Below are 114783 nucleotides of genomic sequence, written 5' to 3' on the forward strand. Positions count from 1 at the left end.
TATTAGGCACGCCGCCAGCGTTCGTCCTGAGCCAGGATCAAACTCTCCATAGAAAAGTTATCCTTAGCTTCTGTACGCTTTTCGCTTCGTTCAGTTTTCAAGGAACATCTTGTCGTTTTTTGCGACTTTTTTAATCTAACATATCGTTTTTTTTGTGTCAAGAATGAATTTTTATATTTTTGTATTATCGCATCATAACAGCGACGTTTTAAAATATAGCACGTTCTTCTTTAAAATGCAACTACTTTTTTAAATTCTTTTTACATGTTTCCCGAACATATACGCTCCTATTCCAACAATGATAAAAAACGATCCGATTGCTTGTGATAAATAAACGTTTTCGTCTAACCATATATAAGCCAATATAATTGCTCCAATAGGTTCGAATAAAATAGCCATCGACACCATCGCAGCATTTACCCATTTCATCGCCCAATTAAAAAGAGAATGACCAAACAACGTTGGGATTACAGCTAATAAAATGAAATTAATCCAGTCATTCACATCATATGAAAAAAAAGAATACCGAAATAGCGCCACATATCCACTAAGTACAATAGAAGCAATGCCATAGACGATATACGTATATGTAATTAAAGAAAATTGCTTTCGTAAATGTTGACCAACTAACCAATAACCTGTAACCATAGCACATGCAATTAATGCAAGTATATCACCGTAAAGCGCTTCGCCACTTACCCGAAAATCCCCCCAACTAATAATGACACTACCTAAAATAGCGAGCAACGCACTGATCCATTCGCTTTTTGTTATCTTTTCTTTAAAAAAGAAAAAACCTCCCACAAAAGCAAATATTGGTTGCAACGTAACTAAAACGACGGAACTTGCAACAGATGTGTAACGAAGCGATTCAAACCAAAGAATAAAATGAAACGCAAGCAATGTTCCAGACAATACTGCAAAAGCCCAATCTTTTTTATTCATCTGTTTCGTTTCTCGTATATGTTTTACAATAAACAACGGAGTCATGAAAACAACTGCGAAAAAGAGGCGATAAAATGCGATAACAGCTGACGGAGCATCTGTAAATTTAACAAAAATTGCTGAAGTGGAAATAGAAAGCGCTCCAATAATTAGTGCTATATATGCCTTCATGTTCGTCATCCTTTCGAATATACTTAATTACGAAGAAAAGGAGGAATGTCTCATGGACGCCCATGTACTTATGAAACTTGGAATCTCTGCTGTTCTCGGGCTCGTTATCGGTCTAGAACGAGAATTAAAACGAAAACCAGTTGGTCTTAAAACTTGCCTCGTTATTTCGATTGTAAGTTGTTTGTTAACCATCGTTTCAATTGAATCAGCATACACATTTCCAAAAAGCGACCATATAAATATGGATCCACTTCGCCTCGCTGCTCAAATTGTATCAGGTATCGGCTTTCTCGGCGCAGGTGTTATTCTTCGCCGCGGAAACGATAGCATTTCCGGTCTAACAACTGCCGCGCTCATTTGGGGAGCTGCAGGTGTCGGAATCGCTGTGGGGGCGAACTTTTATATCGAGGCGATATTATGTGTTATTTTCCTTATCGCTAGCGTCGAACTTATTCCGCTTATAACAACCGTTTTCGGTCCGAAACAACTAAGAGAAAAAGAACTTTCCGTTAAACTCACCGTGCTAGATGCAACAAAAATGTCTGAAGTCATCGATACGATTAAACAAAAAAATATTCGCATTAAAACGGTGCGCATAAAAGACTTAGATAACGGAAATCACTTTGTTGAATTAAAAGTATCTGTCGATCAAAAACGCGCAACAACAGATGTATACGAGTTTATTCATCAAATTCCTTCTGTTCGTGGCGTCGATATCGAAAATATTTAACTTGAAAACGATTCTCATTTATATTAGTATATATGATGAAAATTTCCTTCAAAACAAAAAGGTGGAGAACGACATGTCCTCTATTATAAAAAATATGGAACTTTGTTTCCTTATGCGCCAGCTCTCAAAAAAGGACGAGCTAACTTTCCTCCATTCATATCGAGTGACGAAAATCGCTTTATCTTTTGCTTCATTTTTGAAACTTACTGATGAAGAAAAGCGAGAGCTTCAATTTGGAGCACTCATTCATGATATCGGCAAATTACACATTCCTGTTCATATTTTAACAAAAAGAGGGAAACTCTCAGAAGAAGAATTTGCTCAAATGAAAAAACATCCACTATTCGGTATACAAATATTACAACATTACCATGTTTCATCTGAAATTTCTCATATCGTTTTATACCACCATGAACGATGGGATGGAAATGGATATCCATATAACCAAAAAGGAGAGGACATCCCTTTTCTCGCTCGTCTCGTGGCGTTAGCTGATTCACTCGAAGCAATGACAGGTATTCGCCCATATCGCGCATCACTTACATGGGAAGAAGCTTATGAAGAAATCAAAAGAGGAGCAGGGACACAATTCGATCCACAATTAACATCTTCCTTTTTAGAGTGGATGGAAAACAATGAGGTTCCAATTGAAGAAAATAGCGAAACAATTATGCAAACCATCCCGATGATCTCTTAGTACCGATTGACGAAAAAACAAAATGTTTTTACAATATAAACATGAGGGGCATTAGCTCAGCTGGGAGAGCGTCGTGCTGGCAGCGCGAAGGTCACCGGTTCGAGCCCGGTATGCTCCATAAAAAAACCCTTGCGATGCAAGGGTTTTTTTACTCTTCCATTAATTCTTCTACTGAAACGACGTGACGTTCATGTGTTCGTCCTCCACGCATATGTACCGTTGCTGTTCGATTTGCTTCATCGTACTCATCAATCCAAACGGATTGACCGTGATAATACACACGAATATCATCTGGAGAAGAAATGATTTGTTTCACGCGATTCATATCCAATATGACTCCCTCCTTTCGTTTATATCGTTTGTTTTTGTGAAGAAGAATATGTAAGAAATCGCATCATCTCGTCTACAATGATAAAAACAGGAGGGAAAACAAATGAAATGGCATGAATTTCTCGCTTCATATTGGCGGCTTTCTCCACTTGTACGCATCATATTTACAATCACAACTATCATTTTTTTATTCGGGATTGTCATTCATATCGTTGAACCAAGAACATTTTTAACTGTTTTTGATGGTATATGGTGGGCATTAATTACAACGACAACAATCGGATATGGCGATTTCGTACCGAAAACAATAATCGGAAAATTTGTCGCCATCGCCCTTATCTTGCTTGGTACCGCATTTGTTTCAGCCTACTTTGTGACACTATCAACGAAGGCGATTGCAAAAGAAAACGCCTTATCCGTTGGACAATTGCCGTATACAAAAGAAGGACACGTCATTTTAGTTGGTTGGAACGAGCGCATTCGTCAGCTACTTGCACTCATGCCTACTAACATGCCATGTCTCGTCATCGATGAAACACTAAAACGTTGGGATGTGCCAAAACATGTTCATTTTATTAAAGGAAATCCAACTCATGATGACATATGGGAAAAAGCGAACGTGTCTAAAGCTCACGCCGTTATTATTACCGCTAATCAACATAAAAATGAAATCGAGGCTGACTTGGCATCTATCGTCACCCTTTTGACAGTTAAAGCGCTCCATCCATCCGTATATACTGTTGTAGAAATATTAACGACACCACAAGTTGATAACGCCAAACGTGCTGGGGCAAATGAAATTATTGAAACAAATAAATGGATCAGCTTTTTAATGGCAAATTGTCTTTCGTCTCCAAATGTGTTAAATGATATTGAGGAATTTAAAAAACATCCGTTGAAACGTTTAGCTGTGCGCGATGAATGGATCGGTATGTCTTTCGCTTCCATGCTTACTGAATTAAACAAAGAAAATGTATTACTAATTGGTATTGCGAACGCTCAGAACATTGCCATTAACCCGCCATCGCATACGATCATTCAGTCGACAGATGAACTTATCGTATTAGCGCAATAACCGTTCTTCTAAATCTTTGACGAGCGTTTTTGCCATAGCTACATATTGATCAGGTACCGTTGCATCGGGGTCTTCTGGCTCAGAAAATTGATTAAATGATGCGTTTATATTCCCAATATGCACATTGTCATCTAAGCCACGCTGATATTTGTGGCATAAGACGTATGGGCGTTTCAATTCAACCGTTGCTCCATACGAATCTAGTTGCCCGTCTATCGCGACAAATGGAATCCGTAAAAATTGGTATCCAACATCATCCGCCATTTTATAGTCGAATGAACCGTGATCGTAATCCCAATTTCCACCGATCACATAACCGAGCGGTTTTAATTCCTGTTCTAACACATTTAATAAAAATGTTTTTCCTTCTAATGCAGATGGAATTTCAATCATATCGATCACTCCTCCTCTGTTTGTTATCATACCCAAAAAAAGAGCTTTCCCTGCATCTAGGAAAAGCTCTTTTTTCATTATTTCAATCGTTTTTCAAGTTCAGCCTTTTTCTCTTCGTATCCAGGCTTACCAAGAAGAGCAAACATGTTCACTTTGTACGCTTCTACACCTGGTTGATCAAACGGATTGACTCCAAGTAAATATCCGCTCATGGCACACGCTTTTTCAAAGAAGTAAACGAGATAACCGAATGTATATTCATCTAATCGTGGTAGCGTTACAACTAAGTTTGGTACACCACCGTCTGTATGTGCTAACAACGTTCCTTCAAACGCTTTTGTGTTAACAAAATCAACTGTTTTTCCTGCTAAATAGTTTAATCCATCTAAGTCGTTATCTTCTGCCTCAATCGTCAACTCATGACGTGGTGTTTCTACCTTTAACACAGTTTCAAACAAGTCGCGACGTCCCTCTTGTACATATTGACCTAAAGAGTGAAGATCTGTTGAAAAGTTTGCTGAAGCTGGGAAAATACCTTTTTGATCTTTTCCTTCACTCTCACCAAACAATTGCTTCCACCATTCTGCAAAATATTGTAACGCTGGCTCGTAGTTAATAAGCATCTCAATTGTTTTTCCCTTGTTGTATAGCACATTACGTACCGCAGCATATTGATAAGCAATGTTTTCTTCTAGTTCTGATTTACCGAAATCTTCGCGTGCTTGGGCAGCCCCTTTCATCATGGCTTCAATATCCGCTCCACTTACAGCAATTGGCAATAAACCGACCGCTGTTAAAACAGAGTAACGACCACCCACATCATCTGGAATAACAAATGTTTCGTATCCTTCCTCTGTCGCTAACGTTTTTAACGCCCCACGCGCACGGTCTGTTGTTGCATAAATGCGTTTGCGCGCTTCTTCTTTTCCGTACTTTTCTTCAAGAAGTTTACGGAAAATACGGAATGCAATGGCTGGTTCTGTCGTCGTTCCTGATTTCGAAATGACGTTAATGGAAAAATCTTTTCCCTCAAGTAAATCCATCACATCGCGCATATATGTAGAACTAATGTTGTTACCAACAAAAATAATTTGCGGTGTTTTTCGTTTTTCGCTCGGGAGTGCGTTGTAAAAAGAATGTTGCAACATTTCAATTGCCGCCCGAGCACCAAGATAAGAGCCACCGATGCCGATGACTAACAATACATCAGAGTCTTCTTGAATTTTTTTTGCTGCTTGTTGAATGCGAGCAAATTCTCCTTTGTCATATGCAACAGGAAGATCAATCCATCCCAAAAAGTCATTTCCTTGTCCTGTTTTTTCATGAAGCGCATGATGTGCTACTTTTACTGCATCACGCAAATACGTTAGTTCATGTTCACCAAAAAAAGACAACGCTTTCGAGTAGTCAAACTGAATATGCGTCATGTACGTTTCCTCCTCAATGATTGTATCCTCTTTCACTTTAGCGAAATAAACATCGAGAATCAAGTTCACGAAAACAATGTAAACGGATTCATTATGACATTTTTCGCACTTTATAACGAAGCTTGTAAAATCGCCATGACATCATCATGATTTAACTTTTTGAAATTACCAAATGGGCCGAAAGCCATCGCTTTTTCTACTATTATCGGCAATGATTCTTCACCGATATGATAATCTGCTAATCGACTTGGAGCACCTAAGCTATTCCAGAACGCCCGAAGTTTTCCAATTCCTTCTAGCGCAATTTCACGATCTCCTTTTCCTTCTGGATAAACATGAAACACTCGAACAGCTAGTTGCTTAAACCGTTCAACATGTTCATCAAGTACATGTTTCATCCAATTCGGGAATAAAATAGCTAGACCACCTGCATGTGGAATGTCATGCACCGCTGATACAGCATGCTCAATATTGTGTGTTGCCCAATCACCACGTAGTCCCATACGCAAAATTCCATTTAAAGCCATCGTTCCACAATATAAAATCGTTTCACGATGATCTACATTTTGCAAGTCTTCGATGAGCTTTGGTGCTGTTTCAATGACGGTTCGTAAAATCGCTTCACACATTCGATCCTGTAACGGCGTATTTGGCGCATGATGAAAATATTGTTCTAATACATGTGACATAATGTCGACAATTCCATACACTGTATGATCTTTCGGAACAGTTGTTGTATAAACAGGATCCAAAATCGAAAATTTCGGAAAAACAACGGAGCTACTCCAACCGTATTTCTCCTTCGTTTCCCAATTTGTAATAACCGAATTTGCATTCATTTCTGATCCTGTCGCTGCTAGCGTTAATACTGTTCCTATTGGCAATGCCCGTTGAACTGTCGCCTTTCGCGAAATAAAATCCCATGGGTCCCCATCGTATAACGCCCCCGCTGCAATGGCTTTGGCACAATCAATGACACTTCCGCCTCCAACCGCTAAAATAAAATCAATGTTTTCTTGAAGGCATATGTCAATCCCTTTTTGCACAGTAGATAAACGAGGATTTGGTTCAACACCAGCAAGCTCAGACCAAGACTTATTTAATGAACGCAAAATAGATATGACGTCATCATATACCCCATTTTTCTTAATGCTCCCTCCGCCATATACGATCAAAATGCGTTCATACGAATGAAGTTCCTTTTTCAAATGTTCAATTTGTCCTCTACCGAAAATTAATTTCGTTGGATTATGAAAAACGAAATTTTCCATGTTTATCCCTCCTTCCTTTCATTATTTCCAAAAGAAACAAATAAGTAAAGAAAATTGCATTTTTTATGCATACTTCTCTTACAATGATCCATTCTATAAATGAATACGATGTTTTAAAGGAGGATGAACATGAGTACGTTACAAAGAATCGCACTATTGCTTACTGTTATTGGAGCGCTAAACTGGGGGCTCATTGGCTTTTTCCGCTTCGATCTTGTGGCAGCTATTTTCGGTGGTCAAGCATCGGCTTTCGCTCGCATCGTTTACGCTCTCGTTGGTATTGCAGGGCTCATTAATCTCGTACTTCTATTTAAACCAACAGAAGAGCTTGGACGTACAGAACCAAAAATGTCAAGAACATAAACGAACAACTCACCGATCGCTCGGTGAGTTGTATTTGTTCTTGGCTTCCGCAAGCCATCTTTCGAGTTGGATTTTTAACGGTTGAAATCCTAAAGGAGTCTCGATATTCGTTGTGTCATGATCCACATCACGCAACGATAAGCTAATTCGCTTTGTTTTTTCATCAATAGCGATAATTTTTACTCGAACAGTCTCTCCTACATTGACATAATCATAAATATTTTTTACATACCCATCCGTAATTTCTGAAATATGAATAAGCCCTTGTGTTCGTTCATCAAGCGATACAAATATACCGTATGGCTGTATTCCTGTTACAATGCCAGTAACGACCGCACCCTCTTTCCAATCCAAATGAAACACTCCTCGTTTTTTGAAAAATTGTAACATAATTTGCTTAAAAGGTGTTAATTTTGTGGGCGAGTATAAGTCAGAACATGGTATGATAAACATGTAAATGAATTTCGGAGAGGTGGGAGAATAAATGAGCACAATTGGTGAAAATATTCGCATGTACCGAGAACAGCGAAATATGTCACAACAAGAATTAGCGATGAAAGTTCGTGTAGGGGTAGCAACGATTCAAAAATATGAGTCAGGTGAGCAAATTCCTGATACGCCAACGATTTTAAAACTTTGTACTGCCCTCGATGTTCCTGCATCAGAATTGTTAGAACGGGCAGATTTATCCAATTCATCTAGTCTCGACCCAGAAATTGAATACTTAATTAAAGAAATTGGCATTAAGCGTGCAAAGCTTATTTTACGAAAAGCAAAAGAATTTAGCGAAGAAGATTTTTTGCGCGTCATGCAAATGTTATATGAATTGAAATACACCAAAGAAAGCTGACGATCGTCAGCTTTCTTTACAGTCTTTCAAGAAATCGTCTCATGCGCCGAATCGCCTCCTGTAATTGCTCGAGCGATGATGCATATGAACAGCGAATATATCCTTCTCCACTTGCTCCAAACACATAACCAGGAACAACAGCAACTTTTTCCTCTAATAATAAACGCTCCGCAAACTGCTCTGATGTCATTCCTGTTGACTGAATGGAAGGAAAAGCATAAAATGCTCCCCCTGGCATATGACAAGAAAGACCAATTTCATTTAATGATTGAACAAAAAAGTTGCGCCGTTGTCGGTAACTTTTTTTCATTTGCTCGACATCGCCTGCTCCGTTTCGCAACGCTTCAATGGCTGCATATTGAGCCATCGTTGGAGCACACATCATTGTATATTGATGAATTTTTAACATCGCCATCGCTAAATCTTTCGGTGCCGCAATAAAACCTAGTCGCCATCCTGTCATCGCAAATCCTTTTGAAAATCCATTAATTAAAATTGTCCGTTCTCGCATGTGAGCAATGGCAGGAAAGCTTGTGTATTGTTCGTCGTAACATAACTCCGCATAAATCTCATCTGAAATAACAAGCAAATCATGTTTTGCTACGATGCGCGCGATTTGCACCAGTTCTTCCCTATTCAATACCGTTCCTGTCGGGTTATTTGGCGAACAAATAATTAATGCTTTTGTTTTCGGCGTCACGACTTGTTCAATTTGCTCGGGTTGCAATTTGAATTGGTGCTTTCCACTCGTTTGAATCGGAATTGGGACACCTCCGGCTAACGAAACGAGCGGTGCGTACGAAACAAAGCTCGGCTCAACAACAATGACTTCATCGCCCGGATTCAAAATAGCTCTAAGAGAAACATCTAGCGCTTGACTTGCCCCGACCGTCACAATAATTTCATTTGCCGGGTCGTACAGCACTTCGAAACGACGTGCCAAATAATCGCTAATTTCTTTTCGTAATTCCCATAAACCTGCGTTTGCTGTGTATGATGTATATCCTTGTTCTAATGATAAAATACAAGCTTCTCGCACACTCCAAGGGGTAATAAAATCCGGCTCACCAACCCCTAGCGAAATGACCCCTTCCATACTTGCTGCTAAATCAAAAAAGCGCCGAATACCGGATGGTTGTAACCGCGACACGGTATCAGATACATATGTTTTCGTCTTTTGCATCATGGAGCCACCACGATTCTTCGATCTTGATCACCTTGTTCAAATACGGTTCCATCATGTTTATATTTCTTTAAAATAAAGTGAGTTGTCGTTGAAATAACGGAGTCGAGCGTTGATAATTTTTCAGAGACAAAATGGGCGATCTCAGACATGGAACGTCCTTCAATGACAACAGATAAATCATATGCACCCGACATTAAATAGACGGATTTGACCTCTGGAAAGCGATAAATACGTTCTGCTACTTCATCGAATCCGACACCGCGCTTTGGTGTCACTTTTACATCGATCATGGCTGTCACACCCTCATGCCCATCGACTTTTCTCCAGTCAACAATCGTTGCATATTGTACAATGACTTTTGCTTCTTCTAGCTTTTTTATGATATGCTCCACTTCTGAAACAGAAAGGGAAACCATTTTCGCCATCGTATCAATCGGCAATCGCGCGTTTTTTTCTAACAGTTCAACAATTTCGATTTCTTTTTCAGTTAGCTTCATACGAATCCCTCCTGTCATAAATTTTCACACAATTTAGAAAAAAATGCACGCATTTTTTCAAAAAAAGAAGCAAGTCGACATCGCTTGCTGCTACCGTTTTTTTATGACACCGCATGCGATTCGCTTGCCTGCATTTCCCGCTGGCTGAGACATCCCATCGTCTTTTCCTTCATGGATCACAATAGATGTCCCATTTTTTGTAAACAGACCATTTTTCTCTTCTGATAAATTGACATTCGGAGCCATCAATTGTACTTTGACTGTTCCATCTTCTTTCACGATTAAATTCGGTAAATCACCTGCATGCGCCCCCTCTGGATGAAGAAGACCGTGCTCTTTTCCTTCTGGATTAAAATGTTCCCCCGCTGATTGAAATTCAGGCGTTTCGCATATTCCTTTGTCATGAATATGCATCCCATGCTCCCCTGGTGGAAGTCCCTTTAAATCAATGTCTAGTTTTACTCCTTGAGGCTGTTGAGACATTTTAATCGTTCCAAGCGAGTCGCCGTCTTCGTTAATCATATTGACATCGACGTTTTTTACTTTTTCCTCCATACAACCGCTTATAAGTAATAAAAGGACACATACAATCACTTGGCGCACAATAAGCCCTCCAACTACATATTTACCACTTATTATGCCCCATCTATGTTCATTTAATCGTCTACTTGTTGTTTTTTCAACTGTTCTTCTAATTGTTTCGCTTTTTCCTCTTGACGCTTTGAAATTTTTATAATTACTCGCATTGTCAGCACTGCCGCAATAAAAAATGCCGTAAATGAAATGGCGGCAGGAATGTACTCTGTTTTATCTTCTGGGAAGTATAAAAACAATCCAAATATGATGTCAGTCATATAATCAACCTCTCCATATAGCTTCACACTCATTATATCATAAAGACAATTGTATCACTTTGCAAAAAGGAATATAATTGGATTCGTAAACAAAAAAGGGGAGGCGTATTCGTTTGAAAAACGTCGTAATCCACAAAGTCATTACATTTGTATTCACGGAGGCACAATTGAGGGGGTATTGGAACGAACAGAAACAAAAAATTCCGTTTGAATCTTTAACAAATGAGCAGTTGATGGCATTAGCCGAAGACATGTTAGCAAACTCTTCTCATAGCCAGCTCGAACAACATATTTTGGATCATGGTTGGCGTGTAAAAGAAGAAACAGAAGGACAAGTGCTTGCAGAAGATGACTCACGTGAACATGTGCATGTGGAAGTGATCGATACAACGAAACAAGGGTCGCCATCAACGAAATTGTTTATCGATCGTTTATCGCAAATCGAATGTTCACAATGCGGATTTTCTTTTTATGTTCGCAATGTAAACGCTGACACAGAACATTTAAAATGTCCAAGCTGCCTCCAGCTACTAAAAAACTGAAAGAAGAAAGGAATGACACAACGTGCATGAGGCAATCACTCATGAAGTAAGCAATTTTCAATACTATGCGGCCATTGCAATCTTTTTGATTACATACGCCATTATCATCTCAGAAAAAGTGAATCGTGCTGTCATCGCTTTATTAGGTGCCGCTTTTATGATTATTTTCGGCATCGTCGATTTACATCAAGCATACACGCATCATATCGAATGGGGAACAATCACGCTTTTAATCGGTATGATGATCCTTGTTAGCATTACGAGCAAATCTGGCTTTTTCCAATATGTTGCGGTTAAAGCTGCAAAAATGGCGAAAGGAAGCCCAATTAACATTTTAGTCATTTTATCATTGCTGACAGCTGTTCTTTCTGCCTTTCTCGACAATGTGACAACCGTTTTGTTAATTGTTCCGGTTACATTTTCTATTACACGTATGTTAGAAGTAGACCCTGTTCCGTTTTTAATTTCTGAAGTGCTTTTCTCAAATATCGGTGGTACAGCAACATTAATTGGAGATCCGCCAAACATTATGATTGGCTCTGCTAATAAACATTTAACGTTTAACGACTTTTTATTTAATTTAGGTCCTGTTGTTCTCATCATCATGGCTGTTGTTATTGCTATTTTGTACGTGTTTTATCGCAAACGTCTTCAAGCAAATGCGGCGCTCATCGAACGTCTCATGAAACTCGATGAAAAACAATACATTAAAGATGCTGTACTATTGAAAAAATCCGTTTCTGTTCTTGGATTAACAATTTTAGGGTTTATGCTCCATTCAGTGATTCACGTCGATGCAGCAGTCATCGCCATGACAGGCGCTATCATTTTAATGATGATCGGCGTAAAAGAACACGATTTAGAGGAAGTGTTCGCTTCTGTTGAATGGACAACCATTTTCTTCTTCGCTGGATTGTTTACGCTCGTCGGCGGACTCGTCGATATCGGGCTTATTAAAAGTTTGGCCGAGAAAGCATTAGAAATCACAGGGGGAGATATTCATTATGCGTCTTATTTAATTCTTTGGGTGTCTGGAATCGCATCTGCAACAATTGACAATATTCCGTTTGTTGCAACGATGATTCCACTCATTCAAGATATGGCTGTCGGCATGGGATTATCTCCAGACTCAGCACAAATTGACGTCTTATGGTGGTCTTTAGCGCTTGGCGCTTGTTTAGGTGGAAACGGTACGTTAATTGGGGCATCTGCTAACGTGATCGTTGCAGGTATCGCTTCGCGTGAAGGGCATGGGTTTAGCTATTTTGATTTTCTAAAAATCGGGGCACCGCTCACACTTATTTCCTTGCTTATTTCACACGGCTATATTTTCATTCGTTATTTATAAAAGCGCTCAAGGCTCGCCTTTGAGCGTTTTTCTCTTTTCGTCATATACTGCTTGCAAGGAGGGAGAACGATGTATCCAAACGTTGATATTACACAATTTACACAATCAGCAAAAGCAGTCCAAAAACTATTTAAAGATGCAACAGCTATTTCAGCAAAAATTGCAAACGATCCTGTTTTTGCAAAACAACTAATGGAGAAAGCACAACAATCAAAACAGGAAGACGTACAAATACAACTTCAATCGATTGGTATTGAATCTGAAATAAAAAAAATTTCTTTTAATCCAAATACGATCCATATTACGCTTTCCCCGAAAAAAGGCGAGTCGCCTTGCTGCCAACTCACCTTTTTTCTTTACTGGCGATAATTCGGTGACGCCATTTGTTTTTCACCAATATAGGCTGCATCGCGCAAATCATAACCATCATCTGTTTCGCTGACATGAATGATATCTTCTTTTGCTCCTAATCGATTTGCGCGAAGCAATTGTTCTTCTTCTCTCATTGCTATCCCTCCGTATTGTTATGTTGCACAAGAAAACTCTACTTATGTGTTGACATTTTTTGTTTCATCATATACGATTTTGTTAACAAATATAAAAAGGAGGTTAACAAATGCGTGCGAAAGATTTAACATTTATCGCCATGTTTGCAGCGTTAATGGCGATTGGAGCAAACATTACATCATGGGCTCCTTTTCTTGTCATCGGAGGCGTTCCGATTACGCTACAAACATTTTTTTGTGTATTAGCCGGTGCTATTCTCGGATCAAAACGTGGAGCGATGGCCATGACGGTTTACATGCTGATCGGGCTATTCGGTGCACCTGTTTTTGCACGTTTTAACGGAGGTTTTTCAACGGTGATTGCTCCAACATTTGGATTTATTCTTTCTTTTATTCTTGCTGCATATGTAACTGGCTTACTTATTGAAAAAAGTGGAAATCGTTCTGTAGCTCGCTTTATTATAGCAACAATCATCGGCATGATTATCAACTATGTTGTTGGTACAAATTGGATGTATATGGCATTTAAATTATGGGCTGAAGCACCAGAAGGCTTCTCATACACAATGGCATGGAGCTGGATGCTCGTTCCGCTGCCAAAAGACATCATTTTATCCATCGTCGCTGGTGTAATTGCACCACGCATTTATCGAGCGTTAAACGAACAACAAACATATAACGAATATGTTGCATAAGAAAAAGGAAGTTCGGTTACAGCCCGACTTCCTTTTTCTTTATATATTGTTGTCGAAACACTTGCATCGCTTCATTTTCGTTTAGTGTCATCATCTCTTGCTCCGATAATTTTCCATCGCCACGTTTAACGACATATACGTTCACTGTTTTCTTTCCCCAATGTTTATACACATCATCTACCGTTTCATAATACAAATCAATTTTATGACCTTTAATGGCCGAACCCGTATCTGCAACGACACCATATCCGTATCCCGGAATAAATAAAATCGTTCCAATGGGGAAAATGTTTAAATCTGCAGCGATCGTTGAATACAAATCACGTTTCACACGCACACCCGAATATGTAATGCCATAACTCGGATGATCAGGCGTTTTTCCGGTTGATTCCACCCCAGCCGTATATCCTGTTGCTACAACCGTAACGGACGGATATTGCGACCAATCAAATGCTTCTTCTAACGTCAACGATTCGTTTGTTGTTTGTTGAGATGATAGTTGTGTCGTTTGCTTCTCATGTTTTCGAAAGCGATCGGTGACGTACTCATACGTATCTGATGAAAATAATGATTTAAACGAGAAAAAAGAAAAACGTGAAGGTGAAAACCAATCAGATAGCATCTTTGCTTCAACGCCTGATATTGATTGAAATGTCGTCATGAACGCACACATAAACAATACAACCATGGTCGTTCGTCTTAACCATTTTATACCCATTTATTCACTCCTCCCACGGTTGTATTTCTTTCCAACATTCAAACAAAATATACATCAACCGCAAGAGAAATAAAAAAACCTCCACGATTGTGAAGGTTTAAAACATCCGATATCCTTTTTTTCGCAACATCTGAATGACAACACCTGAAACAATGGCCCCAACAATACCGCTACTTAAAATGATTAAATCCGCACTCGCTAATGATCCAATACGCTCTTTCACATGCGCCAAGGCAGCAGATGGATTTGTCACGTAGTCCATTACAGATATTTGATCGATCCACAATAATAAAACAAATGGGCTTAATATTGCCATCGTCCACGTCGTCCGCAAAATCATATTTAATAAAAAGCCGATACCGAAAAATAAAACGAAAAACAATAAAATAGAAATGAATAAAACCGGAATGCTCATCTCCATACGTTTTCACCTCCAATACACCATTTTAAGTGTACTGAAAGCGAAAACATGAGTCAATTATTGCTTTATCACTACTTCATCTTTTTCTACACCCGTCCCCTCGCAATAGTGACACGTTTCTGAACCACCAACTGCAACGTGAACATAACCGTTCCCCGCACAATATTGACAAGTTGTTTTATTCAAAACTCTCTCCCCCTTTTCTTAATTTTCTGATAATTATACATAAAGAGAAATGATTTGTAAAGAAAAAACGAGCGAAACGTCACTTCGCTCGTTTTATAGTAATTTGAATTTCCCTTTTTTCGCAACAAGTGTTGGGCCACCAATTAAGTAAAGGGCACGGTTGTCAATCACTTTTTTCATCACACTTGCCTTTGCACCCCAAATTTTCTTACCAAATACTACTCCGATGGCGTCGTCATGACCAAGCGAACACACTGTTCCTTTTAGATCTGGTTTAAACGATTGTAATTCCCCTTGACCACGAATTAACACAGCTAAGTTTTTCGCGCAAACTTCCCCTTGTTGCATTGCAATTTGCGCTGTTGGCGGATATGGACGGTTTGTTTCTTCGTTAATAATTAACGCACAGTCTCCAACAACAAACACATCTTCATGTCCAGGGGCACGTAAGAATGGATCGACTTTCACACGACCGCGCATCGCTTCAAAGCCCGATTCGTCAATGACGCGACTTCCGCGTACTCCAGCTGCCCATACAACCGTTCCAGCCTTAATTTCTTCAACTTGGTCATCTTTGCTAACGATAATGCCTTCTGGTGTACATTCTTTAATTGCTGTGCCGATTTTAAACTCGACACCTTTTTTCTCAAGCACATTTACCGCATATTCAACAAGTTCTGGGTCAAAACCAGGCAGAACTGTCGGTGCTGCTTCTACGCAGATGATGCGCACTTTATTTGGATCAACGTCATATTCACGGCAAAGTTCTGGGACACGGTTTACAAGCTCACCTAAAAATTCGATACCTGTAAATCCTGCACCACCAACGACAATCGTCAAACGCTCATCACGTTTTTCTTCTTCTGTGCTATATGTCGCAAACTGATACTCAATATGCTCGCGAATTTGACGTGCAGCGTTGACGTTCGCAATCGAGAAGGCATATTCTTTTAAGCCTTTAATGCCAAACGTTTCAGATTCAAATCCAAGAGCAACAACTAAATAATCATACGTTAACGGCTCATGGTTTTGAAGCAATACTTGTTTTTGTTCGAGGTTGATTTTTTCAACCGTATCTTGAATAAATTTTACTTTACTTTGATCGATGACATCTGCAATTGCATAGCGAACGCGCTCGTGATGCAACGTTCCTGCAGCTGCCTCATGCAACCATGTTGATTCATAATGGTAATCATGTTTGTTGACAAGCGTAATGCTTGCCTCATTGACGCCAATCATCTTTTGTAAACGCGTCACTGTCATTAATCCACCATAACCTGCACCTAATACAACAACATTTGGCTTCTTCAAGCGAATCACTTCCACCTTTTCTTATTTTTTTTAGCTTGCGCTTTTTGAACGATTTTTATCGTTTAGAAAGTTTGTGAATTTATTCACGAAATAGACCAAAAAAATACAACGTTTTGTAACAAAGTTGTCATTTCTACGTTAACATCTTATTCTTTTTTTCTCTCTTTTTCAAGACTTATTTGTTCAATTTTTGGTCATAATTTTTGTCGAGTTCATGTCGAAATTTTCAAAACAACAAAAGCGTTCAACCATTTTTTATGGTATGATAATACGTGAGAATTTACGTTTTAGGAGGAATGAACGTGAAAGAAGATCAAAAATTATACGATATTACCATTATCGGCGGTGGACCTGTCGGCTTATTTACAGCGTTTTATGGTGGCATGCGTCAAGCGAGCGTCAAAATTATCGAAAGCCTTCCACAACTTGGTGGGCAACTTTCCGCGCTTTACCCTGAAAAATACATATATGACGTAGCAGGTTTCCCAAAAATTCGTGCACAACAACTGATTGACAACTTGAAAGAACAAATGAGCAAATTTAACCCAACCGTTTGCCTAGAACAATCCGTGGAAAAGTTAGAAAAACTAGAAGATGGGACGTTTAAGCTGACAACAAATAAAGAAATTCACTACTCCAAAGCAGTCATCATTACTGCCGGAAACGGTGCATTTCAGCCTCGGCGGTTAGAGCTCGAAAGCGCAGTACAATACGAAGGTAAAAACTTACATTATTTCGTTGATGATTTAAATAAATTTGCGGGTCAAAATGTGCTCGTATGCGGTGGGGGCGACTCTGCAGTTGACTGGGCGCTTATGCTTGAGCCAATCGCTAAAAAAGTAACGATCGTACATCGTCGCGATAAATTCCGCGCACATGAACATAGCGTCGAAAATTTAATGAACTCATCTGTTGATGTAAAAACGCCGTTCGTTCCTGTCGAATTGATCGGGGATAAAAACGGTATCAAACAAGTCGTTTTAGAAGAAGTGAAAACGAAAGCCCGCGAAACAATTGATGTCGATGCTGTAATTGTCAACTATGGCTTCATTTCTTCGCTCGGCCCAATTAAAGAGTGGGGATTAGAAATCGAGAAAAACTGCATTAAAGTAAACTCTAAAATGGAAACAAACATTCCAGGTGTGTATGCAGCAGGCGACATTTGCACATACGAAGGAAAAGTCAAGTTAATCGCTTGCGGATTTGGTGAAGCACCGACAGCAGTCAACAACGCAAAATCATACATTGATCCAAACGCAAAAGTACAACCACTTCACTCTACATCGATGTTTGAGTAAAAGAAAGGCCTCCATACAGGGGGCCTTTTAACATTCTTCTGGTGTACCAGCATGTGTCGCTGTGCGGAACGATGAACCGCAACCACATGAAGCAATAGCATTCGGATTATGAATCGTAAATCCGCCACCCATCGCTCCTTGTTCATAATCGATCGTCGTCCCTTTTAGTACAAGCGCGCTTTCTTTATCGACTAATATACGCAAACCGTCTTTTTCAAACTCATGATCATCTTCACGTTTATGATGATCGAATCCCATCGCATAAGATAATCCGCTACATCCTCCTCCATAGACGCCGACACGAAAATAAGCGTTTTCTTCCCCGCTTTCTTTCATCATCTGCTTCACTTGCTCTACTGCTTTTTCTGTTAACAAAACGATTTGCTCCATTCGACCTCACTCCTTTTTAATAGTAGTATACACCTGTACAAATAGTTTCGGCCGCTCCGCGCATCAACACATCTCCGTTTTCTTTCCATGTAATGTACAAATCTCCACCCGCTAAATGGACAACTGTTTCTTCATTTCGCTTCGTTTTTCCGTTTAATACGGATGCCACAACCGCTGCGCACGCCCCTGTTCCGCACGCTTGCGTTACACCAGACCCTCGCTCCCACACACGAAAATGAAGCTCACGTTCGCTCACCACTTCCACAAACTCTACATTAACTCCTTCTGGAAAACGCTCATCTTTTTCCACGACTGGTCCAAGCGTTGTAACAGGTGCCTGTTCGATATGATCAACATAAAACACAGCATGAGGATTTCCCATCGATACACCTGTCATGTAATACGTATGCCCTTCAAAGTCGACTGGTTCGCTAATGACAACATCATTCGCTTTTCCTATCATCGGTATTTCAGCGCGGGATAAACGGGGTTTCCCCATATTTACTTCTACACTATTGACCTTCCCATCTTCAACGAAAACACGAGCTTCAACAAGACCTGATAACGTTTCAATTAGAAACTGTTCCTCTTGAACAATCCCGTGTTCATATGCATATTTCGCTACACACCTCAACCCGTTGCCACAGTTTTTTCCTTCCGATCCATCGCTATTAAAAATACGCATTTTCACTGGAGCCATATCGGACGGACAAATTAAAATAAGCCCATCTGAACCAATTCCCGTATGCACATTTGATACACGTTGTGCAATATACGATAATTCCTCTTCCGCTAAACACTCTTTAAACATATTTACGTAAATGTAACTATTTCCTAGACCGTGCATTTTCGTAAATGAAAAACTTCTCATACTTCCCCTCCGCATACATCTTTAATAACACTATACATCGTCATCATAACCGTGACAACTTTTTTACAAATACATAAAAAGTCGCAGGCAATCCGAGAAACATATAGTATAATATGACTATCAATCATACAAGGCAGGGAACATAATGGATATTTTATATGATCGTACCGTCACATGTCTTGTTTGTAAACAAACATATACAACAAAAAAAGTTCGTTCACGTTTCATCCGCCCGGTCCAACATGACACTGACTTTTGTTCATATTATGCAAGCGAAGAAGCGAATCCGCTTTTGTATTACGTCCATGTTTGTCCACACTGCGGATTTTCGGCAACAGAGGAATTTTCGACATATTTCCCACCACAGACTTTGGAAACAATCCAACAAAATATTTGCGCCAATTGGCATGGGAAAAACTACGGCGGGGCTCGAACATTTGCTGAGGCGATTGATACATATAAACTCGGTATTTATTCCGCCACATTGAAAAAGGAAAAGCATATTGCGCTCGCTGGACTTTATATGCGTCTCGCATGGTTGTATCGTTCAAAACAACGAAATGAAGATGAACAGCGATTTATGCGATTAGCGCTCGACCAATACATCGCTTCTTATGAATCAGACGATTTTATTCATACACATATGTCCGAAGTACGCTTATTGTACTTAATCGGAGAATTATATCGTAGGCTAGGAAAAGAAAAACAAGCGATTATTTACTTTTCGCGCGTGATTGCTAGAAAAAAAGAGACGATTGAAAAAGGAATTGTCAATATGGCTTACGACCGTTGGCAAGAAATCCGTGAAGAAAAGAAGGGGGCACAATAGCCCCCTAAAACATTGGATTTTCCTCAATATACGCATAAACTCGTTCGACAAGTTGCTCCGCATCCTCTGCTGTGACAATATCCCCATTTACCATCGCAAACAATGTATTGGCGCACTTCCCGCAGTACCCTAAACACCCATATTCAACAATATCTAAATTTGGATCTTTCTCCAATTGCTCTAGTGCACGTTGGGACCCATTTGCTAAGTTACTTATACAAAATTCAACGATCGGTTTTAACAATATATTCACCTCAATCTTAATATTATAACACTTTTACAAAAAATGATGTAATATTAACATGTAAAAAACCACTTAATTATTCATGTTTCTCGAAAAAATGTTGTTATTTTGTCACAATTTCGTTATACTTTTAATGGTCGAATTTTATCAAAAGGGGAAAGCTTCCATGAGAAACCTCGTGCTACTTGGTGGCGGATACGGAAATATGCGCATCTTACTCCGCATCCTTCCAAATTTACCAGAACATATTCGTATTACATTAATTGATCGCGTTCCATACCATTGCTTAAAAACAGAATATTACGCTTTAGCTGCTGGGACAATTAGCGACCAACATATTCGCGTCCCATTCCCAGAACACCCTCGCCTATCTTACGTGTTCGGTGAGGTCAAAAAAATTGATTTACATCATGAAGTTGTGCATCTTCAAGATGGGACATGCATTCCGTACGATGACTTAATCATCGGTTTAGGCTGTGAGGATAAGTATCACGGTGTGCCCGGTGCAGACATCTTTACTTATAGCATTCAAACAATCGATAAAGCAAGAGAAACGTATCAAAAAATAAGCAATCTCCCTCCACATAGTATCGTTGGCGTTGTCGGAGCTGGATTAAGTGGTGTGGAATTGGCAAGTGAATTAGTTGAAAGCCGTCCAGACTTACACGTAAAACTATTTGATCGAGGCACGCGTATTTTATCTATGTTTCCTGAACGGCTAAGTCATTATGTAGAAGAATGGTTTCATTCACATGGCGTTGAACTCATTCGCCAATCCAATATTACAAAAGTCGAAGAACATACGTTGTATAACCATGATGAAGCAATCCACTGTGATGCGATTGTGTGGACTGCTGGCATCCAACCGAATCGTGTCGTTCGCGAACTGAATGTTGAAAAAGACAATCAAGGGCGCGTCGTGTTAACACCTAGACATCACATACCGAATATAGAAAATGTATACGTTGTTGGGGATTGCGCGAGCTTACCGCATGCCCCGAGCGCTCAACTCGCTGAAGGTCAAGCAGAACAAATCGCTCAAGTGTTACAAAAACGTTGGAAAGGTGAAGAACCGCCAAGCGAATTTCCACCAATTAAATTAAAAGGCGTTTTAGGATCATTGGGCAAAAAGCATGGATTCGGTCTCGTTGCCGATCGTCCACTAACCGGTCGCGTCCCACGCCTTCTAAAATCAGGCGTTTTATGGATGTATAAGTACCATAACGGATATTAATTTCCTACATTTTTCGTATAAATGCAGAAAAGACAAGATATGTTAGATGTACTTTCTAAACGTTCCATTGAACATGAAGCACAAATTACGGATTTGCGTTATGTAAAATGAATGAGGGCGAGTTACTTCGCCCTTTTTTCAATCGCTTCATAAATGTTTTTTAATTTCGGATTTCCTTCGTCAACAATCTCGCCATTAATGACAACGACAGGATAAAATAAGTCTTCGTCAATGACCTTTTGTGCCCATTGACGTTTTTCTTCGTCTTCTGGTGGTGAAAAAATATCAACATACACAAACTGAAATGAATGGTTCGGATATTTTCGCGAAATGGCAGCTTGAAGCCATTCGTACGTATCTTTTGATGACGGAGCACCGACACAAGAAGCACAAATCGTATCCGCTCCATACACACATATTTCAATCATATTTATTCTCTCCCCTGGAAAAAAGTTAAGTAACGTGAATAGATTTTTTTCATCATGATGATTATAATAAAATTAGTGAAAGGAGTCGATGAAAATGGCAGATCAAGATATTAAACAACAAGTGCAAGAAGTGTTAGATAAACTTCGTCCATTTTTACTTCGCGATGGCGGAGATTGTGAGTTAGTCGATGTGGAAGATGGCGTTGTTAAACTTCGTCTTCTCGGTGCATGCGGTAGTTGCCCAAGCTCAACGATTACGTTAAAAGCGGGAATTGAACGCGCATTGCTTGAAGAAGTTCCCGGCGTGGTTGAGGTTGAACAAGTGTTTTAAAAAAAGGGGTGTACGAAAAGTGCACCCCTTTTGACTATAAAAAATCATTTATTTTTCTAATGCCATTTTATATACACAACTTCCCGCCGTCTCTACTGACAGCATGCGAACATCACAATGTGGAAATGTTGCCACAAGCGCATCATATACTTCTTTCCCTCTCCCTTGTTCAGCAAAACAAAGAACAGTTGGACCAGCACCACTTAGCGCAACACCAAACGCACCATTCCGCTTCGCTACTGCGCGCACATGTTGCAATTCAGGAACGAGACTTTCCCGATATGGTTGATGAAATACATCTGCATCCATCATTTCACCAACAAGCGACCAGTTGTGCGTTAACAATGCAGCGACGAGCACATTACTAATAGCGCTTGCCTCGACTGCTTGCTCGCGCGTAAATGCACTTGGAAGAACAGTGCGAGACTTTTTCGTTTCCAATTCGTACGCCGGAATGACAGCAACTAAATCAACCGGAATGGAAGGGATGTGCACAACATGTGTACGGTCTTTTAAATGACTTCCAATGACTACTCCCCCATATAAAGAAGCACCAACATTGTCAGGATGACCTTCATATACGCTAGCTATGCGCATTTTTTCCTGGTGTGACAAATCAAGATGTCCAAGCTCATTTGCTAGCTCAATGGCCGCTATAATGGCAGCTGCGCTACTACCTAACCCTCTCGTAAATGGGATGTTACTTGATACAAACACGCGACACGGAGGTAGCACTACACCATACTGACGAGCTAGTTGATTTGCTACTTGATAAATTAAATTACTTTCATCTGTTGGAATGCTTTTTACTTCACTTGTTTTCGGAATAAATTCCCACATTTCAGCAAGAACAACTTCTAATGTTAAATGTAACGATACAGCTAATCCGATCGAATCAAAGCCAGGGCCAAGGTTAGCTGTACTTCCTGGCACGACAATTTTTAACATCTCCCCATCATTCATTGAAGAACAGCTCCTTGAATGTGCGCAAACACCGCTTCTTCATCATTTGGCAAAACGATCGGTTGAATATTCGTCGCGTCCATCGCTACATTTGGATCTTTTAATCCATTTCCAGTCAACACCGCAACAATTCGGCTTCCTTTTGCAATTTCTCCGCTCTCCACTTGCTTCATGACACCAGCAATTGACGCGCATGAAGCCGGTTCTGCAAAAATTCCTTCTTCTCGTGCAAGTAGACGGTACGCATCTAAAATTTGGGCATCTGTCACCTCATCAATTTTTCCTCCCGATTCGTTGGCGGCTTGAACAGCATATTCCCAACTCGCTGGGTTGCCAATTCGAATCGCTGTCGCAATCGTCTCAGGATTTTCGATCACTTCATTGCGCACAATCGCTGCTGCTCCTTCCGCTTCAAACCCGCGCATTTCCGGTAATTTTGTGCCATGCTTTTCATGAAATTGTTTAAATCCTTTCCAATATGCTGTAATATTCCCTGCGTTTCCTACTGGGATCGCAAGAATATCAGGCGCTTGCCCAAGTTGTTCGCAAATTTCAAACGCTGCTGTTTTTTGCCCTTCGATGCGATACGGATTGACCGAATTAACAAGCGTGACAGGTGCAATCTCACTTAAACGGCGCACCATTTTTAACGCGTGATCAAAGTTGCCTTGAATTGCAACAATTTCTGCTCCATACATGACCGCTTGCGCCAACTTCCCAAGCGCAATTTTTCCATCAGGAATGACGATAATACAACGCATATTTGCACGAGCGGCATATGCTGCTGCTGCAGCAGACGTGTTACCTGTTGAAGCACAAATAATCGTATCGCTCCCTTCTTCCTTTGCCTTAGCAACAGCCATCACCATTCCGCGATCTTTAAATGATCCTGTTGGGTTCGCTCCCTCTGTTTTAACGTATAACTCGACACCGAGTTTTTCAGACAAATGAATAAGCGGAATGAGTGGCGTGTTTCCTTCATTTAACGATAACATCGGCGTTTGATCCGTCACTGGCAAATAGTCACGATAATGATGTAACAATCCTCTCCACATTACAATGCACCTTCCCCTTCTACGCGATACGAACTTTTCACTTCTTCGACAACTTCTAAATCACGCAACTGTTGCAATACATCACGATAATCTTTTAAAGACGCTTGATGTGTAACGAGTACAATTTCAGCTAAGTCTTTTTGTTTTAAAGGAAGTTGTAAAATTTTCTCGAAACTTACTCCTCGTTCTGAAAAGAGCGATGTAATTTTCGCAAACGCCCCAACTTGATCTTTCACATGAATGCGTAAGAAATATTTAGAGTATATTTCGCTATCGTCTTTTAAACACTTGTCATATTGCGGAGTGACTGCACTTCTTCCGTTCACACCGAGGCGCATGTTTTTCATAACGGCAACTAAATCGGATACAACAGACGTTGCTGTTGGCAAACTTCCTGCCCCCGGGCCGTAAAACATCGTCTCCCCGACCGCTTCCCCATAAACATAAACTGCATTATACTCGTCATTTACTGACGCAAGTGGATGCGTTTCAGGTAGCAATGTTGGTTGCACGCTCACTTCTACTTTTTCACCATCGCGATGGGCAATACCAATTAATTTCATCGTATAGCCAAGTCGTTTGCTGTAGTTTAAGTCTTCCTCCGTAATTCCTGTAATCCCTTTTACATACACATCTTGTAAATCGATATGCATCGAAAAGCCGAGCCGAGCTAAAATTGCCATTTTCCGTGCCGCATCTAATCCTTCCACATCTGATGTCGGATCTGCCTCAGCATAACCGAGCGCTTGCGCTTCCGCTAATACTTCTTCATATGGTCGATTGAATTTGCTCATTTTCGTTAAAATGTAATTCGTCGTTCCGTTTACGATGCCCATCATTTTTGTAATGCGATCAGATGCCAATCCATCTACAAGGCTGCGTAAAATTGGAATACCTCCCGCTACACTTGCTTCATAAAATAAGTCACAACCGTACTCAGATGCAACAGAGAGCAACTCTGTACCGTATAATGCCATTAAATCTTTATTAGCTGTAACGACATGCTTTCCATTTTTTAACGCTTGTAATATATATTGTCGCGTTTCTTCAACGCCTCCCATCACTTCAATGACAACATCAATGTCCGGGTCGTTAATTACCTCCTCTACATGTGTTGTTAATACTGCCTCTGGCAAAACGACATCTCGTTTTTTGCTACGATCACGAACTGCGATCTTTTTTATTTCAACAGGGCAACCAATTTGATGTATTAATTTATCTTGATGATTTTTAATAATTTTAACTACCCCACTGCCAACCGTTCCTAATCCTAACAATCCAACTGATACGCTTTTTACCATCTTCCCCACCTCTTGTTTTTCTGTAATGAACATTTGTTCTTTTATAGTAGACATTATAGAGGATCTCCATTTCTTTTACAATCCTTATTTTCATTATCGTACCATATGAAAACGTTTTATGTTTAAAAATTTTCTAAAAAAATAAAAAAAGAGCCTATTGGCTCTGTACAGGTGTATAAGGCTCCTTTCCTTCTAACACAGCGATCACGTTGCGACAACATAGTTGCATCATCGCGTACCTCGTTTCTTTTGTCGCACTCCCGATATGCGGCAAAGCAACAACGTTCGGTAATTGTAATAGCGGATGATCCGAACGAATCGGCTCTTCGGCAAATACATCCAATCCTGCCGCAGCAATCTGTCGATCGATTAACGCGTCATATAGCGCTTTTTCATCCACAACCGCCCCACGCCCTGCGTTAATAAAAATAGCTGATCGCTTCATTTTCATAAATGCTTCACGGTTAAACAATTGATACGTTTCGTTCGTTAAAGGAGTTAAACAGACGACAAAGTCTGCTTGTTCAAGCAACTCATCAAATGAACAATACGTTGCACCAAGCGTTCGTTCCGCTTCAATATTTCGCGAACGATTATAATATAACACGCGCATATGAAATCCTTTTGCTCGATGTGCAACAGCTTGCCCAATTTTGCCCATACCGACAATCCCAATCGTTTTATGGTGAACATCTGTCCCTGCAAGTAACAGCGGACTCCAACTATTCCATTCTCCCTTTTTTATAAACTCGGTTGCTTCAACTATTCTCCTTGCTGTTGCTAACAACAAAGCAAATGTTAAATCCGCCGTTGTTTCTGTCAATACATCAGGCGTGTTACAAACAATGACCCCTCGTTTTGTCGCTGCCTCTACATCAATATTGTCGTAACCGACAGCTACATTCGCAATAACACGAAGTTTCACACTTTGTTGCAATAACTCCTCATCAATACAATCAGATATCATCGTAATTAATGCTTCCGCTCGGCTTGCTTCTTGAAGCAATATGTCGCGCGGAACGACAAGATGTTCATGTGGCCACATGTTTACATCATATTTATCGTATAACGGAGCAACAATATCGTCTGGTAGTTTTCTTGTAATAAACACATATGGTCTCCCCATACTCTTGACCCCTTTCGCACATTGTCCTCCGTTTCATTGTAACATATTTATAACCAGTCAAGACGAGGGATGGACATAGTAGTTATATCATGAAAATGGCGAAGCTTTCGTTCATATATATCGCTCTCTTTAAACACTTGTCGTAATTGCTGTTCATAGCCTTGTCTTATGTCCCCTTCTGCTCCATAGTAGTTTTCAATCGCTTGAAAATAATGAAGTGGAAATAACAAGCGAGCATAAATCATTCGCCAAGAAAACCGGCTAAACGGTTGTATCTGTTCGTACGTTCGTAAAAAGTGGACAATCGTTTCGTCTGGTTGTTTCATCAGCCATTGGTTTCGTATCCATTCCGAAACATCGCGACTCGCATGATCAAACACCCAATCCATCGGTATTTTCCCCATCTCCCACATTTCTGGTGTAAATTGTTCATGACAAATGGTTCGCATATCGCTACGCATTGGAACTTCGTCTAACTGCGTATCCACAACGTATTGAATCGCATTTTCAACCAATCCTACATAATACGGAAACGTTTCAATAAACTGTTCGTCTATTTCACTTTTTTCAGACGATCTCACTTGCCATTGCCAAAACTGTTCTAATTGATCAATACGTTGTCCCCATAGTTCCCCCCATCGCCCGAACCGATTTCTCGTTGAAACATCATACGGATATGTGCGCCCGCGCTGATGAAATAATGCGAGTTGTTGCGCGGTATCTCCTGTTTTCATTCGGTTTTCCATTTTCCATACACTCACTTGCTTTCCTTGTAACATGCCAATAAAACGTCCTGTTTTCGTTGGAAGCAACGTTGCAATCGTTTCGTCACCTTGTGTTCGCATATACATCGCCATATAATATAACTGCTGTATGTCGCTTTCTTTCTCATTCGTCGGCACCGCAATATATATGTCATTTCCACTTCGAACAAGAAAACGATCATTTTTTGTTTCCATATGATCGATACGAAAATAATAATCCATGCACATCCCTCCTTCTTTCATGTATATGTTTAAAAAATACGTATAAACTTCATATGAGAGAGGAAATGAACGCACGTTTCATAAAAAACACACATACATTGTAAAAAATAAAAAATGAAATAGGTGAAGTTGGATGGAGGAAAAAAAAATAGGAAAAATGGAGCAAATTGCACGACAATGGCTTGCAGATCGCGGGGTAACCATCGAACATATTGCGGAACTCGTTTATTATTTACAATCTAAATATCATCCTGACTTACAGATGGACGAATGTATTCATAACGTCAATCGAGTAATCGCAAAAAGGGAAGTGCAAAATGCATTATTTACGGGTATTCAACTCGATATGTTGGCAGAGAAAGGGTTACTACAAGATCCGCTTCAAACATTTATCGCAAAAGACGAAGGATTGTATGGAGTCGATGAAATTTTAGCTCTGTCCATCGTTAACGTATATGGTTCCATTGGTTTTACGAATTACGGTTACATCGATAAACAAAAACCGGGTATTTTAAAACAATTAAATGATAAATCTTCTGGTTACTGTCATACATTTTTAGATGATATCGTTGGGGCGATTGCTGCTGCCGCTTCAAGCCGTTTAGCTCATCGCGCCGCCCATGTGGAATAAATAGAAAAGGTGCCTCAATCGGCACCTTTTTATATACGTTCGATCCACTCTTTTAACGAATCAACGACGTACGTCGGTTGTCGATCATACGTTTGTAACATTTCTTTCGTCGTCACGCCTGTATGAACGAGAAGCGTATCTATTCCTGCATTCATTCCCGCCATAATATCCGTATCATAGTTGTCCCCGATCATTAACGTTTCTTCTTTCGGCACACCGAGCACTTCAAGCGCTTGTTCCATAATAATTTTTTCTGGTTTTCCAATAAAAATTGGCTTCGTCTGTGTCGATACAGCGACAACAGATGTAAGTGAACCGTTTCCAGGTAAAAGTCCACGCTCCGTCGGAATCGCAATGTCTCCATTTGTAGAAATAAACATGGCTCCGTTGCGAACAGCTAAGCATGCAATCGCTAATTTTTCATAGTTAATGCTGCGGTCAATGCCCATTACAACAACTTCTGCATCTTCATTCGCAAATGTAAACCCTTTTTCTTCAAGCGCTCGACGGATGCCATCTTCTCCAATCACATAAACAGAAGCATTCGGCTTCTTTTCATAAATGTAATTGGCCGTTGCTTGACTTGTTGTAAATACTTGTTCTTCCGTTGCAGGGATGCCAAATTTCCGAAGCTTTTCAGCCACTTGTTCTGGCGTGCGTGAAGAATTATTCGTGACAAACAAATACGGAATACCTTTTTCATGAAGGCGATGCACAAAAGCACACGCCTCTTCAATTCGTTCTGTCCCACGATACATTGTACCGTCTAAATCAATCAAATATCCTTTATATGTTTTCACTTTTGCCACTCCTTTTGACAACTTGCACGTTCAAACTTTAACGCAAAACAGCTATACTTGTCAAAAAGAGAGTAGCGACTGTCAATGATTGTTCATTTTTTTCGCTTAATATGGTAACGACACGCATCATCCCCATCAGCTAAACACGTCTTTGGAACAATTTCCGCCTCGTGAATGAGCGTTTCGAACAAATTGCGCTCACACTCACAAGCAATCGGATACGCTTGTGCGACCTCTGCAATCGGACAGTTATGTTCCACTAATTCAAATGAACCGTCATCGTATTGTAACAACTCGGACATATATCCATGCTCATTTTGTACTGCCACAAGTTCTTTTATTTTCTCATCAAACGATTTATCTCCAAATTGTTGTTCGTATAGCTTTCTCATCCGCTCTTTCCGATTTTGGAACAACTCTGCTACAATTTGTTTTCCGCCCATTTGTTCTAAATCAGCTAAAAAATCAATCATTGTTTGCTGATAATGGCGCGGAAAACGCTGATGTCCTTTGACACTTAATTGATACACGTTGGTCGGTCTCCCCATCGGTTGACGAACAAGCGTCGATTCAACCAATTCTTCGCGTTCTAACGCACTTAAATGACGTCGGACAGCCATTTCTGTAATTTGTAACTGTTCCGCCATCTCACCAACAGTTAACCGCTTTTGTACTTTTAACATTTTCAAAATTTGCTCTTTCGTGGAAGAGGTTTTTTTTCGCATCGCTTTTCACCCTCTTCCATTTTATACGATTTTCCCTATACACACAATTTTTAAACATTTTCATTTAAAAAGGCGGACACAGGTCCAAGTTCATTGTGTAAATACGTGCGAATAGCCGTCGGAAAAGATTGAAGAACATGGCGGTAGTTTTGCAACGCTTTTAATAATTCGTCATGTGGTACATCAATGTATTGCTGCACAAGCTTTTTGCGGAAATGAATGATTTGTTTTAATGCCTCGCCATCTTCATCCGAAAGAACACGTTCATCGACTAAAATGTCAATAATGTCCTCATAACTTCCCGGATCACGCATAATAAACCCATCAATCATCGCATTTCCAACATCAATGATTGATTCAATAATGACATGTCCTATCCGTTCAAGCGCTAGCTTCTCTATTGGCGTATGAAACGGTTGTTGGATATAGGAGACGACTTCCTCCATATATTTCAATGTTTTTTCGATTTTTTGACGATCAACAAAATACATCGCCTATCTCCCTTTCTGTTTTTTTATTTTTATTGTAGCATAGCGCTTTCTTTTACACATCTAACAGAAATTTGTTAAGATGAAGAAGCAAACAAAAACATACGGAGGTTTGAATATGGAGCGTTTCTTTTTATATGATGACACAGTCGATACGAAAACACGATTTGTTAGCTTCGTTGGAAAAAATGAACGGTTTGATTTAGCAATCGTCCAAACAGACCGTTTTTACGGGAAAGCGCTTGTCCTTGATTTACAAAGTAATCGATATGCGATTATCGGTTCAGATGACTTGCAACAGCCTGGGTATATTGAACACATATATAACTTAAATGAAGAAGAGGCAAACGAGTTGCGAAGCTTTTTACATGAAATCGTCGGTTAAGTGGTACGCTATGTAAAAAACGAAAGGAAGAATTCACATGACCGATGAAACATACCACGATTTTTCAACTGTGGAAGCGATGAAAAATTTTCTTGTGCCAGAGACATTGCCCGAAGGTCCATACGGTTCCCCACGGGGCGAACATGAACCTGTTCAAAATAAAAGTACCCCATGGCGAAAAGGGCAAAGATATTACAGCGCGTTTAATTATGAGTATAAGTCGCTTCATCAAAACATTCCGCGCCAAGACCCAGGCGCACATCCCGTTCACGATGATCCAGATGAGAACGAGCAACAACCATACTCATAAAAAATAGGTCAGGTGTCCTGACCTATTTTTTCACTTTCCGCAACACAAAATATGCACATCCAAAATTGCAATATTCAAACAAATATTCCGACAACGTGCTTATTTTCGTATCATATGTCGCCTTTTGATTATGGTCATCAAAAAAGCCTCGCAAACGAAGTTGGTTATATCCCCAATCCCCAACAATGTAGTCATATTTATTTAAAATGTCTGTGTAGCGAGCGCGGAACGCTTCTTCATTAAATCCGTTACGCACATTCTCCACCAGTTCATAACATGTATTATGAATGCAAATCATCGTTCTCACCTCTTCTTTCCATTTCTATCATAAAACATGTCTTTCTCCCAGGCAATCACCATTATGATCCTTTCAATAAAACGAATAATAAAAAAGAAGGGGGGAGTTACTTTGCGTAATACATGGTTATTGACAGGGATCAGCACCATCGCTTTATTATCTGGCTGTGCTCAAATGAACGAATCCACATCTTTGTATGAAAAAAGCGGAACAACCATTAACGTCCGTTCACGAAACGATTTATATAACGAACATGGCGTAAAAAATGGGATGGATTCACGGCTTACTAATTTCGGTTACGTCCGTCATCAAAAAAGCCCTATCCCAGGGGACACGACACAATATGCGACCATTCCAGTATTAAACCGTGAAAACGTTGCGGACTTAATTAGCAAATTATGTACGCAACTTCCAAACGTTTATGACGTTGGAACGCTTGTCACAGACGATACGGTGTTTGTTGTTTACAAAACAGATAGTTCAAATCGGTTTGAAACGGCCGATCAAGTAAAGAAAACAGCTATTTCCGTTGTACCACGCTATTATCACGTGTACGTCTCGGACAACCCACGCATGTTCCAAGACATTGAGCGTTTCGGGCGTTTAGACGCCAATAGTCAACATATCGATCAAATTTTACAACAAACCATTAACGAAATGCTTAAATCGCCACAAGGAAGAAAAGTAAGCAGTGGCGAAAACGAAAATGGTGTACAACGTGAAGAAATGAATATGATGCAATAAACGAAAAGGATGTCCCATCCACATAAAAGGGACATCCTTTTTCATATATTTACCCGTTTGCTTTTGCCGATTGTACTTGTTCATCTGCATGATAAGAAGACCGAACGAGCGGACCGGATTCACAATGACTAAATCCTTTCGCTAACGCAATTTCTTTTAATTCCATGAACTCATGTGGATGGTAGTATTTTTCTACCTTCAAGTGCTTCTTTGTCGGTTGCAAATATTGCCCAATCGTTAAGATGCTGACTCCAACAGCCCGTAAATCGTCCATTGTCTCTAAAATTTCTTCTCTCGTTTCGCCAAGCCCGACCATTAAGCTTGATTTTGTAGGAATATCCGGTTGCATTTCTTTTGCACGGCGTAAAAATTCGAGTGAACGTTCATATGTGGCACGTGCACGGACACGCGGAGTGAGACGACGAACGGTTTCGATATTATGATTTAAAATATCGGGACGAGCGTCCATTAACGTTTTTAAGTTTTCATATACCCCGCCCATATCAGATGGCAATACTTCAATCGTCGTTAACGGATTTTTACGACGGATGGCGCGTACTGTCTCCGCAAATACAGCTGCTCCACCATCTTTTAAATCGTCACGCGCTACAGCTGTCACAACAACATGTTTTAAATTCATTAAACGAACCGATTCGGCGACACGCTCTGGCTCTTGCCAGTCTAATTCCGTTGGCAAACCTGTTTTAACAGCGCAAAAGCGACAAGCGCGCGTACATACATCTCCTAAAATCATAAACGTTGCCGTTCGGCGAACCGCCCAACATTCATGAATATTTGGACAACGCGCTTCTTCGCATACGGTATGCAACTGTTTTTCGCGCATCATTTTTTTTAAGCCTGTATAATGTTCATTCGTATTTAACTTTATTTTTAACCATTCCGGTTTGCGAAGGTGCTGTTCTTTTGTTGACATCTTTTTCACGCTCCACTCGTTAATGTACATTACCCATTATACGAGTTATTGACTTATAATACAAAACAGTTTGTTTTTCCAACATTTTTTATTTATGAAAACAGCCGATTACCTCAAACTAATGATATGAACATCGGTGAAAGGAGAAAAAGTGCGTGAAAACATTATGGTGCATCATTCTTTTTCTTTTCATTCCGCTACAATCATTCGCTGCTGCACCAAATGACTTGTATAATCAACGAATGGAACTTTATAAAAAAGCCGAAGCGATTTCTTTCATTCCATGGTACTATTTCGCAGCTGTTGATCAATATGAACGGAGTATTCGCCAAGCACGTAGAGATCTACCGAAACCAACAGGAGTCATTAACATTTATATTCCTCCTGAGCGATGGGCGGGACCACTCAACAAAAATCAAGAAGATCAAAATCCGTTTACCATTAGCCAATTTGGTGGCATCGGTATAGATGGAAACGGAGACGGCGTTGCAGACAGAACAAACGATGAAGACGTATTATTCGCATTTGCTCGCTTTTTACGATCATATGGCACAGATCATGCACATATTAAGATGGCGCTATGGGATTACTACGAACGAAGCAAAACCGTCGATATCATTTTAGGAAAAGTGAAACTATATAAACATTTTGGAACAATACAACTTGATCAATATGCCTTTCCGATTCCGCGACGGTTTGAATATAGTTACCGCAGCACATGGGGAGATGCACGCGGCTGGGGTGGGCGACGTATTCATGAAGGAACAGACATTTTCGCTCATTATGGTACCCCCGTTCGCTCAACATGTTACGGTATTGTTGAATTAAAAGGATGGAACAAATATGGAGGGTGGCGTATCGGTATTCGCGATATAAACAATACGTATCATTACTTCGCACACTTAAACGGATTTGCTAATGGCATAGAAGAAGGTTCCATTGTGGAACCTGGGATGTTAATTGGTTCAGTCGGTAGCTCTGGGTATGGGCCGCCGGGAACATCAGGTAAATTCCCACCACATCTCCATTACGGCATGTACAAAGATAATGGCTATACAGAATGGTCTTTCGATCCGTATCCTTACTTAAAACAGTGGGAACGACAAGAACGTACGAAAAAAAGATGAGGCTTCTGCCTCATCTTTTTATGATTGACGGCTTTTCTTTACTGCATGAGCAACGCTCGCTGCAAAGCCTCCCCAAATAATTCCCATACCGACAAGCATCATTATCAATGCACTTGTTTCCATTAGCTTGAAACCTCCTTATCCGTCGGAATGGAAAGCACTCCATCTTTCCAACGTTTTACTGAAAGAACAAAACCGAGGACGATGACAAGCGCTGCAATTGTCCATCCATATTTGACGACAAATAGTGTATCGTATCCGCCATAGTTTTCTTTAATGTTCGTTTTTATGCTATCAAACATCATATAACCTAATACGATTGGTGTAACGACAGAGAGCGAAACTTTCCACCAAGCGCCAATCATAATATCTGATACGCTATTTGCATGTGTTTGAAGAGCATTTAGTTCTTTTAACACCCATGCAATGACAACTACTTCAACTAATCCAACAAGTGCAACGCCAAAGTTGTTAATGAAATAGTCGACAACATCTAAGAAATATAATCCTCCGTTCGAAGCGAATACTAATGCGATAAGCGCAGCTACTCCACCACCACCTAAAACTGCTTTTGTTCGAGATATACCAAACTTTTCTTGGATCGCTGAAACATACGTTTCTGAAATAGAAATAAGCGATGTAAGCCCTGCTAATGTCAATGAAAGGAAAAATAATACCCCGAAAAGCTCATTAAACGCAGGGAACTGGTTAATAATTTGTGGGAAGACAACGAATGCTAATCCAACGCCACCTTTAACGACTTCGCTTACTTCTACGCCTTGTTGTTGCGCTAGAAAACCAAGGACGCTAAATACACCGATACCAGCTAATAACTCGAATCCGGAGTTTGCAAAACCTGTAATAAATGCGTTATTCGTAATATCCGATTTCTTTGGTAAATAACTTGAATAAGTAATCATAATAGCGAATGCAATCGATAAGCTAAAGAAAATTTGGCTATATGCTGCAAGCCATACTTTTCCGTTCATAATTTGGTCCCAATTTGGTTTGAAAAACGCATTTAATCCTTCGATCGCTCCGTCTAATGTCACAGCGCGAATGACGATAATAAAGAAAAGAACGATAAGCGTAGGTAAGAAAATTTTATTTGCGACCTCAATTCCTTTACGAACGCCTTTATATAAAACTGCCAAGTTAATAATCCAAACGAGAAGAAGCGGAATAAGGACAGCTGGAACTAAACTGCCGAACGTACCCGGTGTTTCTGCTAGCTTCAAATACTCACCGAATAAAAAGTCTCCTGTATTTTCTCCCCATTTCGATGTGAAAGCAAAATACGTATAAGACATCGCCCATGCAATAACGACGGAATAATACGTTGAAATAACGAATGAAATAAGTACTTGCCACCAACCGATCCATTCCGCTCCTTTGCTGAGACGAGCAAACGTTAACGGTGCTGAACCACGATACTTATGTCCGAGCGCAAATTCCAATATAAGAATTGGAATACCTGCTGTTAATAAAGCAAATAAATACGGGAAGAAAAATGCCCCTCCACCATTTTCATATGCAACGGCTGGAAACCTCCAAATGTTCCCTAACCCAATTGCCGAGCCAGCTGCTGCTAAAATAAAACCAGCACGCGTGCCCCATTGTTGACGATTTTCCATAACAAAATGCCCTCCTTAGTCAGTTGTAATATTTAGAACACAGAAACACAGAAAAAAATGAAAGCACCCCCTGTTCGATTATTTTAATTTTTCAGACTTTTTTGTTTCATTTTAGTTTTAAGTATATCAACGGACAAGCCTTTTGTCAAAATAATATTTTAAAAAATAAAATTTTCAGAATTTTTTATTATTCATTAGGAAGCTCAATAGATGTATTTCCATCTCCACCTTGGTTATAAAATTGTGGAACTTCCCCTTGAATAATCTGAATTGCCACAGGAATATCATTTTGAATCGTTGCTGTTTTTGTTGCGAATGGAATAATAATTTGCACATTTACTTCGATATGAATTGCTATTTCTATTAAAGCATTATTTATGCCAAACGGACGGATATTTTTATTTACGTCCGAATGAACATCCCCAATGACGTAAAAACGAACCGGGATGCGCGGCCCTAAATTTCCTAACAATACGTTATTCGTTGCTTGTCCGAGAGGGATGTAATAAATAATTCCTTTTTCCTTTTCTGTTTCAACTTGAACGTCAGGAAACTCAAGCGCTGATAATTTTCCTTCTGAAGCCGCTTTTAAATTTCTTTGTACACGATTTGTCGTTTTTGCTAATACACGATTCACGACGCTCGCATTAAAATCGATCGCAGAAATTTTCCCTTGTCCGTCTTTTTCAATTTTAATGAAGTTTTCAACATTAAAATCATCTTCAGCAATTTGTTGACTAATCGCATTATTAATGACTAAGTTCGCTAAACGGCGCGTTTCTTTTTCGGCGATCGCCATAAGTGTCGGCTCAATCCCTCTATTAATAAACCAAAGGCTTGCAACAGTCGAAATGATAAAAAAAACAAACGTAATTAAAAAAATATAGCGGACGGGTAGCGGTTTTCTTCGTTTGCGTAGTTGCTGATACAACAAAAATCCCCCCTCTCACGCTATATGTATGCGATCAAGCAGGGGATTATTATTTTATTTCATCAGAAGCAAAGCGTCTTTTCCTCTCATTCCACGTGAGATCCCTAGTTGTTCAGCCGCAAGAGTGACAGACTCAAGCGGGGCTTCTAGCAGTTGGTCGATTGTTCGCACCCCTACGGCTCTTCCTGCGATAATGCCACGATCACGCAATTTTTCATTTAACAGCGCCACATCTAACGCCCCGCACATAATGTATCCTTTCTCATTTGCAACAGCTAATAGCGTTGTTTTAGGCAACTGAACAGAAATCGCTGTAAACGGTTCCCCGTTAATCCATAACGGTTTTACCTCAATCATATATTCACGCTCCTTTCCTTTATTCAATGTATGAATAAAGGAACGAAGGGTGCCTATTGTTGATACATGTTTTTTAGCTTCCACGCAAGCACATCACGCAACATTTCTGGCATGTAATATTGTTTTTTTGCGCGATATATTTCTGGATATAAATGTCCGAACGTAAACATATCAATCGTCGCTACCGCATACGTTTTTTGCTCTTCAATTGGTTGATGATTAATGAATATGCGACGCACGTGTGCTTGACCATCTATCAGTTGTTCTTTTTTGACAGTAATACGGTCATATACCATTTGTCCCATTACTTCACCACGAAATCCAAATCCTTTCAGCCGTAGCTGTTTCATTTGTTCGGTTTCCGCTTGTAAAATGACTTCTTTTAACTCGCTTCCCCGCAAATATACTTTGCATGGATTAATCGGATGTGGGCAAATGCGGTGAATATCCCCTTTCGTCACAACACCTTTTTGAAGCGAAGACAGTAGCACCCCGGCATTCACCATCGCTACATCACCTTCACACCATTCATTTAACGCTTGCGCAAGAATGGTTGCTAATGGAGATGGGGCAAACCAATCAATATGTAGTGTCTCTGGCAATTGTACAATCGGCTGAGCCAGGGCATGAGCAGATTGTGCAATCATATCATTTAATTTTTGTTTTGTTTCTTCGCATTCATATTCTAACGCTTCCGTATGTTGTACATGCGCCTTCATATCTACTTTTCTACTTTTTTGATCGATCGTCAATGTTAAACACCCGACATAATGTCCAAATTTCCCAGCCCCACAAAGCAACGTTTCATTCACCCATTTTCCTTGCTCAAATACATGATGCGTATGCCCACCTAAAATCGCTGTTAATTGCGGAAACATATGAGCCATTTTTTCGTCATCATTTACGCCTAAGTGAGATAATAAAACGATCGCATCCACCTTTTCCGAAAGCTCTTCCACAAGCTGAGCGACCGTCTCAAATGGATCGGCCACGCGCCATCCAAGCAGTTCATAAAATGTCTGAAACGAAACCGTCACACCAATAAGCGCAACACGAACGTTTCCAAACTCCATGATAACATACGGCTTCATCCAATGTGGGCGCTCTCCGTTTTCATAAAAAACGTTCGCAACAATAATCGAAAATTTGGCATGTGCATATAACGTATCGAGCTGCTCATGACTAAGTGTAATTCCTTCGTTATTCCCGATCGTGACGGCATCGTATGCGGCATCGTTTAAAAGAATGACGTTCGCCTTTCCGTCTGATGCTTCTGTCAATGGATGAAACCGATCAATAAAATCACCAATATCAAGTAAAACCATATGCTCGTGATTTTTCTTATGCTTTCTTCTCTCGTCTTGCAAATAACGAACAATTTTCGGCCATCGTTCAAAATGGCTATGCACATCGTTTGTATGATAAATATGTATCGTCTCCCTCAAAGCTCGTAGCACACCTTTCTTTATTACAATCCAACCCCTTGCATAATTAAACGAACGCCGAGTAAAATAAGCACAATTCGCAATAGCGTAACGACTGTCTTTCCTTTTAATCGTCGATTGAGCCATGCCCCACATTTCGCTCCAATCCATACACCCGGAATAAGCGAAAGCGCAAACGTCCATGCAACATTTCCTATAAACACATGAGTTAGTGAGCTAACAATGGATGACAAAAAAACGATAAACATCGATGTCGCAACGGCTACGTGGGGAGGAAACAAAAATATTAAAATCATCGCAGGCACCATAAGCGATCCACCGCCAATGCCGAAAAAACCGCCGACAAATCCAACAACAAATGCAATGAATGTGGCGATAAGCGGGTGATACCCATATGTCACTTCCTCCCCTTCATTCGTAACGTATGTCCGTACAACAGGAAATGTACGTTTGCTAGACGGCGATAACCGAGATTGAAACATAAGCAAAAACGAAACAGCAATTAAAAATAAGCCAAAATAAAGCGAAAAATGTTGCATATGGACATGTTGATTCACCCATGCACCAAGCATCGCCCCTGGTCCACTACCGATGAAGAAAAATAAACCGCTTTTATAGTCCACCATTTTATGCTTCATATACGTTAAAGTTGATGATAATCCATTAAAAATAATGACGACAAGCGATGTGCCAACCGCCATTTGTGGTGACATGGTTGGCAATACATGTGCGGCGCTTAAAAAAAGAAGCGCGGGAACGATAATCACCCCTCCCCCTAAACCGACAAGGCTTCCGATCGTTCCTGCTAAAAGACCGATGATTAAAAGAAATATATATTCCATTTTTGATCCCCCATTATGAAAACAAATCTAATTGTCGCGGTGCCAAATTTGTATACTCAATGCCTAACAACTGCAAAAACTGTTTTGCATTATGAGCAGCATCTCCGCCTGAGTTGTTGTTAAATAGTACGTAAATGTGTTTACATTTTGTTTGTAACATACGAATATGTTGTGCCCACTCTTGTAGCTCTTGCTCGTTGTAGCGGTATAAATAACGGACGGCACGCCAATTTTCGTCATCTCGTTTATTCCAGCCAGCGACATTACGTCCGTGTAGACGAATGAGCGTTTTATTTGGATCTGTTGGATGAAGAACAGTCGGTACCGATCCTTCCCCCGCTTGCGGTTCATCGCAAATGCTATGAATCCAGCGCTCTTCCTCCATAAAACGCAACGTCTTTTCGTAAAACGGCGGGGAAAACCACGATTGATGACGAAATTCAAGCGCCACAGGAACATTCCCCATTCGCTCCCGGCACCAACGCAAATAGTGAACATGTTCTTTTTTACAATCGAACCAAGGTGGAAATTGAAATAACACCATCGCAAGCTTATTTCCTTGTTGAAACGGCTCAATCGATTGTAAAAATGCAGCAAACATCTCGTCCTTGTTTGCATATGGAATATCGCCACGTTGATGCCCTGTCATTCCTTGATACGCCTTCACGATAAATTGGAATGACGTTGGCGTTTCCGCCATCCATTTTTCAACGTTGTGGCGCGGCTGAATCGCATAAAAATACGCATCAACCTCAACAGTTGGAAAGTGAGCCGCATATGCTTGTAACTTATCTTTTGACGCAAGCCGAGACGGATATAAACTGTCATGGTCGCCCCATCCCGTTAATCCGACATAAATCATATTCATCACCTACATTCATCTTACCATAACATACAAAAAAAGCCGATGATCTGCATGGCGCAGATCATCAGCTGTTGATTAACCAATACTACCTTCCATTTCAAATTTAATGAGACGGTTCATTTCAACCGCATATTCCATCGGCAATTCTCTCGTAAATGGCTCGATAAAGCCCATCACGATCATTTCTGTCGCTTCTTGTTCAGAAATACCGCGGCTCATGAGGTAGAATAATTGTTCTTCTGATACTTTCGACACTTTCGCTTCATGTTCAAGCGAAATGTTGTCGTTTAAAATTTCGTTATATGGAATCGTATCAGATGTCGATTGATTATCCATAATGAGTGTATCGCATTCAATATTTGAACGAGAGCCGTCTGCTTTCCGTCCGAAATGAACGATGCCGCGATATGTGACTTTTCCGCCTTGTTTCGAAATCGATTTGGATACGATCGTTGATGACGTATTTGGCGCTAAGTGGATCATTTTTGCACCTGCGTCTTGATGTTGTCCTTTGCCAGCAATCGCAATCGAAAGTGTCAAACCACGCGCACCTTCTCCTTTTAAAATAACTGCTGGATATTTCATCGTTAATTTTGATCCGATATTTCCATCGATCCATTCCATCGTTGCGTTTTCTTCGCAAACCGCGCGCTTTGTCACAAGGTTAAAGACGTTGTTTGCCCAGTTTTGAATCGTCGTATAACGGCAATATGCACCTTTTTTCACAATAATTTCAACGACTGCGCTATGAAGTGAGTTTGTCGTATAGACAGGCGCCGTACAGCCTTCAACGTAATGAACATGCGCTCCTTCATCGACGATAATTAACGTCCGTTCAAATTGTCCCATATTTTCAGAGTTAATGCGGAAATACGCTTGCAACGGTGTATCAACTTTTACACCTTTTGGAACGTAAATGAATGAGCCACCCGACCAAACGGCTGAGTTGAGTGCTGCAAATTTATTATCTGTCGGCGGAACGACTTTCGCCCAATGCTCGCGGAACAAATCTTCGTTTTCTTTTAACGCCGAGTCTGTATCTTTAAAAATGACTCCTAATTTCTCAAGATCTTCTTTCATGTTGTGGTATACAACTTCTGATTCGTATTGAGCCGATACCCCTGCTAAATATTTTTGTTCTGCTTCTGGAATACCGAGTTTATCGAACGTCGCTTTAATTTCTTCTGGCACTTCATCCCATGAGCGCCCAGATTTTTCTGAAGGTTTGACGTAATACGTAATTTCATCGAAATCTAAACTGGATAAATCGCCACCCCATTGTGGCATCGGCATGCTGTAAAAAATATCTAACGCCTTTAAGCGAAAGTCAAGCATCCATTTTGGTTCATCTTTCATTCGCGAAATTTCTTCTACAATTTCGCGCGTTAATCCGCGCTCAGCGCGGAAGACAGATACATCTTTATCGGCGAAACCGTACTTATATTCACCGATTTCTGGCATTTTTTTCGCCATCTCGTTCGCCTCCTTTTTATGACTAGCCTTGTTGCTCATGCAATCCTTTTTCCATCGCTTTCCACGCTAACGTTGCACATTTAATGCGAGCTGGGAATTTTGACACTCCTTGAAGTGCTTCAATATCACCTAAATCAATCGAATCGTCATAATCTTTCCCTTGCATCATGTCAGAAAAAATCGTTGATAGCTTAAGCGCTTCTTCAATTGTTTTTCCTTTAATCGCCTCTGTCATCATCGATGCAGAGGACATCGAGATAGAACAGCCCTCTCCTTCAAACTTCGCATCGACAATTTTCCCGTCTTCTACTTTTAACGTTAAATGAATGCGGTCGCCACACGTCGGGTTGTTCATGTTTATATCGACGTGCTCCCCTTCTAACACACCACGATTTCTCGGATTTTTGTAATGATCCATAATGACTTGTCGATACAACGTATCTAAATGGCTATTAAAAGACATAGCTAAAATACTCCTTCGTTTTCTTTAATGCTGAAACAAGTGCATCAATTTCTTCTTCCGTATTGTATAAATAAAAGCTTGCTCGTGCAGTCGCCGTCACGTTCAGCCACTTCATAAGTGGTTGCGCACAATGGTGACCAGCACGAACAGCAATGCCTTCCGCATCTAAGACGGTCGCAACATCGTGCGGATGCACACCGTCAATATTAAATGTCACAAGCCCTGCACGCGCTTTCGGACCGTAAATCGTCAATCCATCAATCGTTGCAAGCTGTTCAAGCGCATATTGCGCCAAACGATGTTCATGCTCAGCGATATGATCTAACCCGACTTGCTCAAGAAAATCAATCGCCGCTCCTAAACCAATCGCTCCTGCGATAATTGGTGTACCACCCTCAAATTTCCACGGAAGCTCTTTCCATGTTGACTCGTACAACCCAACAAAATCAATCATTTCCCCGCCGAATTCCACAGGCTCCATTTGCTCAAGCAAGCGCTTTTTACCGTATAACACCCCAATGCCTGTTGGGCCGCACATTTTATGTCCCGAAAACGCATAAAAATCGCAGTCGATATCTTGCACATCTACTTTCATGTGCGGCGTGCTTTGTGCCCCGTCAACAACAACAACGGCACCGTTTTTGTGCGCAATTTGTGCAATTTCTTTTACTGGGTTGATTGTACCGAGCACGTTGGATACGTGCATGACAGCTACAATTTTCGTGTTTGGTGTCACCGTTTGTTCGACATCTTCTAAGCGAATCGTCCCGTCTGGTTGTAGCGGAATGTATTTTAACGTCGCCCCTGTTTGTTTAGCAACTTGTTGCCATGGGATAATGTTGCTATGATGCTCCATATACGTAATGACGATTTCATCGCCTTCGCGCACGTTTGCGCGACCGTAACTTGCCGCCACTAAGTTAATGGCCGTTGTCGTCCCACGCGTAAAAATAATTTCTTCCGTCGAAGCGGCACCGATGAAGCGGCGCACTTTTTCACGCGCCCCTTCGTATGCGTCGGTTGCCTTCGTACCGAGCGTATGCACGCCACGATGAACGTTTGAATTATATTGACGATAATAATTGTCAATCGCTTCAATGACCGACAACGGTTTTTGTGATGTCGCTGCGCTATCTAAATAAACGAGCGGCTTGCCGTTTATTTGTTGATCTAAAATCGGAAATAGTTGACGAAGTTCTTTTACGTTCATCATTTAACTTTCCTTTCGATCACTTCAATTAATTGTTTTTTCACACGCTCAATTGGAATTTCATTAACGACTGGTGCTAAAAAGCCATGAATAATTAATCGTTCTGCTTCCGTTTTCGAAATACCGCGGCTCATTAAATAATATAATTGCGTTGGATCAACGCGACCGACCGATGCCGCATGGCCTGCTGTCACGTCATCTTCGTCAATTAATAAAATCGGGTTTGCATCGCCACGCGCTTTTGGGCTCAACATAAGTACACGTGATTCTTGTTCTGCATTTGATTTCGATGCCCCGTGCTCGATTTTACCAATACCGTTAAAAATGGAAGTCGCTTCATCTTTGACTACGCCATGTTTTAAAATGCAGCCTTCCGTATGCTTTCCATAATGAATGACGCTTGTCGTAAAGTTTTGCACTTGTTCTCCACGGCTCACAGCAACTGTTTTTGTGTCACCAAACGAACCGTCGCCGATTAAGCGCGTAATGTTTTCAGAAATTGTATTTCCATCGTTCATTAAACCGAGCGCCCATTCAATGCGTGCATGACGACCTGTGATACCGCGGCGGTTTACGTATGTCGTCGTCCCTTTCGCTAAACTGTCCACAGCGCCAAAAAATACTTGTGCATCGTCTAATGCAAACACTTCAGCAATGATATTCACGATCGCTTCGGAACGTTCACATGTTGAAATATAGTTTTCGACATACGTTACTTTGCTACCGACGTCCGCAACGATAATGACATGGTTAAATAACGCTTCCGCTTTTTCATGCACATATACCGCTTGCAACGGCACGTTAACTTGCACGTGCTTTGGTACGTATACAAACACCCCGCCGTTTACAAGGGCAGCATGAAGTGCTGTCAGACGATGCTCATTTACTTTCACACCGTCCATAAAATATTTTTGCACAAGATCACTATGCTCGCGAACAGCTGTCGCTAAGTCAGTAAAAATGACACCTTTTTCTTTTAGTTCATCGGCAAGCGATACGTATGCACATGTATGGTCGCGTTGCACGTATACGTTTTTTTGCTCCTCGTCGATATCGATGAGCACTTTCACTTCTTCTGGCAACTCTTCTAACGACGAAAGCGGTGCACTTTCAACGAGATGAGTAGAAAATTGCGTAAAATTCCAACGATCAATTTTCGTTTTATCTGGCTTCGGTAAAGGAAGTTGTTCCGCTTGCGCAAGAGCTTGTAAGCGAACGTTTAAAAGCCAGTCCGGTTCTCCACGCCCTTCGGAAAAAGAGCGTACATACTGTTGGTCGAATGGTAGTTTCGTCTCAATCATCATAAATCCTCCTAACGCTTACGCTTCTTGCTCAACGACTTCATCTTCAATGCCTAGCTCTTTTTTAATCCAATCATATCCTTCAGCTTCAAGGCGTTGTGCTAATTCTGGACCACCAGATTTTACGATGCGTCCTTGCATCATAACATGAACGTAATCTGGCGTAATGTAGTTTAATAAACGCTGATAATGCGTAATGATTAAACAGCCGAAGTCGCTACTACGCATTTCGTTTACACCTTTTGCAACAACTTTTAATGCATCAATGTCAAGACCTGAGTCAATTTCATCTAAAATCGCAATTTTCGGTTGTAACATCATTAATTGTAAAATTTCGTTTCTCTTTTTCTCTCCGCCTGAAAATCCTTCATTTAAATAACGATGTGCCATATCTGGATTCATTTCTAAAAACGCCATTTTTTCATCTAATTGACGAATGAATTTCATTAATGAAATTTCATTTCCTTCTCCGCGGCGTGCGTTAATTGCTGAGCGAAGGAAATCCGCATTTGTTACACCGCTAATTTCGCTCGGATATTGCATCGCTAAAAATAGCCCAGCACGAGCGCGCTCATCTACTTCCATTTCTAATACATCTTGCCCATCTAATGTAATGCTTCCTTTTGTGACTTCATATTTTGGATGGCCCATAATCGCCGCAGATAATGTCGATTTTCCTGTTCCGTTCGGTCCCATAATTGCATGGAACTCGCCACCTTTAATTTCAAGGTTAACCCCTTTTAAAATTTCTTTTCCGTCAATTGCAACGTGAAGATCTTTAATCGTTAATGTTGCCATAAAAAAATACCTCCAGTTTCGCTTATGTTCATGAAACGTAATTCTCATTTTATTCTCATTACAATTTTATAACAGATGAAAAGTATTAGCAACCTTATTGCAAGCATTTTGATACTTTTTTGTTTAAAAAGTTCGTTTACTTCATCACATATGTAAAAAAGGATAGGAGAGCCCTACCCTTTTAATGAACGTGCCGAAATTCTTCTACACACTGGCGAACAAGCGTAACCGCTTGGCTCATTGTCGCCCCGCCAGCTAACGCAGCAGCAACCGCACACGCTTCAAATATTTGTTCTTCTGTCGCCCCTTCATCGATACACCCTTTTGTATGATAAATCGTGCAATATTCATCTTGTTTGGCGACACTAATACCGAGAGCAATTAATTGTTTTTCTTTTTTGGATAGCGATCCTTCTGCAAAACACGCCTCTGTAAACGCATTAAACGTTTGTCCAACTTTCGGCATATGTTGCGTAAATGTTCCTAGCCCTTGCTTATATTCGTGTAAACATTGTTCCATCGACATATACACTCCTCCTTCCTTTTTATCATGCGTCGTTTTTCAAAAAATATAAAAGGATGCCCGAATGGACATCCTTATTTTGACGCTGGAATAACCGCGCCGTTATACTTTTGTAAAATGAAGTCTTGAATGTCTTTTGATTGCAACACTTCAACGAGCGTTTGAATTTCTTTACGCTTTTCGTCACCTTTACGAACGGCGATAATATTCACATATGGGTTATTTTCTGGCGACTCAACCGCAATCGGATCTTTTGCTGGATCTAATCCGGCATCTAACGCATAGTTGGCGTTAATTAATACTGCATCTCCTTCGTTGTTCTTATATACTTGCGGAAGCAATCCTGCCTCGACATCTGCTTCGAATACTAAATTTTTCGGATTTTCAACGATGTCATCAACAGTTGCTTTCGTTTTATCAACACCATCTTTTAATTTAATTAAACCTTTTTCTTCAAGCATCGATAAAATGCGACCGTGGTCGGCAACAGAGTTGCTCATAATAATTTTCGCCCCGTTTGGTAGTTCTTCAAGGCTTTTATATTTTTTAGAGTATACGCCAATTGGTTCAATATGAATACCGCCAGCATTTACAAAGTCATAGCCATGTTCTTTCATTTGTGCTTCTAAATAAGGAATGTGTTGGAAATAGTTTGCGTCTAGCTCTTTATCGGCTAACGCTTTATTCGGTAATACGTAGTCTTGGAACGTCACGATTTCTAATTCGATTCCTTTTTCTTTTAAAATCGGTTTTGCTTGTTCTAAAATTTCCGCATGTGGCACGTTTGATGCCCCAACGACAAGCTTATTCGTTTTTTCTTCGGCACTTTCGCTTTTTCCACAAGCAGCGAGCGCTAATACAACAACTGCAGCAACAAGTAAAGAGATCCATTTTTTCATCTGTTTCTTCCTCCTTTTTATCGTTTATCTATTTTAGAAGTGACAAAGTCACCAATAAACTGAATAATAAAGACGATGATTAAAATGAGCACTGTCGCAACAAATGTCACATCGTTATTGTTGCGTTGAAATCCTTCTAAATACGCTAAGTTTCCAAGCCCCCCAGCACCGACAACTCCCGCCATCGCTGTATAACCAACGAGCGCAATCGCTGTAACTGTAATTCCAGATACAAGTGCAGGAAGCGCTTCTGGGAGGAGCACCTTCCAAATAATTGTCGATGTCGTCGCCCCCATCGCTTTTGCTGCTTCAATGACGCCTTTATCAATTTCACGAAGCGCAATTTCTACCATGCGCGCATAAAACGGTGCGGCACCGATGATGAGAGCTGGTAACGCAGCGTTTGCTCCAAGAATTGTACCAACAACAAGTTTGGTAAACGGAATAAGCAAAATAATTAAAATAATAAACGGAATCGAGCGGAAAATGTTGACGAACGACGCAATCACACCGTTAATAAAACGATTTTCCCATATGTTTCCCTTAGACGTTAAAAACAGCAATAACCCGAGTAAAATACCGAGCACAAACGTTGCTATAACAGAAATAGCCGTCATATACAACGTTTCCATCGTCGCCGCCCATATTTTATCCCAAACGACGTTCGGAAATAGTTCATTCCACATTCGCCAACACCTCCACTTCGACTTCTTGCTGGCGAATAAAAGCGAGCGCTCGCTCAATCTCCTCATTCGCACCGTCTAAATGAATGAACAACACCCCGTATGAACCGTGATGCGTTTGTGAAATTTTCCCTTGTAAAATATTTACATACAAATCGAATTGGCGAATAAGTTGTGTAATGAGCGGTTGCTCAGCCGCTTCGCCAACGAATGTCAGCTGGACAACTTGGCCGTTCGGATAACGTTCAAGAAGATGCAACATCGCTTCTTTCGTTTCTTCCGGCTCTGTCACTTGCTGAACAAATCGTTTCGTAATCGGTTGCTCTGGCTTACGGAACACGTGAAGCACTTCGCCCATTTCAACAATTTTTCCGTTTTCCATCACCGCTACGCGATCGCAAATTTTACGAATAACATGCATTTCGTGTGTAATTAATACGATCGTTAAACCGAGACGTTTATTAATATCGACGAGCAAATCTAAAATGGAATCCGTCGTTTGTGGGTCAAGCGCTGACGTCGCTTCATCACATAATAACACTTTCGGGTTGTTCGCTAACGCACGCGCAATGCCGACGCGCTGCTTTTGTCCGCCGCTCAGTTGCGATGGATACGCATTTTCTCTCCCTTGCAAACCGACGAGTTGAATGAGTTCATCGACACGCTTCATTCGTTCTTCTTTCTGCACGCCAGCAATTTCTAACGGAAAGGCAATATTTTCGCGCACGGTTCGTGACCAAAGCAAATTAAAATGTTGAAAAATCATGCCGATTTGTTGGCGCGCTTGGCGTAACTGCTTCCCGCTAATTTTCCCCATATCTTTTCCATCGACAATGACTTCGCCGCTCGTCGGCTTTTCTAATCCGTTCAATAACCGAATGAGCGAGCTTTTCCCTGCTCCACTATAACCGATAATACCGAAAATTTCTCCTTGTTCGATATGCAAATTCACATGATCGACTGCCGTTACATTCCCACTTGCTGCTTTATACACTTTCGTTACGTTTGATAAAGTAATCATGTTGTCACCTTCCTTCCATGAAAAAAGCCTTTCTGCTCAAGAGAACAGAAAGGCGTTATCATCCATTCTGTCTCTTATCTCTCAAAGCAAACGCTTTGTGTGAATTGGCACCATTTCAGCAGCGCTGACGGTTGCCGGGTTTCATCGGGCACATCCCTCCACCTCTCTTGATAAGAGCGCTTTTAAACGCTTTATTCAGTTAACGTTTTAATGTATTCAAGAATGATGCTGAACTACGAATGTGAGTATATCATCGAAAGAAGGACGATGTCAATAAAAAATTTTTTGACTTCAATATAAGAAATCATTATATTGCTAATGTCGGGCGACCGAGCAACAACCGCTTACGCGAAAGCGTAAAGGGCTGATCCAAAACACTAATACGTTTTCGATCAGCCCCTTCAGTCCAAAAAAATGAGGGTAAACTTTTCGATTGTATCTATATAGCTACAGGCTGAGTGAATACATTAATCACATTCTTCTTTTGTAATTCTAATCGTTACATAAACTTTATGAAATGAGTCATAGTAGTCGGCTTGTGCAACACTGGAAGTATACCATTTATCAACTAATTTCAAGTAAGAGTCGGTGTTTTCTAAAGAATAAATCCCCGTAATCGTAGAAGTCTTAGTTGTTAGATTTCGATCATAAGTAACTGTCATTGTGACCGTACCATACATACTCTGAACTGTTTTCGTCTTTTTATTTCCTCGAACGATAGTATCAAGTGGGGTAATTTTTGACTTTGAATTGCTTAAATTGGCTATTGAACTCCCTACTGTAGGAGTAACTGTAATTGTTACATTCCCCTCTTTATATACTTGCTTCTGGAGAGTACTAGCTTCAGTTGTAATTAACGATCCAAAAAACCCCTCTAATGACGGGGTAAAAGCAAATGCTAGGGTAGTAGCTAAAACCAAATTTTTAAATTTAATTTTCATTACTTTTTCTCCTCACATCGTATATTTACTCATAATGCTAGTTGAACATCAGTACCGTGGATTTTAGAGATCTTAATTCTTATTTAATTGATTACTCATCCGAGATATGCTATGTTAGCCTGTTTTAGATAAAAATCGGAAGTTCTTTATTTTAACTTATACATTGCTTATGCTCCTCCTAACTTCAAAAAATAGCTGATCAGCTATTTTCAATTTATCAAGAATAAAAAAAAAAAAAATCAGTATTTTCCGCCAATTTTTTGGCGAAAATCCGCCATTTCCTTCAAAATAAATGACAAAGTTTATTAAATGAAGTAGAATTTAGGAAAAGAGTAGAGAGGGAAATCGCATGACTATTCGTACATTGCTTGTTGATTCCGATCCTGTCTATTTGCTTGGTTTGGAAAAATTATTAGAAGAAGAGAGAGGAATAACTATTGTCGGTTCTATTTCTTGTATTGATTCACTAGAGACTCTCATACATATACATGTACCAGATGTCATTGTGATAAATATGCACATGCACATAATAAAAGTATTGGACTGGATAAAAAGTGCGAAGAAAACACACCCTATGATAAATGTCATTACGCTATGCAACTATCCACCATTCGCTCTATGTGCATATGAAGCAGGTGTATCCGTGATATTATCAAAAGAAAAAGTTTCTACTCATTTGGCACATGCGATTCGCCACAGCAATGAAGGAGAGAGACTTCTTTTACTTGACAGTGAAGCTACATGTCACATGACAAGTTGTTTGACAAAAATTGAAATAGATATATTACAAATGTTAGCAGACGATAAAACAAGTGTACAAATCAGCGAACATCTAAATATGAGTAAACGAACGTTTGAACGGCACCTTTCTTCTATTTTCGAAAAATTAGGGGTTTTGTCACGAACAGGAGCGGTTGCTCAAGCGCTACGATGGCAACTCATAAAATGAAAGGTGCTAGTCGAAAAATCTAACTAGCACCTTTCATCCCTACACCCGCGAATACATCGACCGTACACCTGTTGCCGCTTCAATCGCCTGTTCTAAGTCTTCGATTAAATCCTCTACATTTTCAATACCAACGGATAAACGAATCATATCTTCCGTCACACCAGATGCTTGTAAATCTTCTGCGCTTAGTTGTTGATGCGTCGTGCTTGCTGGATGGATAATTAAACTTTTTGCATCACCAACGTTTGCCACATGTGACCAAAGCTTGACGTTGTTAATCAATGTCGCCCCTGTTTCACGGCCGCCTTGAATGCCAAAAACAACGACTGCTCCTGCCCCTTTTGGCATATATTTTTTCGCTAGCTCTTTTGCTGGATGGTTGTCATGTTCAGGGTACAACACCCAATTAACGGCTGGATGGTTGTCCAAATACTCGACGATTTTTCTCGTGTTTGCAATATGTTCTTTCATGCGTACGTGTAACGTTTCAAGCCCTAAATTAAACTGGAATGCGTTGAACGGGCTAATCGCCGGTCCTAAGTCACGTAACAATTGCACGCGCGCTTTCACGATATACGCCGCTGCACCAATGTCTGCATATACAAGGTTATGGTAACTTGGATCTGGCGTCGTAAACGATGGAAACTTCGGCGAATTCCAATTGAAATTTCCGCCGTCGACAATAATGCCACCTAGCGTCGTTCCGTTACCAAGTAGCCATTTTGTTGCTGAATGAATAACAATATTGGCGCCATGTTCAATCGGCCGGCAAAGATAAGGCGTCGCAAACGTATTATCAATAATGAGCGGAATGCCTGCTTCGCGAGCGACCTCCGCAACCGCCTCAATATCTAACACATGCAAGCTCGGATTGCCAATTGTTTCAGCAAAAATCGCTTTCGTTTTCGGCGTAATCGCAGCACGGAAATTTTCTGGGTCAGTTGGATCGACAAAATGAGTTGTAATGCCGTATTTCGGTAACGTATTTGCAAATAAATTGTACGTCCCTCCATATAACGTCGAAGCAGAAACAATATCATCTCCCGCTTGAGCGACGTTTAAAATGGCCATCGTAATGGCTGCCATTCCACTCGCGACCGCTAAAGCCCCGACACCACCTTCAAGTTTTGCTACTCGTTCTTCAAATACGGTCACTGTTGGATTATGAATGCGTGTATAAATGTATCCTGCTTCTTTTAATGCAAATAAGTTTGCCGCATGCTCTGTGCTATCAAACAAATACGCATTTGACTGATAAATCGGTACCGCACGCGCTTTCGTTACCGGATCGGTTTGTAGTCCCCCGTGCACAGCAATCGTTTCGAATTTCATCATTTCTCCCCCTGATTGAATAATTGAATATTTTGAATTTTAACACGATGAACAACGCTCGTCAATGAACAAGATCGTACGGTTTAGCAAGAAAAAAGATCGACTCTAACAATAAAATGTGACGAAACGATGCTGTGACAGATAATTCGTTTAATCGAAGTTGTTGCTGAAGTTTTAATGAACCTTGCAATAGCGACATAATTGCTTGTGCTGAACCACGAATCGATATGACCCGATCCTCGTTCGCTTTTTCAACGCGTTGAATTCCTTCTTTTGATATGCTTAATAAAATTTGCCCGCTTTCCCATTGCAATTGAATATATAAACCGTCATTTGGTAAAATTGGTTTTAACATATTCATACAACCGCCCCCGTCCCATGTATTGTCGTATTCATTGTTTCCATACGAAGACGGTGAGTTCCTTCTATAACTGCTCGACAAATGTCTTCCTTCCTCGTCAATTTCCCAAGAAATATGTCGAAAGCTGGCTTATTCAGCCAGCTTTCGCAACGTTTCATATACATGTGGAACGGAATGAAAGGCGTATATTTTTTTCACGAGTTTGCCGCGTTTAAAAATAAGTAAGCATGGAACGCTTTCAATATGCCATTCGATCGCTTTGTCAGGCACATAATTTAAGTCTTGACGCTCAAACGTGACAGTTGGCAATAACTGTTCAAGTACATCAACCATTCGACTTGCCACTTGACACGTTCCACATAATGGCGTGTACATATAGACAACTTTCACGACAATCACACAACTTTCTATAAATATTGTGCGTGTACATCGATGTTTGCGCTTAATAATACAACCGCGATGTGATGCTTTGGAGCGGCTGCCACTTCACGATACATTTTATCAATATATAAATGCTCAGCTTGCGGAAACTCACGGCGAAGTTGGCGACGCAATTTTTCTCCCGCCTCATCGGAGTCAACTAAAATGTACACATCTTTATCGTACAAAGCTTCGATTAATTCATCAAGTTTGGCGGTACCGAGCGTTCCGTTTGTGCATATAATTTCTACTGGCTCACTAATAATGCTCTCGATCTTTCTTTTATCTGACCGCCCCTCGACAATAATCACTTTTCCCACTTCAATGATCGCCATCGTCATCACCTTGCACATTCATTTATGTATATTATATTCGTTGTCGTTCACTTTTTCTCCTTTTATGAAATTGAAAAGGACAGCTATGTCGCTGCCCTTTAACACCAACCACCTTCTGTGTCGCAATCCACATATTTTGCATCTGGATGTTCAGTAACCGTTACAGTTTTCAAAATGCGCCCATTTTGCTGTTCATATCCATGCTTCAACTTGAACTCATTCGTTTCTTGAACAAATTCTCCAATACATTCATGGTCATAAAACAGTTGAAAACCACCGTTTTCATTCCATTTACCGATGACATGTTGTGTAATATCCAATGTTTTTTGTTTTAGCAAAAAAGACACCCCCGTTTTATAGGGTGTCCTGTGAGTTCTTTTTTAGTCTTGGTTAATCATTTGTTCATATTGTTCAGCAGTTAGTAAGTTGTCCACTTCACTTAGATCGCTCGGCTCAATGACGATCATCCATGCTTTGTCATACGGTGATTCGTTCACGTACTCTGGGTTGTCATTTAACTCTTCATTCACAGCTACGACTTTTCCGCTAATTGGAGCATATAATTCAGACACCGTTTTTACTGACTCCACGCTACCAAATGGCTCATTTGCTGTGAGTTGTGTCCCCACTTCTGGCAATTCAACGAATACGATATCGCCGAGTTCTGACTGGGCAAAGTCCGTAATCCCAATGCGAACCGTATTTCCTTCGACACGCACCCATTCATGTTCTTGTGAATAACGTAGCTCTTTTGGAATGCTCATCGTTTTCCCTCCAACATATCATCTTCTTTTTCATCATACACGATTTTCGACATGATTTCACGATAATTTAAACATTTCGTGATATTTTTGTTCGTCAAATCCTATGATAACTCGTTCGCCGTTTATGATGATGGGACGTTTAATTAACATGCCGTCTGATGACAACAATTGCAACATGTCCTCTTCTGTCATCGTCTTTAATTTATCTTTTAGCCCAAGTTCACGATACTTCATCCCGCTCGTATTAAAAAATTTTTTCAAATCAAGTCCACTTTTTTCATATAATGTCCGTAGCTGCTCTTTTGACGGAGGTTGTTCAACAATATGTATAGCTTGTACTGAAATGTTGTTGTCATCTAGCCATTTTTTTGCTTTGCGACATGTGCCGCATTTTGGATACCAATAAAATGTTACCATCTTCTCACCTCATCTATGCACAATATAATAAAGGAAAAGTACCAGACGATGCGTCTGGTACTTCCATTATTACACAACATATCGTTCAGCTTCAATTAGTGCTTGCGCTGCCTCACGTTTTTTCGCAATGATGTTAATTGGTGTGTGACGCGTTAATTTGCGTAATGCTGATAACATCATACGCAACATGTCACCATGTTCAACAGCGACGATCGTTTCTTTTGCATGCGCTTCAATTTCATTAAACGCTTCTTGGCAGAAAATTTGTGTGTACAATACTTTTTGTTTATTTTTCTCGACACCAGATTGCGCAATTGCTTTTTCCGTGCGTAAAAGCGCAGATTCCATCGCATATACGTTGCTAACAATGTCTGCAATATTAACAAGCACTTCTTGCTCTTTTTCAAGTTTCGGACCAAACTTTTGCGCTGCTAGTCCTGCAACCATTAAGGCGATTTTTTTCGCATGGCGCACAAGATATTTTTCTTGTTCAAGCACGCCGTCGCCAACTTCTTCCGGCATAAGCATCATTAATTCTTCTTGTAATTGTTGCGCTTTTTGTAAAAGCGGCAATTCGCCTTTCATCGCCTTGCGCAAATACATGCCTGGCACAAGGAGGCGGTTAATTTCGTTCGTTCCTTCGAAAATACGATTAATGCGCGAATCGCGATACATGCGTTCAATTTCGTATTCTTGCATGAAACCATAACCACCGTGAATTTGTACCCCTTCATCGACAATATAGTCCAGCATTTCTGTCGCAAACACTTTGTTTAAAGAGCATTCGATCGCATATTCGGCAATCGCTTTTGCTGTTTCCTTTCCGTCTTTTGCTTGTTCATCTGTTAACTGCCCCATGCGCGCTTCAAACAAACCGACCGTGCGATAAACGGAGCTTTCAGCCGCATACAATTTAGATGCCATCGTTGCTAATTTTTCTTGTGTTAACGAAAACTTCGAAATTGGAGTTTTAAATTGTTGCCGTTGATTTGCATATTGAATCGTCACTTCAAGCGCACGTTTTGCTCCACCGACAGCACCAACCCCAAGTTTATAACGGCCGATATTTAAAATGTTAAACGCAATGATGTGCCCTTTGCCAATTTCGCCAAGTACATTTTCTTTCGGAACGAGCGCATCTTGTAAAATTAACGTGCGCGTCGATGAGCTTTTAATGCCCATTTTCTTTTCTTCCGCCCCTGTCGATACGCCTGGGAAATCGCGCTCAACGATAAATGCTGTAAAATGTTCGCCGTCTACTTTTGCATATACGACAAACACATCGGCAAACCCAGCGTTCGTAATCCATTGTTTTTCGCCATTTAAAATGTAATGTGTACCTTCCGCATTTAATTTCGCTGTCGTTTTCGCACCGAGCGCATCCGAACCAGAGCCTGGTTCTGTTAACGCGTAGGCAGCAATTTTCTCACCTGTCGCAAGTGCTGGTAAATATTTTTGTTTTTGCTCTTCTGTTCCGAACAAGACGATTGGAAGCGAACCGATTCCGACATGCGCACCGTGTGAAATCGAGAAACCACCAGCGCGTGCCATTTTTTCCGCAATTAATGCCGAGCTAATTTTATCTAAGCTCAAGCCACCGTATTCTTCTGGCACATCTGCGCCAAGTAATCCGAGTTCGCCTGCTTGTTTTAAAAGAGCAACTGAACGATCAAACTCATGATTTTCTAAATGCTCAAGTTGTGGCAACACTTCATTCACGACAAATTCTTCTGTCGTTTTCGCAATCATTTTTTGCTCATCTGTAAAATCTTCCGGTGTAAACACTTGAGTTGGCGATATATCTTCAATTAAAAAGCTACCACCTTGTGCAACTTTCAATGTTTTTTCCATCATTATTTCCCCCTCTTATAATAATTCAAATACGCCAGCAGCACCCATACCGCCGCCAATGCACATCGTGACAATGCCAAATTGTTCGTTACGACGACGCATTTCATGTAAAAGCGTCAACGTTAATTTCGCCCCTGTACAACCGAGCGGGTGACCGAGGGCAATAGCCCCTCCGTTCACGTTTACCTTTTCTTCATCTAATCCAAGTTCACGAATGACTTGAATCGCTTGTGATGCGAACGCTTCATTTAATTCAATTAAACCGATATCAGAAAGCTCAAGTCCCGCAAGCTTCAGTGCTTTTGGAATCGCCGCAATTGGACCGATGCCCATCACTTCAGGTGGAACACCTGCAACAGCAAACGAGCGGAATTTACCAAGCGGTTGTAAACCGAGCGCTTTCGCTTTTTCGTGATCCATCACCATCACCGCTGCTGCTCCGTCACTCGTTTGCGATGCGTTTCCAGCCGTTACTGTTCCGTTTACCGAAAACGCAGGGCGTAACTTCGCAAGCGTTTCCATATTTGTATCTGGGCGGACTCCTTCATCTTGACTAAATGTCATCTTTTTCTCTACTAATTTATTATTTTCAATATGTCGAACCGTGACCTCGACCGGCACAATCTCATCAACAAATTTTCCTTCTGCAATCGCTTTTGCTGCTCTTTGATGGCTGCGAACGGCAAACGCATCTTGCTCTTCACGTGTCACCCCGTATTTCATCGCTACTTGCTCGGCTGTATGCCCCATCGACATGTAATATTCTGGCGCGTTTTCTGCGAGCTTCACATTTGGACGTACGACGTGACCCATCATCGGAACCATGCTCATCGACTCCACGCCACCAGCGATAACCGTATCTGCATGACCAAGCATAATTCTCTCTGCCGCATAAGCGATCGCTTGTAATCCTGATGAACAATAACGGTTAATTGTAATCGCTGGCACCGTATACGGTAACCCAGCAAGTGCACCAATGTTGCGCGCAATATTTAACCCTTGTTCTGCCTCTGGCATGGCACAACCGATAATGAGATCGTCAATGTTTCCTTCATAGTTTCCTGCTCGTTTCAACGTTTCTTTAACAACAATCGCCCCTAAATCATCTGGTCGGACGTTCGCTAACGTCCCTTTTTTCGCTTTGCCGACAGGCGTGCGCGCCCCGGCAACGATGACCGCTTCTTTCACGTCAATCCCCCCTTAGTTTCTTAACGGCTTTCCTTTGAGAAGCATATGTTGCATGCGCGCTTGTGTTTTCGGCTCACCGACAAGACTTAAAAATGCCTCACGCTCTAAATCAAGCAAATATTGTTCGTCCACTTCTGTTCCGTACGGTACGCTTCCACCAGCAATGACGTAAGCAAGTTTTTTTGCGATTTTTAAATCATGCTCCGAAATGTAACCGGAATGATACATACCTTGAGCGCCAAGTAGTAACGTCGCATACCCTGTTTCTCCGACAACCGGAATTTTTTTGCGCACCGGCGGTTTGTATCCGCTCTCATATAGCGCTAACACCGCTTGTTTTGCGTCATAGATGAGATGATCACCATTGATCGAAATGCCATCTTGTACATTTAAGAAATTTAACTCACGCGCTTCCGCGGCAGATGTTGATACTTTCGCCATCGCAATCGTTTCAAACACTTTATTTGCGACCTTTTGTAAATCAAATTCCACACCGTTTGGCATGCCGCTTAAATGTTTAATGTATAGCTCTTTATTTCCACCACCGCCTGGAATGAGACCGACACCTACCTCAACAAGCCCCATGTACGTTTCTGCAGCTGCTTGAATGCGTGAGGCTGGCAAGCAAATTTCTGTTCCACCGCCAAGCGTCATCGCAAATGGTGCAACGACAACCGGTTTTGAGCTATATTTAATATTCATCATCGCTTGTTGGAATTGACGAACGACCATTTCGATTTCAAAATAGTTGTCATCTTGCGCCTCCATTAAGATCATCGCAAGGTTCGCGCCGACGCAGAAATTTTTCCCTTGGTTTCCGATGACAAGTCCTTTATAGTTGCGGTCAACTTCTTCTAACGCATAGTTAATCATTTGAACAATATCAAAACCGATCGCATTGTTTGGTGAATGAAACTCAAGTAACGCCACATCGTCACCGAGGTCGATCAAACTTGCGCCGCTATTTTTCTTAATGACCCCTTTTTGTTCTTTTAAGCGCTGAATATGGATGACTTTTTCGTTTTCTTCAACCGGTTGATATTGTCCACGATCGTAGTACGATACTCGGCCATGTTCGTGTTTATAAAACGTTTCGTGTCCGCTCGCAAGCATATCTTCAACCCACGATGGCACTTGACGACCTTCCGCTTTCATTTTTTCAACAGACTGCTTCACACCGATCGCATCCCACGTTTCGAAAGGACCGAGCTCCCAGCCAAAACCCCATTTCATCGCACGGTCAATCGCTACGATGTCATCTGCGATTTCTCCAAGCAGCTCAGCCGAATATAATAACGTTGGACTTAAAATGTTCCAAAGCAATTGCCCCGCCCGATCGTTCGCATATACAAGCGCTTTCAATTTATTCGCTGTTCCTTTTGCTTGTTTGCTCATTTCAACAGACGGTGCCTTTAATTTCTTCGTCGGTTCATACTCAAGCGTTTCGTAATTTAATTCAAAAATGTCTTTTCCTTTTTTATAGAAAAATCCTTGACCTGATTTGCTGCCAAGCCACCCTTTTTCCACCATCGTTTTCATAAAAGATGGAACAGCAAATACTTCTTTTTCTTCACCTTCTACTTTTTCAAACACATTGTTCGCCACATGAATAAACGTGTCTAAACCGACGACATCGAGCGTGCGGAACGTTGCACTTTTTGGGCGGCCAATTAAAGGACCTGTCACAGAATCGACTTCGCCTACGCTATAGCCACCTTTCATCATTTCACGTACCGTCACAAGCAAGCCGTACGTACCGATACGATTAGCAATAAAGTTTGGCGTATCTTTCGCAAGCACAACCCCTTTACCGAGCACGTTTTCACCAAATTGTTTCATAAACGCAACAACAGCTGGATCGGTGTACTTTGTCGGAATGACTTCTAATAATTTTAAATAGCGCGGTGGATTGAAAAAGTGCGTGCCTAAAAAATGTTTTTTAAAGTCTTCTGATCGTCCTTCGGCCATCGCCTCGATGGAAATACCGGACGTGTTTGAGCTGACGATACTTCCTTGCTTTCTCACTTCATCCACTTTCTCAAACACGCTCTTTTTCACATCAAGCCGTTCAACAACGACCTCAATGATCCAATCGCATTCCGCTAAGCGATGAAAGTCATCTTCAAAGTTACCGACTTCGATCAACGCTAAGTTGGCTTTCGACATAAGTGGCGCTGGCTTTTGTTTCAATAAACGTTGAACCGCTTGATTGACGATGCGATTGCGTACTTGTTTATGTTCAAGCGTCCATCCTTTTGCTTGTTCTTCCGCTGTCAACTCTTTCGGTACAATATCTAACAACAATGTCGGAATACCGACGTTCGCTAAATGTGCCGCAATTCCCGATCCCATGACACCAGAACCGAGAACAGCTGCTTTTTTAATTCGCATGCTCGTTCCCCCTTATCCCAATTGAATGAATGGTCATTCATTTTTCCTTTATCTTAAATATAAATTATATTTTAAATTTTCGCAACAAATAAATGTAGCGAATTTTGTCAACGATTCAGGAAATGATACAACAAGGAGGTGAGTTTGCGATGAAAATGAAAAAACACCCGTCTAAAGCAGGTGTAAGTGCTGCAAGTGTGAAAGGAAATGCCGGTCCGACCGTGGAACGTGATGGAGGCGGAAAGAAAACGAGCCAAAATCAACAATACGGAAAAGAAAATATGGGGAATGAATAAAGGTGGGATGCGCCCACCTTTATTTTTTGAATATGCCTTTTAATACAAACGCCACGTTGGCTGGGCGTTCTGCTAAGCGACGCATAAAATAGCCGTACCAGTCGGTTCCATATGGAACGTAGACGCGCATCGTATAGCCTTCGCGCACTAATTGTTCTTGTCGTTCTGGACGAATGCCATATAACATTTGGAATTCAAATTGATTGTTTGGAATGTTATGTTCTTTCACCAATTGTTTCGTATATTCAATAATCGCATCGTCATGCGTCGCAACCGCTGTATAGTTACCATTTAACAAATGCATTTTAATAATCTTTTTAAAGTTTTCATCTACATCTTTTTTATCTGGAAAAGCGACTTCCGGCGACTCTTTATACGCCCCTTTCACAAGGCGCAAGTTTGGATGATACGCATTTAAATCTTCAATATCTTTTTCTGTGCGATACAAATATGCTTGCAATACCGTTCCGACATTGTCATACTCTTTTTTCAACTGCTTAAAAATATCGATCGTTTTTTGGCAACGAGAATAGTCTTCCATATCAATTGTCACAAATACCCCGTGGGCTTTTGCTTCATCTAAAATGCGACGCATATTTTTCATCACAAGCTCATCGGAAATGTCCAATCCCATCGATGTCATTTTCAGCGACAGTTGGGAATTTAATTTATTTTCACCAATTGCACGAATCGCCTCAATCGAATGGTTCGCCATTTCATTTGCTTCTTGTTCGTTATCAACAAATTCACCTAAATAATCGATAGTGACCGCTAGTCCTTTACGATTGAGTTCTTTAATCACGTCTACTGCCCGTTCAATCGTTTCTCCCGCTACAAAACGCGACGCACCGAAACGAAGACCGTACCGTTTCGCCAATTTTGTTAACGTTTTATTTTTTGACAAAAATAAGAAAAAGTCGCGCATAAGTTGTTCCATCGCTGTTTTACCCCCTTTGCAAGCGCATCCATCCGTATTGTAACACGTTTTCAATGAATTGAATATGTTTTTGTCGAATAATCGTATTTTTTGTCTACGTACGTATAACTATACAGCACGTGGGCAATATACAGTCGAACATGATTTTATATGGAGGGATGATCATGCAACAACAAATGAACACACAACCGCATGAGATGATGGCTCAACCACCTGAAATGATTTCAACAAAAGATGCGCTTTATTTAACAGATGCGCTCTCATGGAATTTGCTTGCGATGAAAAAAGCACATTTTTTTGCGTCTCAATGTCAAGATCAAGAAATTAAACAGGCGATAGAGCGTGTTGGACAAATGCACCAACGCCACTATCAACAACTGTTACATCAATTACAGCCATCAGCACACATGCAATAAGGAGGACGTGACGACATGAAAGTGCAAAATACTGAAACACAAATTCCGAAAACACCCCAAATGAACGATCGCGATTTTATTAATGATATGTTATCAACTGAAAAATATATGACGGATAGTTATTGTACATTTTTAAACGAAGCAAGCCATCAACATTTGTATGATGAAATTTTGCATATGTTCACCGAAACACAAAATTGCCAACGTGAATTGTACAACTTAATGTTTAAAAAAGGTTGGTATGCGCTTGAACAAGCAGACCAGCAAAAATTACAACAATCATATCAACAATTTCAAGGATACGCGAGCCAATTCCCATACAACAATATGATGCAATGAAAAAAGCCGGCTGCTTATGCAGTCGGTTTTTGTTATACGCCCAACCATTGGACAAATGCCCTGCATACATTATCAATGTAATGAAGAATGTATAGGGAGGGAATGCTCAATGTATGGTCGCAGACCGTTTTTCGGCTTTTTTGGTGCACCGTTTTTCGGGGGCTTTTTAGGTGGATTGCTTGGCAGTGCATTAACGCCTTATCCGTTTTATCCACCACGCCCATATTATTACCCGCCACGTCCATATCCGTTTTACCCATATGGCGGCGGATGGTACTATTAAACAAAGCTAAGGAGCACTAGCTCCCTAGCTTTTTTCTATGCTTGAAAAGAAAGGGCAACTTCATATGAAAACATTTGGTTTCCAAGCACATAGTCAGGACGGTCTTTTGCTTTTTGCTCATGCGCTTTACGAAATGCCTCACTTTGCGTCCAAGCTTCGAACGATTGTTTGTCCTCCCACGTAGTGCATACACGTACTTCATCATAATCTTCAAGTCCTTGTGTCACATGCAATTCTAAACGAATAAACCCAGGTGATTGTTCGATACCTTTTCTTTCTTTAAACCGCTCAACAAGTTGCGAAGCATATCCTTTTTTTACACGAATAGCATTTGTAACAACGTACATGTGTCATCTCTCCCTTTTATTTTTTTGAAACTACGAAAGGATCAGCAGTTACTTTTTTCCCTGCATACTCAACTGCATATACAACAGACTGCTCTTCATCTTTTTCCGAGATCGTTGGAACTACAATCGTAGCCACTGTTCGGTCTTCACTTAGCGTAATCGTTGCCGGTTGGACAACTTGCTCCTCCCCTTTATTAATCGTGACCGTTATTTTCATATTTGCTGTGCTTAATGAAGAAACAGGAATATCAAAATATAATGTAAGTGCACCGTTCGTTGCTTCTACATAATCTAGCTCGGCTACAGGAGGCGTAATTAAATCGTTATATACTTCTAATAAATTGTTATACTCATTTGTCAAATCTGCTCGGAACGTATCCGATAGCTTTGATAACAATCCTTTCACTGCATCAAGCACTTTTTTCGCTTCAGCGAACTTCCCATCTTCGAGGTATTCATTCGCTTTTAATAATTGCTCATACACTTTCACATCATTTGCATATTTATCATAGAGCGCTTTACTTTTTGAAAATTCCTCTAAAAGTAGTTTCCGAACATTCGTTTCGAATACATTGTTATATACGCGAAGCTGACGACTTTGCACGTATACTTGCAACTGTTTATGCGCTACTTGCAACGCATCCATATCTTCATCAACAATTGCTTGTTCCAAAGCTGTTCTCATCTTTTTAGATCCTTCAAATACAACAGAAGCATTCAAATACGGAATGACTCGTTTAGCCATATACGTCTTATACGCACCATCTAACTCGCTAACATATTTCTTTTTCTCTTTCCCAGCAGACTTTTGAACAGCTTGTTTCGCTTGTACATATAACTGATGGGCCTTTTTATACTCAGCTAAAACGGTCGCATGTGGCGGGATGCTCCCTGTTTTTTGAGTATACGCTGTATACGTTGTATGGGCTTTTTTCATTTGCGCCTTCGCTTCATTGACGATGGTAGCCACATTTATTTTCGCTTCTGAAATAATTGGTTGAAAAGAAAGAAGCAAACTAAAAAAGATAAAACCGATGACCGTCATATTTATAATTTTTTTCGTACTCATTGCCCCTCAAGTCTCCCTTCCTCATTTTTATTAACAATTACATGCGTAAATCGTTCACCGTTTAAATCGACATCAAACGCTTGCCCAAATCCAACAACGTAACGTCCCTCCATCGGGGTAAGTTGAAAAAGCGAAAAATCAATACTTCGCAATAAACGAATCATCGGTTTGCCGTGAATGTCCTCAAACTTAGCAAAAATATGATCATTTCCGTTGTTGCCAATGTGCGTTCGTTTGCATGTAAATCGAACGCGCTCTCGTGCAAACAAATTGGTTGATGTTGCTTCATCGGCAATCAACAATACTGAAACTCGCTCATTACGTTCAATATATTGAAAATGTTCAGCCGTTCGACTAATAAAAATGTAAAAATGACTTTCGTCTATCACAAAGGGGGCATAACTAATAAACGGCTCACCACGTTCATCTATTGTACTGATCATCATGGTTTTACATTGTTTCACAAACTGCACATAGCGCTCTCTTTTTTTCTCTTCCAATATTTTCTCACCTTTTCTATGTTAAGCATGGAATGTGACACGTTTTTCGGATAGGAATAAAAAATGGCTTATCCCCTTCATAACGGATGTCGACATCAATACCGAATATATCTTGAAACATTTGTTTGCAAATGACGCATTGCGTGCGATCATCATATTGAATCTTCCCGTCTTTCATCACAATCATTCGATCGCTGTATTGTGCCGCTTGATTAATGTCATGTAAAACCATAACGACTGTCATGCCTAATTGGTCATTCAACATTTGAATGAGTTCCATCACTTCTAATTGATGGGAAATATCTAAATATGTTGTCGGTTCATCAAGCAATAACACTTCAGGCCGTTGTGCCAACGCCATCGCAATCCATGCACGTTGACGCTCCCCACCAGACAAAGAGTGTAAAAATCGATATTCATACGATTGCAAATTTGTCATTTCTAATGCCCAACGAATCACTTTTTCATCTTCGTCGTTTAACGATTGAAACCAACCTTTATGAGGGTTTCTACCAAACTCAACAAGTTCTCGAACCGTCATATCTAATTGATGATTGTTCGTTTGGGGCAACATCGCCATTTTTTTAGCGATCGCCTTACGACTTAACGTATGAATTTCACTTCCGTCCAATAAAACGGTCCCACCAATTGGCTTTAATACATGAGAAAGGAGACGAAGGAGCGTCGATTTTCCTGAACCGTTTGGTCCGATCAGGCTGACAATTTCTCCTTTTTGAATGTCAATATGAATATCTTCAATACAAAAATGATCCGAATGTTGATATGTGATATGTTTAGCCGAAAGCACGCACATTCCCCCTTTTATGGAGAATATATAAGAAAAACGGTCCACCTAAAAATGAAAGCAATAACCCAACCGGCAATTCAATTGGATCAAACCAACTGCGCGCAATCGTATCAGCAAACACAAGAAACGCCCCGCCCCCTAGTGCTGATAACGGCAATACAAAACGATCATCGCTTCCAACAATAAGTCGAATCATGTGTGGAACGACAAGACCTATGAAACCAATTAATCCAGAAACACTGACCGCAATACCTGTTAAAAATGTACTAATGACAATTAAAAAGAAACGGGAACGTTCGACATGATGTCCTAACAGTTTCGCCATCTCATCTCCCAAATGGAGAATGCGAATATGCCGAATAGCAAGGATCGACAAAATCAATCCTGGGATGCTATAAAGCGCTAACAACTTTGCCTGCTCCATCGTTGCCCCTGAAATGACGCCTGCCATCCAAGGAAGAACCGCTTGCACACGATCGCTATACAATAACATAATCGCACTCATCGTCGCACCAATAATGGCGTTAATGGCAACACCGACTAAAATAATTCTTGCAATGGATGAACCACCTTGCCACGCTAGAGCATAAATAAGCATTGCCGTAATAAATCCTCCAACAAACGCGGCAAGTGGCAACAACACGATGTATTGCGGCAATAAAATTGTAATAATAACAGCCATTAAAGCTGCTCCCGACGATACACCGATAATGCCAGGGTCAGCAAGCGGATTTTTCATTACCCCTTGCATAATCGTTCCAGAAATAGCTAAACACATGCCTACAATTAAGCCAACGATCGTTCTAGGCAACCGTAAGTCCCATACGATCGTATAAAACATCGAATCTTTTTCTCCCGTAAGCCCTTCCCAAACTTCATGCAATTGCAACTTCACACTTCCTGTGATGATCGAATATAAACATACGAATACAATGGAGATGAGAAGAAAAACGAACGTCCATATTCTTCTTTGCGCATAAGGATGCTTTCTTTTCTGTATTTCACTAAGAGATGTTTCCATCATGTGATCCCTCATCTATTACTTTTTCATTTTCGCTCGCACTTTTAATAACTCTTTATTCATATGATCTAATGCGTTTGTGATTTTCACTCCAGGGCTCGCAGCAAACAGTTCACTTGGTAAAAAGATGACGTTTTTATTTTTCACCGCTTTCAAGTTACGCCATGAACTTGTTGACATTAACTTAATCATTGCTTTTTTTGTTTCTGCATGGTTCGCATGTGTAATGATGAAAATCACATCTGGATTGCTCGCGATAATGCGTTCCGTACTTAAATTAGCGTATCCGGGATAGTCTTTCAGTTGCGAAAAACTTGCTGCAATATTTTCTCCACCAGCTTTCGCTAATACATCACCGGAAAATGATGTCGGTAAGGCGACAAGCGAACTAGCCCCTGAACCGAATAAAATGACCGCACGCACTTTCGTTTTCGTTTTACTATATTTTTTTACTTTACTATCAATCTTTCCGACTAACGCTTTCGCTTTTTGAGTTTTGTTAAACAATTTTCCTAGTAGCGTTATGGACGATTTAATATCATTCACAGAACTACCAGAAGTGATAACGACTTTCAATCCCAATGATTCTGCTTTTTGAATATGCCCTAAAAAAGATGTCCCTGCAATCACTACATCCGGCTGTAAACTAACGATTTTTTCGAAGTTTGGTTGATGAATGTTTCCTACTTGCGGAACAGATTGTAAACTTGCATCCACAGGTGTAGCAGAAGTCGGCCGCCCTACGACTTGTACACCAAGCGCTTGAAGCGTATGTAAATCCCCCGGACTTAATACAACAACACGTTGTGGTGTACGATCAAACGTCACTGTTCGCCCAGCTAAATCTTTAATATTTAGCCCGTTCGATGCTTCAGCCGTCCCACCGTTGAAAGCAAACAACCCGACAAGCAAACATAAAGACAGGACATAAGAAAATAATTTCCTCATTTCCCTTTCTCCTTTCTAATGATTATCATTATCATTAATGAATAATATGATAATCGATATTGATAATCTTTGTCAATTAGTTTTTCGCATATAAAAGTTATAAACGATAGAAACGTATCCAAAATAAAAAACGACCGCCAACGCAGTCGTTTTCCTCTTTACTAAGTATGGAGACGGTGGGAGTCGAACCCACGTCCAGAGATATCGCCACTTAAGCATCTACGAGCGTAGTCGGTATATTTCTGTTTCGCCGCTTCTTCCGCCTACCGACAGGCCTCCGAGCAGCTAGTCTGATTGTTCTCTTCCCGCGTCCTCAGACGGCGGACTTGGGCGTAGCCCACTTGTTATGAACCCCTAGGCCGCCACATGGGCGATGGCGGTAGGAGCTAGCCGCGTTAATTAAGCAGCTAAAGCGTAGTTTTCTTTGCCAGTTATCTTTAAGTGACGTTTTTACGAGGACGATCCCCTCGGCTCGCAGCTTAAGCTCGATCTACCCCTGTCGAATCCGTAACGTCCCCGTAGAGAAACGTACGAAAGAAGCTTAAGCTTTTATAACTGGCTGACACATTTTATTATATCACATTTCATCTGTTTTGCAATTGTAACATATTGGATTATTTCTGTCGTTCGCGGAAAGCGCGTTCGACTTCACGTTGGGCTTCTTTCTTTTTCATATCTTCCCGTTTGTCGTATTTTTTCTTTCCTTTTCCGACCCCTAACATCAATTTCGCAAAACCATCTTTAATGTATATCTTGAGCGGCACAAGTGTATACCCTTGTTCTTTCGTATAGCCGATCAACTTATTAATTTCGCGACGATGAAGCAATAGTTTGCGCGTCCGCAACGGATCGTGATTGTAGCGGTTTCCTTGTTCGTACGGACTAATATGCATATTATGCAAAAACACTTCACCTTTTTCCACTTTTGCGAATGAATCTTTTAGATTCACTTTTCCAGCGCGAATCGACTTAATTTCCGTACCTTGCAACACAAGTCCTGCTTCGTACGTTTCTTCGATAAAATAGTCATGATGCGCTTTTTTATTTTGAGCGATGAGCTTGCCTTCCCCTTTTGGCATTTGTTTCCCTCCCTTCAGACAACGAATATTTTAACAAAAATAAGAAGAAAGGAAAAGCCTCCACTAGCGAGGCTTTCCTTACCGTTTTTTCTTTTTCTTCTTTTTCATTTTTGGAATGTCTTCGTAAAACTTTTGCTTTTTCTTTTTCGTCGGCCATTTTTCGTCGCTTTTTTTCTTTTTCCGCTTTCCTTCAATGACGACTGGCGCGGCTTTTGCTTTTTGATTCCGGCGTCCTTTCATGCCGACAATTTCAAAGTCGACGATGCGCTCTTCTTTATTGACGTTAATGACACGCACCGTAATTTGATCGCCAATGCGATATACTTTCCCCGTTCGCTCACCAATCATCGCATAATGTTGCTCATCGTAATGGTAGTAATCATCTGTTAAATAGCTGACGTGCACAAGCCCTTCGACTGTATTTGGCAGTTCAACAAACAGTCCAAAATTCGTCACGGAACTAATAATGCCGTCAAACTCCATGCCAATTTTGTCTTCCATAAACTCCGTTTTCTTCAAGTCGTCGGTTTCACGCTCTGCCTCGACGGCACGGCGCTCCATATTGGACGTATGCTCGGCAATTTCCGGAAGCTTCTCCGCCCATTTTTGTTGCGTTTGTTCATCCATTTGTCCATTAATTAAATACGTGCGAATAAGGCGATGAACGATTAAGTCTGGGTAGCGGCGAATCGGCGACGTAAAATGCGTATAAAATTCCGTCGATAACCCGTAGTGACCGAGACTTTCAGCGTCATAGCGCGCTTGCTTCATCGACCGAAGCATGACGGTTGATACGACCATTTCTTCCGGCTCGCCGCGCACGGCTTCCAACACTTCTTGCAACGCGCGTGGATGAATTTGATTGCCCGTTCCTTTTACAATATAGCCAAAGTTTGTAATGAACTCTAAAAAGCGTTGCAACTTCTCTGGCTTCGGATCTTCATGCACGCGATAAATAAATGGGACGTTCATCCAATGGAAATGTTCAGCAATCGTTTCGTTCGCTGCTAACATAAATTCTTCAATTAATCGCTCCGCAACGGAACGCTCACGTAAGACAACGTCGTACGGCTTACCGTTTTCATCGACAAGCACTTTCGCTTCTTTAAAGTCAAAATCAATGGCACCGCGCTTCATGCGCTTGTTACGTAAAATATCCGCCAATTCTGCCATTACCTCAAACATTGGGACGAGCGGGGCATATTTTTCTCGTAACGTTTCGTCTTTATCAACGAGAATGCGGTTCACATCGGAATACGTCATTCTCTCTGTCGTGCGAATAACGCTTTGGAAAATTTCATGGTGAACGACTTCGCCGCGGTCGTTAATTTCCATTTCGCACGATAACGTTAACCGATCGACTTTCGGGTTGAGCGAGCAAATGCCATTGGATAACCGGTGCGGAATCATCGGAATAACCCGGTCGACTAAATAAACGCTCGTTCCGCGCTCATACGCTTCGCGGTCGATTGGGGAGCCTTCCGTCACATAATGGCTGACATCGGCAATATGAACGCCGAGCTTATAGTTTCCGTTTTCTAATTTTGTCACAGTCACCGCATCGTCTAAGTCTTTTGCGTCTTCCCCGTCAATGGTGACGATCATTTCATTGCGCAAATCGCGCCGTCCTTGTAAATCTTCTTCCGAAATCGTATCCGGAATGCTGTTCGCATGTTCAAGGACGTCTTCTGGGAATTGAAGCGGCAATCGATGTTTATGAATGATCGATAAAATATCGACCCCCGGATCGTTTTTATGCCCTAAAATTTTAATAACTTCCCCTTCTGCGCTAATCCGTCCTTCTGGATACGTCGTTAAACGGACAACGACTTTATGCCCTTCGACGGCGCCATTTGCCGCATGTTTCGGAATAAAAATGTCGTTCACAATTTTTTTATCGTCTGGAATGACAAAGCCGAAGTTTTTGCTTTCTGTATATGTGCCGACGATTTCCGTCACGCCGCGCTCAATAATACGGACGATCGTTCCTTCTTTGCGGGCGCCTGTCGGGTGTGCATTAACACGCACGAGCACCGTATCGCCATGCATCGCATTTTTTAATTCCGACGGCGGAATAAAAATATCATCAAGTGTCGGATCTTCTGGGACGACAAACGCAAACCCTTTCGCATGCCCCGTCACTTTGCCGCGAATTAAGTTCATCTTTTCCGGCAATCCGTACCGATTGCTTCTTGTGCGGATAATCAATCCTTCTTCTTCCAGCGCAACGAGCGCTTTCACAAGTTCTTTAAATTCGGCAGCGTCCGTAATATGAAACGCTTCTTCCAATTCCTGAACAGTGAGTGGTTTATACGCTTCGTCGCGCATAAACGCTAATAATTTTTCTCTCATACAATTCCTCCTTTCGAGGATTACCAATCTAATGACTCTAAAAACGCATAAATGTCTTCATGAAGCTGTTCTTTTTCTTTATCAAGCGTAATGACGTGTCCTGATTCCTCATACCATTTTATTTGTTTCACTGGAGACTCCACGCCGTTATAAATAATATTTGCACTATCTGGGTTAATCATGTCATCATGGCGCGCTTGCACAACAAAAACAGGCGCATAAATGAAATCTAAATGATCGCGCACTTCGGCAATAAGTTGTTGTAGTGCTTTCAATGTTTTCATCGGCGTTTTTGCAAACTCCGCCATTTCGCGTTCGATTTGCTCCTCGCTTTTTCCTTCTCGCTTTTTATATTCGCGAGCGTACGCTAAAACTCCTTCATACATCGTTTGTTCGCTTTTGATATACATCGGCGCACACATCGGCACGATGCCAACGACAGGAACAGTATAGCCAAGTTTTAACGAAAACACACCGCCAAGCGATAATCCAACAACAGCGATTTTTTCATGGGTTTGTTTTAAATATTCGTAAGCGTTTATCACATCTTGCCACCAATCTTCTGGGCCGGTATGAACGAGCTCCTCTGGCGGCACGCCATGTCCTTTATAAATCGGAGCGTGGCACGTATATCCTTTTGATTGTAAAAAACGACCAAGCATCCGAACATCCGCCGAATTTCCAGTAAATCCGTGCAATAATAAAACAGCCCGCTTACCACCTTCAAACGTAAACGGTTGTGGTGGAATCATCTTCATCACTCATGTCTCCTTTCTTCCCAACAGAAAAGGCAGCCCTTTTCGAATGGACCGCCCTTTCCCCATATTTTACAATTGGAAATACGTCACCGCAATCGCTAATACGAAAAATAATACAGCCAAAACAACAGTAATTCGATGCAACACCGCATCAATGCCGCGCGCTTTCTGTTTGCCAAACAATTGTTCAGCACCGCCGGTAATCGCACCAGAAAGCCCTGCACTTCGGCCTGATTGCAATAAAACAACCGCAATGATTCCAATACAAACAATTACAAGTAGCGTAACAAGAAACGCATGCATGTCCAACACCTCCACCCACGCACATCAATCACAATAGTTTTATTTTAACATAATATCATCCATTTGTACAATGGACAAAGGAAGCGGGATAAAACTTTAGTCATGCTGATTTTCCAAAACAACAGACAAATAAACAGCCACAGCAAGATTGCAAAATTTGTCGAAAACATCTTGTTGCCCCCCCCCCCCCATAAATCTCATGTTATAGTAAATGTGTGAAAACCGAGATGATTTCGACATATGAGAGATGGAGGAACGAAGAATATGTCTTTTTGGGGTTCATTAAATAAATGGGGGCACTCAGTCAGTAAAAAGATCGAACAGACGACAAAACATGTTGCCAACGACTTCAAAAAGGTAGAAAAGACGATTCAACAAGTGGAGAAGAAAGCGGAATCAGTCACCAAACAAATTGTAAAAGATACGATTCAAATTAGCCAAAAAGCAAAAGAGGCTTTTGAGAAAGTGGAGAAAAAATAGAAAAAACAAGCAAACACATCGCTAATGATGTAAAAAAAGCAGAGAAAGCGATACATCAAACGGTTAATCATGCGGAAAAGAAAGTGGAGCAAGTAACGAAACAGGCGATCAAAGACACGGTACATATTAGTCAGAAAGCGCAAAAAGCGTTTCATGAGGCAGAAAAGAAAGCCGAACGAGTGACGAAACATATCGTTCATGATGTAAAAAAAGCTACATCTGAAGCTGTTCGTTCTGTTAAACAAACGTTGAAAGATACAGAAAAAACGCTTGAACACGGTGTTCACCAACTAGAAAAGAAGACAGAACTTGCCGTTAAACAAGCTGCTCGTAGTATAATGAACACAGGACAACATGCCGAAAAAACCGTTTTGTCCGTAGCGAAACGTACAGAACAATCATGGCATAGTTTTAAGAAACATCCGATGGAAAGTACAAAAGAGTTTGTCACAGGTGCAGGCGATGCAGCGTTATCGGATATGACATTAAACGTTGTACAAAAGCACTCAGATTACAGTAAACATCCGACGGCGTACAAAGCAGGACAAACGTTCGGACATGCCGTGGCAACAATCGCGGGCGTCATGGAAACGACAGGTTCCGTTGCCATTGGTACAGGTGGCGTAGTACTTAACGCCACAGGAGTAGGAGCAGTCATTGGAACGCCTGCTACGGCGGTTGCCGCTGTGGGAGTGGCGCATGGGACAGGGCTTGCCACCGCAGGCGGAACAGGCTTGGTGAAAAGTGAAAAAGAATTGTATCAGCAGATGAGTCGAAGTGAGGGAGTTTCTCGTGGGAGAGGGAAAGAATCGTCAAAAACTTCCATAAAATCTGTGGATGAAGTCTTGAAAGAAGCTAATCCTGGTAGGATTACTAAAGGTAAAGCTATCCAGTATGAAAAAAAAGGTGGTCTCGCTCAAGCTGTCGATGATTTTAACAGTATGGGGGTGACCGATGTAAAAGATATACCAGGCGGTAAGGTAGGAAAATTACCAGATGGACGAACTATAAATGTAAGAAACAAAAGCTCCGATGGTAGGCCGACATTAGAAATTTATGACGGTAAAAAATCAATTAAAATTCGTTACTAAGGTAGGTGTGGAATAATGCAAGAAAAATGGGAGCGATGGGAACCAATAGGTGATTTGTCATTAAAATATTATGTAGAGTCGTTATCAGATAGTATTGAGGGCTTTAAAATTTTGTTGTCTGATGCTTATGATGAAAATAAGAAAGTTGAAGTGATATTTGAAGATTCCGTACATGCATATAGAAGTACAGACGAAAGTTTTAGACAAAGTGTAATAAATAAAATTGATGAGCAGTATGGAACACAATTTTACGCAGAATGGACTTTTTTTAAAGTTGCTAATTCTGAATATATTCAATGGTTATCAGAGCAATCATACGGAATCTCAGAATCAGAATCACTTATACACTTTTGTTTTTTGGCAGGCGACTCGATCGTAGATGTTGTCGCTGCATACGAACCAAAGATAACGATTATTTAGATATATCGTGGCGCTATACACATCCAAATTGACATCTTAACCTCTGGTTCATGTAGTACACTCGGAGGCTTGTCACCTCTTCGTTTTGTTTGAGGCGTTGTGAATGTTATTACCTCAATCATGCTTCAAACAATAAGGGTTGCAAGCTTTTTTATCATTCATTGAGTAAAATCAACAAAAAATCGAGGGACGTCTTTAAAATTTTTGACAGTACCCCCCTATTAAAGACGGAGGATCTATGGCTGAAACGACAACTTATTCATCTTTTATAACTAACTGGTTACCTATAACAATTGTTTCGGTAACTGTAGCCATTATCGTTTTAGTTGGTATTCTTGTATTTAGAGTATTAAAACAGAAATAACTATACTGTAGACATTGTAAACAAGTAAATTCATTAACACAGGAGACATGTACCCGATTCCATTGAGGTTCGTTTATGACGAAGCAAGTCGAGTTTCCACTTGTGTTATCAAAAACAGCTTCATGTCTTTCAGTGAAGCCTTGGAACTACCCGACCCAAGGCTTCACTACTTTCAGAAGCTAGGACTGTGTACCTGCTTTCTTAGCTTGTTGGCTATGAGAAAAACTCATTTGCCTAATTGACATTTTATTTCATGCTCTAGTTCCTCAATCTCCAGCTTCCATTTATCACGTGTACTGTACAGTATTTCACATATAAAACTTGAAAAAGAGCTTTTATTTTGAGATATCTCTTGTTCTAATTTTCTTAGATCTTGTTTTAGTTTTTCAACTACTTCCTTTTTTTTCTTCAATTGATAAGTATTCATAAATTTTTCTCATCATTATCTCCTCATATCAGTTTTGATAAAATATACAAATTAAAGGATTAACCAAGTAATCGTTCTTGCAATAGCATCAGCGATAGGTAGCGAATATGTACTAGGTACTCTCGCTTCGATTAATAAGGAATTTAGTTTATATACATCCAATTTAAAATTTTAACCTCTGATTCACGCATTACACCCGATGCGGCTCAACACCTCATTCGGGTGTTGTAGAACGTACTGTTCAAAGCGAGTAATGGATTGGGCAATGTCGTTCTGATCCTTGTGAAAAACGTTGGCAATCACTTCATCTTTCAACCACTTCCACAGCCGTTCAATCGGATTTAACTGTGGAGAATACGATGGCAAAAAGATGAAATGAAAAGCAGCACCTTCCTCGCCATCAAGAAAGGCTTGTACCATCTTGGCATGATGAATACGCGCATTGTCTAACACAAGCACGAGGAATCGATCGGCATATTTCTCTTTCAATCGGCGCAAAAAGTCGAGGAAGGTTTCGGCATTGGCGGATGATGCACGATGAAACACCACATCGCCTTGTTGAACATCGACGGCGCCAAAAATAGAAACGTGGGCATGGTGACCGTAGCTTGGCACTTGTTTTTGATTTCCTACTTCTGCCCATGTCGTACGTAGCGCTTGATAAGCACGAACATGTGTCTCATCCACATAAAACAGCGTGACATTCTCGGTAATTAGTTTTTTTTTATAAATTCAAGCTCCCTTTGAAAAGCAGCTTGACGTTTGGCATCCCCTTTGACCAGCTTGTAAATTGGGCGTGTTCATGACAAACGCAAACGATGCAACAACTTACGAATGCCTTCACGTGACATCGAAACGCCATAGGTATGTTGGATGTAAGATTGTAAAATACGCGTGTTCCATGATGAAGCAATGCCCCAGCCAGCATCCACAGGTGTAGTAGTTAACACGAGTTGTCTGATTTCTTGTTGTTGTTCTTCCGTAAGAAATGGCACACGACCAGGCGGCAACCGACGATCGAGTAGATGATCGAGCCCACCTTCATTAAAACGTGCAACGTAGAGGGCAACGGATTGACGGCACAGATTGACCATTTTGGCTACATCTTTGCCAAGATGACCTTCCATGACAAGACGAACAGCGGTCACCCGAACGCGAAGCGAAGCATCTTTGATTTTCCGTTCTTGTTTCCGAAGTGTTCGAGGCGTCCAGCCGTGATCATTTGTAATTTTCAGACGTTTCATGTCCTTTCCACTCCTTTTACACATGAGTATTTAGGAGCAGTATAGCCATGAAAAAAGGGGTTCATACAGAAGTCATGGTCTTAAGGTGCATGTATATAGGAGCAGTATAAACATGGTTCATACAGAAGTTACTGCTTTAAAGTGCATGTATATAATATGTAATTTTATGTTATTTAATTTACTCATCTATTGTAAATGTGCTTCTCCCACCTACATTCTGTTAAGGGGTGGGAGACTTCTCAGTGGATATGTTAAATAAAAATGTTGATCATCTTAACCCCTGTTATTAGAAACCAACAACCTTCCATTGTATCTGAAGCCAATGCTTCATCAACGGGATTTCCAAAATAAAGCCACTTATCAGCAATGCTTCTCAACCCTTCTTCTATATCTTCTATCGAAAAACTTGTGTAGGTGCTTAGTTTCACTTCTACCACAAATAAACTGGGATCTTTCCAATATGGTTCGTTTTTTAAAATGGTGTAATTTGTAAAATTACCCTTAAATACACTTATTACATTTTCTATAATTGAAAAAGATTCATTTTTATCTTGAGTGTATAAATATGATCGAATAAGCAAATTTCCCCCTCCTTACAGTAAGTTCAAGAAAGTCTTTTCATACGATCCCCTATTTTATCCAATTACTCTTTAGACATCGTATACTACAAGATGATTCACGAGAGGAGCAAGTGCCTCCCATGAATCACAAACATCGGCGCTTTAGGTGTTTGAATGTCCTTGAAAACGATTCTAGAATCATCGAGGACACTCTAATCTCCTCCATAACATTGACTGCCTGTAAATTCTATACCCTTGGCATCTATTAAACATCTCCCCTACATAATCTTTTCATTGATCCCCTATACTGGAGGGCATAGCTTCCAAGCAGTTCTTAGTCTAACATGATTTCTCATACGCTAGGAAGATTTTTAATGAGTTATCCTTCCTTTAAGGGAAACATTAAGATGTGAACCATCCCTTGATAAATGTCCCAGCATTTGTTTCCCTCTTTTTGATAATTGTACATCCCACTCAAATGGTTCTCCTTTAGTTCTAGAAGGTCCTTTGGTCCAAATGTTTCCGAATCTATCTATGTGTCCCCCACCTTTCCTCGGAAGTGGTTGAGATGGTGTCCAATTCTTCGGCGGAACGTATCTTATTTTACCTTTAGTTGGTAACATTGCCCCTTTAAGTACAGATTTCTTACTTACCGAAGCAAAAAACTGTAAATTCAATTTTCCTAAAAACCTTTGAGCCCGTCTAGCTTTATACACTCTATAGGCAATTTTGGCACCTTTAAACGCCGCACCGCCAACCAGTCCCACGCCAATAGCAATCGCCGCCGCTTTCCAACCGCCTTTTTTAAAGGCTTTATACCCATCATACGCCGCAAATCCTGCATTAACTACAAACCAGAAGAAATGCCCATCCGGATCGACCAGCATCACTGGGTTGTTGTTCGCATACGTATAGCCGTTCTGCGTAAGAATGTCATCCGCATCGCCTGGGTCTGGGTCGAGCGATAAAAACACTCCGTGCGTTGGGTGGTAATAACGGGTCATGAGGTAGTACAATCCGGTCTCTTCATCATATTGGTATCCGGCGTAGCGATACGGGTTTTCGTCTGCCATCTCACCGGATTTTGAAAGAAGCTGGCCCCATGTGTCGTACTCGTAACGAGCGACCACGTTTCCTTGCCCATCGGTTAACGCGATGACATCGCCATGCGCGTTGTAGTGGTAGAAGTACGTCGCCCCGCCTTTTTTCATCGCCAACAGCTGACCGTTTTCTCCGTATACATGTGGCTCTAAGCTCGAATAGAGTTTCGCTGGCTTCCACTTCAACTTATCGGCCTTATGACCCTTGTTATACCAGTAATCTAATTAAAAAGACGGCAACGCTATAAAATAAACCTCTCGCTAGACTTGTTCTTCAAGGACCTAAAACAGAACTTATATTTATTTGAATACCTACAAAATGCTAGTGAACTTAAACAAAAAAGAACCTCAAAGGAGACATTTCACCTTTGAGGAATAATCATTATCAACAATAATTCCCATATTTATCAATGCCTATTGGGTAGTAAGCCATGTCAGTTACAATCTTATAAAGACTTTCATGTCTTCCTGATAACCAATCTACCGTAAAATCCTCTGGATTTACATAGCCGATATTTGCCTCATTTAATTTATTACATTCAAGCCAATACTTTCTAAATACAGCAATAACTCTTCCTGAATGACATATTGGGTCAAATCTTTCTTTGATGAAATTTTCCAATTCCTCTTCAGTATCAAATTTATTACGATTTATCTCTCTAATTCTTTTTAATCTTTCATCTTCTTCCTTTACTGCTTCTGTTAGCTCACGTACATACTCGTTAAACAATGTTTCGTATTCTTTCATACTCTATAGTCCCTCCATGTTACGGCCATTCAGTCGGATAAGTTTTGGCGCCTTTTGACCTATTACAAGTTCTACAAGCAGTTTTTAAGTTTCTTGGATCATTTGCCCATCTTTTCCTTGCTTTAGTGGACATTCGGTACCCTTCTTGATAGTAATGTCGTTTTAGAGAAGGATTGTGATCAACCTCAAGAGGTCCTCTTCTATCCCCACAGTACTGACAAGTATAATTATCTCTTTTAAGAACTGCCTTTCTAACTTTTGGAGTAGGGGTACGACCATAATGTTTTATCCTATTGTAACGTTCGATAGCACGCTTGCCTTTTATAATATACTTAGCTGTACTTCTAACAAGTTTAAGCTTTCTCCCACCAACCGCACCAAGAGCCGTTTTTTTGGCGACATACATCCATCCTCTTCCGGTTTTATACGCCTTATACCCATCATACGCCGCAAATCCAGCGTTAACTACAAACCAGAAGAAATGCCCGTCCGGATCGACCATCATCACCGGGTTGTTGTTCGCATACGTATAGCCATTTTGTGTTAAGATGTCATCCGCATCGCCTGGGTCTGGATCCATGGACAAGAACACGCCATGGGTCGGGTGGTAATAACGGGCGATCAAGTAGTAGAGCCCGGTCTTTTCATCATATTGATATCCCGCATAGCGATATGGGTTTTCGTCCGCCATTTCACCCGATTGGGAGAGAAGCTGGCCCCATGTGTCGTACTCGTAACGAGCGACCACGTTTCCTTGCGCGTCGGTCAACGCGATGACATCGCCATGCGCGTTGTAGTGGTAGAAGTACGTGGCACCACCTTTTTTCATCGCCAACAGCTGGCCGTTTTCTCCGTATATATATGATTGTATCACAGTTCCGCTCGCATTGGTTTCATATAAGACGTTCAGGCTGTCGCCTTGGTAATAGTAGTTCGTCACGACGCCATTGACGTTCTTTTGGATGCGGCGGCCGTCTTCATCGTATTGGTACGTCACAAACGGCGTGCTTTCTCCTTTTCGGGTGATAGAGACGAGCTGGTCGGCGGCGTTCCATTCATATTGGTACTCGCCGTCTTCAGTCCTGTTGCCGTTCGCATCGTACGTGATCGTTTCATCGCCGAAACGGGTCAATTGATTCGCTGCATTATAATCGGCCGTGATCGTCGTGGATAGTCCGTCTTTCGTTCTCACGATTTGCTTGCGATTGCCGAATCCATCGTACGTATACGCGATCGTCGTTCCATCCGGCCATTGCTCTTCCACTAGTTGATCGAGCGCATCGTAACGGTAAACAATCGCTTCTCCTGTTGGGGACTCGATTTTCGTCCGATTGCCGTTTTCGTCATAACGGTACGTTTCCGCTAACAACTCGGTTCCGTCCGCTGTTCCCACTGACAGACTTTTCACCAAGCCACGGTCATCATACGTGAAGGTTGCGCCCGCTCCGTTTCCAGTCGTAAACGTGCGAACGTGTCCTCTCTCGTCATAATCAAAGCGATACGTATACGTTCCGTCTTGGACGATGGTATTTTGGTCCAAGGCATTGTATTGATAGGTGACGGTTTGGCTAAACGATCCATGCGAGAACAGGAACTGTTGCAATTTATCCGAGGTGATCGGATACGTCCATTTTTGCAATCCCCCGCGGTCGGACTGTTCGATGACCCGATTCGCCGAGTCAAATTTTCTTGTCTTCGTCGTGCCATCCTTTACATATTGCACAGACAGTTCGTTTCCGTTTTTGTCGTAACTGAATTCGTAATACGGAACTCCATTGTAAGAAATCGTGTCGACCCGTTCCGTCCCGTCATACGTCCATTGAATTGTATTTCCTTTCGGTAAGACGGTTTTAATTTTATTGCCGTTCGCATCATATTCATTTGTTGTTACGTCATTAAGCGGACCGACCGTTTTCAGAAGTTTTCCCGTCTTATCATAAGAATAGGTAAATCTTTGTGACGGACCGCTGCTCGTTTGAATGACTTTAGAAGTCATGTTACCGTTCAAGTCATAGTCATAGTTGACAGAAGTTCCGTTCGCCAATAGAAGTTGTTTTAAACGATTGTATGGGTCATACTTGTACTGTTTTTGATTTCCCTTCTCATCGTATTCGCTCAACAGATTTCCTACGGCATCATAGTTCTTTTTCGTGACATACCCAGCTTCATCTGTTTCTTCCTCAACATAGTTGCCATTTGCGTCATACTTGTTTTTCGTTACGACGTTGCCTTCCATCAAGCGAATGGCGTCAAACCAGACCGTTCCTGTGTAGTTTCCGCGGAACATAGCGGATACGTCAATTTTGTCCATTGGCTTAGACGGATTGATCGAAATGGCCGCACGGTTCCAATCTTGCGTACCGATCGGAAAATCAGCCGTATACGTTTGAGTCGTTCCATCTACAAAATACACTTTCGCGGTAATGGAATAATCGCTTGCACTCACGGTACCGTTGGCTTTGACATCCTGCGCTTTGGAAAGACCTGTGAGTGTCAGACGAAGCGGCGTATCACTTGAAGTTTGCCCTACGATCACCGTCTGCTTATATTCACTAGCTGATTGTGTGGTGCTGGTTCTCGATATTTTGAGAGAGTAAGCCCCGTCGAACGACTCCGTATGATCGACGCTTCCGCCCGTTCCGCTCCAATTCGTTACGCTTCCTTCGAAGCTGCTGTTGAGCACAGGATTATAGCTGGAAGAAACTTGGGCTTCCTCTAATTGAACATTATCAAACCATGCTTCCCCTGATGCGGTTGATGACTGATGATCGACTTCTAAATAGATGCGCACTTTCACCGCATTCGCAGGCGTCTTAAAGGTCAGTTGTCGATCCGTCCAAGGTCTTGTGCCCGTCAATTGGCTATAGCGATTGTCTACCCAAGCAATTCGGCGATTTTGGCTATCTAAAAATTCAACATTAAAGAACGCACGGGCTTTCGTTAAATGGGTTTTGATTTTTCCACTGAATGTATATGTCACATTCGGTTTGACCGCAATTTCTTGCGTAGCGGCTACATAACCGGTTTCTGTGCTAGGAGACGTCGAATTCACGGTGATTTTTAACGTCTTTCGTCCAGTCAACCCATGATAAACATTCGTATCTTCCTGTAACTGCCCGGAATCATACGAACGAAGCAGAGTCCAAGCGGTCGTTCCCTGTTCAAAGCCGTGATTCGCGATCAAATTGGTCGCACTGCCCAATGCGTCACTTTCTTCAATCACATTTCCATAGGAATCGTACTTCGCTACAGAAGACGTTTTTCCCGATTGATCGGTTTCGGATACTGGATTTAAGCCATCATACGCAACCGTTGTCTTGTCGCCTTCTGTATCTGTCATGGAGATGACATCGTTATTTGGATTATACTGGTAGGTTTCGGTCCCATAGCTATCCTTCGCTGTTAACACATTTCCATTCGCATCGTACGTATATGATTCCGTCGGTGTAGTGGCCCCAACATCATTCGGATCGTAGGATTCCTTTAAATTGTTGCCTTCATACACATATTTCGTTGTAATATTTAAGCCGCCTACGTCATCCACAACCTCAATCGGGTTACCAGCCTCGTTGAAAGTATATTGAGTTTGGCGGCCATTCGGCTTTTGTATGAGCAATCGCCGTTCCGTTGGATCATAGGTCAATGTGTATACATGGTCTTCGGAATCACGTACTTGACTGAGCCTGTCACCATCGTACACGAACTGATTGACAACTGGCTGATCCTCCGTATGTGTCGGCTCGAATACTTTGACTAGACGATCAATCTCATTGTATTCATATCTTGTCACTTCTCCGCCCGTCTGAGTCACCGTCGTTAACAAATCATTCGTGTAGCCATATGTCACCGTCCGATTCATCGGGCCTATGATTTTTTCGATCTTTCCGTCTGGACGATACTGAATGTCTAATTTTCTTCCCGATGCGTCCGTAATCGACGTAAGCTTTCCATTCGAATAACCGTACGTCGTTGCGTTCCCATGACCGTCGACAATTTTGGTTAACTTGCCATCGCTTTTATTAAAATACATTTTCGTTTGATCTTTAGATTTCACGATCCACTCAGTGGTCGTTTCACTTAATTCCAAGTAAACACCTGTTGGCGCTTGGTATGTTCCGTCGGCTCGTTTCATAAATATGTGAAGCGTCCCGTCTTCATCCGTCAATCGCGCTTCATTTCCTTGCGCGACGATGTTCATTTCCGCATCGCTGTGCCAGCCTTTTCCGAATAAACCGGTCCATGGAGACAAGCTATTGTAGGTTCTGGATAGAGCAAGTCCTGGCCCCCTACCTGAAATCGAAACATCTTGTTCCTCGACGATGAGATTGCCTGTAGCGGCATTGACTTTCCCATACGGCACATCAATGATCGACCAGTAATCTTCCTCCCCTAAATATTCAACCGCCTCAGGAATTTTGACCGTGAATGCATTGCTCGAAAAGATGGTCTCACCGTCCGCATCATAGGCACTGAGACGGAACCAATAGCTCGTGCTCGTGGCGTATTTTGTTCCCATTTTCGCATACATTGGCGAAGGATCTCTCGGTAGTTCTAATCCTTTTCCATCATGATGCAGCGTTAAAGTACTAGAATTCCCTTGTTCGATTTCTTCGGGGGTCGGCCAAATTCCTTTATTTTGTGTCGTCCAATGATCTGCATCTCCTACATCAAAGGCTTCATAGTAAAGCCCATTAAAAATCCAAACCTTGTACCCCGTAGCACCCTCGATTTTATCCCAATCTAGCATGACATAACCAGAGTGACTGCCTAACTGGTTACTGTAGGAAAATCCTGAAGGCGCTGGTGGTATCAGCAACTCCGAAATTTTCGGCATATACGCATCCGAAAAGACGGTTTCTCCTTGAGAGTTATAGGCGCTTACTCGAATCCAGTAGTTGGTATCCGTTGCATATTTCGTTCCCGCATTAGCATAGACTGGGGACGGGTCAACAGCTAATTCTGTGCCGAGACCGTCGTTTAAATGCAACTTATATCTACCTGCTTGAATTTCCGTAGAGGTTGGCCAATACTTTTTGTTTTTCGTTGTCCAAGAAGTGACGTTCCCGACATCTAACGATTCATAGTAGGAACCGTTAAAAATCCAAATTTTATAACCCGTCGCTCCACTCACAGGATTCCATTTGAAATCGATATATCCTGTGCCATTTCCGTTTGTATAACTTACCCCCGTCGGAGCAGATGGTTTTGCCAAATTCGGAATGGTCGGCATATACGCGCCTGACATGGCGCTTTCGCCTTGAGGAAAAATCGCACTGACTCGGAACCAGTAGTTCTTGCTATTCGGATAACTTCCACCTGAATTTCGATAGACCGGGGAAGGATCGACAGGAAGCTCCGTCCCTAACTGATCTTGGTGCAGGTCGTATCTTCCAGCGCTAATTTCAGAAGGGGTCGGCCAAATTTTTTTTCCTTTTGTACTCCAAGAAGTAACATTGCCTACATCAAACGCTTCATACGATTTCCCGTTATAAATCCAAACTTTATAACCCACAGCGCCAGGAACCGGATCCCATGATAAATTGATATATCCTGTGCCATCCCCATTACTGAAGGCCGTTCCTGTTGGCGTATTGGGAACTGGTATCGTATACGTAACAGACAAATATGGTTTATAACTGCTGTTCGTAGTGGAAACAACTTTTTTCCAATACGTTTTTCCATTTCCATTCGTATGGAGTTTCAATCCATAGTTTGGTTTGGTCCCTGATGCCCACGCTTTGACAGTACTCGTCACATCGAATTGTGCCCATTGGTCTCTTGCCACATCGACTTTGCCAATGTTCGTGGAGGAAGGTTTATTATTCCATGTTAAAGTGCTCGCAGACCATGAGCCGTTGACCGCATCCAACCATAAGCCGGTTGCGGTTGTTGCATAATAGGAGTGTGTAACGTACACGTTAAAAGTAGCGTTCGTTACGTTCATGTTTTCAACGTCGGATATGTCAGGGTTCAAAAAACCATAACAAGTCCCTGTCATTCCATCATAATAACCGACTTTTAACACATATTGCCCTTGCCCAGCATCCCATTTACTTGATGCAGAACTATAGTTCGTTGTCGGATAGGCGCTCATTACAAATGCATCAGCAGCAATAGCAACAGAGGTGCTAGGGTCAATATAAACCGGATAGACACGCTTCGGATCTTTCAACCACTGCGGATCGGCTTTAACCGTTAAAATATACCCTTGATCATCCTGTTGAAGTTCGTATGTTACATGTTCCGAGCGCTGTGCTTCTCCCGAGTGTTCGTCGATATTCGAATCGACCATAAATGGTTTAGGAAGTTCAAATACTTTTTCATTTTCTTTGTTTGTAAATAAAATCGATCCATCGTCTTGAATATCGGCATACAAATCGGTTTTCAAACGAAATTTAAAAATGTGATAGCCTGTAAAAGAGTGAAGAACTAAATCTTCCTTCGTTGATTCGTTAAATACGATATTTTGCAAGTCTATATTTGGAAAAACATTTTTATGCACAATCTTATTTTCTTTTTTCTTATAAGTAGCGGGAACATCTTTCGCTTGGATCGGCTTCAGTCCGTCCCCTAATGCCTCTAAAATAGAATAAGAAATGGAATATTCATTATACAGAAATTTTGCATATTCTCCATCCACCATTTTCTTGTAAAAACGAGGTTCCAAAATCGTATTCTCTGCTTGAACATGATTGGGATGGTCGATGAAGAAAGTGGAAACTTCCTCAAATTGTTTTTCGTTCTTTTTCTTAATATGAATCTGTTCAAAGAAAATTTTTCTGGTAAACGTACCATCACCATTGTAATACACTTTCGTATTCTCTGTTCGTTCCTCTATCAGCTCTCCCGACTTCAAGTTGATGCTGGGCGCTTCTGGTACTTTAAGAGGTGATTGTTTCGTCGCATTGTCAGATTTAGAATAGATGAACTCCGCCAATCCCTCCATAGGAATACTCGTAAAAACTAATAAAAATACTAACCACCAAACAAACCATGTTCTTAGATGCCTCATATTTTTTCTCCTTATTAATCCTAAGTTGCCTAATTCGAGCTGCATGAGGAGATTTTATGCTATAAAAAACATACTCGCAATATTTTTCGACAAACAACTTTCGTCATTATTCGACAAAAATCGATTTTATCACTTAACCTTTCAAACAGTAGTGATAACGGTTTTTTTCAATTGTTTTGTACGATCATCCCGCTATGAGGAATGTGAGGAGTAGATGAACAATTAATGATTTTTTTGGAGGATTTGATTACACTTATTCAAGAAAAGTACAATGAAACATTAACCGCGCCTACTGATGAATCCGCCGAGGACAAATCTTTTAGATTGGGCTCCAATTTCGCATATTTTGATGTACTTGATTTGATAGAATCCCAATTGACAATACACGAAATAAATTCTATTTTAGGACTGTGACAAATGTTGCTGCTTTCTTAACTTGTTGACCATGGGAAACACTCATTTGTCTAGTCTGAACTTTCAACAAACTACAAAAACAAAATTAATCCTGATTCGAAGACATCCCTATTTGATAAAACGATATAAATTCAACAGAGGGATAAAAAATGAGTAAAGCAAAAATTATATTTACTACCATGACAGGCGTTATCATAGGGTTAATCGTTAGCCTTTTATTATTAGTCATAAAAAGTACCGCAAAAGATTTTTTAAAAACATACTCCCTCGATTGGGTTATTGATGTGCTACTCTTTCTTGTATTTATTTTCATTGTAGTGCAATATATCCAAAAGAAAAGAAAAACTTGAAAGAAAGGATGCCCTCATGCGAAGGCATCCTTATTTTTTACTTCTTCAAGTTGTAGAATGTTTTCATTCCATCATATACTGCTGTTTCACCTAGTTGATCTTCAATGCGAAGCAATTGGTTGTATTTTGCGACGCGGTCTGTGCGTGATGGCGCACCTGTTTTAATTTGACCCGCGTTTGTTGCGACCGCGATGTCAGCGATTGTGCTATCTTCTGTTTCACCAGAACGGTGAGAAATAACCGCTGTGTAGCCTGCGCGTTTTGCCATTTCGATTGCTTCGAACGTTTCTGTTAACGTACCGATTTGGTTGACTTTAATTAAGATCGAGTTGCCGACACCTTGTTCGATACCTTGTGCTAATTTTTTCGTATTTGTTACGAATAAATCGTCACCAACAAGTTGAACTTTTTTGCCAAGGCGCTCTGTTAATAACTTATGACCAGCCCAGTCGTTTTCGTCTAAGCCGTCTTCAATCGAGATGATCGGATATTTGTTGACAAGCTCTTCATACCAAGCAACCATTTCTTCAGACGTTTTCACAACGCCTTCGCCTTCTAAATGGTATTTGCCTGTTTCTTTGTTATATAGCTCAGAAGATGCCACGTCCATCGCAAGCATCACTTCTGTGCCTGGTTTGTAGCCTGCTTTTTCAATCGCTTCAATGATCGTTTCAAGCGCTTCTTCGTTTGATTTTAAGTTTGGCGCGAATCCGCCTTCATCACCAACTGCTGTATTGTAACCTTTTGCTTTTAATACTGATTTTAAGCTATGGAAAATTTCTGCTCCCATGCGAAGCGCTTCACGGAAGTTCGGTGCGCCAACTGGCATAATCATAAATTCTTGAATATCGACGTTGTTATCCGCATGCGCACCGCCGTTTAAAATGTTCATCATTGGAACAGGCAACGTTTTTGCATTAAATCCGCCTAAATATTGATATAGAGGAACGCCTAAATAGTTAGCAGCTGCGCGTGCAACAGCCATTGAAACGCCTAAAATTGCGTTTGCACCTAATTTTCCTTTATTTTCTGTACCGTCTAACGCAATTAATGCACGGTCGATAGCAACTTGCTCTGTCACATCGTAGCTACCAATTAATGCTGGCGCGATGACTTCGTTTACGTTTTTCACTGCTTGTAATACACCTTTACCAAGGTAGCGACCTTTGTCGCCATCACGCAATTCAACCGCTTCATACTCACCTGTTGACGCTCCACTCGGTACAAGGGCACGTCCGAATGCACCTGATTCTGTGTATACTTCTACCTCTACTGTCGGATTGCCACGAGAGTCTAATACTTCACGAGCATAAATGTCAATAATTGTTGGCATCGTTCATCTCTCCTTTAGTTTATTTTTGAATTAACGTTTTTCCTGTCATTTCTTTCGGTTGTTGTAATCCGAGCAAATCAAGCATCGTTGGCGCTAAGTCCCCTAAAATGCCATCTTGGCGAAGCGTAATGCCTTTTTTCATTACGATGACCGGAACCGGATTTGTCGTATGCGCCGTATTCGGACTGCCGTCTGGATTTAATACTTCGTCCGCATTTCCGTGGTCTGCGGTAATAATCGCAATACCACCTTTGGCGATAATCGCATCGACGACTTTTCCTAAACATTCATCGACCGCTTCGACTGCTTTAATCGTTGGCTCTAATTTTCCTGAATGACCAACCATATCAGGATTTGCGTAGTTTAAAATGATTGCATCGAATTTGTCTGCTTCAATTTCTTTCAGTAAAGCGTCCGTTACTTCGTATGCACTCATTTCTGGTTTTAAATCGTATGTGGCTACTTTTGGCGAGTCAATTAAAATGCGCTCTTCGCCAGGGAACTTTTCTTCACGTCCGCCGCTCATAAAGAATGTAACGTGCGGATATTTTTCTGTTTCGGCAATGCGCAACTGTTTTAATCCGTTTTGTGACAATACTTCACCGAGCGTATTATCAAGGTTCGTTGGCTTAAATGCCACGTACCCTTTTACTGTTTCACTAAAGTGCGTTAAGCATACGAAGAACAAGTTTTTCGGATGTTTCGGTCCACGATCGAATGAACGGAAGTCATCGTTTGTAAACGTGTTTGAAATTTGAATCGCACGGTCAGGACGGAAATTGTAGAAAATGACCGCGTCATTATCTTGAATCGTTGCGACTGGCGTTCCGTCTTCACGGACGATCACAGACGGCAAGACGAATTCGTCATAAATGCCGTTGGCGTACGAATCATCAACGCATGCAAGCGGATCACGGTATGATGGACCTTCACCGTACACCATCGCACGATACGCTTTTTCTACGCGCTCCCAACGTTTATCGCGGTCCATGGAGTAATAACGACCGGATAATGTAGCGATTTCACCGACACCAATTTGTGCGATTTGTTCATTTAACTGTTGAATGTACGTTTTCGCTGTTTGTGGACCGACGTCACGTCCGTCTAAAAAGCCGTGAATATACACATGTTTGACGCCTTCTTTTGCGGCGAGCTTGAGTAAAGCGAATAAATGGTTAATATGACTATGCACACCACCGTCAGAAAGAAGACCGAAAATGTGCAAATTTGTTCCGTGTTTTTTCACATGATCCATCGCTGCTAAAAATGTTTCGTTGCGCTCAAACTCACCTTCGCGAATGGCGATATTCACACGCGTTAAACTTTGATACACAATGCGACCAGCACCGATGTTTAGGTGACCGACTTCCGAGTTCCCCATTTGTCCTTCTGGCAAACCGACCGCTTCACCGCATGCCGTTAATGTCGCATGTGGATATTCGTTCCAATAACGATCGAAATTTGGTTTTTTCGCTTGTGCAACCGCGTTGCCAAATGTTTCTTCACGAAGAGCAAAGCCATCTAAAATAATTAATGCTACTGGTTTTTTGCTCATTTTCCTGCCTCCACGAGTTGTAAAAACGATTGTGGTTGTAAGCTCGCACCACCAACAAGCGCTCCGTCAATATGTTCTTCCGCTAAAAATGCAGCAATATTTTCTGGTTTTACGCTACCACCGTATTGAATGCGTACCGCATTAGCTGCTTCTTGTGAGAATTTGTTCGCAATGACTTGGCGAATGTAGCCGCATACGTTGTTGGCATCTTCTGCTGTGGACGATTTCCCTGTTCCGATCGCCCAAATTGGCTCGTAGGCAATGACAACTTGCTTTACTTGTTCTTCTGTTAAGCCTTCAAGCGCTTTTTCAACTTGTACACGAACGACTTCATTTGTGCGATTGCTTTCACGCTCTTCTAATGTCTCCCCGCAACAAACGATTGGCACAAGTCCGTGCTTAAATGCCGCAAGCACTTTTTTGTTGACTGTTTCATCTGTTTCAGCAAACATCTCACGGCGTTCGGAATGCCCGATGATAACATACTCCACACCGAGATCTTTTAACGCAACGGGGCTAATTTCACCTGTAAATGCCCCTTGATCTTCAAAGTGCATGTTTTGCGCACCAATTTTTACATTTGTTCCTTTTGTCGCCTCAACTAAATGAGCTAAAAAGAGGGCTGGTGCACATACAACGGCATCCACTTGCTCGTTGGAAGGAACCTCATGTTTTACTTCCTCCACAAACTGAAGCGCCTCTTTTAACGTTTTATGCATTTTCCAGTTTCCTGCAATAATCGGCTTTCGCATCGCTTTTCGCTCCTTTCTTACTTGTCATTTAAAGCAACGACACCTGGAAGTTGTTTACCTTCCATAAATTCAAGCGACGCACCGCCACCTGTAGAAATGTGATCCATTTTGTCTGCAAGTCCAAATTTTTCGACTGCCGCTGCTGAATCACCGCCACCGATGACCGTATACGTATCTTTCGCATCAGCAAGAGCTTGTGCAACCGCTTTTGTTCCTTCAGCAAACGCATCCATTTCGAATACGCCCATTGGACCGTTCCAAATAACAAGTTTTGATTTTAAAATGACGTCGCGATACAATTCGCGTGTTTTCGGACCGATGTCAAGTCCTTCCCAATCGCTTGGAATTTCATCGATGTTCACTACTTTTTTGTTTGCATCGTTTGAAAAATCGTCAGCTACGACTGCATCCACAGGCATATAGAAGTTGACGCCTTTTTCTTTCGCTTTTTCCATGAACGATTTTGCTAATTCAATTTTATCTTCTTCTAATAACGATTTTCCGATTTCATAGCCGAGCGCTTTCACAAATGTGTACGCTAATCCGCCACCGATAATTAAATTATCAACTTTGTCTAATAAGTTTTCGATAACGCCAATTTTATCTTTTACTTTTGCGCCACCAATGATTGCCGTGAACGGACGGTCTGGGTTCGATAACGCCTTTCCTAACACTTCAATTTCTTTTTCCATTAAAAACCCAGCTACCGCAGGTAAGTGGTGTGCGATTCCTTCTGTCGATGCATGTGCACGATGTGCCGCACCGAACGCATCGTTTACATATACATCAGCAAGTTCTGCGAATGCTTTTGCTAACTCTGGATCGTTTTTCTCTTCGCCAGGATAGAAGCGTACGTTTTCAAGCAATAACACATCGCCTTCATTCATTTCAGCAATTGCCGCTTTCACTGCATCGCCATACGCTTCATCTGTTTTCACAACACGTTTGCCGAGCAGTTCACTTAAACGTTCTGCCACTGCATTTAAGCGCATCTCTTCAACAACTTTTCCTTTCGGACGACCAAGATGGCTTGCTAAAATGACTTTCGCTCCTTGCTCCATTAAATATTGGATCGTTGGAAGCGCGGCGCGAATACGCGTATCGTCAGTGACGACACCGTTTTGCATTGGCACGTTGAAATCGACGCGACAAAATACACGTTTTCCTTTCACATCAATGTCACGGACAGTTTTTTTGTTCATGGAAAGGCCTCCTTATTCGTGTGATACATAGAAAGGGAGTGGGGATGATCCCCGCTCCCCTTCTCGGTATGTCCAACTATTTATTATAAACCGTTTTGGGCAAACAATCCAAAAAATTATAAACCTTTTGATGCAATGTATGCAGCAAGATCAACAACACGGTGAGAATATCCTGTTTCGTTGTCGTACCAAGAAAGAACTTTCACCATGCGACCTTCCATGACCATTGTTGAAAGTGCATCGATTGTTGAAGAAGCTGTTGAGCCGTTGTAGTCACGAGAAACAAGTGGCTCTTCGCTGTAAGCAAGAATACCTTTTAATTCACCTTCTGCCGCTGCTTTTAACGCTGCGTTTACTTCTTCAACTGTGACTTCTTTTTCAAGTTCAGCAACAAGGTCAACGACAGATACGTTTGGTGTTGGTACGCGCATTGCCATACCGTTTAATTTTCCTTTTAATTCAGGCAATACAAGTGCTACGGCTTTCGCTGCACCTGTTGATGTTGGGATGATGGATTCCGCTGCTGCACGCGCACGACGTAAATCTTTATGTGGTAAGTCAAGAATTTGTTGGTCGTTTGTATATGCGTGAACAGTTGTCATCATACCACGGATGATACCGAATTTTTCATGCAATACTTTTGCAAATGGCGCTAAGCAGTTTGTTGTACAAGATGCGTTTGAAATCACATGATGGTTTGCTGGGTCATATTTGTCTTGGTTTACGCCCATTACGATTGTAATGTCTTCATTTGTCGCTGGTGCAGAAATGATGACTTTTTTCGCACCTGCTTCTAAATGTTTCGCTGCATCTTCGCGTTTTGTGAAGCGTCCTGTTGATTCCACAACGATGTCAACGCCAAGTTCGCCCCATCCTAAGTTTGCTGGGTCGCGTTCTGCTTTAACGATAATTTCTTTTCCGTTTACAACAATGTTATTGCCGTTTACAGACACTTCTGCATCTAATGTGCCGTGAACAGAGTCATATTTTAAAAGATGTGCTAACGTTTTTGCATCTGTTAAGTCGTTTACTGCTACTACTTCAATTTCAGGATTTTTTAATGCTGCACGAAATACGTTGCGGCCGATACGACCAAAACCGTTAATACCAATTTTTACTGTCATCGTTTTTGTCCTCCTTTGGAATCGTAAGGATATATTTTAGAGGGATGAATCATCCCGTACTAACTGTTTTGCTGCACCTTCATCTGTAATTAAGATGCACCGATTCGCCTGTTTTATATACGCTTGAATTGCTTTTGCTTTCGAGGCTCCTCCTGCAACTGCAATGACACAAGGAACGTGGCGTACATCTTCGAGCTGAATGCCAACTGTATTTACTTTATGCACGACGTCTCCGTGCTGATTAAAGTAATACCCAAACGCTTCCGCCACCGCTTCGTTTTGTTCAATTTTTTTCATTTCTTCTGGCGGCGTTTTTCTTCGTTCCGCCATTGTTTTCGCATCGCCAATTCCGTGAATGACGATCGTTGATGATTTAATTAATTCCAGTACTTCTCGAATAGCAGGTTCTTCAATAATTGACTGATACGTTTCAGCACTTAATTGATCAGGGACATGTAACAAACGATAATGTCCCATTGCTTTTTCAGCCATGCGCGCACAAATTGTGTTTGCTTGATTTGTTACATCTTCTCCAAGCCCACCGCGCGCTGGAACAAATAGTACATCGCGATATTTGACATCAGGTGTCATCATTTCAGCAACAGCAGCAAGGGTTGTTCCACCAGTTACTGCTACAATGTCATTCCCTTTTAGCGAATGTTTTATTCGTGAGACACAAGCTCTTCCCATTTCTCTTTTCACCCAAGGAGACTGGTCGCTATCACCAGCAACGACAATGACGTCTTCGACAGGAAGCTTCTTTTTTATTTTTCTTTCTAATTCTTTCAGCCCTAATACTTCTCGCATCATATCTTCTAGCTGTACGAGCACATCATTTCCTTCAGCTGTAATGCTCATGCCTGCAGCTGTAATATCAAGTAAATGTTGCTCTTTTAAAAACTGCACCTCCGAACGTAAAACGCGCTCGCTAATGCCTAAGTTGAGTGACAACGTTCGTCGTCCGATCGGCTGCATTAACCGAATGTGCTGCAAAATTTCATATCGCTTTTGCATAATCACGAGAAGATCAGGCAACAATTTTCGTTGAACATCAATCCATTGTCGCATGCTCTTTTCTTCCTTCTTTACTCTCTTTTTCTTCTGTAGGACGTTTTAAGTCCCACCATGACGTATTGTGTCCCACTTTGTGTAAAAAAATTCACCCCTGCTACAACTTTATTGTAACAGGAAGTGAAACATTGTTCAACTGCTTCATTTTTGTTGTAATCGCTTTCTTATGACATCTTTGTGAATGCGACCGTACGCAACGATATGTCCATCGATTTCAATGACAGGAATCATAAGATGGTACTGTTCGAGTAATCGCTCATCTTTATAAATGTCAATTTCTTCCCATTCGACTTGTAGCTCATGAAGGATGGTTTTTGCTTCATCACAAAGACAACAGTTTTCTTTTGAATATACGACCACTTTCATGCTTTATCCCCTTTATGCATATTGCTTTCGTTTCGAAGCTGGCGGAATATGAAGTTGTTCACGATATTTCGCAACCGTTCGCCGCGCTACACAAATATTGTAGCGTTGCTCGAGTAAATCAGCAATGTTTTGATCAGAAAGAGGTTTTTGGCTATTTTCTTGTCTAACCAGTTCAGCAATTAAACTTTTTACTTTTTCTTGCGACGCATCATCCACACCACTAGTGAAAAAGCGACGCATGTCAATTAAACCGTGGGGCGTTTGCATATATTTATTTTTCACTGCGCGACTGACGGTCGATTCATGCATGTTTAATGAAGCAGCAACATCACGCATTGTGAGCGGTTTCATATGGAGCAAACCTTTCTCAAAATAATCGCGTTGTCGATCAATGAGCTCACATGCAATTTGTTCAATCGTCGCAGCTCGCTGAGTTAAACAACGTTGAATCCAATAAAACTGTTGTCTTTTTTCTTCAATATATTTTTGAACGTGTGGATCATCCGTCTGTACTTTTCTTTCATACAATTCATTCCATACGATTGTTGGAATGATACCTTCATTTATCGTTACACTCCACGCCCCATTACTATATGACACGATGACATCAGGGACAATGTACGTCATTTGTTCATCGTTATACAAACTTCCTGGGCGTGGATGAAGCGTACGAATAAGCTCCCACACTCGCTGTAAATCCGCTAACTCCACCCCTAGTTTCGCTTTTATTTCTTTCCACTTTTTATTGACAAACGGTTCAAAATACTCCGTCACAATTGTTTCTGCTAACTCATCCCTTTGAGGAAGACGAATGAGTTGCAAATATAGACAATGCGACAAATTTTCCGCTCCTACCCCAGCAGGATCAAGTGAGCGTAACATATGAAGCGCTCGCGACACGATCGTTTCTTCTATCTGAAGATGGCAAGCTGCTTCTGCAACCGTTGTATGCAAATAACCATATTCATCGAGTGACGCAATTAAATAATCAAGTGCTTTTCTTTCCTCCTCCGATACACGCATACCAATGAGTTGGGCATGCAAATGGGAAGCGAGCGAACGATTAAAAGCGCTTACATTTTCAATATAATGCTTCTGATCTGTTCGTTCTCGTCGCTTATTAGCCGTTCGTTTTCGTTCACGTAGCTCGATAAATGGATTTTCAAGCGCTTGCTCATGTAACAGCGATTGTAACTCTAGCGTCGAATATTGCAACAATTCAATCGCCTGTACAAGCTCTTTTGTCAACGCAACTTTTAGCTCTTGCCTTTGCGTTAATCGCATCTCCATTCATGCCATCTCCCTTCATCCTCATTTTATCATCTCTCTAACGGAGAGACGATAAAAACATATTGGATGTTTTTTCTACTATGCATATGCATCGAAGGCATGTTATCATTCTTATAGAACGAGCGAGCAAGCCTCGCAAAATTCACCTATTCGTCCGGTGCGGCACACCGGACTTTATTTTTTATGCAAATAAAAACCCCTACTTGCAAGCAAGTAGGGGTTAACTAACGCCCTCGGCAGGATTCGAACCCACGCTAAGAGAACCGGAATCTCTCGTGCTATCCACTACACTACGAGGGCATAATGATAAATGCACTTACCATTATAGTGAAGAAGAAAAAAAAATGCAATAGCGGTGACGTTTAAAATTTAAAAAAGCGGAAACGATGAAAGAAGGGATGCAGAAGAAAAAAAGCGAATACATATAAACGAAAGGTGTTTCATTTGACCTTTATTGACCTTTCCTGTATGATAAAAGTACATAAAAAATGAATTATCGGAGGAGGAAGAGCATGAACTTAATTCCTACAGTTATTGAACAAACGAGCCGTGGAGAACGCGCATATGACATTTACTCTCGATTATTAAAAGACCGCATCATCATTTTAGGAAGCCCAATCGATGATCATGTCGCAAACTCAATCGTTTCTCAGCTTTTATTTTTAGCCGCTGAAGACCCTGAAAAAGATATTTCTCTTTACATTAACAGCCCTGGTGGGTCGATTACAGCAGGCATGGCGATTTACGATACGATGCAATTTATTAAGCCAGACGTATCGACAATTTGTATCGGCATGGCGGCTTCTATGGGAGCATTTTTACTTGCTGCTGGTGCTAAAGGAAAACGTTTCGCATTGCCAAATAGTGAGATCATGATTCATCAACCGCTCGGTGGTGTGCAAGGTCAAGCAACAGAAATCGAAATTGCAGCGAAACGCATTTTATTCTTGCGCGATAAATTAAACCGCATCTTGTCTGAAAATACAGGACAACCGATCGAAGTGATTGAGCGCGATACCGATCGCGATAACTTTATGACAGCTGAAAAAGCAAAAGAATATGGTTTAATTGACCGCGTATTGACACGCGTCGATGAAAAATAAAACAAGGCGGTTTTCCCGCCTTGTTTTATTATGATTCTTGTTCAACATATCGAACAAGCTTATTTAACGCTTCTTGTTCATCTGGTCCATTCGCATAAATGGTAATTACCGCCCCTGTGTGAATCGCTAAACTCATTAAACCCATAATGCTTTTTGCATTCACTTTTTTACCGTCTTTTTCAATGTAAATATCAGCTGAAAAGCGGTTTGCTTCTTGAACAAACAACGCTGCTGGACGCGCTTGCAATCCTGTTTTTAACCGTACTTCCACTTGCTTTTCTACCATCATGCATTCCTCCCATAGTTTATAAAGATTTATGAAAATCAACTGGCTGACCGGCACGAAGTCGTTCAGCAATTTCATCTAATTTGCGCAGGCGATGGTTAATACCAGATTTGCTAATTTTCCCTCCAGAAACCATTTCCCCAAGCTCTTTTAGCGTCACATCTTGATATTCAATGCGCAATTTTGCAATTTCACGCAGTTTTTCCGGGAGCTGATCAAGTCCAATCGTTTCGTCAATATAGCGAATATTTTCAACTTGACGTAAAGCTGCGCCAATCGTTTTGTTTAAGTTAGCCGTTTCGCAGTTGACAAGACGATTGACAGAATTGCGCATATCGCGCACGATGCGCACATCTTCAAAGCGTAATAATGCTTGATGCGCCCCAATAATGCTTAAAAACTCGGCTATTTTCTCCGCTTCTTTTAAATACGTAATAAACCCTTTTTTTCTCTCTAACGTACGCGCATGTAAATGAAAATTCGTGTTCATCAGTTCACAAAGCGATTCGTTATGTTCACGATATAAGGAGAAAATTTCTAAATGATACGACGATGTTTCTGGATTGTTGACAGATCCCCCTGCTAAAAAAGCTCCGCGTAAATACGAACGCTTGCAACATTTTTTTTGAACAAGCTCCGGTGAAATGGAACGGACAAACGAAAATCCTTCCTCCATAATTTTCAAATCTGATAATAGCTCATGCGTTCCTTCGACAACGCGTACGATATATACGTTATTTTTTTTTAGGCGCATCTTTTTACGAACAAGTAGTTCGACAGCTACATCATACCCTTTTTTCAATAACGTATAAATTCGCCTTGCAATTGCAGCATTTTCTGTTTGAATATTTAATAATAAACGTCGGTTTGAAAATGAAATGGAACCGTTCATTCGAATTAAAGCAGATAACTCTGCCTTTAAACAACAAGACTTCACTTCGATACTCGTTAATTCCTTCTTCGTTTCTGATGCAAACGACAACGATTTCACCTCCTATGAATGTATGTCGTGCGAAGGAGGTGCAAGAAGCGAAACGAGCAACGCCGCTACTTTTTTCGTATCATGACGCACCGTTCCATCTCGTTCATCAATGATTGCATCACAAATGACTTGTAAACCGAGGGCTTCTAACTCTCGTATATCACAAACGACCGGTGCGGCAAATTCTTTCGCATATCGCTCTTTCGTTTCTGGCAAAATCGGAGCATCATTTACAATGACTGCATCTAAAAATGCACACGCCATATGGTCATAAAGCGCTTGCACATGATCGCTTGCTGTATAGTTTAATGTTTCCCCTGCTTGGGTCATGACGTTGCATATATATACTTTTTTCGCCTTCGATTTACATACCTCTTCGCCAATTTTAGGAACGAGTAAATTCGGTAAAATGCTCGTGTATAAACTACCGGGTCCAATAACAATTAAGTCTGCCGTTTGTAATTCTGTAATCGTTTCTTCAAGCGGCTCAATATTTTCTGGAGTTAAAAACACACGTTTAATTTTTTTCCCCGAATACGGAATTTTTGACTCGCCCGATACGATCGTCCCGTCTTCCATTTCCGCATGCAACACAACGCTTTCATTTGCGGCTGGCAACACTTTTCCGCGCACATTTAACACTTTTCCCATTTCACGAACCGCGCGCACGAAATCGCCAGTGATGGACGTCATCGCTGCTAAAATTAAATTACCAAGCGAATGGCCTGACAACCCGTTTCCGTTTTCAAATCGATGTTGAAACAATTCGATAATAAGCGGTTCTACGTCAGAAAGAGCAGCAAGCACATTACGAATATCTCCAGGTGGGGGCATATCGAGTTCATCGCGTAATCTTCCTGAGCTTCCACCATCATCAGCAACGGTAACAATGGCTGTTAAATCGACATCGTATTGTTTGAGCCCCCGAAGCAATACAGGAAGCCCCGTCCCCCCACCGATGACAACAATTTTTTTCATCGGTGCGTATCCTTTCTTTTTGCAATATCTCGATGTGACACGTGCGTTGTATATTCGTCAGCAAAATAACGCCCGATATACTCCGCTAACGTAACGGAACGATGCTGTCCACCTGTGCATCCAATGGCAATCACGACTTGACTTTTTCCTTCTCGCTTATAGTGCGGAAGCATAAACGAAAGCAAATCCGTTACTTTTTCAATAAACTTTTGTGTTTCCGTCCACTTCAAAACATAAGATGATACTTCCTCATCGAGCCCTGTTTTTGGACGCATATGCTCAATATAATGTGGGTTCGGCAAAAAACGAACATCAAAAACAAGATCCGCATCAATCGGCAAACCGTATTTAAAGCCGAATGAAACAACATTGACCGAAAATGTTGTCGTTGCAGGCGTAGCGAATGTTTGAACAATTTTCTCACGCAATTCACGCGGTTTTAAGTCGGACGTATCAATAATCATTTGCGCGCGCCCTTTTAATTCTTCAAGTAACTGGCGCTCAAGCTTAATCCCTTCAAGCGGCAATCCGCTAGGGGCAAGAGGATGCGAACGGCGCGTTTCTTTATAACGGCTCACAAGGGTTGCATCACTTGCATCTAAAAATAAAATTTGTGGAGTCACCCACGATGTTTCCGCTAAATCATCGAGCGCAGCAAAGAGACGGTCAAAAAAGTCACGGCTCCGTAAATCCATGACGAGTGCGATTTTATTCATTTTATTGCCTGATTCCCGAATTAATTCAAGAAACTTCGGCAATAAGGTCGGCGGTAAATTATCGACACAAAAATAGCCTAAATCTTCAAAACTTTGGATAGCTACCGTTTTCCCTGCCCCTGACATACCGGTAATAATAACCATTTGAATGTGCGCTGAACCTGTGCTCATCTTTCTCTCCCCTTTCGCTAACTCGGATCAAGCCGGTAAGACAACAATTCGAATTCCTCTGTATACGTAAACGTGCCGTACATCATTCCTGTTCCTTTAATGACATAATCAATAATATGATAATCGCCTGGCGCCATCGGCAACGTTGGAATCTGTTCAATGGGATGCCAAGCAAGCTCCCCTTCTTCACATTGTACTACGTTTTCGCCATCAAAATGTTCCGCAAAAAACGTAAACATCATCCATTCAGAAACGACTTCTTCTCCTCGCTTCATCACGAACGTAAATACCCCTTTTAATTGAGGTTTTTTCAAATAAACGCCTGTTTCTTCGCGATATTCTCGCACACAAGCTTCACGTATCGATTCTCCTTGCTCCATTTTCCCACCTGGCGCTACCCACCAACCGCGCCGAGGCTTCTTTAACAAAAGAACGTGTCCGTCTTTCACTAATACGCAGTTCGTTACCCGTTGCAACGTCCGTTCACCTCAATAATGAATATGTTTTCTCCATTATACTATTTCTTACAAACGGTCACAAAGTATAAATTTTGAAACGTTTTCATGACCATAAGCAAAAAAGAAAGCACGGGACGAGAGCCCGTGCCAACAAGTGTATATAAAAAGGGGGTCAATTACTTACTTTTATCATACTCTTTTATTGTTTCAAGCGTGTTACAGTTCAATTAAGGCAACATTACGTTTTCATTACTTAATGTTAAGCTTTTCCTTTAATTCTTCCACGTAATGTTGCGCGCTTTGTGCCGCAATGCTACCATCACCTGTCGCCGTAACAATTTGACGAAGCGACTTTTCACGCACATCCCCTGCTGCAAAAATGCCTGGTACTTTCGTTTCCATCAGTTCGTTCGTTTCAATGTAGCCGTTCTCGTTTGTAATGCCGAGTGACGCAAACGGCTTTGTCAACGGCACCATTCCGATGTAAATGAACACACCATCACATGGGAACTCACGCTCTTCCCCAGTTTGTGTATGAACGAGCGTCACGCTGCCGACACGACCATCTTTTTCGTTAATTTGCTTTACTGTATGATTCCAAATAAAATCAATTTTCTCATTCGCAAATGCCCGTTGCTGTAAAATTTTTTGCGCACGCAACTGGTCGCGACGATGAACGATCGTCACTTTACTTGCAAAACGTGTTAAATATACACCTTCTTCAACCGCTGAGTCTCCACCGCCAACGACGACAAGTTCTTTACCTTTAAAAAACGCTCCGTCACATACCGCACAATATGAGACACCGCGTCCCCCTAATTCTTTCTCACCAGGAACGCCGAGCTTTTTATACTCCGCTCCTGTCGCAATAATAATGGCACGAGCTTTATATTGTTGATTGCTTGTTACAACTGTTTTATATTCTTCACCGTCAATTACTTCTTTTACATCGCCGTATGCATATTCGGCACCAAATTTCTTCGCATGTTCAAACATTTTTGTTGCTAATTCGGGTCCAAGAATATGGTCATAACCTGGATAGTTTTCCACTTCTTCTGTATTTGCCATTTGACCGCCGGGAACGCCACGCTCAAGCATAAGCGTTGACAAATTCGCTCGAGAGGTATATACGGCTGCCGTCATTCCTGCCGGACCTGCACCGATAATAATGACATCATAAATTTTTTCTTGTGACACGTTTCTTTCACCCTTTCTTTATGCATAGCTCTCCATTTTATCGTTTCCATATTTCTATCGTAATACAACATTAGAAAAGGCGTCTATTAACTTGCTCATTCGTGCCACTGTTTTTAATAATTTTCACATACTTTCCGACCGTCGCAACAGATACACCGTAACGCTCCGCAATCATACGTTGTGTTACACGTTGACCGCGGCGCTTGCGAAATATATATTCGAATGCCGCCGCCCACGCCTTATGATTAGAAAATGAATCCATTTCTTTCGTCGCTTCGACAAAAAAGGACAACCAAGCAATGTATAACGGCTCATATTCAAACCCATTATGTTGAATAAGCAACGTTACAATGCGATGCGCATCGACAATATATGTTGGAACTGGATGTTCGTGACCATATACGTAGTCGCTCCATTGTTGTAGAAGCGGATGAGACCATGACTGTTTTAGAAACGGACAATCGCTTGTCATAAACGATTTACTTATTAAATATAACGCATATAATGAAGAAGCGACATCTTGCTTTGCAAATAACGATTGAATATGTTCGATCGTCTGTTCTCGATAACGCCACGGTTCGCTTCCCTTTTTATCTGGATGAAGTGCAACAAATTTGTCCCACATCGACTCCGCTAACGTGCGATATCCCATATGATATGCAGCATATGCGTACCAATAATAAAACGGTGCATCTCCTTCAAAGCCACGGCGTTGTAATTGTCGCAACCATTGGAACGCTAAATCATAACGCCCAACAATTGCAAACGTCACGCCCAGCTTATACCGATGCTCAAATGAAATCGGATATACACGTTGCAACGACTGAGTGAGTGAAAACAGTCGCTCTTGTTCTTGTAAATAATACGAAAACACCGCATCATTGCAGAGCGCATGTAAATTACCTGGATTTTGCTTTAAAATGTATTCGATCGTTTCTCTCGCTTTTCCGACATTCCCTTGGTAAAAGTAAGCGAGTGCTAAATTGTTGTAAGCCGCCCAATGTTCTGGATGTTGTTCAATCATTTCTTTAAACAAAGTAATCGCTTCTTGAAACTCGCCTTTTTCAAGCAGCGTACGAGCTTGTTCTTGCTTCATTAACATATCATCGTAATTCAGCCACTCATCATCGTCTTGTTCAATCGTCAAAATGTCTAATAAATCGATCGTATACTCAGCAAACTCCCCATCTGGCTCGCGCTCCATGTACTGTTCGGCATATTTCGTCGCCTCGCCAAACAATCCTAAATGTGCATAGTTGTTAGCCAAAAAATAAAAACATTCCGTTAAATCATCATTATGTTCAATAATGCGCAATAGCCATTCGTTCGATTGCGCATATTCCCCCAATTCTGACAAAACAATCGCCAGTTGGCAAGCAAATGTGCTTTGTTCTGGCTCGAGTTGCACCGCACGTTGCAAATACGCTTTCGCTTTACGCAGATCGCGACGACGATAACATGCTAATCCTTTATTAAAAAAGTACGTACCGTCTTGAATAAACGGAATGACTTTTCCGACACGTTTTTGCAAATGTTTTTCCATCGAACCCTCCATGTTGATTTCTTTCACCGAAAGAAAGTATACCACATTTTCGCTCCAGAACAACATGGATGGGCGAAAAAGCGTTACCGATGACGCTCCGCTAATACAGAAAGCACATCATCGAGCGACACGCGCTGTTCACGCAACAAAACAAGCAAATGATATAATAAATCGGCTACTTCCCATCGCAGTTCTTCTGTTGAACGGTTTTTAGCTGCAATAATGACTTCTGCGGCTTCTTCCCCAACTTTTTTTGCGATCTTATCAATTCCCTTTTCAAATAAATATGTCGTATACGATCCTTCCGGACGTTTCGCTTCACGCTCAGCAATGACGGATTCTAACACATTTAGCACTGCAAAACGATCTGGTTTAGCAACAGGCTTTTCATCTTGCAACCGATGATGAAAACAAGAATATTCTCCCGTATGGCATGCCGGTCCTTTTGGTTCAACAAGAATAAGAAGTGCGTCTGCATCGCAGTCGTAGCGAATGTCAACCACTTTTTGTACGTTTCCGGACGTTTCCCCTTTATGCCATAGCTCTTGCCGCGAGCGACTGTAAAACCATGTTTCTTTCGTTTCTAACGTTTTTTGTAGCGATTGCTCGTTCATATATGCTAATGTCAGCACTTCTTTACTGTGCGCATCTTGTACGATGGCCGGCACAAGCCCTTGCTCATTAAATCGAATATTCATCGAACGTTTACCCCCTTTTCGCGCACGTACTGTTTCACTTGTTGGACAGACGTTTCTTTATAATGAAAAATCGAAGCAGCTAATGCCGCATCCGCTTGAGCCATTTGAAACACATCAACAAAATGTTGAGCGCACCCTGCTCCTCCCGATGCAATGACAGGGACGGGCACCGCTTCACTTACTCGTTTCGTTAACTCTAAATCAAATCCATCTTTTCCGCCATCGCGATCCATGCTCGTTAATAAAATTTCTCCTGCCCCGCGCTTGACTGCCTCTTTCGCCCATGCAACAACTTCCCAATCCGTCGGCCGGCGACCGCCGTGCGTATAGACGCGCCATGAATGCATCGTCGGATCGTACTTCGCATCAATCGCCACAACAATACATTGCGAACCAAAAAAATTCGCACCTTCTGTAATCAAATCTGGGCGCAACAATGCCGATGTATTTACCGACACTTTGTCCGCACCCGCACGCAAAATCGTTTTCATATCTTCTAATGTGCGAATTCCGCCTCCGACAGTAAACGGAATCGCAAGCTGAGCAGCAACACGGCGCACGACGTCTACCATCGTTTTTCGACCTTCGTGTGACGCAGAAATATCTAAAAAAACAAGCTCGTCCGCCCCTTGTTCATCGTATACGCGCGCAAGCTCAACCGGATCGCCCGCATCGCGCAAGGAAACAAATTGCACACCTTTTACGACGCGACCATCTTTTACGTCTAAACAAGGAATAATGCGTTTTGTAATCATTGTTCCACCGCCTTTAACGCCTCAGCGACTGTAAACTGATTTGTATATAACGCTTTGCCCACAATCGCTCCGCATACTCCATCGTTTTCAAATTGTTTTAAGGAGCATAAATCATCAAGCGAGCGAATGCCTCCGGAGGCAATGACACGTTTGTTTGTTTCTTTCGCTAGCCGAACGACGGCGTCGATATTTGGTCCTGATAACATTCCATCTGTCGCAATATCAGTAAAAATAAACGTTTCTGCTCCAGCGTCCGCAAGCTGTTTGCCAAGTTCAACAGCTTCGATCGTCGATGTATGCGTCCACCCTTCTGTCGCAACAAATCCATTTTTCGCATCAATGCCGATGACAATGCGCTCACCATATGTGCGAAGCATCGCTTTCACAAACGAAGGATTCGAAATCGCAGCGCTTCCTAAAATGACACGCGATACACCTTGCTCTAAATAATACGCCACATCTTCTTCTGTACGAATGCCACCGCCAATTTGAACGCTCACCCCTAACATGTTCGCCACTTCAACGACAAACGTGTCATTCACTCGTCTACCTTCTTTCGCCCCATCTAAATCGACCATATGAATCCATGTCGCACCTTGCGAAACAAACGAACGAGCCATTTCAACCGGGGAATGACCGTATACCGTTTCTTGACTGTAATCTCCTTGTATAAGGCGAACGCACTTCCCACCGCGCATATCGATCGCTGGATAAATAGTAAACATTAGCCCCTCTCCCTTTCTACAATCCTCGCATAGTTTTGCAATAGACGCATACCGAGCGTTCCGCTTTTCTCTGGATGAAATTGTGTACCAAATATTGTGCCACGTCCAACAACTGCAGGAACTTCCACATCATATTGGGCGCTAGCTAACACAACCGTTGGTTCATTCGTTTGCACATAATATGAGTGAACGAAATATACATGCCCTCGCTCAACGTTATCAAAAAGCGGGGAGGCGTGGTGAAAGTTGAGTTCGTTCCATCCCATATGAGGCACTTTATATCGCTTTCCTTCTTTTGTCATACCCGTAAAACGAACGACGCGACCTGGGAGTAACTTCAATCCCGACGTCAAACCATTTTCTTCGCTTTCTTCAAACAACAGTTGCATGCCTAAACAAATACCAAGAAGCGGTTTTCCTGTTGCGACTTGTTCGTGAATGAAACAGTCCAGCTTCGTTTCTGTTAAAATATGCATCGCATCTTTAAATGAACCAACACCAGGCAAAATGAAACCATCTGCTTGACGCAACTTGTTTTGATCACCTTCAACGATATACGGCACGTTTAGTCGCTCTAGTGCTTTGCTGACGCTATATAAATTGCCCATGCCATAATCAATAATGCCAATCATTTACAACATCCCTTTCGTTGACGGTACAGATTTGACGCGTGGATCAATCATCGTGGCCTCATCAAGCGCGCGCGCAAGTGCTTTAAATACCGCTTCAATCATATGATGTGTATTGCGCCCATAATGAACGATGACATGCACATTCATTCGTGCTTCTAATGCTAGTTTCCATAAAAATTCATGCACGAGCTCGACATCAAACGTCCCTACTTTTTGGCTTGAAAACTCCCCACGAAACTCAAGATGCGGGCGATTGCTCACATCGATGACAACTTGTGCAAGCGCATCGTCCATCGGAACGAACGCATTTCCGTATCGTCTAATTCCTTTTTTGTCACCGAGCGCTTGGCGAATCGCTTGCCCTAAGCAAATTCCGATATCTTCTGTCGTATGATGATCGTCAATATGTGTATCCCCTTTGGCTTTGACAAACAAATTAAAATGACCGTGCTTTGTAAATAAATCAAGCATATGTGTTAAAAACGGGACACCTGTTTCTAACTCCGCTTTTCCTTCCCCATCAATCGCAAACGTAAGCTCAATTTGTGTTTCATTTGTCGCTCGTTTAATGGTCGCTGTCCGCATCATTTATCTCTCCTTTTTAACCGTTCCTCTACTGCTCGTGCGTGTGCTTCAAGCCCTTCTAACCGTGCAAACGCGGCAATTTTTTCCGCATGTTGTTGCCATGCTTGCTCGCTATAAAAAATGATGCTTGATTTTTTCATAAATGCCTCAACTGTTAGTCCAGACGAAAAACGGGCGGTCCCATTTGTCGGCAACACATGATTCGTCCCCGCAAAATAATCTCCTACCGGTTCAGAACTGTACGGGCCTAAAAAGATCGCGCCCGCATGTCGAATGTTACTTAATATTTCAAACGGCTCGGCCGTCATCACTTCTAAATGTTCTGGTGCTAATTCATTCACGACATCAATGGCTTGTTTCATCGTATCCGTTACATAAATGACGCCATATTCATTGATCGCTTTTTGGGCAATTTCTTTTCGCGGAAGGGAAGCAAGTTGTTTTTCCACCTCTTCTTCTACTTTTAAAGCGAGGTGTAAAGACGGCGTAACTAATATGCTCACCGCCCGTTCATCATGCTCTGCTTGCGATAATAAATCGGCGGCAATTTCGTTCGGCTTTGCTGTTTCATCAGCGAGCACAACAATTTCGCTCGGTCCTGCAATCATATCAATATCGACTTGACCGAACACTTCCCTTTTAGCAAGTGCGACGTAAATGTTTCCAGGTCCGAAAATTTTGTCGACTGGCTCGATCGTTTCCGTGCCGTACGCTAGTGCAGCAATCGCTTGGGCTCCGCCAACTTTATATATTTCTTGAACACCAAGCTCGCATGCTGCAACAAGAACAGCAGTCGGCAACGTTCCGCGCTCATTTGGCGGAGAAACGATGACAATCCGTTTCACTCCAGCCACTTGTGCAGGGATGACATTCATAAGCACCGATGACGGATAAGCGGCCGTTCCTCCTGGCACATATAAGCCGACTGCATCAAGCGGTGTTACTTTTTGTCCGAGAATCGTTCCATCGTCACGCGTCATAAACCATGATGTCGCACGTTGACGCTCATGATATTCGCGAATGTTTTGTGCCGCTTCCCGAATAATTTGAATCATAGCTTCATCAATAAGCCAATACGCCTCCTCAATTTCTTCTTGCGTAACAGCAAGCGTATCAAGTGAAATGCCATCAAACATTTCTGTATACTTTTTTAACGCCGCATCTCCATTGTTGCGTACGTCATCAATGATTCGCTTTGCCGCTTGTCTCTGTTCTTCCGTTCCACTTTCAATCGTCCGCCGAAGCGAAACGGTTCCTTGTACACGTTCAATTTTCATTGCACTCCCCCGCTTTCTCGATCGCGTATGTTAAACGATCAACCATATGTTCAATCGCCCGGTCTTGCATACGATAACTCACTGGATTGACAATAAAACGCGACGTCACATCAACAATTCGTTCTAATTCAACAAGCCCGTTTTCTTTTAACGTTCGTCCTGTAGAAACAATATCAACAATTCGTTCCGCTAAGCCAATGAGCGGCGCTAATTCAACAGATCCGTTTAGTTTAATAATTTCTACTTGCTCCCCTTGTTCGCGAAAATGGGTCGATGCGATATTTGGATACTTTGTAGCCACTCTTGGCGCAATCGGATGAACGCGCGTATTTGGAAGCCCTGCCACCGCCAAATAACAAGGACTTATACGCAAGTCTAACATTTCATACACATCGCGTTCTTCTTCAAGCAGCACATCTTTACCGGCAATTCCGACATCTGCAACCCCATGTTCAACATATGTCACAACGTCCATCGGTTTCGCTAAAATAAAGCGTAGCTTTTCATTTGGGACGTCGATCATTAGTTTTCGGGAATGTTCTAAATCATCAGGAATGTCATAACCCGCTTGTTTTAACAAAGAAAGCGCTTCTGAAAAAATACGTCCTTTTGGCATCGCAACCGTCAGCATTATCGTTCATCCTTTCCGTGTTTCCCTAATACGTACACGACATCATCAAACGATGCAGTAAATTGATCCATATTTTGAATACCTGCGATGTGTTGCAATACAACTTTTTCCCCTTTTCGTCTCATTTCTGCTGCTTTCACATACGCCTCCGCAAAACGTTCTTGACTAAAAATAATACACGTCGTTTTTTCATCGTTTCTTTGCTCGCCAATCGCTTCCATTAAGCGATCTAAACGGACGCTAAACCCTGTCGCAGGCGAGGGGCGGTGAAATTTTGCTAACAATTTATCATATCGTCCGCCGTTTCCAAGTAAAAACCCAATGTTTTTTGCGTACACTTCAAAAAGAACGCCGGTATAGTAGCTCATATGGCTCACTAAGCTCATATCTAATTTCACCATATCAGTAACGCCATACTGGTTAATATGCGCCCATAATTGTTGTAATTCATCAACTGCCTGTTGTTCCGCTTCTGTTGTTGCCAATGCTTTTGCTTCCGCAACGACTGCCTCTCCCCCCCTTAACGTTAAAAGACGTAAAAGGCGATCACGATCAATCGAGGAGAGCGGCAACGATTTGACGTGTTCCCGATAGCCAACGTAATTTTTTTCATATAAAAAGCGGCGCAACGTTTCTACACGTTGTTCGTGACGCAAAATATCGAAAAACAACGCATCAACATAGCCAATATGACCGATCGTTACAGTAAAATCCTGCAATCCTGCCCGCTTTAACGCAAAAATCATTAAACTAATGACTTCCGCATCGGCATACATTGTTCCGTCGCCGATGTATTCCACTCCCACTTGTTCAAACTCTGCCGGTCTTCCTCCTTCACGCTGCTGAGCACGAAACACATTCGCGGCATACGCTAAACGGAGCGGACACCCTTCCTTATATAATTTCGATGCTGCTAGGCGAGCAATGGGAGCAGTCATATCTGGACGCAACACGAGCGTGTGCCCTTCCCGATCAAGCAACTTAAATAGCTGCTGATCTAAAATCGCCGATGCGGCACCAACCGTTTCGTCATATTCTAACGTCGGTGTTTCAATAAACGAATATCCCCACGTTTCAATTTCTGCCATCATTGCTTCCCGCAATGCACGTTTTGTTTTATATACATCTGGCAACGTATCCCGCATACCAAGCGGCTTTTCAAACATAAATACTCTCATTTTTGTCCCGTCCTTCTTCCGCTTTAGTTCGCTAATATATTAGCAAAGTAAAGTTTGTTATTTGTAGTTTACTCCTCGTTTTTCGTTTCGTCAACTACAAACTCATTCGATTTTTTTCGACTTAATTCCTTTCTACTCATAAAAAAACGCCTTAGCGTTCGCTAAGACGAATGATTTGCATCGGATTGCCGCCAACAAATGCGCCAGCCGGCACATCGCGATGCACAAGCGTGCCTGCGGAAACAACGGCACGATCCCCGATCGTGACACCCGGCAAAATGGTTGTATTGGCTCCAATCATGACATCGTTGCCGATGATGACGTCCCCAAGCCGATACTCGTTCACTAAATATTCATGCGCTAAAATTGTCGTATTATAGCCAATAATCGTGTTGCTGCCAATGCGAATTTTCTCAGGAAACAAAATATCTGGCATTACCATAAACGCTAACGCCGTATGTTCGCCAATGTCCATGCGCAAAAACGTGCGATATAACCAATTTTTTAATGGGAAAAACGGCGTATACCGCCCGATTAAAATGACAATAACATTTTTTAATACTTTCCAAAACGAAACGGTTCGATATAGTTGCCATAAGGAGTTCGCTCCTTCGACAACATGGCGTTCAGTTTTTCTCAACGCCAGTCACCCCTAAAATATTTAACAAGTCGCTCATTTTTTCAAGCATAAAATCAGGTTCGTATTTCGCTAAATGTTCACGTCCTTTAATCGTCCAAGCGACTCCTGCCGTTTTTGTTCCCGCATGTTTCCCTGCTAAAATGTCATGATGATTATCGCCAACCATTAACGTCTCTTCCGGATTTGCTTGTAAACAAGCGAGCGCTTTTTCAATCGGCTCAGGGTGCGGTTTCGCATGTTCAACATCATCGAGCGTAATGATACATTGGAAAAACGAATCTAACTTTGTTAACTTCAATCCCATATTGACCGTATGACGAATTTTCGTCGTTACGATGCCGAGTTTAAAACCTTTTTCATATAGCGTTTGTACAGTTTCATATACCGTTTCATATTCTTTCACTAACGCATCATGATGGGCATGGTTAAACGCCCGATACGTTTCTATCATTTCATCGACGCGCTCTGGATTGATCGCTTCAAACGTATCACGCAATGGCGGACCAATAAAAGCAAGCACATCTTCGCGCGTATATTGATTTGGATAGTAATGGTTGAGCGTATGCAAAAATGATTCAATAATTAAGTCATTCGTATTAATAAGCGTCCCATCTAAATCAAACAAAATCGTATTAATATTCATACGTCGCTTCCTTTCTTTTTCGATGTTCGATTTGATTCCAAATAAAACTAAGCGTAGCCGTCAATAAAATAGCTGTGACAAGCCGAATGATAAGAAGCGGCCAGACGGGAATACCAAGCGGCACAAACAATAGCGTATCTTCTATAACCGCATGACACGCCACTAAAAATAAAAACGTTAACGTTAAATCTTTTTTCGATACCCCGTCTTCTTTTACCGCTTGAATCATGACGCCCGCACCGTAAGCGAGCCCGAACAACAACCCTGCTGCCATCGTCAGCGATGCATTTTCACGAATGCCGAGTAAGCGCGCAAACGGGGATAACCATTTCGAAAACGTATCCAGCCACTTTAATTCTTTTAACACTTGAATCGCAATCATAAGCGGAATAATGATGAGCGCCAGCTGTCCAATGCCGTATATTGCTTTTTCGATTCCTGTCCAAATGATTTCTCCCCACGTATGAGGCACTGTTGAAGATTGCGGGATAAGCCCGTATTTCGCCATTTGTTCTCCGCCATCCCATAAAACGTGAATGAGCCAAGCGGAAACGAACGCTAAACCGACGCGCACAGCAACGGTCCACCAAACGCGAACACCTACTTGTGCAGCAACGGCAGACTCAACAAGCATATTGTGCGAAAACGACAACATAACTGCTAAAATAAACACTTCTTTTACCGTCAAGTCCATCGTTAACATCGCACCAATGCCGGCATATAAATTTAAAAAGTTGACGAGCACTAAAACGAGCGCGGCATCCCCCGGCAAACCGATCCATCGCATCATCGGCGTCAACATGTTTGTCACCCACGGCAAAACGGGGGAGTATTGTAAAAGTGTCACAATGACCGTAATCGGAAAAATGACTTTTCCGAGCGTCCATGTCGTTTTCAATCCAACAAACAAACCCCTTTGAAGCACGTTGCCTCCCCCTTTCGTTCAATCGTTGTACCGCTCATTCGCTAAACCGCGCATGCGACGTACAACGATCATCATGACCGCAAACACAATAAGCAAAAGCGAAATAAACTGCGCCATACGAATCGTTTCTGTCAACATTAAGCTATCTGTGCGCAATCCTTCAATGAAAAAGCGCCCGATCGAATACCAAATGATATACGTGAAAAATAACTCTCCCCGCCTTAAATTTCTTCTCCGCAACGCAAGCAAAACAAGAAAGCCGAGCATATTCCATAATGATTCATATAAAAACGTCGGATGATAATATTGCCCTTGTATGTACATTTGATTAATCATCCAATCTGGTAAATGCAAACTTTCTAAAAATGCGCGCGATACAGGTCCGCCGTGCGCTTCTTGATTCATAAAATTGCCCCAACGTCCGATCGCCTGCCCTAAAATAATGCTCGGCGCTGCAATATCAGCTAATTTCCAAAACGACAATTTTCGCTTTTTCGCAAAAATGACACCGGTCACAATGGCACCGATTAAACCTCCGTGAATCGCCAATCCTCCATGCCAAATTTGTGGAATTTCACCTATATGTTTGGAATAGTAGTCCCATTGAAAAATCACGTAATACGCCCGTGCGCATACGATCGCAATCGGTACAGCAATTAACACAAGGTCAACAAACGTTTCTTTTCGTATACCTAGCCGCTCGCTTTCTCTTGTTGCTAACCAAAGCCCGAGCAAGACGCCTGTCGCAATAATGACACCGTACCAATAAATTGTAATTGGTCCGAGTTGAAAAAAAACACGATCAAGTGGTTCAATATGTAACAACATGAACATCCATCCTCTCATTCATAATCGTGCCCCGCATCGCCAATCGCATCCGCCAAGCGAGCAGAAAATTCCTCCGCCGCATTCACGCCCATCCGTTTTAGACGGAAATTCATCGCTGCGACTTCGATAATGACCGCTAAATTTCGCCCTGGACGAACAGGAATCGTCAATTTCGTCACTTCCGTATCAATAATTTTCACCTTTTCCTCTTCAAGACCGAGACGATCGTATTGTTTATTTGGATCCCATAATTCTAAATCAATGACAAGGGAAATGCGTTTATGCGGACGCACTGCTCCTGCACCGAATAGCGTCATGACGTTAATAATGCCGAGTCCACGAATTTCAAGCAAATGTTCAATAAGCTCCGGTGCGCTACCAATAAGCAAATTTTCATCTTCTTGGCGAATTTCGACACAATCATCCGCAACGAGACGATGTCCACGCTTCACGAGCTCCAGCGCGGTTTCACTTTTTCCAACGCCACTTTTTCCTGTAATGAGCACACCGACACCGTACACATCAACGAGCACACCATGCACAGCGGTTGTCGGTGCGAGTTTACTTTCTAAATAGTTCGTTAGACGGCTAGCAAGCCGCGTCGTTTTCATCGTCGAACGCATCACCGGAACTTCTTTTTTTTCCGATGCTTCAATCAGTTCTTTTGGCACTTCCAATCCACGCGAGACAATAATCGCAGGCGTAATATCGGTACATAACTTTTCCATGCGTAATCGTTTCTCTACAGGCGTTAATCGTTCAAAAAAAGACAGCTCTGTCATACCGAGCAATTGTACGCGCTCCGCTGGATAATATGCAAAATAACCGGCCATTTCAATGCCCGGACGGGATAAGTCACTCGTTGTAATTGGGCGATGAATTCCCTCTGCCCCGCTTACAAGCTCAAATTGAAACTCGTCAATTAAATCTTTTGTCCGTACTTTTGGCATATGAATCCCTCCTTCTTCCTTTTCTCATTGTAACACTTTCACGTCAAAATAAAAACGTCCACGCACAAAGCGGAACGTTTTACTTTTCTTTTCGTACTGACTCAATGAGTAAATGAAAAAGTGAGATCGCAAGCGATACAAATAACGCGTTGCTAAAGCCGCCAATGTCAAATGAACTGCCCATGAGCGAAGCTGTTATTGCTAGCGTCATTGCGTTAATGACAAATAAAAACAACCCAAACGTCAATACAGTCACAGGAAGTGTCAGTAGAATAAGTAGCGGTCGAACAAACGTATTAAGAAAAGACAAAAGAATACTTGCAACGAGCGCTGCCCAAACGCTTGATAAATAAATCGAATCAAAATACCCAGCAAGCGCCAATAACAAGACAGCGTTAATCAATATACGTACAAGCCATCTCATATGACGTTCTCCTCGCCCGGAATAATGAATACGGCAAGCGCGTATAAAATCGCAAACGGCATAATGCCAGTAATTAATAATAGCGCGACAAACAATAAACGTACAACAGTGGCGTCCATATTCATATAAGCTGCTAATCCGCTTAACACACCTGCAATCATGCGATGATGACGAAGCCTTACAAGCTTTTTCATTCATATATCCCTCCCGATTCCTGTATCACTTGTATACCTTTTATAACATTCCAAACAATGACAATCACATGTACAATGCCTCCAACAACGATCCCGATAAACGGAAGGCCGATCCATCCGTCCACACCTGCGATAGCGAAAATCATAAACATGCCACCCGTAGCAACCACAATCGCAATAGGGATGAGATGAGACAATAACGATTTTTTCGCATGCCCTTTTACTCGTTCATGTTTTGTGACAAAATAAACGATGATTGGAAATAAAAACGGGGCAAAAAATACGCTGAAATAGCATAACGCCGCAAGCAACTTATTTCCTTCCATCCATATCCCCTCCTTCCTGTTTGCTTATACATACGATTGTTGAAAAGGAAAGTTTCGTACAAAAAAACCGAGAACCGAGCACATTACACGCTCGGTATACGTTGGCGCATGCGTTCGCGATCGCGCGCTAAAATCGGTTGTAAATATCGTCCTGTATACGACTGCTCGATTTGAGCAACTTCCTCCGGCGTACCTGACGCAACGATTTGTCCGCCTCCGTCCCCGCCTTCTGGTCCAAGATCAATAATATAGTCTGCCGTTTTAATGACGTCTAAATTGTGCTCGATGACAAGTACCGTATCTCCTTGTTCCACAAGCCGTTGCAAAACATGTAATAAACGGGCAATATCATCCACATGCAAACCGGTTGTCGGTTCGTCCAAAATGTATAACGTTCTTCCTGTTGAGCGACGATGCAACTCAGATGCTAGCTTCACCCGCTGCGCCTCGCCACCAGAAAGCGTCGTAGCTGGCTGACCGAGTTGCATATAACCGAGCCCGACATCGTATAACGTTTGCAATTTCCGTTTAATTTTCGGGATGTTTTCAAAAAACGTTAGCGCCTCTTCCACTGTCATATCGAGCACTTCAGCGATATTTTTATCTTTATATTTCACTTCCAACGTTTCGCGGTTGTACCGTTTCCCGTGGCATACTTCACATGGCACGTATACATCTGGCAAAAAATGCATTTCGATTTTAATAATGCCATCGCCGCGACATGCTTCGCAGCGACCACCTCTGACGTTAAAACTAAACCGTCCTTTTTGATACCCGCGCATTTTCGCTTCGTTCGTCGTCGCAAATAAATCGCGAATATCATCAAAAACGCCCGTATATGTCGCAGGATTCGAGCGCGGCGTCCGACCGATTGGCGACTGGTCGATGTCAATGACTTTATCTAAATAATGAATGCCGCGAATGTCCGTATGCTCTCCCGGTTTTACTTTTGCGTGATGTAGCTTTTGTGCTAACGCTTTATGCAAAATTTCATTAATGAGCGTACTTTTTCCTGAACCTGATACGCCTGTCACCGCAACAAACAGTCCGAGCGGAATGCGAACATCGACGTTTTTCAAGTTGTTTTCGCGCGCACCAATGACTTCAAGCCAACGGCCGTCCGGCTTTCTTCGTTCAACAGGAAGCGGAATAAATTTTTTCCCAGATAAATATTGACCGGTTAACGAATGTGGATCGTTCATCACTTGTTCAGGTGTGCCTGCGGATACTACTTGTCCGCCGTGCGCCCCTGCTCCCGGTCCGATGTCAATTAAATAATCTGCCGCAAGCATCGTATCTTCATCGTGCTCCACGACGATGAGCGTGTTCCCTAAGTCGCGCATGCTTTGCAACGTCGCAATTAACCGATCGTTATCGCGCTGATGAAGACCAATAGACGGCTCATCCAATACGTACAATACACCCGTTAACCGCGAGCCAATTTGCGTCGCTAGTCGAATGCGTTGCGCTTCTCCGCCTGAAAGCGTCCCTGCCGCACGATTTAACGTTAAATAATCGAGCCCAACATTTTTTAAAAAGCCGAGTCGTTCAACAATTTCACGTAAAATTAAATGAGCGATTTTCCGCTCTTTTTCCGTTAACTGAAGCGTTTCAAAAAACGTAAGCGCCTCGTTAACCGACATCGCCGTCACTTCCCCAATATGTTTGCCACCGACGAAAACCGCTAAACTTTCTTTTTTCAATCGGTTGCCATGACACGTCGGACACGGCTGTTCGGTCATATATTTTTCCATTTGTTCACGCACGTAATCGGACGTCGTTTCACGATAACGACGTTCAACGTTGCGCACGACCCCTTCAAATTCCACATACGTTTCGCGCACGTGACCGAAGTCATTTTCATAGCGAAAATATATTTTTTCCCCATTCGATCCGTACAATAAAAGATCGAGCTGTTCTTTCGGCAATTGCTTCACAGGCACGTCCATATCAATGCCGTAATGGCGACATACCGCTTCTAACAATTGCGGATAATATTGCGAGCTTTGCGGCTCCCATGGCGCGAGCGCATGCTCACGAAGCGTCAACTCTTTATTTGGAATAACTAAATCAAGATCGACTTCCAGTTTTGCTCCTAATCCGTCACACGATGGGCACGCGCCGTACGGGCTGTTAAATGAAAATAGGCGCGGCTCTAGTTCGCCGATCGA

At 41.6% G+C, this 114783-nt stretch carries 133 protein-coding genes, 2 tRNA genes, 1 other RNA gene, 2 pseudogenes and 1 riboswitch (1 of these 139 only partly in view); of the genes and pseudogenes, 29 read left to right on the forward strand and 109 right to left on the reverse strand.

Annotated elements, in window-relative coordinates:
- Nucleotides 1-249: 249 nt before the first annotated feature.
- Entirely contained in the window at nucleotides 250-1125 is an 876-nt protein-coding gene (locus tag CS060_RS02755) for a DMT family transporter (protein WP_035047617.1), read from the reverse strand.
- Nucleotides 1126-1168: 43 nt separating this feature from the next.
- Here CS060_RS02755 and CS060_RS02760 point away from each other — a divergent pair, with 43 nt between their 5' ends.
- The 3 genes from CS060_RS02760 to CS060_RS02770 all read left to right on the forward strand — a co-directional run bounded on the left by CS060_RS02760 (nucleotide 1169) and on the right by CS060_RS02770 (nucleotide 2661).
- Nucleotides 1169-1846 (forward strand): MgtC/SapB family protein, encoded by a 678-nt coding sequence (locus tag CS060_RS02760; RefSeq protein ID WP_035047615.1) that lies wholly within the window; start codon nucleotides 1169-1171, stop codon nucleotides 1844-1846.
- 73 nt (nucleotides 1847-1919) lie between these two features.
- Entirely contained in the window at nucleotides 1920-2543 is a 624-nt protein-coding gene (locus tag CS060_RS02765) for an HD-GYP domain-containing protein (RefSeq protein WP_035047613.1), read from the forward strand.
- Nucleotides 2544-2588: 45 nt separating this feature from the next.
- Nucleotides 2589-2661: transfer RNA gene (locus tag CS060_RS02770), tRNA-Ala, on the forward strand.
- Nucleotides 2662-2691: 30 nt separating this feature from the next.
- Here the strand turns inward: CS060_RS02770 and CS060_RS02775 are convergent.
- Nucleotides 2692-2874: an H-type small acid-soluble spore protein gene (locus tag CS060_RS02775; protein ID WP_035047612.1), complete on the reverse strand. Its 183-nt coding sequence runs from the start codon at nucleotides 2872-2874 to the stop codon at nucleotides 2692-2694.
- 102 nt (nucleotides 2875-2976) lie between these two features.
- Between CS060_RS02775 and CS060_RS02780 the strand changes: the two genes are divergently transcribed.
- Nucleotides 2977-3948: a potassium channel family protein gene (locus CS060_RS02780; RefSeq protein WP_099668678.1), complete on the forward strand. Its 972-nt coding sequence runs from the start codon at nucleotides 2977-2979 to the stop codon at nucleotides 3946-3948.
- Here CS060_RS02780 and CS060_RS02785 read toward each other — a convergent pair.
- The 3 genes from CS060_RS02785 to CS060_RS02795 all read right to left on the reverse strand — a co-directional run bounded on the left by CS060_RS02785 (nucleotide 3937) and on the right by CS060_RS02795 (nucleotide 7039).
- Complete coding sequence (locus CS060_RS02785) at nucleotides 3937-4341, reverse strand: YugN-like family protein (protein ID WP_035047623.1); 405 nt, start codon at nucleotides 4339-4341, stop codon at nucleotides 3937-3939. The two genes, CS060_RS02780 and CS060_RS02785, sit on opposite strands and share 12 nt — an antisense overlap.
- Before the next feature lie 77 nt (nucleotides 4342-4418).
- Complete coding sequence (locus tag CS060_RS02790; RefSeq protein ID WP_035047609.1) at nucleotides 4419-5768, reverse strand: glucose-6-phosphate isomerase; 1350 nt, start codon at nucleotides 5766-5768, stop codon at nucleotides 4419-4421.
- Nucleotides 5769-5878: 110 nt separating this feature from the next.
- Complete coding sequence (locus CS060_RS02795; RefSeq protein ID WP_035047607.1) at nucleotides 5879-7039, reverse strand: iron-containing alcohol dehydrogenase; 1161 nt, start codon at nucleotides 7037-7039, stop codon at nucleotides 5879-5881.
- Nucleotides 7040-7168: 129 nt separating this feature from the next.
- Here CS060_RS02795 and CS060_RS02800 point away from each other — a divergent pair, with 129 nt between their 5' ends.
- A complete protein-coding gene (locus tag CS060_RS02800) occupies nucleotides 7169-7402 on the forward strand; it encodes a DUF378 domain-containing protein (protein WP_004892293.1) in 234 nt (77 codons plus the stop codon).
- A 9-nt stretch (nucleotides 7403-7411) separates the two neighbouring features.
- Here the strand turns inward: CS060_RS02800 and CS060_RS02805 are convergent, their stop codons facing one another.
- Nucleotides 7412-7792: a CvfD/Ygs/GSP13 family RNA-binding post-transcriptional regulator gene (locus CS060_RS02805; protein ID WP_180271046.1), complete on the reverse strand. Its 381-nt coding sequence runs from the start codon at nucleotides 7790-7792 to the stop codon at nucleotides 7412-7414.
- A 94-nt stretch (nucleotides 7793-7886) separates the two neighbouring features.
- Between CS060_RS02805 and CS060_RS02810 the strand changes: the two genes are divergently transcribed.
- Complete coding sequence (locus CS060_RS02810; RefSeq protein ID WP_035047602.1) at nucleotides 7887-8252, forward strand: helix-turn-helix domain-containing protein; 366 nt, start codon at nucleotides 7887-7889, stop codon at nucleotides 8250-8252.
- A 16-nt stretch (nucleotides 8253-8268) separates the two neighbouring features.
- On the opposite strand, the gene CS060_RS02815 is transcribed toward CS060_RS02810, so the two are convergent.
- The 4 genes from CS060_RS02815 to CS060_RS02830 form a co-directional block, all read right to left on the reverse strand.
- Nucleotides 8269-9435: an aminotransferase gene (locus tag CS060_RS02815; RefSeq protein ID WP_099668679.1), complete on the reverse strand. Its 1167-nt coding sequence runs from the start codon at nucleotides 9433-9435 to the stop codon at nucleotides 8269-8271.
- Nucleotides 9435-9935, reverse strand: a complete 501-nt coding sequence (locus CS060_RS02820; RefSeq protein WP_035047600.1) for an Lrp/AsnC family transcriptional regulator — start codon at nucleotides 9933-9935, stop codon at nucleotides 9435-9437. The genes CS060_RS02815 and CS060_RS02820 overlap by 1 nt, the downstream gene beginning before the upstream one ends.
- 90 nt (nucleotides 9936-10025) lie before the next feature.
- Entirely contained in the window at nucleotides 10026-10538 is a 513-nt protein-coding gene (locus CS060_RS02825; protein WP_035047599.1) for a superoxide dismutase family protein, read from the reverse strand.
- A 53-nt stretch (nucleotides 10539-10591) separates the two neighbouring features.
- Nucleotides 10592-10789, reverse strand: coding sequence for a hypothetical protein (locus CS060_RS02830; RefSeq protein WP_035047597.1), 198 nt, complete (start codon nucleotides 10787-10789; stop codon nucleotides 10592-10594).
- A gap of 113 nt (nucleotides 10790-10902) precedes the next feature.
- Here CS060_RS02830 and CS060_RS02835 point away from each other — a divergent pair, with 113 nt between their 5' ends.
- The 3 genes from CS060_RS02835 (at nucleotide 10903) to CS060_RS02845 (ending at nucleotide 13048) form a co-directional block, all read left to right on the forward strand.
- Nucleotides 10903-11331, forward strand: a complete 429-nt coding sequence (locus CS060_RS02835) for a hypothetical protein (protein WP_035047595.1) — start codon at nucleotides 10903-10905, stop codon at nucleotides 11329-11331.
- Nucleotides 11332-11353: 22 nt separating this feature from the next.
- A complete protein-coding gene (locus CS060_RS02840) occupies nucleotides 11354-12679 on the forward strand; it encodes an ArsB/NhaD family transporter (RefSeq protein WP_035047592.1) in 1326 nt (441 codons plus the stop codon).
- Between the two features lie 69 nt (nucleotides 12680-12748).
- Nucleotides 12749-13048, forward strand: a complete 300-nt coding sequence (locus CS060_RS02845) for a YuzC family spore coat inner layer protein (protein WP_035047590.1) — start codon at nucleotides 12749-12751, stop codon at nucleotides 13046-13048.
- On the opposite strand, the gene CS060_RS14040 is transcribed toward CS060_RS02845, so the two are convergent.
- The gene (locus CS060_RS14040) at nucleotides 13036-13185 is read right to left on the reverse strand and encodes a hypothetical protein (RefSeq protein ID WP_180271047.1); all 150 of its coding nucleotides are present in this window, start codon (nucleotides 13183-13185) and stop codon (nucleotides 13036-13038) included. The two genes, CS060_RS02845 and CS060_RS14040, sit on opposite strands and share 13 nt — an antisense overlap.
- Nucleotides 13186-13295: 110 nt before the next feature.
- On the opposite strand from CS060_RS14040, the gene CS060_RS02850 reads away from it, so the two are divergent.
- Nucleotides 13296-13880 carry a biotin transporter BioY gene (locus tag CS060_RS02850; RefSeq protein WP_035047588.1) on the forward strand — a complete coding sequence of 195 codons (585 nt, stop codon included), beginning with the start codon at nucleotides 13296-13298 and terminating at the stop codon, nucleotides 13878-13880.
- 16 nt (nucleotides 13881-13896) lie between these two features.
- Here CS060_RS02850 and spsC read toward each other — a convergent pair whose 3' ends face one another.
- From spsC to CS060_RS02865, 4 genes are all read right to left on the reverse strand, one after another.
- On the reverse strand, nucleotides 13897-14598 hold the full coding sequence (gene spsC / locus CS060_RS02855) for a stationary phase survival protein SpsC (RefSeq protein WP_035047586.1): 702 nt from the start codon (nucleotides 14596-14598) through the stop codon (nucleotides 13897-13899).
- A 97-nt stretch (nucleotides 14599-14695) separates the two neighbouring features.
- A complete protein-coding gene (locus CS060_RS02860; RefSeq protein ID WP_035047584.1) occupies nucleotides 14696-15019 on the reverse strand; it encodes a YuiB family protein in 324 nt (107 codons plus the stop codon).
- Nucleotides 15020-15076: 57 nt separating this feature from the next.
- Entirely contained in the window at nucleotides 15077-15205 is a 129-nt protein-coding gene (locus CS060_RS14045; protein WP_180271048.1) for a YuiA family protein, read from the reverse strand.
- 93 nt (nucleotides 15206-15298) lie between these two features.
- Nucleotides 15299-16525, reverse strand: coding sequence for an NAD(P)/FAD-dependent oxidoreductase (locus CS060_RS02865; RefSeq protein ID WP_035047582.1), 1227 nt, complete (start codon nucleotides 16523-16525; stop codon nucleotides 15299-15301).
- 293 nt (nucleotides 16526-16818) lie between these two features.
- On the opposite strand from CS060_RS02865, the gene CS060_RS02870 reads away from it, so the two are divergent.
- Nucleotides 16819-17814, forward strand: coding sequence for an NAD(P)/FAD-dependent oxidoreductase (locus tag CS060_RS02870; protein WP_035048471.1), 996 nt, complete (start codon nucleotides 16819-16821; stop codon nucleotides 17812-17814).
- 27 nt (nucleotides 17815-17841) lie between these two features.
- On the opposite strand, the gene CS060_RS02875 is transcribed toward CS060_RS02870, so the two are convergent.
- Nucleotides 17842-18204 carry a HesB/IscA family protein gene (locus tag CS060_RS02875; RefSeq protein WP_032101105.1) on the reverse strand — a complete coding sequence of 121 codons (363 nt, stop codon included), beginning with the start codon at nucleotides 18202-18204 and terminating at the stop codon, nucleotides 17842-17844.
- A 16-nt stretch (nucleotides 18205-18220) separates the two neighbouring features.
- Entirely contained in the window at nucleotides 18221-19075 is an 855-nt protein-coding gene (dapF, locus tag CS060_RS02880) for a diaminopimelate epimerase (protein WP_035048473.1), read from the reverse strand.
- A gap of 145 nt (nucleotides 19076-19220) precedes the next feature.
- Between dapF and CS060_RS02885 the strand changes: the two genes are divergently transcribed.
- Nucleotides 19221-19904, forward strand: coding sequence for a DUF2225 domain-containing protein (locus CS060_RS02885; RefSeq protein ID WP_099668680.1), 684 nt, complete (start codon nucleotides 19221-19223; stop codon nucleotides 19902-19904).
- Nucleotides 19905-19908: 4 nt separating this feature from the next.
- Here CS060_RS02885 and CS060_RS02890 read toward each other — a convergent pair whose 3' ends face one another.
- Complete coding sequence (locus CS060_RS02890) at nucleotides 19909-20148, reverse strand: YuzB family protein (RefSeq protein ID WP_035048476.1); 240 nt, start codon at nucleotides 20146-20148, stop codon at nucleotides 19909-19911.
- Nucleotides 20149-20314: 166 nt separating this feature from the next.
- Between CS060_RS02890 and CS060_RS02895 the strand changes: the two genes are divergently transcribed.
- Complete coding sequence (locus CS060_RS02895; protein ID WP_035048479.1) at nucleotides 20315-21382, forward strand: NAD(P)/FAD-dependent oxidoreductase; 1068 nt, start codon at nucleotides 20315-20317, stop codon at nucleotides 21380-21382.
- 122 nt (nucleotides 21383-21504) lie between these two features.
- On the opposite strand, the gene CS060_RS02900 is transcribed toward CS060_RS02895, so the two are convergent.
- Nucleotides 21505-21810 carry a YuzD family protein gene (locus CS060_RS02900; RefSeq protein WP_035048483.1) on the reverse strand — a complete coding sequence of 102 codons (306 nt, stop codon included), beginning with the start codon at nucleotides 21808-21810 and terminating at the stop codon, nucleotides 21505-21507.
- A gap of 94 nt (nucleotides 21811-21904) precedes the next feature.
- Here CS060_RS02900 and CS060_RS02905 point away from each other — a divergent pair, with 94 nt between their 5' ends.
- Nucleotides 21905-22141 carry a NifU family protein gene (locus tag CS060_RS02905; protein ID WP_003398276.1) on the forward strand — a complete coding sequence of 79 codons (237 nt, stop codon included), beginning with the start codon at nucleotides 21905-21907 and terminating at the stop codon, nucleotides 22139-22141.
- Nucleotides 22142-22189: 48 nt separating this feature from the next.
- Here the strand turns inward: CS060_RS02905 and thrB are convergent, their stop codons facing one another.
- The 5 genes from thrB to yutH form a co-directional block, all read right to left on the reverse strand.
- Nucleotides 22190-23104, reverse strand: coding sequence for a homoserine kinase (thrB, locus tag CS060_RS02910; protein WP_035048487.1), 915 nt, complete (start codon nucleotides 23102-23104; stop codon nucleotides 22190-22192).
- Nucleotides 23101-24159 carry a threonine synthase gene (thrC, locus tag CS060_RS02915; RefSeq protein WP_035048491.1) on the reverse strand — a complete coding sequence of 353 codons (1059 nt, stop codon included), beginning with the start codon at nucleotides 24157-24159 and terminating at the stop codon, nucleotides 23101-23103. The genes thrB and thrC overlap by 4 nt, the downstream gene beginning before the upstream one ends.
- Nucleotides 24159-25460: a homoserine dehydrogenase gene (locus tag CS060_RS02920; RefSeq protein ID WP_035048495.1), complete on the reverse strand. Its 1302-nt coding sequence runs from the start codon at nucleotides 25458-25460 to the stop codon at nucleotides 24159-24161. The genes thrC and CS060_RS02920 overlap by 1 nt, the downstream gene beginning before the upstream one ends.
- Nucleotides 25461-25614: 154 nt before the next feature.
- Complete coding sequence (locus CS060_RS02925; protein WP_035048499.1) at nucleotides 25615-26586, reverse strand: 2-hydroxyacid dehydrogenase; 972 nt, start codon at nucleotides 26584-26586, stop codon at nucleotides 25615-25617.
- 47 nt (nucleotides 26587-26633) lie between these two features.
- Nucleotides 26634-27572, reverse strand: coding sequence for a spore coat putative kinase YutH (gene yutH / locus CS060_RS02930; RefSeq protein WP_035048503.1), 939 nt, complete (start codon nucleotides 27570-27572; stop codon nucleotides 26634-26636).
- Nucleotides 27573-27705: 133 nt separating this feature from the next.
- Between yutH and CS060_RS02935 the strand changes: the two genes are divergently transcribed.
- Entirely contained in the window at nucleotides 27706-28203 is a 498-nt protein-coding gene (locus CS060_RS02935; protein ID WP_035048507.1) for a phosphatidylglycerophosphatase A family protein, read from the forward strand.
- 29 nt (nucleotides 28204-28232) lie between these two features.
- Here the strand turns inward: CS060_RS02935 and nucF are convergent, their stop codons facing one another.
- The 3 genes from nucF to CS060_RS02950 form a co-directional block, all read right to left on the reverse strand.
- A complete protein-coding gene (gene nucF, locus CS060_RS02940) occupies nucleotides 28233-29003 on the reverse strand; it encodes a 5' nucleotidase NucF (RefSeq protein WP_035048625.1) in 771 nt (256 codons plus the stop codon).
- Nucleotides 29004-29095: 92 nt separating this feature from the next.
- Nucleotides 29096-29728 carry a helix-turn-helix transcriptional regulator gene (locus tag CS060_RS02945; RefSeq protein ID WP_035048511.1) on the reverse strand — a complete coding sequence of 211 codons (633 nt, stop codon included), beginning with the start codon at nucleotides 29726-29728 and terminating at the stop codon, nucleotides 29096-29098.
- Nucleotides 29729-29778: 50 nt separating this feature from the next.
- Entirely contained in the window at nucleotides 29779-30219 is a 441-nt protein-coding gene (locus tag CS060_RS02950) for a DUF86 domain-containing protein (RefSeq protein ID WP_035048514.1), read from the reverse strand.
- Between the two features lie 115 nt (nucleotides 30220-30334).
- Here CS060_RS02950 and CS060_RS02955 point away from each other — a divergent pair, with 115 nt between their 5' ends.
- Nucleotides 30335-30601: a DUF3055 domain-containing protein gene (locus tag CS060_RS02955; RefSeq protein WP_009362246.1), complete on the forward strand. Its 267-nt coding sequence runs from the start codon at nucleotides 30335-30337 to the stop codon at nucleotides 30599-30601.
- A 37-nt stretch (nucleotides 30602-30638) separates the two neighbouring features.
- On the forward strand, nucleotides 30639-30911 hold the full coding sequence (locus CS060_RS02960; protein WP_035048518.1) for a hypothetical protein: 273 nt from the start codon (nucleotides 30639-30641) through the stop codon (nucleotides 30909-30911).
- A 22-nt stretch (nucleotides 30912-30933) separates the two neighbouring features.
- On the opposite strand, the gene CS060_RS02965 is transcribed toward CS060_RS02960, so the two are convergent.
- The gene (locus tag CS060_RS02965; RefSeq protein WP_003398297.1) at nucleotides 30934-31209 is read right to left on the reverse strand and encodes a YutD family protein; all 276 of its coding nucleotides are present in this window, start codon (nucleotides 31207-31209) and stop codon (nucleotides 30934-30936) included.
- Nucleotides 31210-31320: 111 nt separating this feature from the next.
- Here CS060_RS02965 and CS060_RS02970 point away from each other — a divergent pair, with 111 nt between their 5' ends.
- The gene (locus CS060_RS02970; RefSeq protein WP_035048520.1) at nucleotides 31321-31953 is read left to right on the forward strand and encodes a YhcN/YlaJ family sporulation lipoprotein; all 633 of its coding nucleotides are present in this window, start codon (nucleotides 31321-31323) and stop codon (nucleotides 31951-31953) included.
- Between the two features lie 49 nt (nucleotides 31954-32002).
- Here the strand turns inward: CS060_RS02970 and lipA are convergent, their stop codons facing one another.
- Complete coding sequence (gene lipA / locus CS060_RS02975; protein WP_369795730.1) at nucleotides 32003-32917, reverse strand: lipoyl synthase; 915 nt, start codon at nucleotides 32915-32917, stop codon at nucleotides 32003-32005.
- 125 nt (nucleotides 32918-33042) lie between these two features.
- On the opposite strand from lipA, the gene CS060_RS02980 reads away from it, so the two are divergent.
- Nucleotides 33043-34014: a M23 family metallopeptidase gene (locus tag CS060_RS02980; RefSeq protein ID WP_035048525.1), complete on the forward strand. Its 972-nt coding sequence runs from the start codon at nucleotides 33043-33045 to the stop codon at nucleotides 34012-34014.
- A gap of 18 nt (nucleotides 34015-34032) precedes the next feature.
- On the opposite strand, the gene CS060_RS02985 is transcribed toward CS060_RS02980, so the two are convergent.
- From CS060_RS02985 to CS060_RS03065, 17 genes are all read right to left on the reverse strand, one after another.
- Nucleotides 34033-34137, reverse strand: a complete 105-nt coding sequence (locus CS060_RS02985) for a methionine/alanine import family NSS transporter small subunit (RefSeq protein WP_021093650.1) — start codon at nucleotides 34135-34137, stop codon at nucleotides 34033-34035.
- Nucleotides 34137-35648 carry a sodium-dependent transporter gene (locus CS060_RS02990; RefSeq protein ID WP_035048527.1) on the reverse strand — a complete coding sequence of 504 codons (1512 nt, stop codon included), beginning with the start codon at nucleotides 35646-35648 and terminating at the stop codon, nucleotides 34137-34139. The genes CS060_RS02985 and CS060_RS02990 overlap by 1 nt, the downstream gene beginning before the upstream one ends.
- Before the next feature lie 187 nt (nucleotides 35649-35835).
- On the reverse strand, nucleotides 35836-36582 hold the full coding sequence (yunB, locus tag CS060_RS02995; RefSeq protein ID WP_035048530.1) for a sporulation protein YunB: 747 nt from the start codon (nucleotides 36580-36582) through the stop codon (nucleotides 35836-35838).
- Nucleotides 36583-36633: 51 nt separating this feature from the next.
- Nucleotides 36634-36936: a YunC family protein gene (locus CS060_RS03000; protein WP_035048532.1), complete on the reverse strand. Its 303-nt coding sequence runs from the start codon at nucleotides 36934-36936 to the stop codon at nucleotides 36634-36636.
- 53 nt (nucleotides 36937-36989) lie between these two features.
- Nucleotides 36990-38381 carry a bifunctional metallophosphatase/5'-nucleotidase gene (locus CS060_RS03005; protein WP_035048534.1) on the reverse strand — a complete coding sequence of 464 codons (1392 nt, stop codon included), beginning with the start codon at nucleotides 38379-38381 and terminating at the stop codon, nucleotides 36990-36992.
- Between the two features lie 23 nt (nucleotides 38382-38404).
- On the reverse strand, nucleotides 38405-39223 hold the full coding sequence (locus tag CS060_RS03010; RefSeq protein ID WP_099668681.1) for a sulfite exporter TauE/SafE family protein: 819 nt from the start codon (nucleotides 39221-39223) through the stop codon (nucleotides 38405-38407).
- Nucleotides 39224-39236: 13 nt separating this feature from the next.
- A complete protein-coding gene (locus tag CS060_RS03015; RefSeq protein ID WP_099668687.1) occupies nucleotides 39237-40085 on the reverse strand; it encodes a DUF72 domain-containing protein in 849 nt (282 codons plus the stop codon).
- A 78-nt stretch (nucleotides 40086-40163) separates the two neighbouring features.
- A complete protein-coding gene (gene sufB, locus CS060_RS03020) occupies nucleotides 40164-41561 on the reverse strand; it encodes a Fe-S cluster assembly protein SufB (protein ID WP_035048537.1) in 1398 nt (465 codons plus the stop codon).
- Between the two features lie 22 nt (nucleotides 41562-41583).
- Nucleotides 41584-42024 carry a Fe-S cluster assembly sulfur transfer protein SufU gene (gene sufU, locus CS060_RS03025; RefSeq protein WP_012575968.1) on the reverse strand — a complete coding sequence of 147 codons (441 nt, stop codon included), beginning with the start codon at nucleotides 42022-42024 and terminating at the stop codon, nucleotides 41584-41586.
- The gene (locus CS060_RS03030) at nucleotides 42014-43234 is read right to left on the reverse strand and encodes a cysteine desulfurase (RefSeq protein ID WP_035048628.1); all 1221 of its coding nucleotides are present in this window, start codon (nucleotides 43232-43234) and stop codon (nucleotides 42014-42016) included. Before CS060_RS03030 ends, sufU begins: the two co-directional genes overlap by 11 nt.
- Nucleotides 43234-44538: a Fe-S cluster assembly protein SufD gene (sufD, locus tag CS060_RS03035; protein ID WP_035048539.1), complete on the reverse strand. Its 1305-nt coding sequence runs from the start codon at nucleotides 44536-44538 to the stop codon at nucleotides 43234-43236. The genes CS060_RS03030 and sufD overlap by 1 nt, the downstream gene beginning before the upstream one ends.
- A 15-nt stretch (nucleotides 44539-44553) precedes the next feature.
- The gene (sufC, locus tag CS060_RS03040; protein WP_009362262.1) at nucleotides 44554-45333 is read right to left on the reverse strand and encodes a Fe-S cluster assembly ATPase SufC; all 780 of its coding nucleotides are present in this window, start codon (nucleotides 45331-45333) and stop codon (nucleotides 44554-44556) included.
- A gap of 181 nt (nucleotides 45334-45514) precedes the next feature.
- Nucleotides 45515-45859 carry a carboxymuconolactone decarboxylase family protein gene (locus CS060_RS03045; RefSeq protein ID WP_035048542.1) on the reverse strand — a complete coding sequence of 115 codons (345 nt, stop codon included), beginning with the start codon at nucleotides 45857-45859 and terminating at the stop codon, nucleotides 45515-45517.
- Between the two features lie 71 nt (nucleotides 45860-45930).
- Nucleotides 45931-46755: a MetQ/NlpA family ABC transporter substrate-binding protein gene (locus CS060_RS03050; protein WP_035048544.1), complete on the reverse strand. Its 825-nt coding sequence runs from the start codon at nucleotides 46753-46755 to the stop codon at nucleotides 45931-45933.
- 17 nt (nucleotides 46756-46772) lie between these two features.
- Entirely contained in the window at nucleotides 46773-47441 is a 669-nt protein-coding gene (locus CS060_RS03055; RefSeq protein WP_035048547.1) for a methionine ABC transporter permease, read from the reverse strand.
- The gene (locus CS060_RS03060; protein ID WP_035048549.1) at nucleotides 47431-48459 is read right to left on the reverse strand and encodes a methionine ABC transporter ATP-binding protein; all 1029 of its coding nucleotides are present in this window, start codon (nucleotides 48457-48459) and stop codon (nucleotides 47431-47433) included. Before CS060_RS03060 ends, CS060_RS03055 begins: the two co-directional genes overlap by 11 nt.
- Nucleotides 48460-48530: 71 nt before the next feature.
- Nucleotides 48531-48636: riboswitch (SAM riboswitch) on the reverse strand.
- Between the two features lie 290 nt (nucleotides 48637-48926).
- Nucleotides 48927-49400, reverse strand: coding sequence for a hypothetical protein (locus tag CS060_RS03065; protein WP_035048551.1), 474 nt, complete (start codon nucleotides 49398-49400; stop codon nucleotides 48927-48929).
- Nucleotides 49401-49749: 349 nt separating this feature from the next.
- Here CS060_RS03065 and CS060_RS03070 point away from each other — a divergent pair, with 349 nt between their 5' ends.
- The gene (locus CS060_RS03070) at nucleotides 49750-50349 is read left to right on the forward strand and encodes a response regulator transcription factor (RefSeq protein ID WP_035048553.1); all 600 of its coding nucleotides are present in this window, start codon (nucleotides 49750-49752) and stop codon (nucleotides 50347-50349) included.
- A 39-nt stretch (nucleotides 50350-50388) separates the two neighbouring features.
- Here the strand turns inward: CS060_RS03070 and CS060_RS03075 are convergent, their stop codons facing one another.
- The 10 genes from CS060_RS03075 to CS060_RS03120 form a co-directional block, all read right to left on the reverse strand.
- On the reverse strand, nucleotides 50389-51681 hold the full coding sequence (locus CS060_RS03075; protein ID WP_035048555.1) for an O-acetylhomoserine aminocarboxypropyltransferase/cysteine synthase family protein: 1293 nt from the start codon (nucleotides 51679-51681) through the stop codon (nucleotides 50389-50391).
- Nucleotides 51682-51742: 61 nt separating this feature from the next.
- On the reverse strand, nucleotides 51743-52042 hold the full coding sequence (locus CS060_RS03080; protein WP_035048556.1) for a hypothetical protein: 300 nt from the start codon (nucleotides 52040-52042) through the stop codon (nucleotides 51743-51745).
- Nucleotides 52043-52171: 129 nt separating this feature from the next.
- Entirely contained in the window at nucleotides 52172-52441 is a 270-nt protein-coding gene (locus tag CS060_RS03085; RefSeq protein ID WP_035048558.1) for a thioredoxin family protein, read from the reverse strand.
- Between the two features lie 8 nt (nucleotides 52442-52449).
- On the reverse strand, nucleotides 52450-52797 hold the full coding sequence (locus CS060_RS03090) for a ribonuclease M5 (RefSeq protein WP_035048561.1): 348 nt from the start codon (nucleotides 52795-52797) through the stop codon (nucleotides 52450-52452).
- A 98-nt stretch (nucleotides 52798-52895) separates the two neighbouring features.
- Nucleotides 52896-53144: a YusG family protein gene (locus tag CS060_RS03095; protein ID WP_035048563.1), complete on the reverse strand. Its 249-nt coding sequence runs from the start codon at nucleotides 53142-53144 to the stop codon at nucleotides 52896-52898.
- A 33-nt stretch (nucleotides 53145-53177) separates the two neighbouring features.
- Nucleotides 53178-53561, reverse strand: coding sequence for a glycine cleavage system protein GcvH (gene gcvH / locus CS060_RS03100; protein ID WP_035048566.1), 384 nt, complete (start codon nucleotides 53559-53561; stop codon nucleotides 53178-53180).
- 57 nt (nucleotides 53562-53618) lie between these two features.
- On the reverse strand, nucleotides 53619-53978 hold the full coding sequence (locus CS060_RS03105) for an arsenate reductase family protein (protein WP_035048568.1): 360 nt from the start codon (nucleotides 53976-53978) through the stop codon (nucleotides 53619-53621).
- A gap of 69 nt (nucleotides 53979-54047) precedes the next feature.
- Nucleotides 54048-55829 carry an acyl-CoA dehydrogenase FadE gene (locus CS060_RS03110; RefSeq protein ID WP_035048571.1) on the reverse strand — a complete coding sequence of 594 codons (1782 nt, stop codon included), beginning with the start codon at nucleotides 55827-55829 and terminating at the stop codon, nucleotides 54048-54050.
- 15 nt (nucleotides 55830-55844) lie between these two features.
- Nucleotides 55845-57017, reverse strand: coding sequence for an acetyl-CoA C-acetyltransferase (locus tag CS060_RS03115; RefSeq protein WP_035048573.1), 1173 nt, complete (start codon nucleotides 57015-57017; stop codon nucleotides 55845-55847).
- A 12-nt stretch (nucleotides 57018-57029) separates the two neighbouring features.
- On the reverse strand, nucleotides 57030-59408 hold the full coding sequence (locus tag CS060_RS03120) for a 3-hydroxyacyl-CoA dehydrogenase/enoyl-CoA hydratase family protein (protein WP_035048576.1): 2379 nt from the start codon (nucleotides 59406-59408) through the stop codon (nucleotides 57030-57032).
- A 149-nt stretch (nucleotides 59409-59557) separates the two neighbouring features.
- Here CS060_RS03120 and CS060_RS03125 point away from each other — a divergent pair, with 149 nt between their 5' ends.
- Nucleotides 59558-59704: a YuzL family protein gene (locus CS060_RS03125; RefSeq protein ID WP_009362277.1), complete on the forward strand. Its 147-nt coding sequence runs from the start codon at nucleotides 59558-59560 to the stop codon at nucleotides 59702-59704.
- Nucleotides 59705-59723: 19 nt separating this feature from the next.
- Here CS060_RS03125 and CS060_RS03130 read toward each other — a convergent pair whose 3' ends face one another.
- Nucleotides 59724-60641, reverse strand: coding sequence for a proline dehydrogenase family protein (locus tag CS060_RS03130; RefSeq protein ID WP_035048582.1), 918 nt, complete (start codon nucleotides 60639-60641; stop codon nucleotides 59724-59726).
- A gap of 164 nt (nucleotides 60642-60805) precedes the next feature.
- On the opposite strand from CS060_RS03130, the gene CS060_RS03135 reads away from it, so the two are divergent.
- The 3 genes from CS060_RS03135 to ymaG are packed head-to-tail and all read left to right on the forward strand — an operon-like array spanning nucleotide 60806 to nucleotide 61679.
- The gene (locus CS060_RS03135; protein ID WP_035048585.1) at nucleotides 60806-61057 is read left to right on the forward strand and encodes a hypothetical protein; all 252 of its coding nucleotides are present in this window, start codon (nucleotides 60806-60808) and stop codon (nucleotides 61055-61057) included.
- A 15-nt stretch (nucleotides 61058-61072) separates the two neighbouring features.
- A complete protein-coding gene (locus tag CS060_RS03140) occupies nucleotides 61073-61396 on the forward strand; it encodes a spore coat protein (protein WP_009362280.1) in 324 nt (107 codons plus the stop codon).
- 55 nt (nucleotides 61397-61451) lie between these two features.
- Nucleotides 61452-61679: an inner spore coat protein YmaG gene (ymaG, locus tag CS060_RS14050; RefSeq protein ID WP_488585020.1), complete on the forward strand. Its 228-nt coding sequence runs from the start codon at nucleotides 61452-61454 to the stop codon at nucleotides 61677-61679.
- A gap of 35 nt (nucleotides 61680-61714) precedes the next feature.
- Here ymaG and CS060_RS03145 read toward each other — a convergent pair whose 3' ends face one another.
- The 11 genes from CS060_RS03145 to secG all read right to left on the reverse strand — a co-directional run bounded on the left by CS060_RS03145 (nucleotide 61715) and on the right by secG (nucleotide 70864).
- The gene (locus tag CS060_RS03145; protein ID WP_035048588.1) at nucleotides 61715-62026 is read right to left on the reverse strand and encodes an antibiotic biosynthesis monooxygenase; all 312 of its coding nucleotides are present in this window, start codon (nucleotides 62024-62026) and stop codon (nucleotides 61715-61717) included.
- A gap of 16 nt (nucleotides 62027-62042) precedes the next feature.
- Entirely contained in the window at nucleotides 62043-63095 is a 1053-nt protein-coding gene (locus tag CS060_RS03150; RefSeq protein WP_035048591.1) for a hypothetical protein, read from the reverse strand.
- Nucleotides 63092-63595, reverse strand: a complete 504-nt coding sequence (locus tag CS060_RS03155) for a HugZ family pyridoxamine 5'-phosphate oxidase (RefSeq protein ID WP_035048594.1) — start codon at nucleotides 63593-63595, stop codon at nucleotides 63092-63094. The genes CS060_RS03150 and CS060_RS03155 overlap by 4 nt, the downstream gene beginning before the upstream one ends.
- Before the next feature lie 16 nt (nucleotides 63596-63611).
- Entirely contained in the window at nucleotides 63612-64403 is a 792-nt protein-coding gene (locus CS060_RS03160; RefSeq protein ID WP_035048597.1) for an ABC transporter ATP-binding protein, read from the reverse strand.
- Nucleotides 64390-65424, reverse strand: a complete 1035-nt coding sequence (locus CS060_RS03165; protein ID WP_035048599.1) for a FecCD family ABC transporter permease — start codon at nucleotides 65422-65424, stop codon at nucleotides 64390-64392. The genes CS060_RS03160 and CS060_RS03165 overlap by 14 nt, the downstream gene beginning before the upstream one ends.
- A gap of 18 nt (nucleotides 65425-65442) precedes the next feature.
- Entirely contained in the window at nucleotides 65443-66372 is a 930-nt protein-coding gene (locus CS060_RS03170) for an ABC transporter substrate-binding protein (RefSeq protein ID WP_035048600.1), read from the reverse strand.
- Between the two features lie 165 nt (nucleotides 66373-66537).
- Nucleotides 66538-66890, reverse strand: a transfer-messenger RNA (tmRNA) gene (gene ssrA, locus CS060_RS03175).
- Nucleotides 66891-66986: 96 nt separating this feature from the next.
- On the reverse strand, nucleotides 66987-67451 hold the full coding sequence (gene smpB, locus CS060_RS03180; RefSeq protein WP_035048603.1) for an SsrA-binding protein SmpB: 465 nt from the start codon (nucleotides 67449-67451) through the stop codon (nucleotides 66987-66989).
- 78 nt (nucleotides 67452-67529) lie between these two features.
- Complete coding sequence (rnr, locus tag CS060_RS03185; RefSeq protein ID WP_099668682.1) at nucleotides 67530-69803, reverse strand: ribonuclease R; 2274 nt, start codon at nucleotides 69801-69803, stop codon at nucleotides 67530-67532.
- Nucleotides 69804-69823: 20 nt separating this feature from the next.
- Complete coding sequence (locus CS060_RS03190; RefSeq protein ID WP_099668683.1) at nucleotides 69824-70561, reverse strand: alpha/beta hydrolase; 738 nt, start codon at nucleotides 70559-70561, stop codon at nucleotides 69824-69826.
- A gap of 69 nt (nucleotides 70562-70630) precedes the next feature.
- On the reverse strand, nucleotides 70631-70864 hold the full coding sequence (gene secG / locus CS060_RS03195) for a preprotein translocase subunit SecG (RefSeq protein WP_035048612.1): 234 nt from the start codon (nucleotides 70862-70864) through the stop codon (nucleotides 70631-70633).
- A gap of 264 nt (nucleotides 70865-71128) precedes the next feature.
- Between secG and CS060_RS14055 the strand changes: the two genes are divergently transcribed.
- From CS060_RS14055 to CS060_RS03205, 3 genes are all read left to right on the forward strand, one after another.
- Nucleotides 71129-71344 (forward strand): hypothetical protein, encoded by a 216-nt coding sequence (locus tag CS060_RS14055; RefSeq protein ID WP_180271050.1) that lies wholly within the window; start codon nucleotides 71129-71131, stop codon nucleotides 71342-71344.
- A gap of 83 nt (nucleotides 71345-71427) precedes the next feature.
- Complete coding sequence (locus CS060_RS14200; protein WP_197051732.1) at nucleotides 71428-72435, forward strand: hypothetical protein; 1008 nt, start codon at nucleotides 71428-71430, stop codon at nucleotides 72433-72435.
- Between the two features lie 15 nt (nucleotides 72436-72450).
- Nucleotides 72451-72855, forward strand: coding sequence for a hypothetical protein (locus tag CS060_RS03205; RefSeq protein WP_099668684.1), 405 nt, complete (start codon nucleotides 72451-72453; stop codon nucleotides 72853-72855).
- Nucleotides 72856-73445: 590 nt separating this feature from the next.
- Here CS060_RS03205 and CS060_RS03210 read toward each other — a convergent pair.
- From CS060_RS03210 to CS060_RS03240, 8 genes and pseudogenes are all read right to left on the reverse strand, one after another.
- Entirely contained in the window at nucleotides 73446-73646 is a 201-nt protein-coding gene (locus tag CS060_RS03210) for a hypothetical protein (RefSeq protein WP_231563625.1), read from the reverse strand.
- A gap of 183 nt (nucleotides 73647-73829) precedes the next feature.
- Nucleotides 73830-74333: an IS630 family transposase gene (locus CS060_RS13965; RefSeq protein ID WP_257211109.1), complete on the reverse strand. Its 504-nt coding sequence runs from the start codon at nucleotides 74331-74333 to the stop codon at nucleotides 73830-73832.
- Between the two features lie 113 nt (nucleotides 74334-74446).
- Nucleotides 74447-74890, reverse strand: coding sequence for a helix-turn-helix domain-containing protein (locus tag CS060_RS03220; RefSeq protein ID WP_257211110.1), 444 nt, complete (start codon nucleotides 74888-74890; stop codon nucleotides 74447-74449).
- Nucleotides 74891-75141: 251 nt separating this feature from the next.
- Nucleotides 75142-75471: a hypothetical protein gene (locus CS060_RS03225; protein WP_035049826.1), complete on the reverse strand. Its 330-nt coding sequence runs from the start codon at nucleotides 75469-75471 to the stop codon at nucleotides 75142-75144.
- A gap of 350 nt (nucleotides 75472-75821) precedes the next feature.
- The gene (locus CS060_RS14450) at nucleotides 75822-76073 is read right to left on the reverse strand and encodes a polymorphic toxin type 17 domain-containing protein (protein WP_231563707.1); all 252 of its coding nucleotides are present in this window, start codon (nucleotides 76071-76073) and stop codon (nucleotides 75822-75824) included.
- A gap of 81 nt (nucleotides 76074-76154) precedes the next feature.
- Nucleotides 76155-76694, reverse strand: a pseudogene (locus tag CS060_RS14455) (RHS repeat-associated core domain-containing protein); the annotation flags it as partial.
- A 241-nt stretch (nucleotides 76695-76935) separates the two neighbouring features.
- Nucleotides 76936-77298 carry a hypothetical protein gene (locus CS060_RS03235; protein WP_035049824.1) on the reverse strand — a complete coding sequence of 121 codons (363 nt, stop codon included), beginning with the start codon at nucleotides 77296-77298 and terminating at the stop codon, nucleotides 76936-76938.
- A gap of 19 nt (nucleotides 77299-77317) precedes the next feature.
- Nucleotides 77318-83941, reverse strand: coding sequence for a DNRLRE domain-containing protein (locus CS060_RS03240; RefSeq protein ID WP_503413716.1), 6624 nt, complete (start codon nucleotides 83939-83941; stop codon nucleotides 77318-77320).
- 932 nt (nucleotides 83942-84873) lie between these two features.
- On the opposite strand from CS060_RS03240, the gene CS060_RS03250 reads away from it, so the two are divergent.
- Nucleotides 84874-85074 carry a hypothetical protein gene (locus CS060_RS03250; protein WP_042894412.1) on the forward strand — a complete coding sequence of 67 codons (201 nt, stop codon included), beginning with the start codon at nucleotides 84874-84876 and terminating at the stop codon, nucleotides 85072-85074.
- A gap of 37 nt (nucleotides 85075-85111) precedes the next feature.
- On the opposite strand, the gene eno is transcribed toward CS060_RS03250, so the two are convergent.
- From eno to CS060_RS03295, 9 genes are all read right to left on the reverse strand, one after another.
- Complete coding sequence (gene eno / locus CS060_RS03255; RefSeq protein ID WP_035049818.1) at nucleotides 85112-86407, reverse strand: phosphopyruvate hydratase; 1296 nt, start codon at nucleotides 86405-86407, stop codon at nucleotides 85112-85114.
- A gap of 19 nt (nucleotides 86408-86426) precedes the next feature.
- Nucleotides 86427-87962: a 2,3-bisphosphoglycerate-independent phosphoglycerate mutase gene (gene gpmI / locus CS060_RS03260; protein WP_035049816.1), complete on the reverse strand. Its 1536-nt coding sequence runs from the start codon at nucleotides 87960-87962 to the stop codon at nucleotides 86427-86429.
- Entirely contained in the window at nucleotides 87959-88714 is a 756-nt protein-coding gene (tpiA, locus tag CS060_RS03265; RefSeq protein ID WP_006322696.1) for a triose-phosphate isomerase, read from the reverse strand. The genes gpmI and tpiA overlap by 4 nt, the downstream gene beginning before the upstream one ends.
- Before the next feature lie 17 nt (nucleotides 88715-88731).
- Entirely contained in the window at nucleotides 88732-89916 is a 1185-nt protein-coding gene (locus CS060_RS03270) for a phosphoglycerate kinase (RefSeq protein WP_035049814.1), read from the reverse strand.
- Between the two features lie 116 nt (nucleotides 89917-90032).
- Nucleotides 90033-91040: a type I glyceraldehyde-3-phosphate dehydrogenase gene (gap, locus tag CS060_RS03275; protein WP_035049811.1), complete on the reverse strand. Its 1008-nt coding sequence runs from the start codon at nucleotides 91038-91040 to the stop codon at nucleotides 90033-90035.
- A 36-nt stretch (nucleotides 91041-91076) separates the two neighbouring features.
- Nucleotides 91077-92108: a sugar-binding transcriptional regulator gene (locus CS060_RS03280; RefSeq protein WP_035049810.1), complete on the reverse strand. Its 1032-nt coding sequence runs from the start codon at nucleotides 92106-92108 to the stop codon at nucleotides 91077-91079.
- 144 nt (nucleotides 92109-92252) lie between these two features.
- The gene (locus CS060_RS03285; RefSeq protein ID WP_035049808.1) at nucleotides 92253-92477 is read right to left on the reverse strand and encodes a glutaredoxin family protein; all 225 of its coding nucleotides are present in this window, start codon (nucleotides 92475-92477) and stop codon (nucleotides 92253-92255) included.
- A 12-nt stretch (nucleotides 92478-92489) separates the two neighbouring features.
- On the reverse strand, nucleotides 92490-93767 hold the full coding sequence (gene rpoN / locus CS060_RS03290) for an RNA polymerase factor sigma-54 (protein WP_035049806.1): 1278 nt from the start codon (nucleotides 93765-93767) through the stop codon (nucleotides 92490-92492).
- A gap of 228 nt (nucleotides 93768-93995) precedes the next feature.
- A tRNA-Arg gene (locus CS060_RS03295) sits at nucleotides 93996-94067 on the reverse strand.
- A 188-nt stretch (nucleotides 94068-94255) separates the two neighbouring features.
- On the opposite strand from CS060_RS03295, the gene clpP reads away from it, so the two are divergent.
- Nucleotides 94256-94870 carry an ATP-dependent Clp endopeptidase proteolytic subunit ClpP gene (gene clpP / locus CS060_RS03300; RefSeq protein ID WP_304413198.1) on the forward strand — a complete coding sequence of 205 codons (615 nt, stop codon included), beginning with the start codon at nucleotides 94256-94258 and terminating at the stop codon, nucleotides 94868-94870.
- 28 nt (nucleotides 94871-94898) lie between these two features.
- Here clpP and CS060_RS03305 read toward each other — a convergent pair whose 3' ends face one another.
- From CS060_RS03305 to uvrA, 24 genes and pseudogenes are all read right to left on the reverse strand, one after another.
- The gene (locus CS060_RS03305) at nucleotides 94899-95156 is read right to left on the reverse strand and encodes an HPr family phosphocarrier protein (RefSeq protein WP_035049804.1); all 258 of its coding nucleotides are present in this window, start codon (nucleotides 95154-95156) and stop codon (nucleotides 94899-94901) included.
- A 19-nt stretch (nucleotides 95157-95175) separates the two neighbouring features.
- Nucleotides 95176-96138, reverse strand: a complete 963-nt coding sequence (whiA, locus tag CS060_RS03310) for a DNA-binding protein WhiA (protein WP_035049802.1) — start codon at nucleotides 96136-96138, stop codon at nucleotides 95176-95178.
- Nucleotides 96139-96150: 12 nt separating this feature from the next.
- The gene (mgfK, locus tag CS060_RS03315; protein ID WP_099668685.1) at nucleotides 96151-97116 is read right to left on the reverse strand and encodes a gluconeogenesis morphogenetic factor MgfK; all 966 of its coding nucleotides are present in this window, start codon (nucleotides 97114-97116) and stop codon (nucleotides 96151-96153) included.
- Entirely contained in the window at nucleotides 97113-98003 is an 891-nt protein-coding gene (gene rapZ / locus CS060_RS03320) for an RNase adapter RapZ (RefSeq protein WP_035049147.1), read from the reverse strand. Before rapZ ends, mgfK begins: the two co-directional genes overlap by 4 nt.
- 17 nt (nucleotides 98004-98020) lie before the next feature.
- Entirely contained in the window at nucleotides 98021-98479 is a 459-nt protein-coding gene (locus tag CS060_RS03325; RefSeq protein WP_035049145.1) for an NUDIX hydrolase, read from the reverse strand.
- A 231-nt stretch (nucleotides 98480-98710) separates the two neighbouring features.
- Nucleotides 98711-99658 carry a thioredoxin-disulfide reductase gene (gene trxB, locus CS060_RS03330; RefSeq protein ID WP_035049142.1) on the reverse strand — a complete coding sequence of 316 codons (948 nt, stop codon included), beginning with the start codon at nucleotides 99656-99658 and terminating at the stop codon, nucleotides 98711-98713.
- Between the two features lie 95 nt (nucleotides 99659-99753).
- Nucleotides 99754-101201, reverse strand: a pseudogene (locus CS060_RS03335) (tetratricopeptide repeat protein).
- Nucleotides 101202-101284: 83 nt separating this feature from the next.
- Nucleotides 101285-101899, reverse strand: a complete 615-nt coding sequence (gene hisIE, locus CS060_RS03340) for a bifunctional phosphoribosyl-AMP cyclohydrolase/phosphoribosyl-ATP diphosphatase HisIE (protein WP_035049141.1) — start codon at nucleotides 101897-101899, stop codon at nucleotides 101285-101287.
- Entirely contained in the window at nucleotides 101896-102654 is a 759-nt protein-coding gene (gene hisF / locus CS060_RS03345) for an imidazole glycerol phosphate synthase subunit HisF (RefSeq protein ID WP_035049139.1), read from the reverse strand. Before hisF ends, hisIE begins: the two co-directional genes overlap by 4 nt.
- Entirely contained in the window at nucleotides 102651-103379 is a 729-nt protein-coding gene (gene hisA / locus CS060_RS03350; RefSeq protein WP_035049137.1) for a 1-(5-phosphoribosyl)-5-[(5-phosphoribosylamino)methylideneamino]imidazole-4-carboxamide isomerase, read from the reverse strand. Before hisA ends, hisF begins: the two co-directional genes overlap by 4 nt.
- Nucleotides 103379-104011: an imidazole glycerol phosphate synthase subunit HisH gene (hisH, locus tag CS060_RS03355; RefSeq protein ID WP_035049135.1), complete on the reverse strand. Its 633-nt coding sequence runs from the start codon at nucleotides 104009-104011 to the stop codon at nucleotides 103379-103381. The genes hisA and hisH overlap by 1 nt, the downstream gene beginning before the upstream one ends.
- Nucleotides 104012-104599, reverse strand: a complete 588-nt coding sequence (hisB, locus tag CS060_RS03360) for an imidazoleglycerol-phosphate dehydratase HisB (protein ID WP_035049133.1) — start codon at nucleotides 104597-104599, stop codon at nucleotides 104012-104014.
- Nucleotides 104596-105873 carry a histidinol dehydrogenase gene (gene hisD, locus CS060_RS03365; protein ID WP_035049131.1) on the reverse strand — a complete coding sequence of 426 codons (1278 nt, stop codon included), beginning with the start codon at nucleotides 105871-105873 and terminating at the stop codon, nucleotides 104596-104598. The genes hisB and hisD overlap by 4 nt, the downstream gene beginning before the upstream one ends.
- Nucleotides 105863-106504: an ATP phosphoribosyltransferase gene (gene hisG / locus CS060_RS03370; protein WP_035049129.1), complete on the reverse strand. Its 642-nt coding sequence runs from the start codon at nucleotides 106502-106504 to the stop codon at nucleotides 105863-105865. The genes hisD and hisG overlap by 11 nt, the downstream gene beginning before the upstream one ends.
- Nucleotides 106504-107682: an ATP phosphoribosyltransferase regulatory subunit gene (locus tag CS060_RS03375; protein WP_035049127.1), complete on the reverse strand. Its 1179-nt coding sequence runs from the start codon at nucleotides 107680-107682 to the stop codon at nucleotides 106504-106506. The genes hisG and CS060_RS03375 overlap by 1 nt, the downstream gene beginning before the upstream one ends.
- A 151-nt stretch (nucleotides 107683-107833) precedes the next feature.
- Nucleotides 107834-108322, reverse strand: a complete 489-nt coding sequence (locus CS060_RS03380; RefSeq protein ID WP_035049124.1) for an acyltransferase — start codon at nucleotides 108320-108322, stop codon at nucleotides 107834-107836.
- Nucleotides 108309-108965, reverse strand: a complete 657-nt coding sequence (gene ppaX, locus CS060_RS03385; RefSeq protein ID WP_035049122.1) for a pyrophosphatase PpaX — start codon at nucleotides 108963-108965, stop codon at nucleotides 108309-108311. The genes CS060_RS03380 and ppaX overlap by 14 nt, the downstream gene beginning before the upstream one ends.
- Nucleotides 108955-109890 (reverse strand): nucleoside recognition domain-containing protein, encoded by a 936-nt coding sequence (locus CS060_RS03390; RefSeq protein WP_035049121.1) that lies wholly within the window; start codon nucleotides 109888-109890, stop codon nucleotides 108955-108957. The genes ppaX and CS060_RS03390 overlap by 11 nt, the downstream gene beginning before the upstream one ends.
- 18 nt (nucleotides 109891-109908) lie before the next feature.
- On the reverse strand, nucleotides 109909-110718 hold the full coding sequence (lgt, locus tag CS060_RS03395; protein ID WP_035049119.1) for a prolipoprotein diacylglyceryl transferase: 810 nt from the start codon (nucleotides 110716-110718) through the stop codon (nucleotides 109909-109911).
- A 14-nt stretch (nucleotides 110719-110732) separates the two neighbouring features.
- Nucleotides 110733-111668, reverse strand: a complete 936-nt coding sequence (gene hprK, locus CS060_RS03400) for an HPr(Ser) kinase/phosphatase (RefSeq protein ID WP_035049116.1) — start codon at nucleotides 111666-111668, stop codon at nucleotides 110733-110735.
- 79 nt (nucleotides 111669-111747) lie between these two features.
- A complete protein-coding gene (locus tag CS060_RS03405) occupies nucleotides 111748-112092 on the reverse strand; it encodes a phage holin family protein (protein WP_035049114.1) in 345 nt (114 codons plus the stop codon).
- Complete coding sequence (locus tag CS060_RS03410; protein ID WP_035049113.1) at nucleotides 112089-112286, reverse strand: PspC domain-containing protein; 198 nt, start codon at nucleotides 112284-112286, stop codon at nucleotides 112089-112091. The genes CS060_RS03405 and CS060_RS03410 overlap by 4 nt, the downstream gene beginning before the upstream one ends.
- A complete protein-coding gene (locus CS060_RS03415; protein WP_035049111.1) occupies nucleotides 112283-112612 on the reverse strand; it encodes a magnetosome magnetite crystal formation protein family in 330 nt (109 codons plus the stop codon). Before CS060_RS03415 ends, CS060_RS03410 begins: the two co-directional genes overlap by 4 nt.
- A gap of 83 nt (nucleotides 112613-112695) precedes the next feature.
- Nucleotides 112696-114783 carry the 3' portion of an excinuclease ABC subunit UvrA gene (gene uvrA, locus CS060_RS03420; protein ID WP_035049109.1) on the reverse strand. It continues 765 nt past the right edge of the window, so 2088 of the gene's 2853 nt are visible here — the last part of the coding sequence; its start codon lies beyond the right edge, outside the window; the stop codon is at nucleotides 112696-112698.

The sequence above is a fragment of the Anoxybacillus flavithermus genome (assembly GCF_002742685.1).
Classification (GTDB): Bacteria; Bacillota; Bacilli; order Bacillales; family Anoxybacillaceae; genus Anoxybacillus; species Anoxybacillus flavithermus_E.

Bases quoted from the DNA above. Each gene is read 5' to 3' on its own strand.
- CS060_RS02755 (WP_035047617.1), bottom strand. From the start codon at position 1,125: ATGACGAACATGAAGGCATATATAGCACTAATTATTGGAGCGCTTTCT.
- CS060_RS02760 (WP_035047615.1), top strand. From the start codon at position 1,169: ATGGACGCCCATGTACTTATGAAACTTGGAATCTCTGCTGTTCTCGGG.
- CS060_RS02765 (WP_035047613.1), top strand. From the start codon at position 1,920: ATGTCCTCTATTATAAAAAATATGGAACTTTGTTTCCTTATGCGCCAG.
- CS060_RS02780 (WP_099668678.1), top strand. From the start codon at position 2,977: ATGAAATGGCATGAATTTCTCGCTTCATATTGGCGGCTTTCTCCACTT.
- CS060_RS02785 (WP_035047623.1), bottom strand. From the start codon at position 4,341: ATGATTGAAATTCCATCTGCATTAGAAGGAAAAACATTTTTATTAAAT.
- CS060_RS02790 (WP_035047609.1), bottom strand. From the start codon at position 5,768: ATGACGCATATTCAGTTTGACTACTCGAAAGCGTTGTCTTTTTTTGGT.
- CS060_RS02795 (WP_035047607.1), bottom strand. From the start codon at position 7,039: ATGGAAAATTTCGTTTTTCATAATCCAACGAAATTAATTTTCGGTAGA.
- CS060_RS02800 (WP_004892293.1), top strand. From the start codon at position 7,169: ATGAGTACGTTACAAAGAATCGCACTATTGCTTACTGTTATTGGAGCG.
- CS060_RS02805 (WP_180271046.1), bottom strand. From the start codon at position 7,792: ATGTTACAATTTTTCAAAAAACGAGGAGTGTTTCATTTGGATTGGAAA.
- CS060_RS02810 (WP_035047602.1), top strand. From the start codon at position 7,887: ATGAGCACAATTGGTGAAAATATTCGCATGTACCGAGAACAGCGAAAT.
- CS060_RS02815 (WP_099668679.1), bottom strand. From the start codon at position 9,435: ATGCAAAAGACGAAAACATATGTATCTGATACCGTGTCGCGGTTACAA.
- CS060_RS02820 (WP_035047600.1), bottom strand. From the start codon at position 9,935: ATGAAGCTAACTGAAAAAGAAATCGAAATTGTTGAACTGTTAGAAAAA.
- CS060_RS02830 (WP_035047597.1), bottom strand. From the start codon at position 10,789: ATGACTGACATCATATTTGGATTGTTTTTATACTTCCCAGAAGATAAA.
- CS060_RS02845 (WP_035047590.1), top strand. From the start codon at position 12,749: ATGTATCCAAACGTTGATATTACACAATTTACACAATCAGCAAAAGCA.
- CS060_RS14040 (WP_180271047.1), bottom strand. From the start codon at position 13,185: ATGAGAGAAGAAGAACAATTGCTTCGCGCAAATCGATTAGGAGCAAAA.
- CS060_RS02850 (WP_035047588.1), top strand. From the start codon at position 13,296: ATGCGTGCGAAAGATTTAACATTTATCGCCATGTTTGCAGCGTTAATG.
- spsC (WP_035047586.1), bottom strand. From the start codon at position 14,598: ATGGGTATAAAATGGTTAAGACGAACGACCATGGTTGTATTGTTTATG.
- CS060_RS02860 (WP_035047584.1), bottom strand. From the start codon at position 15,019: ATGGAGATGAGCATTCCGGTTTTATTCATTTCTATTTTATTGTTTTTC.
- CS060_RS02875 (WP_032101105.1), bottom strand. From the start codon at position 18,204: ATGGAGCAAATCGTTTTGTTAACAGAAAAAGCAGTAGAGCAAGTGAAG.
- dapF (WP_035048473.1), bottom strand. From the start codon at position 19,075: ATGAGAAGTTTTTCATTTACGAAAATGCACGGTCTAGGAAATAGTTAC.
- CS060_RS02885 (WP_099668680.1), top strand. From the start codon at position 19,221: ATGGATATTTTATATGATCGTACCGTCACATGTCTTGTTTGTAAACAA.
- CS060_RS02895 (WP_035048479.1), top strand. From the start codon at position 20,315: ATGAGAAACCTCGTGCTACTTGGTGGCGGATACGGAAATATGCGCATC.
- CS060_RS02900 (WP_035048483.1), bottom strand. From the start codon at position 21,810: ATGATTGAAATATGTGTGTATGGAGCGGATACGATTTGTGCTTCTTGT.
- CS060_RS02905 (WP_003398276.1), top strand. From the start codon at position 21,905: ATGGCAGATCAAGATATTAAACAACAAGTGCAAGAAGTGTTAGATAAA.
- thrB (WP_035048487.1), bottom strand. From the start codon at position 23,104: ATGAATGATGGGGAGATGTTAAAAATTGTCGTGCCAGGAAGTACAGCT.
- thrC (WP_035048491.1), bottom strand. From the start codon at position 24,159: ATGTGGAGAGGATTGTTACATCATTATCGTGACTATTTGCCAGTGACG.
- CS060_RS02920 (WP_035048495.1), bottom strand. From the start codon at position 25,460: ATGGTAAAAAGCGTATCAGTTGGATTGTTAGGATTAGGAACGGTTGGC.
- CS060_RS02925 (WP_035048499.1), bottom strand. From the start codon at position 26,586: ATGGGGAGACCATATGTGTTTATTACAAGAAAACTACCAGACGATATT.
- yutH (WP_035048503.1), bottom strand. From the start codon at position 27,572: ATGGATTATTATTTTCGTATCGATCATATGGAAACAAAAAATGATCGT.
- CS060_RS02935 (WP_035048507.1), top strand. From the start codon at position 27,706: ATGGAGGAAAAAAAAATAGGAAAAATGGAGCAAATTGCACGACAATGG.
- CS060_RS02945 (WP_035048511.1), bottom strand. From the start codon at position 29,728: ATGCGAAAAAAAACCTCTTCCACGAAAGAGCAAATTTTGAAAATGTTA.
- CS060_RS02950 (WP_035048514.1), bottom strand. From the start codon at position 30,219: ATGTATTTTGTTGATCGTCAAAAAATCGAAAAAACATTGAAATATATG.
- CS060_RS02955 (WP_009362246.1), top strand. From the start codon at position 30,335: ATGGAGCGTTTCTTTTTATATGATGACACAGTCGATACGAAAACACGA.
- CS060_RS02960 (WP_035048518.1), top strand. From the start codon at position 30,639: ATGACCGATGAAACATACCACGATTTTTCAACTGTGGAAGCGATGAAA.
- CS060_RS02965 (WP_003398297.1), bottom strand. From the start codon at position 31,209: ATGATTTGCATTCATAATACATGTTATGAACTGGTGGAGAATGTGCGT.
- lipA (WP_369795730.1), bottom strand. From the start codon at position 32,917: ATGTACATTAACGAGTGGAGCGTGAAAAAGATGTCAACAAAAGAACAG.
- CS060_RS02985 (WP_021093650.1), bottom strand. From the start codon at position 34,137: ATGGAAACAAGTGCATTGATAATGATGCTTGTCGGTATGGGAATTATT.
- CS060_RS02990 (WP_035048527.1), bottom strand. From the start codon at position 35,648: ATGGAAAATCGTCAACAATGGGGCACGCGTGCTGGTTTTATTTTAGCA.
- CS060_RS03000 (WP_035048532.1), bottom strand. From the start codon at position 36,936: ATGATTGAGGTAAAACCGTTATGGATTAACGGGGAACCGTTTACAGCG.
- CS060_RS03010 (WP_099668681.1), bottom strand. From the start codon at position 39,223: ATGGAATATATATTTCTTTTAATCATCGGTCTTTTAGCAGGAACGATC.
- CS060_RS03015 (WP_099668687.1), bottom strand. From the start codon at position 40,085: ATGATTTATGTCGGATTAACGGGATGGGGCGACCATGACAGTTTATAT.
- sufB (WP_035048537.1), bottom strand. From the start codon at position 41,561: ATGGCGAAAAAAATGCCAGAAATCGGTGAATATAAGTACGGTTTCGCC.
- sufU (WP_012575968.1), bottom strand. From the start codon at position 42,024: ATGTCTTTTAATAGCCATTTAGATACGTTGTATCGACAAGTCATTATG.
- CS060_RS03030 (WP_035048628.1), bottom strand. From the start codon at position 43,234: ATGAACGTAAAAGAACTTCGTCAACTATTTCCGATTTTAGATCAACAA.
- sufD (WP_035048539.1), bottom strand. From the start codon at position 44,538: ATGATGATTGAGACGAAACTACCATTCGACCAACAGTATGTACGCTCT.
- sufC (WP_009362262.1), bottom strand. From the start codon at position 45,333: ATGGCAACATTAACGATTAAAGATCTTCACGTTGCAATTGACGGAAAA.
- CS060_RS03045 (WP_035048542.1), bottom strand. From the start codon at position 45,859: ATGTCGATGGAACAATGTTTACACGAATATAAGCAAGGGCTAGGAACA.
- CS060_RS03050 (WP_035048544.1), bottom strand. From the start codon at position 46,755: ATGAAAAAATGGATCTCTTTACTTGTTGCTGCAGTTGTTGTATTAGCG.
- CS060_RS03055 (WP_035048547.1), bottom strand. From the start codon at position 47,441: ATGTGGAATGAACTATTTCCGAACGTCGTTTGGGATAAAATATGGGCG.
- CS060_RS03060 (WP_035048549.1), bottom strand. From the start codon at position 48,459: ATGATTACTTTATCAAACGTAACGAAAGTGTATAAAGCAGCAAGTGGG.
- CS060_RS03065 (WP_035048551.1), bottom strand. From the start codon at position 49,400: ATGAAAATTAAATTTAAAAATTTGGTTTTAGCTACTACCCTAGCATTT.
- CS060_RS03070 (WP_035048553.1), top strand. From the start codon at position 49,750: ATGACTATTCGTACATTGCTTGTTGATTCCGATCCTGTCTATTTGCTT.
- CS060_RS03075 (WP_035048555.1), bottom strand. From the start codon at position 51,681: ATGAAATTCGAAACGATTGCTGTGCACGGGGGACTACAAACCGATCCG.
- CS060_RS03080 (WP_035048556.1), bottom strand. From the start codon at position 52,042: ATGAATATGTTAAAACCAATTTTACCAAATGACGGTTTATATATTCAA.
- CS060_RS03090 (WP_035048561.1), bottom strand. From the start codon at position 52,797: ATGGCGATCATTGAAGTGGGAAAAGTGATTATTGTCGAGGGGCGGTCA.
- gcvH (WP_035048566.1), bottom strand. From the start codon at position 53,561: ATGAGCATTCCAAAAGAGCTACGTTATTCACAAGAACATGAATGGGTG.
- CS060_RS03105 (WP_035048568.1), bottom strand. From the start codon at position 53,978: ATGGTAACATTTTATTGGTATCCAAAATGCGGCACATGTCGCAAAGCA.
- CS060_RS03110 (WP_035048571.1), bottom strand. From the start codon at position 55,829: ATGGAAAAAACATTGAAAGTTGCACAAGGTGGTAGCTTTTTAATTGAA.
- CS060_RS03120 (WP_035048576.1), bottom strand. From the start codon at position 59,408: ATGCGAATTAAAAAAGCAGCTGTTCTCGGTTCTGGTGTCATGGGATCG.
- CS060_RS03125 (WP_009362277.1), top strand. From the start codon at position 59,558: ATGAAAATGAAAAAACACCCGTCTAAAGCAGGTGTAAGTGCTGCAAGT.
- CS060_RS03130 (WP_035048582.1), bottom strand. From the start codon at position 60,641: ATGGAACAACTTATGCGCGACTTTTTCTTATTTTTGTCAAAAAATAAA.
- CS060_RS03135 (WP_035048585.1), top strand. From the start codon at position 60,806: ATGCAACAACAAATGAACACACAACCGCATGAGATGATGGCTCAACCA.
- CS060_RS03140 (WP_009362280.1), top strand. From the start codon at position 61,073: ATGAAAGTGCAAAATACTGAAACACAAATTCCGAAAACACCCCAAATG.
- ymaG (WP_488585020.1), top strand. From the start codon at position 61,452: ATGCCCTGCATACATTATCAATGTAATGAAGAATGTATAGGGAGGGAA.
- CS060_RS03145 (WP_035048588.1), bottom strand. From the start codon at position 62,026: ATGTACGTTGTTACAAATGCTATTCGTGTAAAAAAAGGATATGCTTCG.
- CS060_RS03150 (WP_035048591.1), bottom strand. From the start codon at position 63,095: ATGAGTACGAAAAAAATTATAAATATGACGGTCATCGGTTTTATCTTT.
- CS060_RS03165 (WP_035048599.1), bottom strand. From the start codon at position 65,424: ATGGAAACATCTCTTAGTGAAATACAGAAAAGAAAGCATCCTTATGCG.
- CS060_RS03170 (WP_035048600.1), bottom strand. From the start codon at position 66,372: ATGAGGAAATTATTTTCTTATGTCCTGTCTTTATGTTTGCTTGTCGGG.
- smpB (WP_035048603.1), bottom strand. From the start codon at position 67,451: ATGCCAAAAGGGGAAGGCAAGCTCATCGCTCAAAATAAAAAAGCGCAT.
- rnr (WP_099668682.1), bottom strand. From the start codon at position 69,803: ATGAGAGAAAAATTATTAGCGTTTATGCGCGACGAAGCGTATAAACCA.
- CS060_RS03190 (WP_099668683.1), bottom strand. From the start codon at position 70,561: ATGAAGATGATTCCACCACAACCGTTTACGTTTGAAGGTGGTAAGCGG.
- secG (WP_035048612.1), bottom strand. From the start codon at position 70,864: ATGCATGCGTTTCTTGTTACGCTACTTGTAATTGTTTGTATTGGAATC.
- CS060_RS14055 (WP_180271050.1), top strand. From the start codon at position 71,129: ATGTCTTTTTGGGGTTCATTAAATAAATGGGGGCACTCAGTCAGTAAA.
- CS060_RS03205 (WP_099668684.1), top strand. From the start codon at position 72,451: ATGCAAGAAAAATGGGAGCGATGGGAACCAATAGGTGATTTGTCATTA.
- CS060_RS03210 (WP_231563625.1), bottom strand. From the start codon at position 73,646: ATGAATACTTATCAATTGAAGAAAAAAAAGGAAGTAGTTGAAAAACTA.
- CS060_RS03220 (WP_257211110.1), bottom strand. From the start codon at position 74,890: ATGAAACGTCTGAAAATTACAAATGATCACGGCTGGACGCCTCGAACA.
- CS060_RS14450 (WP_231563707.1), bottom strand. From the start codon at position 76,073: ATGTTACCAACTAAAGGTAAAATAAGATACGTTCCGCCGAAGAATTGG.
- CS060_RS03235 (WP_035049824.1), bottom strand. From the start codon at position 77,298: ATGAAAGAATACGAAACATTGTTTAACGAGTATGTACGTGAGCTAACA.
- CS060_RS03240 (WP_503413716.1), bottom strand. From the start codon at position 83,941: ATGGTGGATGGAGAATATGCAAAATTTCTGTATAATGAATATTCCATT.
- CS060_RS03250 (WP_042894412.1), top strand. From the start codon at position 84,874: ATGAGTAAAGCAAAAATTATATTTACTACCATGACAGGCGTTATCATA.
- eno (WP_035049818.1), bottom strand. From the start codon at position 86,407: ATGCCAACAATTATTGACATTTATGCTCGTGAAGTATTAGACTCTCGT.
- gpmI (WP_035049816.1), bottom strand. From the start codon at position 87,962: ATGAGCAAAAAACCAGTAGCATTAATTATTTTAGATGGCTTTGCTCTT.
- tpiA (WP_006322696.1), bottom strand. From the start codon at position 88,714: ATGCGAAAGCCGATTATTGCAGGAAACTGGAAAATGCATAAAACGTTA.
- CS060_RS03270 (WP_035049814.1), bottom strand. From the start codon at position 89,916: ATGAACAAAAAAACTGTCCGTGACATTGATGTGAAAGGAAAACGTGTA.
- gap (WP_035049811.1), bottom strand. From the start codon at position 91,040: ATGACAGTAAAAATTGGTATTAACGGTTTTGGTCGTATCGGCCGCAAC.
- CS060_RS03280 (WP_035049810.1), bottom strand. From the start codon at position 92,108: ATGCGACAATGGATTGATGTTCAACGAAAATTGTTGCCTGATCTTCTC.
- CS060_RS03285 (WP_035049808.1), bottom strand. From the start codon at position 92,477: ATGAAAGTGGTCGTATATTCAAAAGAAAACTGTTGTCTTTGTGATGAA.
- rpoN (WP_035049806.1), bottom strand. From the start codon at position 93,767: ATGGAGATGCGATTAACGCAAAGGCAAGAGCTAAAAGTTGCGTTGACA.
- clpP (WP_304413198.1), top strand. From the start codon at position 94,256: ATGAATTATCGGAGGAGGAAGAGCATGAACTTAATTCCTACAGTTATT.
- CS060_RS03305 (WP_035049804.1), bottom strand. From the start codon at position 95,156: ATGGTAGAAAAGCAAGTGGAAGTACGGTTAAAAACAGGATTGCAAGCG.
- mgfK (WP_099668685.1), bottom strand. From the start codon at position 97,116: ATGAAAAAAATTGTTGTCATCGGTGGGGGGACGGGGCTTCCTGTATTG.
- rapZ (WP_035049147.1), bottom strand. From the start codon at position 98,003: ATGAGCACAGGTTCAGCGCACATTCAAATGGTTATTATTACCGGTATG.
- hisIE (WP_035049141.1), bottom strand. From the start codon at position 101,899: ATGAATATTCGATTTAATGAGCAAGGGCTTGTGCCGGCCATCGTACAA.
- hisF (WP_035049139.1), bottom strand. From the start codon at position 102,654: ATGATTACAAAACGCATTATTCCTTGTTTAGACGTAAAAGATGGTCGC.
- hisA (WP_035049137.1), bottom strand. From the start codon at position 103,379: ATGTTTACTATTTATCCAGCGATCGATATGCGCGGTGGGAAGTGCGTT.
- hisH (WP_035049135.1), bottom strand. From the start codon at position 104,011: ATGATTGGCATTATTGATTATGGCATGGGCAATTTATATAGCGTCAGC.
- hisB (WP_035049133.1), bottom strand. From the start codon at position 104,599: ATGATGCGGACAGCGACCATTAAACGAGCGACAAATGAAACACAAATT.
- hisD (WP_035049131.1), bottom strand. From the start codon at position 105,873: ATGAAAATTGAACGTGTACAAGGAACCGTTTCGCTTCGGCGGACGATT.
- hisG (WP_035049129.1), bottom strand. From the start codon at position 106,504: ATGCTGACGGTTGCGATGCCAAAAGGACGTATTTTTTCAGAAGCGCTT.
- CS060_RS03375 (WP_035049127.1), bottom strand. From the start codon at position 107,682: ATGAGAGTATTTATGTTTGAAAAGCCGCTTGGTATGCGGGATACGTTG.
- ppaX (WP_035049122.1), bottom strand. From the start codon at position 108,965: ATGAATATTAATACGATTTTGTTTGATTTAGATGGGACGCTTATTAAT.
- lgt (WP_035049119.1), bottom strand. From the start codon at position 110,718: ATGTTGTTACATATTGAACCACTTGATCGTGTTTTTTTTCAACTCGGA.
- hprK (WP_035049116.1), bottom strand. From the start codon at position 111,668: ATGCCAAAAGTACGGACAAAAGATTTAATTGACGAGTTTCAATTTGAG.
- CS060_RS03405 (WP_035049114.1), bottom strand. From the start codon at position 112,092: ATGAGATGGCTTGTACGTATATTGATTAACGCTGTCTTGTTATTGGCG.
- CS060_RS03410 (WP_035049113.1), bottom strand. From the start codon at position 112,286: ATGAAAAAGCTTGTAAGGCTTCGTCATCATCGCATGATTGCAGGTGTG.
- CS060_RS03415 (WP_035049111.1), bottom strand. From the start codon at position 112,612: ATGGAAGGAAATAAGTTGCTTGCGGCGTTATGCTATTTCAGCGTATTT.